103 protein-coding genes, 1 tRNA gene and 1 pseudogene (1 of these 105 only partly in view) are annotated in these 115,343 nt (G+C 35.3%); 74 read left to right on the plus strand and 31 right to left on the minus strand.

What is annotated here, in order from left to right; genetic code table 11:
* Together NST77_RS02800 and pepF are read left to right on the plus strand one after the other, a co-directional pair.
* Window positions 1–803: the 3' portion of a competence protein CoiA gene (locus tag NST77_RS02800; RefSeq protein WP_341122719.1), read on the plus strand. Its footprint begins 373 nt before the window's first position; the window shows 803 of its 1,176 coding nt (coding positions 374–1,176); its start codon lies off the left edge, out of view; its stop codon occupies window positions 801–803.
* 180 nt (window positions 804–983) lie between these two features.
* Complete coding sequence (gene pepF, locus NST77_RS02805) at window positions 984–2,807, plus strand: oligoendopeptidase F (protein WP_095330005.1); 1,824 nt, start codon at window positions 984–986, stop codon at window positions 2,805–2,807.
* A 331-nt stretch (window positions 2,808–3,138) separates the two neighbouring features.
* On the opposite strand, the gene NST77_RS02810 is transcribed toward pepF, so the two are convergent.
* The 4 genes from NST77_RS02810 to NST77_RS02825 form a co-directional block, all read right to left on the minus strand.
* A complete protein-coding gene (locus NST77_RS02810) occupies window positions 3,139–4,011 on the minus strand; it encodes a ClpXP adapter SpxH family protein (RefSeq protein WP_095330004.1) in 873 nt (290 codons plus the stop codon).
* Entirely contained in the window at window positions 4,011–4,418 is a 408-nt protein-coding gene (locus tag NST77_RS02815; RefSeq protein WP_095330003.1) for a globin domain-containing protein, read from the minus strand. Before NST77_RS02815 ends, NST77_RS02810 begins: the two co-directional genes overlap by 1 nt.
* A gap of 106 nt (window positions 4,419–4,524) precedes the next feature.
* Entirely contained in the window at window positions 4,525–5,151 is a 627-nt protein-coding gene (locus tag NST77_RS02820; protein ID WP_123257251.1) for a lytic transglycosylase domain-containing protein, read from the minus strand.
* Window positions 5,152–5,291: 140 nt separating this feature from the next.
* The gene (locus tag NST77_RS02825; protein WP_123257252.1) at window positions 5,292–5,879 is read right to left on the minus strand and encodes a CYTH domain-containing protein; all 588 of its coding nucleotides are present in this window, start codon (window positions 5,877–5,879) and stop codon (window positions 5,292–5,294) included.
* A gap of 24 nt (window positions 5,880–5,903) precedes the next feature.
* Between NST77_RS02825 and NST77_RS02830 the strand changes: the two genes are divergently transcribed.
* From NST77_RS02830 to NST77_RS02850, 5 genes are all read left to right on the plus strand, one after another.
* Window positions 5,904–6,101: a hypothetical protein gene (locus NST77_RS02830; RefSeq protein ID WP_204259905.1), complete on the plus strand. Its 198-nt coding sequence runs from the start codon at window positions 5,904–5,906 to the stop codon at window positions 6,099–6,101.
* A 173-nt stretch (window positions 6,102–6,274) separates the two neighbouring features.
* Entirely contained in the window at window positions 6,275–6,643 is a 369-nt protein-coding gene (locus tag NST77_RS02835; protein ID WP_095330000.1) for a UPF0738 family protein, read from the plus strand.
* A 148-nt stretch (window positions 6,644–6,791) separates the two neighbouring features.
* Window positions 6,792–7,424 carry a GTP pyrophosphokinase gene (locus NST77_RS02840; RefSeq protein WP_095329999.1) on the plus strand — a complete coding sequence of 211 codons (633 nt, stop codon included), beginning with the start codon at window positions 6,792–6,794 and terminating at the stop codon, window positions 7,422–7,424.
* A gap of 86 nt (window positions 7,425–7,510) precedes the next feature.
* Window positions 7,511–8,305 carry an NAD kinase gene (locus NST77_RS02845; RefSeq protein ID WP_095329998.1) on the plus strand — a complete coding sequence of 265 codons (795 nt, stop codon included), beginning with the start codon at window positions 7,511–7,513 and terminating at the stop codon, window positions 8,303–8,305.
* A gap of 45 nt (window positions 8,306–8,350) precedes the next feature.
* Window positions 8,351–9,235: an RluA family pseudouridine synthase gene (locus NST77_RS02850; protein ID WP_123260901.1), complete on the plus strand. Its 885-nt coding sequence runs from the start codon at window positions 8,351–8,353 to the stop codon at window positions 9,233–9,235.
* A gap of 39 nt (window positions 9,236–9,274) precedes the next feature.
* Here the strand turns inward: NST77_RS02850 and prpE are convergent, their stop codons facing one another.
* Window positions 9,275–10,033: a bis(5'-nucleosyl)-tetraphosphatase PrpE gene (prpE, locus tag NST77_RS02855; RefSeq protein WP_163187668.1), complete on the minus strand. Its 759-nt coding sequence runs from the start codon at window positions 10,031–10,033 to the stop codon at window positions 9,275–9,277.
* 162 nt (window positions 10,034–10,195) lie between these two features.
* Here prpE and mgtE point away from each other — a divergent pair, with 162 nt between their 5' ends.
* The 4 genes from mgtE (at window position 10,196) to NST77_RS02875 (ending at window position 15,187) form a co-directional block, all read left to right on the plus strand.
* Window positions 10,196–11,587 (plus strand): magnesium transporter, encoded by a 1,392-nt coding sequence (mgtE, locus tag NST77_RS02860; RefSeq protein WP_163187670.1) that lies wholly within the window; start codon window positions 10,196–10,198, stop codon window positions 11,585–11,587.
* 20 nt (window positions 11,588–11,607) lie between these two features.
* Window positions 11,608–13,461 carry a monovalent cation:proton antiporter family protein gene (locus NST77_RS02865; protein WP_095329995.1) on the plus strand — a complete coding sequence of 618 codons (1,854 nt, stop codon included), beginning with the start codon at window positions 11,608–11,610 and terminating at the stop codon, window positions 13,459–13,461.
* A gap of 263 nt (window positions 13,462–13,724) precedes the next feature.
* On the plus strand, window positions 13,725–14,498 hold the full coding sequence (gene fabI, locus NST77_RS02870) for an enoyl-ACP reductase FabI (RefSeq protein WP_095329994.1): 774 nt from the start codon (window positions 13,725–13,727) through the stop codon (window positions 14,496–14,498).
* A 182-nt stretch (window positions 14,499–14,680) separates the two neighbouring features.
* Window positions 14,681–15,187, plus strand: coding sequence for a CotO family spore coat protein (locus tag NST77_RS02875; RefSeq protein ID WP_095329993.1), 507 nt, complete (start codon window positions 14,681–14,683; stop codon window positions 15,185–15,187).
* 355 nt (window positions 15,188–15,542) lie between these two features.
* On the opposite strand, the gene NST77_RS02880 is transcribed toward NST77_RS02875, so the two are convergent.
* Entirely contained in the window at window positions 15,543–16,031 is a 489-nt protein-coding gene (locus NST77_RS02880; RefSeq protein ID WP_095329992.1) for a CotY/CotZ family spore coat protein, read from the minus strand.
* Window positions 16,032–16,191: 160 nt separating this feature from the next.
* Here NST77_RS02880 and NST77_RS02885 point away from each other — a divergent pair, with 160 nt between their 5' ends.
* The 8 genes from NST77_RS02885 (at window position 16,192) to NST77_RS02920 (ending at window position 21,943) form a co-directional block, all read left to right on the plus strand.
* Window positions 16,192–16,548 carry a DUF1360 domain-containing protein gene (locus tag NST77_RS02885; protein WP_095329991.1) on the plus strand — a complete coding sequence of 119 codons (357 nt, stop codon included), beginning with the start codon at window positions 16,192–16,194 and terminating at the stop codon, window positions 16,546–16,548.
* 382 nt (window positions 16,549–16,930) lie between these two features.
* On the plus strand, window positions 16,931–17,410 hold the full coding sequence (locus tag NST77_RS02890; RefSeq protein ID WP_095329990.1) for a sporulation protein: 480 nt from the start codon (window positions 16,931–16,933) through the stop codon (window positions 17,408–17,410).
* A gap of 12 nt (window positions 17,411–17,422) precedes the next feature.
* The gene (spoVAC, locus tag NST77_RS02895) at window positions 17,423–17,905 is read left to right on the plus strand and encodes a stage V sporulation protein AC (protein ID WP_095329989.1); all 483 of its coding nucleotides are present in this window, start codon (window positions 17,423–17,425) and stop codon (window positions 17,903–17,905) included.
* Window positions 17,905–18,915, plus strand: coding sequence for a stage V sporulation protein AD (spoVAD, locus tag NST77_RS02900; protein WP_095329988.1), 1,011 nt, complete (start codon window positions 17,905–17,907; stop codon window positions 18,913–18,915). Before spoVAC ends, spoVAD begins: the two co-directional genes overlap by 1 nt.
* A 53-nt stretch (window positions 18,916–18,968) precedes the next feature.
* Window positions 18,969–19,325: a stage V sporulation protein AE gene (gene spoVAE, locus NST77_RS02905; protein ID WP_095329987.1), complete on the plus strand. Its 357-nt coding sequence runs from the start codon at window positions 18,969–18,971 to the stop codon at window positions 19,323–19,325.
* Window positions 19,326–19,488: 163 nt separating this feature from the next.
* Entirely contained in the window at window positions 19,489–19,617 is a 129-nt protein-coding gene (locus NST77_RS02910) for a YjcZ family sporulation protein (RefSeq protein WP_095329986.1), read from the plus strand.
* Between the two features lie 606 nt (window positions 19,618–20,223).
* A complete protein-coding gene (gene ltrA / locus NST77_RS02915) occupies window positions 20,224–21,486 on the plus strand; it encodes a group II intron reverse transcriptase/maturase (RefSeq protein WP_171510276.1) in 1,263 nt (420 codons plus the stop codon).
* A 202-nt stretch (window positions 21,487–21,688) separates the two neighbouring features.
* Window positions 21,689–21,943: a stage VI sporulation protein F gene (locus NST77_RS02920; protein WP_095329985.1), complete on the plus strand. Its 255-nt coding sequence runs from the start codon at window positions 21,689–21,691 to the stop codon at window positions 21,941–21,943.
* 112 nt (window positions 21,944–22,055) lie between these two features.
* Here the strand turns inward: NST77_RS02920 and NST77_RS02925 are convergent, their stop codons facing one another.
* The gene (locus NST77_RS02925; protein ID WP_095329984.1) at window positions 22,056–24,383 is read right to left on the minus strand and encodes a UvrD-helicase domain-containing protein; all 2,328 of its coding nucleotides are present in this window, start codon (window positions 24,381–24,383) and stop codon (window positions 22,056–22,058) included.
* A 160-nt stretch (window positions 24,384–24,543) separates the two neighbouring features.
* Between NST77_RS02925 and NST77_RS02930 the strand changes: the two genes are divergently transcribed.
* Complete coding sequence (locus tag NST77_RS02930) at window positions 24,544–24,801, plus strand: hypothetical protein (RefSeq protein ID WP_095329983.1); 258 nt, start codon at window positions 24,544–24,546, stop codon at window positions 24,799–24,801.
* 15 nt (window positions 24,802–24,816) lie between these two features.
* Here the strand turns inward: NST77_RS02930 and NST77_RS02935 are convergent, their stop codons facing one another.
* The 4 genes from NST77_RS02935 to NST77_RS02950 form a co-directional block, all read right to left on the minus strand.
* Window positions 24,817–25,491 (minus strand): DUF421 domain-containing protein, encoded by a 675-nt coding sequence (locus NST77_RS02935; protein WP_095329982.1) that lies wholly within the window; start codon window positions 25,489–25,491, stop codon window positions 24,817–24,819.
* A gap of 159 nt (window positions 25,492–25,650) precedes the next feature.
* Window positions 25,651–26,076 carry a GNAT family N-acetyltransferase gene (locus NST77_RS02940; protein WP_095329981.1) on the minus strand — a complete coding sequence of 142 codons (426 nt, stop codon included), beginning with the start codon at window positions 26,074–26,076 and terminating at the stop codon, window positions 25,651–25,653.
* A gap of 6 nt (window positions 26,077–26,082) precedes the next feature.
* Window positions 26,083–26,592, minus strand: a complete 510-nt coding sequence (locus NST77_RS02945; RefSeq protein WP_095329980.1) for a 2'-5' RNA ligase family protein — start codon at window positions 26,590–26,592, stop codon at window positions 26,083–26,085.
* A 198-nt stretch (window positions 26,593–26,790) separates the two neighbouring features.
* Window positions 26,791–27,516, minus strand: coding sequence for an alpha/beta hydrolase (locus NST77_RS02950; RefSeq protein ID WP_249878962.1), 726 nt, complete (start codon window positions 27,514–27,516; stop codon window positions 26,791–26,793).
* 209 nt (window positions 27,517–27,725) lie between these two features.
* Here NST77_RS02950 and NST77_RS02955 point away from each other — a divergent pair, with 209 nt between their 5' ends.
* Window positions 27,726–29,570, plus strand: a complete 1,845-nt coding sequence (locus tag NST77_RS02955) for an anaerobic ribonucleoside triphosphate reductase (RefSeq protein WP_341122720.1) — start codon at window positions 27,726–27,728, stop codon at window positions 29,568–29,570.
* The gene (gene nrdG, locus NST77_RS02960; RefSeq protein ID WP_095329977.1) at window positions 29,567–30,097 is read left to right on the plus strand and encodes an anaerobic ribonucleoside-triphosphate reductase activating protein; all 531 of its coding nucleotides are present in this window, start codon (window positions 29,567–29,569) and stop codon (window positions 30,095–30,097) included. Before NST77_RS02955 ends, nrdG begins: the two co-directional genes overlap by 4 nt.
* Before the next feature lie 102 nt (window positions 30,098–30,199).
* Here nrdG and NST77_RS02965 read toward each other — a convergent pair whose 3' ends face one another.
* Window positions 30,200–30,730: a DoxX family protein gene (locus NST77_RS02965; RefSeq protein ID WP_095329976.1), complete on the minus strand. Its 531-nt coding sequence runs from the start codon at window positions 30,728–30,730 to the stop codon at window positions 30,200–30,202.
* 267 nt (window positions 30,731–30,997) lie between these two features.
* Here NST77_RS02965 and ssuE point away from each other — a divergent pair, with 267 nt between their 5' ends.
* Entirely contained in the window at window positions 30,998–31,525 is a 528-nt protein-coding gene (ssuE, locus tag NST77_RS02970; protein ID WP_095329975.1) for an NADPH-dependent FMN reductase, read from the plus strand.
* 125 nt (window positions 31,526–31,650) lie between these two features.
* Window positions 31,651–31,722: transfer RNA gene (locus NST77_RS02975), tRNA-Val, on the plus strand.
* A 493-nt stretch (window positions 31,723–32,215) separates the two neighbouring features.
* Here the strand turns inward: NST77_RS02975 and NST77_RS02980 are convergent.
* The 3 genes from NST77_RS02980 to NST77_RS02990 all read right to left on the minus strand — a co-directional run bounded on the left by NST77_RS02980 (window position 32,216) and on the right by NST77_RS02990 (window position 35,701).
* Window positions 32,216–33,490 (minus strand): IS110 family transposase, encoded by a 1,275-nt coding sequence (locus tag NST77_RS02980; protein WP_047945042.1) that lies wholly within the window; start codon window positions 33,488–33,490, stop codon window positions 32,216–32,218.
* 426 nt (window positions 33,491–33,916) lie between these two features.
* Window positions 33,917–34,138, minus strand: a complete 222-nt coding sequence (locus tag NST77_RS02985; protein WP_095329974.1) for a hypothetical protein — start codon at window positions 34,136–34,138, stop codon at window positions 33,917–33,919.
* A gap of 144 nt (window positions 34,139–34,282) precedes the next feature.
* Window positions 34,283–35,701, minus strand: coding sequence for a polysaccharide deacetylase family protein (locus NST77_RS02990; RefSeq protein WP_341122721.1), 1,419 nt, complete (start codon window positions 35,699–35,701; stop codon window positions 34,283–34,285).
* 443 nt (window positions 35,702–36,144) lie between these two features.
* On the opposite strand from NST77_RS02990, the gene NST77_RS02995 reads away from it, so the two are divergent.
* Together NST77_RS02995 and NST77_RS03000 are read left to right on the plus strand one after the other, a co-directional pair.
* On the plus strand, window positions 36,145–37,476 hold the full coding sequence (locus NST77_RS02995) for a GntT/GntP/DsdX family permease (RefSeq protein ID WP_095329972.1): 1,332 nt from the start codon (window positions 36,145–36,147) through the stop codon (window positions 37,474–37,476).
* 337 nt (window positions 37,477–37,813) lie between these two features.
* Window positions 37,814–38,863 (plus strand): C45 family autoproteolytic acyltransferase/hydolase, encoded by a 1,050-nt coding sequence (locus NST77_RS03000; protein WP_095329971.1) that lies wholly within the window; start codon window positions 37,814–37,816, stop codon window positions 38,861–38,863.
* A gap of 105 nt (window positions 38,864–38,968) precedes the next feature.
* On the opposite strand, the gene NST77_RS03005 is transcribed toward NST77_RS03000, so the two are convergent.
* Window positions 38,969–39,814 carry a MurR/RpiR family transcriptional regulator gene (locus NST77_RS03005; protein ID WP_095329970.1) on the minus strand — a complete coding sequence of 282 codons (846 nt, stop codon included), beginning with the start codon at window positions 39,812–39,814 and terminating at the stop codon, window positions 38,969–38,971.
* A 179-nt stretch (window positions 39,815–39,993) separates the two neighbouring features.
* On the opposite strand from NST77_RS03005, the gene gnd reads away from it, so the two are divergent.
* Both gnd and NST77_RS03015 read left to right on the plus strand, forming a co-directional pair.
* Window positions 39,994–40,890, plus strand: coding sequence for a phosphogluconate dehydrogenase (NAD(+)-dependent, decarboxylating) (gene gnd, locus NST77_RS03010; protein ID WP_095329969.1), 897 nt, complete (start codon window positions 39,994–39,996; stop codon window positions 40,888–40,890).
* Window positions 40,891–41,014: 124 nt separating this feature from the next.
* Window positions 41,015–41,311: a TIGR04104 family putative zinc finger protein gene (locus NST77_RS03015; protein WP_095329968.1), complete on the plus strand. Its 297-nt coding sequence runs from the start codon at window positions 41,015–41,017 to the stop codon at window positions 41,309–41,311.
* Window positions 41,312–41,544: 233 nt separating this feature from the next.
* Here NST77_RS03015 and gntK read toward each other — a convergent pair whose 3' ends face one another.
* Complete coding sequence (gene gntK / locus NST77_RS03020; RefSeq protein ID WP_341122722.1) at window positions 41,545–43,089, minus strand: gluconokinase; 1,545 nt, start codon at window positions 43,087–43,089, stop codon at window positions 41,545–41,547.
* Window positions 43,090–43,360: 271 nt separating this feature from the next.
* Between gntK and NST77_RS03025 the strand changes: the two genes are divergently transcribed.
* Window positions 43,361–43,609, plus strand: a complete 249-nt coding sequence (locus tag NST77_RS03025; RefSeq protein ID WP_095329966.1) for a hypothetical protein — start codon at window positions 43,361–43,363, stop codon at window positions 43,607–43,609.
* Window positions 43,610–43,612: 3 nt separating this feature from the next.
* Here NST77_RS03025 and NST77_RS03030 read toward each other — a convergent pair whose 3' ends face one another.
* Window positions 43,613–44,482 (minus strand): AraC family transcriptional regulator, encoded by an 870-nt coding sequence (locus NST77_RS03030; protein WP_172859247.1) that lies wholly within the window; start codon window positions 44,480–44,482, stop codon window positions 43,613–43,615.
* Between the two features lie 249 nt (window positions 44,483–44,731).
* Between NST77_RS03030 and NST77_RS03035 the strand changes: the two genes are divergently transcribed.
* The 3 genes from NST77_RS03035 to galT are packed head-to-tail and all read left to right on the plus strand — an operon-like array spanning window position 44,732 to window position 48,477.
* Window positions 44,732–45,904, plus strand: a complete 1,173-nt coding sequence (locus NST77_RS03035) for a galactokinase (RefSeq protein ID WP_095329964.1) — start codon at window positions 44,732–44,734, stop codon at window positions 45,902–45,904.
* Between the two features lie 30 nt (window positions 45,905–45,934).
* On the plus strand, window positions 45,935–46,924 hold the full coding sequence (gene galE / locus NST77_RS03040; RefSeq protein WP_095329963.1) for a UDP-glucose 4-epimerase GalE: 990 nt from the start codon (window positions 45,935–45,937) through the stop codon (window positions 46,922–46,924).
* 35 nt (window positions 46,925–46,959) lie between these two features.
* Window positions 46,960–48,477 (plus strand): UDP-glucose--hexose-1-phosphate uridylyltransferase, encoded by a 1,518-nt coding sequence (gene galT / locus NST77_RS03045; RefSeq protein ID WP_095329962.1) that lies wholly within the window; start codon window positions 46,960–46,962, stop codon window positions 48,475–48,477.
* Window positions 48,478–48,606: 129 nt separating this feature from the next.
* Here galT and NST77_RS03050 read toward each other — a convergent pair whose 3' ends face one another.
* On the minus strand, window positions 48,607–50,154 hold the full coding sequence (locus NST77_RS03050) for a glycosyltransferase family 2 protein (protein WP_164463593.1): 1,548 nt from the start codon (window positions 50,152–50,154) through the stop codon (window positions 48,607–48,609).
* Between the two features lie 274 nt (window positions 50,155–50,428).
* On the opposite strand from NST77_RS03050, the gene NST77_RS03055 reads away from it, so the two are divergent.
* The 6 genes from NST77_RS03055 to NST77_RS03080 all read left to right on the plus strand — a co-directional run bounded on the left by NST77_RS03055 (window position 50,429) and on the right by NST77_RS03080 (window position 56,322).
* Complete coding sequence (locus tag NST77_RS03055; protein WP_095329960.1) at window positions 50,429–51,412, plus strand: LacI family DNA-binding transcriptional regulator; 984 nt, start codon at window positions 50,429–50,431, stop codon at window positions 51,410–51,412.
* 284 nt (window positions 51,413–51,696) lie between these two features.
* Complete coding sequence (gene nagA / locus NST77_RS03060; protein WP_095329959.1) at window positions 51,697–52,905, plus strand: N-acetylglucosamine-6-phosphate deacetylase; 1,209 nt, start codon at window positions 51,697–51,699, stop codon at window positions 52,903–52,905.
* Window positions 52,902–53,654: a glucosamine-6-phosphate deaminase gene (gene nagB / locus NST77_RS03065; RefSeq protein WP_095329958.1), complete on the plus strand. Its 753-nt coding sequence runs from the start codon at window positions 52,902–52,904 to the stop codon at window positions 53,652–53,654. The genes nagA and nagB overlap by 4 nt, the downstream gene beginning before the upstream one ends.
* Entirely contained in the window at window positions 53,651–54,370 is a 720-nt protein-coding gene (locus NST77_RS03070) for a GntR family transcriptional regulator (RefSeq protein WP_095329957.1), read from the plus strand. Before nagB ends, NST77_RS03070 begins: the two co-directional genes overlap by 4 nt.
* A gap of 317 nt (window positions 54,371–54,687) precedes the next feature.
* Window positions 54,688–55,452 (plus strand): LamB/YcsF family protein, encoded by a 765-nt coding sequence (locus tag NST77_RS03075; protein ID WP_095329956.1) that lies wholly within the window; start codon window positions 54,688–54,690, stop codon window positions 55,450–55,452.
* 378 nt (window positions 55,453–55,830) lie between these two features.
* Complete coding sequence (locus tag NST77_RS03080) at window positions 55,831–56,322, plus strand: RNA polymerase sigma factor (RefSeq protein WP_095329955.1); 492 nt, start codon at window positions 55,831–55,833, stop codon at window positions 56,320–56,322.
* Window positions 56,323–56,417: 95 nt separating this feature from the next.
* Here the strand turns inward: NST77_RS03080 and NST77_RS03085 are convergent, their stop codons facing one another.
* Entirely contained in the window at window positions 56,418–57,911 is a 1,494-nt protein-coding gene (locus tag NST77_RS03085) for a peptide MFS transporter (RefSeq protein ID WP_095329954.1), read from the minus strand.
* A gap of 262 nt (window positions 57,912–58,173) precedes the next feature.
* On the opposite strand from NST77_RS03085, the gene NST77_RS03090 reads away from it, so the two are divergent.
* Together NST77_RS03090 and NST77_RS03095 are read left to right on the plus strand one after the other, a co-directional pair.
* On the plus strand, window positions 58,174–58,962 hold the full coding sequence (locus NST77_RS03090) for a hypothetical protein (protein WP_095329953.1): 789 nt from the start codon (window positions 58,174–58,176) through the stop codon (window positions 58,960–58,962).
* On the plus strand, window positions 58,959–59,402 hold the full coding sequence (locus tag NST77_RS03095; protein ID WP_095329952.1) for a hypothetical protein: 444 nt from the start codon (window positions 58,959–58,961) through the stop codon (window positions 59,400–59,402). The genes NST77_RS03090 and NST77_RS03095 overlap by 4 nt, the downstream gene beginning before the upstream one ends.
* Before the next feature lie 39 nt (window positions 59,403–59,441).
* Here the strand turns inward: NST77_RS03095 and rpe are convergent, their stop codons facing one another.
* The 3 genes from rpe to pepT form a co-directional block, all read right to left on the minus strand.
* On the minus strand, window positions 59,442–60,086 hold the full coding sequence (gene rpe / locus NST77_RS03100; RefSeq protein WP_095329951.1) for a ribulose-phosphate 3-epimerase: 645 nt from the start codon (window positions 60,084–60,086) through the stop codon (window positions 59,442–59,444).
* Between the two features lie 190 nt (window positions 60,087–60,276).
* Entirely contained in the window at window positions 60,277–60,699 is a 423-nt protein-coding gene (locus tag NST77_RS03105; RefSeq protein WP_095329950.1) for a hypothetical protein, read from the minus strand.
* A gap of 348 nt (window positions 60,700–61,047) precedes the next feature.
* Window positions 61,048–62,280: a peptidase T gene (gene pepT / locus NST77_RS03110; protein WP_095329949.1), complete on the minus strand. Its 1,233-nt coding sequence runs from the start codon at window positions 62,278–62,280 to the stop codon at window positions 61,048–61,050.
* A gap of 215 nt (window positions 62,281–62,495) precedes the next feature.
* Here pepT and NST77_RS03115 point away from each other — a divergent pair, with 215 nt between their 5' ends.
* The 15 genes from NST77_RS03115 to rhaD all read left to right on the plus strand — a co-directional run bounded on the left by NST77_RS03115 (window position 62,496) and on the right by rhaD (window position 81,367).
* Window positions 62,496–63,101 carry a thioredoxin fold domain-containing protein gene (locus NST77_RS03115; protein ID WP_095329948.1) on the plus strand — a complete coding sequence of 202 codons (606 nt, stop codon included), beginning with the start codon at window positions 62,496–62,498 and terminating at the stop codon, window positions 63,099–63,101.
* A gap of 157 nt (window positions 63,102–63,258) precedes the next feature.
* Window positions 63,259–63,393: a hypothetical protein gene (locus tag NST77_RS03120; protein ID WP_286167819.1), complete on the plus strand. Its 135-nt coding sequence runs from the start codon at window positions 63,259–63,261 to the stop codon at window positions 63,391–63,393.
* Between the two features lie 172 nt (window positions 63,394–63,565).
* Complete coding sequence (locus NST77_RS03125; protein ID WP_095329947.1) at window positions 63,566–65,635, plus strand: bifunctional aldolase/short-chain dehydrogenase; 2,070 nt, start codon at window positions 63,566–63,568, stop codon at window positions 65,633–65,635.
* A gap of 378 nt (window positions 65,636–66,013) precedes the next feature.
* Window positions 66,014–66,616, plus strand: coding sequence for an NDxxF motif lipoprotein (locus NST77_RS03130; RefSeq protein ID WP_095329946.1), 603 nt, complete (start codon window positions 66,014–66,016; stop codon window positions 66,614–66,616).
* Window positions 66,617–66,871: 255 nt separating this feature from the next.
* On the plus strand, window positions 66,872–67,837 hold the full coding sequence (locus NST77_RS03135) for an AraC family transcriptional regulator (protein ID WP_095329945.1): 966 nt from the start codon (window positions 66,872–66,874) through the stop codon (window positions 67,835–67,837).
* 169 nt (window positions 67,838–68,006) lie between these two features.
* The gene (gene rhaB, locus NST77_RS03140) at window positions 68,007–69,425 is read left to right on the plus strand and encodes a rhamnulokinase (RefSeq protein ID WP_341122723.1); all 1,419 of its coding nucleotides are present in this window, start codon (window positions 68,007–68,009) and stop codon (window positions 69,423–69,425) included.
* Between the two features lie 15 nt (window positions 69,426–69,440).
* Window positions 69,441–70,694, plus strand: a complete 1,254-nt coding sequence (gene rhaA, locus NST77_RS03145) for an L-rhamnose isomerase (protein WP_341122724.1) — start codon at window positions 69,441–69,443, stop codon at window positions 70,692–70,694.
* Window positions 70,695–71,167: 473 nt separating this feature from the next.
* A complete protein-coding gene (locus NST77_RS03150; protein WP_341122725.1) occupies window positions 71,168–72,169 on the plus strand; it encodes a substrate-binding domain-containing protein in 1,002 nt (333 codons plus the stop codon).
* A 19-nt stretch (window positions 72,170–72,188) separates the two neighbouring features.
* A complete protein-coding gene (locus tag NST77_RS03155; RefSeq protein ID WP_095332077.1) occupies window positions 72,189–73,991 on the plus strand; it encodes a cache domain-containing sensor histidine kinase in 1,803 nt (600 codons plus the stop codon).
* 6 nt (window positions 73,992–73,997) lie between these two features.
* On the plus strand, window positions 73,998–75,224 hold the full coding sequence (locus NST77_RS03160) for a response regulator transcription factor (protein ID WP_095332079.1): 1,227 nt from the start codon (window positions 73,998–74,000) through the stop codon (window positions 75,222–75,224).
* 329 nt (window positions 75,225–75,553) lie between these two features.
* The gene (gene chvE / locus NST77_RS03165; RefSeq protein WP_235850310.1) at window positions 75,554–76,603 is read left to right on the plus strand and encodes a multiple monosaccharide ABC transporter substrate-binding protein; all 1,050 of its coding nucleotides are present in this window, start codon (window positions 75,554–75,556) and stop codon (window positions 76,601–76,603) included.
* Window positions 76,604–76,633: 30 nt separating this feature from the next.
* On the plus strand, window positions 76,634–78,169 hold the full coding sequence (gene mmsA, locus NST77_RS03170) for a multiple monosaccharide ABC transporter ATP-binding protein (protein WP_341122726.1): 1,536 nt from the start codon (window positions 76,634–76,636) through the stop codon (window positions 78,167–78,169).
* Between the two features lie 88 nt (window positions 78,170–78,257).
* Window positions 78,258–79,370 (plus strand): multiple monosaccharide ABC transporter permease, encoded by a 1,113-nt coding sequence (gene mmsB, locus NST77_RS03175; RefSeq protein ID WP_235844462.1) that lies wholly within the window; start codon window positions 78,258–78,260, stop codon window positions 79,368–79,370.
* Between the two features lie 147 nt (window positions 79,371–79,517).
* Window positions 79,518–80,282 (plus strand): DeoR/GlpR family DNA-binding transcription regulator, encoded by a 765-nt coding sequence (locus NST77_RS03180; protein ID WP_095332085.1) that lies wholly within the window; start codon window positions 79,518–79,520, stop codon window positions 80,280–80,282.
* Window positions 80,283–80,530: 248 nt separating this feature from the next.
* Window positions 80,531–81,367: a rhamnulose-1-phosphate aldolase gene (rhaD, locus tag NST77_RS03185; RefSeq protein WP_341122727.1), complete on the plus strand. Its 837-nt coding sequence runs from the start codon at window positions 80,531–80,533 to the stop codon at window positions 81,365–81,367.
* A 290-nt stretch (window positions 81,368–81,657) separates the two neighbouring features.
* Here the strand turns inward: rhaD and NST77_RS03190 are convergent, their stop codons facing one another.
* Window positions 81,658–82,509, minus strand: a complete 852-nt coding sequence (locus NST77_RS03190) for an STAS domain-containing protein (RefSeq protein ID WP_412973425.1) — start codon at window positions 82,507–82,509, stop codon at window positions 81,658–81,660.
* A 696-nt stretch (window positions 82,510–83,205) separates the two neighbouring features.
* On the opposite strand from NST77_RS03190, the gene treC reads away from it, so the two are divergent.
* The 6 genes from treC (at window position 83,206) to rfbG (ending at window position 91,752) form a co-directional block, all read left to right on the plus strand.
* Window positions 83,206–84,888 carry an alpha,alpha-phosphotrehalase gene (treC, locus tag NST77_RS03195; protein ID WP_095332089.1) on the plus strand — a complete coding sequence of 561 codons (1,683 nt, stop codon included), beginning with the start codon at window positions 83,206–83,208 and terminating at the stop codon, window positions 84,886–84,888.
* 111 nt (window positions 84,889–84,999) lie between these two features.
* Window positions 85,000–85,473 (plus strand): PTS sugar transporter subunit IIA, encoded by a 474-nt coding sequence (locus NST77_RS03200; RefSeq protein ID WP_095332091.1) that lies wholly within the window; start codon window positions 85,000–85,002, stop codon window positions 85,471–85,473.
* A 331-nt stretch (window positions 85,474–85,804) separates the two neighbouring features.
* Window positions 85,805–86,551 carry a sugar phosphate nucleotidyltransferase gene (locus NST77_RS03205; protein ID WP_095332093.1) on the plus strand — a complete coding sequence of 249 codons (747 nt, stop codon included), beginning with the start codon at window positions 85,805–85,807 and terminating at the stop codon, window positions 86,549–86,551.
* Window positions 86,552–86,575: 24 nt separating this feature from the next.
* Window positions 86,576–89,704 (plus strand): hypothetical protein, encoded by a 3,129-nt coding sequence (locus NST77_RS03210; RefSeq protein WP_341122728.1) that lies wholly within the window; start codon window positions 86,576–86,578, stop codon window positions 89,702–89,704.
* A 12-nt stretch (window positions 89,705–89,716) separates the two neighbouring features.
* Entirely contained in the window at window positions 89,717–90,661 is a 945-nt protein-coding gene (locus NST77_RS03215) for an NAD-dependent epimerase/dehydratase family protein (RefSeq protein ID WP_095332101.1), read from the plus strand.
* Between the two features lie 20 nt (window positions 90,662–90,681).
* Window positions 90,682–91,752: a CDP-glucose 4,6-dehydratase gene (gene rfbG / locus NST77_RS03220; protein WP_095332103.1), complete on the plus strand. Its 1,071-nt coding sequence runs from the start codon at window positions 90,682–90,684 to the stop codon at window positions 91,750–91,752.
* A 166-nt stretch (window positions 91,753–91,918) separates the two neighbouring features.
* On the opposite strand, the gene NST77_RS03225 is transcribed toward rfbG, so the two are convergent.
* Window positions 91,919–93,010, minus strand: a complete 1,092-nt coding sequence (locus NST77_RS03225) for a polysaccharide pyruvyl transferase family protein (RefSeq protein WP_095332105.1) — start codon at window positions 93,008–93,010, stop codon at window positions 91,919–91,921.
* A complete protein-coding gene (locus NST77_RS03230; RefSeq protein ID WP_061800315.1) occupies window positions 93,007–93,969 on the minus strand; it encodes a glycosyltransferase family protein in 963 nt (320 codons plus the stop codon). The genes NST77_RS03225 and NST77_RS03230 overlap by 4 nt, the downstream gene beginning before the upstream one ends.
* Before the next feature lie 150 nt (window positions 93,970–94,119).
* Between NST77_RS03230 and NST77_RS03235 the strand changes: the two genes are divergently transcribed.
* Both NST77_RS03235 and NST77_RS03240 read left to right on the plus strand, forming a co-directional pair.
* On the plus strand, window positions 94,120–95,229 hold the full coding sequence (locus NST77_RS03235; RefSeq protein ID WP_095332107.1) for a polysaccharide pyruvyl transferase family protein: 1,110 nt from the start codon (window positions 94,120–94,122) through the stop codon (window positions 95,227–95,229).
* Window positions 95,211–96,146 carry a glycosyltransferase family 2 protein gene (locus tag NST77_RS03240; protein ID WP_095332109.1) on the plus strand — a complete coding sequence of 312 codons (936 nt, stop codon included), beginning with the start codon at window positions 95,211–95,213 and terminating at the stop codon, window positions 96,144–96,146. Before NST77_RS03235 ends, NST77_RS03240 begins: the two co-directional genes overlap by 19 nt.
* A 108-nt stretch (window positions 96,147–96,254) precedes the next feature.
* On the opposite strand, the gene NST77_RS03245 is transcribed toward NST77_RS03240, so the two are convergent.
* A complete protein-coding gene (locus NST77_RS03245; RefSeq protein WP_341122729.1) occupies window positions 96,255–96,467 on the minus strand; it encodes a hypothetical protein in 213 nt (70 codons plus the stop codon).
* A 242-nt stretch (window positions 96,468–96,709) separates the two neighbouring features.
* Window positions 96,710–96,841 (minus strand): hypothetical protein, encoded by a 132-nt coding sequence (locus NST77_RS03250; protein ID WP_275068656.1) that lies wholly within the window; start codon window positions 96,839–96,841, stop codon window positions 96,710–96,712.
* Window positions 96,842–97,176: 335 nt separating this feature from the next.
* On the opposite strand from NST77_RS03250, the gene NST77_RS03255 reads away from it, so the two are divergent.
* Window positions 97,177–98,067, plus strand: coding sequence for a cation diffusion facilitator family transporter (locus tag NST77_RS03255; RefSeq protein ID WP_123257285.1), 891 nt, complete (start codon window positions 97,177–97,179; stop codon window positions 98,065–98,067).
* 103 nt (window positions 98,068–98,170) lie between these two features.
* Here the strand turns inward: NST77_RS03255 and NST77_RS03260 are convergent, their stop codons facing one another.
* Window positions 98,171–98,968, minus strand: a complete 798-nt coding sequence (locus NST77_RS03260; RefSeq protein ID WP_095332111.1) for a nucleotidyltransferase domain-containing protein — start codon at window positions 98,966–98,968, stop codon at window positions 98,171–98,173.
* A 175-nt stretch (window positions 98,969–99,143) separates the two neighbouring features.
* On the opposite strand from NST77_RS03260, the gene NST77_RS03265 reads away from it, so the two are divergent.
* Entirely contained in the window at window positions 99,144–99,905 is a 762-nt protein-coding gene (locus NST77_RS03265; protein WP_095332113.1) for a sugar phosphate isomerase/epimerase family protein, read from the plus strand.
* Window positions 99,906–99,965: 60 nt separating this feature from the next.
* Here the strand turns inward: NST77_RS03265 and NST77_RS03270 are convergent, their stop codons facing one another.
* Complete coding sequence (locus NST77_RS03270) at window positions 99,966–100,796, minus strand: dimethylarginine dimethylaminohydrolase family protein (protein ID WP_095332115.1); 831 nt, start codon at window positions 100,794–100,796, stop codon at window positions 99,966–99,968.
* A gap of 56 nt (window positions 100,797–100,852) precedes the next feature.
* Between NST77_RS03270 and NST77_RS03275 the strand changes: the two genes are divergently transcribed.
* Entirely contained in the window at window positions 100,853–100,975 is a 123-nt protein-coding gene (locus tag NST77_RS03275; RefSeq protein ID WP_268877130.1) for a hypothetical protein, read from the plus strand.
* Window positions 100,976–101,119: 144 nt separating this feature from the next.
* Here the strand turns inward: NST77_RS03275 and NST77_RS03280 are convergent, their stop codons facing one another.
* The gene (locus NST77_RS03280) at window positions 101,120–104,203 is read right to left on the minus strand and encodes an efflux RND transporter permease subunit (RefSeq protein WP_341122730.1); all 3,084 of its coding nucleotides are present in this window, start codon (window positions 104,201–104,203) and stop codon (window positions 101,120–101,122) included.
* Window positions 104,204–104,299: 96 nt separating this feature from the next.
* On the opposite strand from NST77_RS03280, the gene NST77_RS03285 reads away from it, so the two are divergent.
* From NST77_RS03285 to NST77_RS03320, 8 genes and pseudogenes are all read left to right on the plus strand, one after another.
* Window positions 104,300–105,151 (plus strand): TetR/AcrR family transcriptional regulator, encoded by an 852-nt coding sequence (locus NST77_RS03285; RefSeq protein WP_123257289.1) that lies wholly within the window; start codon window positions 104,300–104,302, stop codon window positions 105,149–105,151.
* A gap of 182 nt (window positions 105,152–105,333) precedes the next feature.
* Window positions 105,334–106,482 (plus strand): PstS family phosphate ABC transporter substrate-binding protein, encoded by a 1,149-nt coding sequence (locus NST77_RS03290; RefSeq protein WP_095332120.1) that lies wholly within the window; start codon window positions 105,334–105,336, stop codon window positions 106,480–106,482.
* A gap of 132 nt (window positions 106,483–106,614) precedes the next feature.
* Entirely contained in the window at window positions 106,615–106,740 is a 126-nt protein-coding gene (locus NST77_RS03295; protein WP_275068801.1) for a hypothetical protein, read from the plus strand.
* A 458-nt stretch (window positions 106,741–107,198) separates the two neighbouring features.
* Window positions 107,199–110,612, plus strand: coding sequence for a pullulanase (locus NST77_RS03300; protein WP_341122731.1), 3,414 nt, complete (start codon window positions 107,199–107,201; stop codon window positions 110,610–110,612).
* 140 nt (window positions 110,613–110,752) lie between these two features.
* Window positions 110,753–111,348: pseudogene (safA, locus tag NST77_RS03305) on the plus strand (SafA/ExsA family spore coat assembly protein).
* A gap of 256 nt (window positions 111,349–111,604) precedes the next feature.
* Entirely contained in the window at window positions 111,605–112,621 is a 1,017-nt protein-coding gene (locus NST77_RS03310) for a threonine aldolase family protein (RefSeq protein WP_171509463.1), read from the plus strand.
* Window positions 112,622–112,908: 287 nt separating this feature from the next.
* Complete coding sequence (locus NST77_RS03315; RefSeq protein WP_341122732.1) at window positions 112,909–114,849, plus strand: FAD-dependent oxidoreductase; 1,941 nt, start codon at window positions 112,909–112,911, stop codon at window positions 114,847–114,849.
* Between the two features lie 143 nt (window positions 114,850–114,992).
* A complete protein-coding gene (locus tag NST77_RS03320; protein WP_123257294.1) occupies window positions 114,993–115,253 on the plus strand; it encodes a metal-sensitive transcriptional regulator in 261 nt (86 codons plus the stop codon).
* The last annotated feature ends 90 nt before the right edge of the window (window positions 115,254–115,343 follow it).

A 115,343-nucleotide genomic window follows, 5' to 3' on the forward strand; every position in this document is an offset into this window, starting at 1 on the left:
AGTTAATCAAGAAACGTACAGAAGGTTATCGAAAAGTAAACATTCATCCTATTTGGATTATCGGCTTTTGCCATTTAAAGAAGTGGAATCCAATCAAATTGAAGCTTTCTGCATTTGTTTATCAGTTTTTCATCTTATACCGCAAACAATATCTCCTACCGTCGTATTGTCCATATGACCGGGCGTTTTATTTGATTCAGAACCCTATACCAATATCCATCTCCCAATCTTTTGTGACTACTTTTTGCTTTCCATTAGTAAAAATAGAGGGAAAGCAGCCCTTTATTCCCAGAAAAAAATGGCATTTTGCTTATTGGCGTGAGATTATTCATCGGCAAAAAACAAAGGATGTACATTACCAAACTAAAACAAATTATCAATTTTTAAAAGAACTGTATGCCCATGGTCTTCATCCCCATTTTTTACCCCCATTTATTGGTATCCCTTTAAAGGAAGGGGTTCTCCTCGAAACACCACCATTATATTGGCAGGCGACTATTTTTCTGGATAGCTTTAAAGAAGAGACGAAAATATACCCCCTTCAAAAGATTTATGTGAATTTCCATAAGAGAATTGAAAGGGGACAAATTAAAATAAGAGATTGTCCTTTTATAAGCGAGGTAGACTGGCGAGAAACAGTTAAACAATATATACTCCTTCTGGTGGAACTAAAGGTTATAGAGGAAATAAAACCTTGTTTTTATCAGATGCTTTATAAGAAGAAAATCAGAGATTATGAGATACAGGAACAGGAAGAAGTAATGTTCTATAAGCAATTAAAAAATTTGATCAATAAGCAATAAAGATAAATGAAAAAACATAAAATACATATGCTATTGTATATGTAGAAAAATTGCTCATGCATTAAAATCGGAAATAGATCGAAAATTTGGTAGAATAAGAAGGAATTGGTTTGGAAACAGAGAATATTTAATAACGTTTATTTTCGAATTCCGAAATAAAAAAAGAGTGGAGGATGGAATATGTCAGCAGAAACAGGAGTAAAAAAATTACCACTGCGTAATGAGGTACCAGTAGAAGATACTTGGAGATTAGAGGATATATTTGCAAGTGATGAAGAATGGGATAAAGAATTTGAAGAAGTAAAGAAATTATCTCAAAAAGCAACAGAGTATCAAGGGAAGCTTTCCGAAAGTGCAGAGGTTCTTTATGAAGCTTTGCAATATCAGGATGAGCTTTTATCAAGACTTGGAAAATTATATACATATGCACATATGCGTTATGATCAAGATACGACTAATAGTTTCTATCAAGGCGTAGACGGACGTATTAAAAGCTTGTATGCACAGGCTGCAAGTGCGTTAGCTTACATGGTACCAGAACTATTATCCATTGATGAAAAAGTAATCAGTGCATATTTAGAAGAAAATAATGAATTAAAGCTGTATAAGAAGGCTTTAGAAGAAATCAATTTACAAAGACCTCATGTGTTAAATGCTGACCAAGAAGCCCTGCTTGCACAAGCATCAGAGGTATTAGATTCTTCTAGCAATACATTTGGGATGCTGAATAATGCCGATTTGGAGTTTCCAAGCATTAAGGATGAAAACGGAGAAGAAGTAGAAGTTACGCATGGCCGTTATTCTCGCTTTCTGGAAAGTGCGGATCAACGTGTACGCCGTGATGCATTTATGGCTGTCTATGATACCTATGGCAAATTTAGAAACACATTTGCTTCTACATTGAGTGGAGAAGTAAAAAGTCATACATTTAATGCAAAAATAAGAAACTATAATTCGCCACGACATGCTGCATTGGCTGCCAATAATATTCCAGAACAAGTGTATGAAAATCTAGTGGAAACAATTAATAAGAATTTACCATTATTACATCGTTATGTGAAATTGCGTAAAAAAGTCCTTGGCCTAGAAAAACTGCATATGTACGATTTATATACACCATTAGTCAAAGATGTGAAAATGGAAATTCCTTATGAAGAAGCGAAAGAATTAGTTATAAAAGGCTTGGCTCCACTTGGTGAGGAATATGCGTCTATCTTAAAAGAAGGCTTTGAAAACCGCTGGGTGGATGTACATGAGAATAAAGGGAAAAGAAGTGGTGCTTATTCTTCTGGATCTTATGGAACCAATCCATATATTTTAATGAACTGGCAGGATAATGTAAACAATCTATTTACGTTAGCACATGAATTTGGGCATTCTGTGCATAGCTATTATACAAGAAAATCACAGCCATATCCTTATGGTAATTATTCCATCTTTGTTGCAGAAGTAGCCTCTACTTGCAATGAATCCTTATTGAACGATCACTTGCTAAAAACAATAACAGATAAACAAAAACGTCTATATTTACTGAATCATTTCTTAGAGGGCTTCCGTGGTACGGTATTCCGTCAAACGATGTTTGCTGAATTTGAACAATTAATTCATGAAAAAGCAAGTAATAATGAGCCATTAACAGCTGATTTACTGACAAAGGAATACTATGCTTTAAATCAGAAGTATTTTGGGGAAGAAGATATTATTATTGATGAGGAAATTGGCTTAGAGTGGTCAAGAATTCCGCATTTCTACTATAATTTCTATGTATATCAATATGCAACTGGCTATAGTGCTGCAACAGCATTGAGTAAACAAATATTAGAAGAGGGGACACCAGCAGTGGAACGATATATTGAGTTCTTAAAGGCTGGAAGTTCTGATTATCCAATTGAAGTACTTAAAAAAGCTGGAGTAGATATGACAAGCAAAACGCCAATCGAAGAGGCATGCCAGGTTTTTGAAGAAAAATTGAATGAGATGGAAAGCTTATTAAACGAAATTTAATTGCCTTAAGAATAGTAAAGCGTGTGGTAGAGGAAAACTCTATTACACGCTTTTTTTCGTTTGCGAACAGTTTGAAATTATGAAGGTTTTGTGAACATCCCCCCAGATGTATTGCAGAAGATAATTAAATTATGATACTATTTAGTTGTGAAGTTAATCACAAACAAACTTATACCCCTTTGTTTGACCGTGAAAAATTTCTCCCATCCCCTTTGTTCGTAAAAGTAAAAAAGGCCTTGCCTTGAGACAGCAAGTCCTTTTTTATTTTTTTTCGTATTTCATTATAAAAAAATAGACATGGCATCTTAATAGATTACCATATCCCCCAGTTTTAACCGATATATTTCCAAAATACCCCGTATTTAGCTGGTATTTGTTCTACTAGTTGTCTTAATTGCAATTTCTTCATTTCTTTTTCAATCTCTTGAATGGATTTATTATAAACAACAGATAATTCCTTTGATGCAACAAGTTTAAAGCACTCTAAAAAGTTTTCTAGTGGCGGTGGAGCTGCTTTTTCTGGCTGAATCTGAAGCATTTCCTCGATAATTTGTACATATACCTCATATGGATAGTAACCGGTAACTTTAATCCCTTCCTCTTCAATATTCTCATTAAAGAAGACTAATGTTGGTATTTCATTTACTTCCATTTCCCTTGTGATTTTTAAATCACATTGAAAAGCTTTAGCTGCACTATTTGAATGAATATCTGATACAAATTCTATTACATCGATTCCTACACTTTTAGCACAGGACTTAAGAACTTCAAAGGTGGCAATATTTTTTTTCTCTAAAAACAATAGTTCTTGCAATTTTCGCAAGAATTTCATTCCAGATTTCCGTCCCTGCAATTCTGCTGCTTTAAGTGCGATGGAAGGTAAATGAGGAGAAACGATAGGGTTATCAAACCATAAAGAACCATCACATGACATTCCTGAACGACTAGCGGTTTTTTCCCAAAATTCGGCGATATTCGCATGCTTGCTCTTCTTACTACAATTTAAGGAAGATAATCTACCGCTTAATACATGTTTAAGGGAGAAATACCGTCCGTATTCAATCTGTAATTTTTTCATAATAGGCTCAAGCGCCCAGCATTCTGGACAGAGTGGGTCGATAAACATATATATTTCGAGTGGTTTTCTATCTTGGCAATTGTCATCAGCTGTTTTCGGCTTGGATATAGAAATGTCTTTTTCCATCACGTGTTATCACCTTTTTTAGTTTCAATTTCCTCCGAATTAACCATATGTTTCGCTGTCAGCACGAGTCTTGAAAAAATCTCTTCTCGTATTTCCTTATCTAAGTCTACTTCTTCCATGGCTTCATCCATACAAGATAACCATGCTAGGGCAAGCTTTTCTGTTATTGGAAAAGGTAAATGTCTCGCTCTTAGCATTGGATGACCATGTTCATTAGAGTAAAGAGGTGGACCGCCTAAAAATTGTGTGAGAAATTGTTTTTGCTTACGAGCAGTTTCTGTTAAATCTTTTGGGAAGATAGGAGCTAGGTCAGGATGTTGACCAACACGATTGTAGAATGAATCTACAAGTTTATTTAATGTGGCTTCACCAATTTTTTCATAAGGTGTCGACATTTTCTCGACCATATTTAAAACTCCTTTATCGTTCTTTTATAGCAGTACTTTAACTATATTGTAACAATCGATATTTCATTGTACAAATAAATAGCTTGTAAACAGGTCGAGAGGGACATTATGCCGTATAATGCTGCGTTACTTTAGCTACGTAATTCTGTGTTTCCTTAAATGGCGGAATGCCACCGTACTTATCCACATTACCAGGTCCAGCATTGTAGGCTGCTAAAGCAAGTTCGACATTTCCGTTATATTTATCTAACATTTGTTTTAAGTACTTGCTGCCACCCATAATATTGTCTAATGGATTAAAAACATTTTGCACACCTAACGATGTTGCTGTGCTCGGCATTAGCTGCATTAATCCAGATGCTCCGGCATAGCTTGTTGCATTAGGATTAAAATTGGATTCCACTTTGATAACAGAGCTGATTAACTTTTCAGGTAAGTTATATTTTTCTGCTGCTGTTTTAATCATTTCATCGAAATCAGAAGTGGTAGATGCCGATGAAGAAGACAGCTTGGTTAAACTTAATGGCATAAGAGGGCTAGTATTCGCTAAGCCTAATGGTATGGAAGCTGCTCCTAGTGTATTATTTTCAATTGCATTCGTTAATTTTGTCTCAGATGATAACATATTACTCAGAAAATCTTGAAAGAGGGTAGATGCACTACCTGTATTTTGTGAATTTAAACCTTGTAAAGCTTGGAGTTCAAGCATTACCTTAAACTGATCAATTTTCATTGCTTTCCTCCATTTATGAGAAATAAGACTATTTACATCAAGTAACAACACTTCGCAGTGAACAAAATAGAAGCAATAAAGTGGTGAATAAACTTTATTGCTGGTACAACGGTGTAGAATAATCTAGCAAATGTACTAAATTACTTTTGGTTATATTTTTCATCATAAAATCTGCGTACTTTGTTTTTTGTTTTTCTAACGGGAATTTTTAAGGTGGCTAATAGCTCCTGAAAGTAAATTTTTCCTTCTTCCCGATTGCTTACTTCATATTCTAACTCATAATCTTCTTTTTTTAAATAAAAACTATGGTCCAAAACTAGTAAACCATTTCCAATTTTCTTTTCCGCCCTAATTGTTCGTAGGCTTCCAAAATATATAATAGATGTTGGATCGATGTTCATGTTTCTTAACAGACTTGAAATTTGCTCATCACTTATTCTTCCAGTTGAAAAAATATCATCGCTTTCTGTTTTGGAAAGAATTTTATTTGTTTCTAAAAGCCCGTCTGGATGCGGCTGCTTTAATGTTAATTCATATTCTGCCTCTTTTTTACGAATTCGAAGTGCGGAGTGATTAGCTTTTAAAGCAAAATTACTAGTATCAAAGTAATGGTTTTCTTGTTCAAATAAATCTTCCTCGCTCACTTGAAAATGAGTTAGGAGCAGTTCATATTCTTCTTTTGTTAACATATTTTTAAATTCGATTTCAATGTTTTGATTTTTAGACATATATAGATCCTTTCTTAAACCATCTTGTCTATTATTATAATGGTAGAAAGAGAAACAAGCTATGTTCGTGTTTCCTTTATCTCAATCGACGTCTTCCGACGTACAGGATGTACTAGTGTCGACGTTGCCACAGGACGTGGAGTAATTAGTCCTCCAGTTTGTATACCGCTGACAAGGCGCTTCCGCTTTTCTATCTGTCTAGCTGCAGCGCCTAGCGGTTAGCAAACTTCAGACTACCTCCCTACGATAAGTCAACATCGATTCGCTGCCGCTTATCGTGTTTCCTTTATCTTAGTCGCTAGTCCTCCAGTTTGTACACCGCTGACAAGGTGCTTCCGCTTTTCTATGATAATTCTTGTGGTTGTGGTAAAATATGCATAGTTGGAGGGTGAATGATGAAACAAAAATGGCAAATTAAAGAGACAATTAAAAGGGAAAATGAACTAGTATTTCAACTGCAAGAGGATGTCAATTTAGAAAATGCGAAGGCATGTGGTCAAATACTTGTTGATTCTGATGCTCTTGCGTTTATATATTTACTTGAAAAGGAAAATGAATATGTTTATCTAGAAATTCCGGAAAGCGTATGGAAGGATTGTAAACAGGCATTAGAGTCAAATAGTTCATTTTTTATAAAAGATGAGAAGGGGCATTTATTGCTTGAAAACTTCAAAGAGGAATTAGAGTATTTAATTGAGAATATTCGAGGAAATGGAAATTATGGAGAGGATATGGAAAAAGGAGTTTCATCCGTTTTTCTATAATGATTTGTTAGATTGTATAAAGCAGGTTTATCCACTGTTTAATGGTGTAATTCTGCCTGTTTTTGAAAAAATAGATAATTAATCGACAAATCGTCTATAAAAGAAATACCTCGTCTGAAAAGAACCTTGGAATTGAGGTGTTATATATATGAAACAGTGGGATCAATTTTTGGCGCCCTATAAACAAGCGGTAGATGAGCTAAAGGTTAAACTAAAAGGAATGAGACGTCAATTTGATCATGAAGATGATCATTCTCCGATAGAATTTGTAACAGGGCGTGTAAAACCAATAGCAAGTATATTGGATAAGGCAAATGAAAAGGGGATACCTTTAGATAAACTAGAAACAGAAATGCAAGATATTGCAGGACTTCGAATGATGTGTCCATTTGTTGACGATATTATAAGAGTTGTTGAACTATTAAGACAAAGAAATGATTTTGACATTGTCGAAGAGAGAGATTATATCTTACATAGAAAAGAAAGCGGCTATCGTTCTTACCACGTGGTAATTGTCTATCCAGTACAAACCATAAATGGGGAAAAGAAACTCTTAGTCGAAATTCAAATTCGTACGCTTGCGATGAATTTCTGGGCGACGATTGAACATTCGCTAAATTATAAGTATAAAGGCCAATTTCCCGAAGATATTAAAATGAGATTGCAAGGAGCGGCAGAAGCTGCTTTTCGATTAGATAAAGAAATGTCTTTAATCCGGGGAGAAATTCAAGAAGCACAAGCTTTCTTTAACCGTAAGAAAGAAAATGATAAAAATAAGTAGTTTTTAGTTAGATCGTTTCTAAGCACAAAAAGAAATTCAAAGATATTCTGCATTTCTAAAAACTGAGAAGAGGAGCTACCAAACTTATGAAATTTGCCGTTACCTCAAAGGGTGATTCGAAATCAGAAAACTTAGTCCAAATAATTAAACAATATTTGCTTGATTTTGAATTGGTATATGATGAAGAAGAGCCGGATATTGTAATCTCCGTAGGAGGAGATGGGACACTTCTTTATGCATTTCATCGATACAGCAATCGTTTAGATAAAACTGCCTTTGTTGGGATGCATACTGGTCATTTAGGTTTTTATGCAGACTGGACGCCAGCTGAGTTAGAAAAACTCGTCATTGCGATAGCAAAAACGCCATATAACATTATTGAATATCCCATTTTAGAAGTGATAGTTCGTTATCAAAATGAGGAAAAAGAAACGAGATATTTAGCATTAAATGAATCAACGGTGAAAAGTATGGAAGGAACCTTTGTTATGGACGTAGAAATGAGCGGCAAACATTTCGAACGATTTAGAGGGGATGGTCTTTGTGTATCTACCCCTTCTGGAAGTACTGCTTATAATAAAGCTTTAGGCGGAGCGATTGTGCATCCCTCTATTGAAGCAATACAGTTGGCAGAAATGGCTTCCATAAATAATAGAGTCTTTCGAACGGTTGGCTCCCCATTAATTTTACCGAAACATCATACATGTGTGTTAAAGCCAGTGAATGAACCTAATTTTCAAATCTCTATTGATCATTTGAATCTTTTACATAAAAAAGTACATTCGATTCAATATCGAGTAGCAGAAGAAAAAGTACGGTTTGCAAGGTTTCGACCATTTCCATTTTGGAAACGAGTACATGATTCTTTCATTTCTGAATAAGAAATAGACAGGAGCGATAGCTTGAGCTTTACGTTAAAGTGGGTTATGCAGCAAGAAAAAAGTATGACCATTAAGGAATTTTTGAAGACTCAACATATCTCTAAGGCGGCTTTAACAGATATAAAGTTTAAGGGTGGGAAGATTCTTGTTAACGAAAAAGAAGAAAATGTTCGCTACACATTAAAGGAAGGCGATCAATTAGTGGTTTCTTTTCCACCGGAGCTGCCTAGTAGGGGCTTAATTCCAGAACAGATCTCGTTAAACATTGTCTTTGAGGATGAGTATCTCTTAATTGTACAAAAAGAGTCTGGGATGAATACGATACCATCAAGAGAGCATCCTAGTGGTAGTTTAGCTAATGCATTAGTAGGCTACTATCAAAAGCAGGGAATTGAAGCAACAACCCATATTGTCACGAGATTAGATCGGGATACATCTGGATTAGTGCTTATTGCTAAACATCGTCACATTCACCATTTACTTAGTGAACAGCAAAAAGGCGGTGATGTAAAACGAAAATATCTCGCTTTTGCTGAAGGACAAATTTCGCCGTTTACTGCTACCATTAATGAGCCAATTGGCAGATGCTCGGACAGTATTATTAAAAGGGAAGTAAGGAAAGATGGCCAAACAGCCATTACCCATTATCGTGTATTAGCACAGGATAAGCATTTATCCCTTATAGAATTGTCTTTAGAGACAGGAAGAACGCACCAGATTCGTGTTCATCTAGCTTATCAGGGACATCCGCTTTTAGGTGACGATTTATATGGAGGAAAACGAGATTGGATAAATCGGCAAGCCTTACATTGTTTTTTTCTTAAGTTTACGCATCCTGTGACGAAACAATCGATTACTTTTACAGTTGATCTCCCTGATGATATGAAAGGGCTTGAACGGAAAATAAAAAAGAGTGAAGAATCCATTTAAAAGGAAACTTCACTCTTTTTTGTTATTTTCTAAAGTAAATTAAAGATTCTTTGCTGTTTCTGTATCAAATGTGCGAAATTTTTCTTCTACAAGAGGCATACTGGAGGGCACAGATTCAACAGTTAGTTCTGGATATTGAAGTGCTGTTAATTTCCCTCCAAAGACCGCGCCGGTATCTATGTTGTATGTTCGATTCATTTCTCTTACATTGCGCACAGGGGTGTGTCCATATACAACAATCGGTTTTCCTTTATACTTTTTGGCCCAATCTCTTCTTACAGGAGAACCGTCTTCATGAACTTCTCCGGTGATATCGCCATAAAGCACAAAGGTTTTTACTTTATTATGGTACTTTCCAATATAATCTTCACGAATACCTGCATGGGCAATGACTATTTTTTGGTTATCCAAAATATGGTATAATGGTGCACTTTCGTATAACTCTTTAAACATCCTTTTGATTCTTTGTTGTTCTTTTTTATTTAATTGCTCCCATTCACAAACAGTGGTTTCCAAACCATGGGCAATTTTTACCTTCCTTCCTAAGAAAAAACGGTATAGTTTATCACAATGGTTTCCGGGTACATAATAAGCTAACCCTTTCTTTACTAATAAATAAACAGTTTCGATAACCGCTAAGGAAGCAGGACCTCGATCTGTTAAATCACCAACAAAGGCAAGCTTTCTTCCTGCTGGATGCAAGGGATAACCTTGGTCCCAAGTATAGCCTAATTTTTCTGTTAAAAGCGTAAACTCTTCGTAACATCCATGGATATCTCCAATGATATCAAGCTTCATTAAAATCACCCCTTTACCTTTTTACTATACCCAATTGCTATAATGTGCATTTTTGTTAATTGTTTCTCTATTTGGGGAATTATAAAGAGAGTATTTAGTTTATGTATAAATAAAAGACAAATCGTTTATCTTTTGTTACTATAAAAATCATATTATTTTTTTATGAAAGGAGGAAGAACAACGGTGGCAGAGAAAATATTGACAAATGAAGCACAGCATGCTGTAATTCTCCATTCTTTACAAAATGAAAACTTACAAGAATTCCGAAAAAATTTCCTTGATTTACATCCATACGATCAAGCTTCATTTTTTAAGGAAATGGAGATCGAAGAAAGAGCTCAAGTTTTTGAATATTTAGCTCCAAATGAGATTGCAAAGATGTTCGAGAACTTACAAATGGATAATTGGGAATATCAAACGTTATTTGCTAAACTGTTACCTGATTATGTTGCAGAGACATTAGCAAATATGTCCGTTGATGACGCAGTCGATATTTTAAATGTGTTGGATAAAGAGCAAGTAGAAAGCTATTTGGCAATAATGGATCAGCCAACTACCGCACGAGTTAAAGCACTTATGCATTACGAAGAGTCCACTGCCGGAAGTATTATGACAGTTGACTATATTAGTTTATCTGCAGAACAAAAAGTAGAAACCGCTATGGAGATATTGAAAAGAGAGGCTCCTAATGCGGAAACAATCTACTATGTATATGTCGTTAATGAACAAAAGCAGTTGGTAGGTGTCGTATCGTTACGAAGTTTAATTGTTAGTGATAATCAGATGCTCATAAAGGAAATTATGAATGACCGCATTTATTCTGTTTCTGTAAGTGAAGACCAAGAGGAAGTAGCAAGAAAAATGCAAGACTATGATTTTTTGGCGCTGCCTGTGGTTGATTTTCAAAAAAGGTTGCTTGGGATTATTACTATTGATGATATTGTAGACGTCATGCAAGAAGAGGCTTCAGAGGATTATTCTAAATTCGCTGCTGTATCAAACATGGATTTTGTTGATCAGCATCCCTTTTCTGCTGCCAAAAAGAGATTGCCATGGCTGATTATTTTATTATTTCTTGGCATGTTTACTGCAAGCTTAATTGGTCGTTTTGAAAAAACATTAGACCAGGTTGCTATCCTTGCTGTATTTATTCCGCTTATTGCGGGAATGGCTGGAAATACTGGAACACAAGCCTTAGCTGTAGCCGTTCGTGGGATAGCTACTGGGAATATTGGCAAAGAAAGCAGTTGGAAGTTAATAGGAAGAGAAGCGGGGACAGGGCTTATTACCGGAACAATTTGTGGGTTGCTTGTTATGATGGTTGTGTATATATGGAAGAGTGATTTCTTTTTAGGGATGCTGGTGGGAATTTCGATTTTGGGAACCCTGATTGTAGCTACAATAGCTGGGGCGATTATTCCCCTTATTATGCATAAATTTAAAATTGATCCTGCCGTCGCTTCTGGACCGTTTATTACGACAATAAATGATATTATCAGTATTTTGATTTATTTTGGTATGGCAACAATGTTTATGAGTTATTTAACAAATTAGAAAAAAGAGGAGGGATAGCGATGGCACATGGTGCTTCTTTCGCATCACTAGTTATCGTCGTGACGGTAGCTCTATTAACCCCTATTATTTTGCAGCGGCTTAAATTGAATGTCATTCCGGTAGTTGTTGCCGAAATTTTGATGGGATTAATTATAGGAAAAAGCGGTTTTAATCTAGTCGAACAGGATATGTGGCTAGAAACGCTATCAACATTAGGATTTATCTTTTTAATGTTTTTAAGCGGGTTAGAGATAGACTTTTCTGCTTTCTCTAGTAAGAAAAAAAGAGAGACACTACCTAATGGAGAATTGGAGCCAAAATCCTTTCAAACGGCAATTATTATATTTGTAGCAATTCTCGTTCTTTCTATTGGATTAAGCTTCTTGTTTGTACTTGCTGGTTTTGTTGATAGTACTTTCTTAATGACAATAATTATTGCAACTATCTCTTTAGGAGTAGTAGTACCTACTTTAAAAGAAGCAAATATAATGAAATCAGTTATTGGGCAAATTATTTTGCTGGTGGCTGTAATCGCAGATTTAGTCACGATGATTTTGCTCGCTGTTTTTGCTTCTATTCATGAATCAGGGGGAAATACTTGGCTGCTATTAATTCTTTTTGGGGCAGGATTAATTCTTTACTTTGTTGGTAGAAGAATAAAAAACAAAAAATTTATGGATACTCTTTCCCGAGGAACCGTGCAAATTGGTACGAGAGCAGTATTTGCCCTAATTATTTTTCTTGTTGCTTTATCCGAATCTGTTGGAGCAGAACATATTTTGGGAGCATTCTTGGCAGGGGTCCTAGTGTCGTTATTATCGCCAAATGAAGAATTGGTTCATCAACTTGATTCTTTTGGCTATGGATTTTTAATTCCTATATTCTTTGTAATGATTGGGGTGGAGATGGATATATGGTCATTATTTACTGATCTTAAACTATTGCTATTTATTCCATTGTTATTAGTAGCATTATTAGTAAGTAAGCTGCTGCCAGTCTATTATTTGAAAAAATGGTATGATACTAAAACGATTGTGGCTTCCGGATTTTTATTAACATCAACCTTATCCCTTGTTATTGCAGCCGCGACAATTGGGGAACGATTGAATATTATTACTTCGCAAATGAGTGGGACTTTTATTCTTGTAGCGATTATTTCTTGTATCATTACACCTGTTGTCTTTAAAAAGCTATTCCCTAAAGATGCTGCACGTGAAAAAGTGATAAATGTTTCTATTATTGGGGTAAATCAGGTAACCATGCAGGTTTATCAAGAGTTGAAGTCCACCCTGTATGATGTTACTTTCTATCATAAAAAACAAGAAAAACACGATTTTCAAATTGCTGACTCTTTATTTGAAATCATTGAGTTGGAAAATTATTCGGAAGATATACTGCAACAAACAGATATTTATGGAGCAGATATTGTAGTTGTTTCCACTGGAGATTCTTACTTAAATGCTGAGATGAGTCTCATGATAAAAAGGGCAGGAGTAGACCGAGTTATTTGTCGTGTCGAGAACATGGAGAAAGAAGAAGAGCTGCGCAGAGAAGATATCGAAGTTTTCTCTATGCTTACTTCAACGAAAGCTTTATTAACGGCATTAATTCAATCACCAAATATCTTTGCCCTGCTTGGTAATACGGAAACAGCATTACATGAGATTACATTAAGAAACAAAGAATTTGAAGGGATGTCATTGCGCTCATTCCCATTTACGGGAGACGTTATTTTCGTCCGCATTTTCAGAGGCTCTGATTTTGTCATTCCACATGGCGATACAGAATTACAGCTTAATGATCATCTTCTTGTTACAGGATCACACTCATATGTAACAGAATTAAAACGTCAACTAGAGTTTAATTATAAGTAAGGAAGTAAACCGAGCTTTCTCTTTCTTTTAACAATAGGAAGAGAAAGCTTTTTTAGAGTTTGGTTCCTTATAATGGGGGCGAAAATAGATAAAAGGAAGATGGTTTGTAATGAATAGTTTTTGCTGAAAGAAATAGTAGAGTACTTAATATAGAAGAAAATGATTAAAACGCCTATTACAACAGTGCTTTCTTTTTTTACGTTTTTGTAGTAAAATTAGTACTAGGTACTAATAACTTGTAATAGTATATAGGAGGAATAAGAATGACTTTTTCGTTAAAAGGCAAAACCTATGTAGTGATGGGTGTTGCGAATAAAAGAAGTATTGCATGGGGAATTGCGACTTCCTTGCATAAAGCAGGTGCGCGTTTAATTTTTACTTATGCAGGGGAAAGATTAGAAAAAAGCGTTCGTGACCTTGTTGCAACTTTAGATTCAACAGACAGCATTGTTTTGCCATGTGATGTTACAAATGACCAAGAGATTGCTACTTGTTTTGCAGCAATAAAAAAAGAAGTAGGAACCATTCATGGAATTGCTCATTGTATTGCTTTTGCTCATAAAGAAGAGCTGCAAGGTGATTATATGAATACAACAAGAGACGGATTCTTACTTGCCCATAATATTAGCTCTTATTCTTTAACTGCTGTAGCAAAAGAAGCGAAAGGGTTAATGACAGAAGGTGGAAGCATTGTTACATTAACTTATTTAGGCGGAGAGCGCGCTATTAGAAATTATAATGTAATGGGTGTTGCCAAAGCCTCCTTAGATGCTAGTGTTCGTTACTTAGCTGCTGATTTAGGAAAAGAAGGCATTCGAGTTAATTCTATTTCTGCAGGTCCAATTCGTACATTATCAGCAAAAGGAATCAGTGATTTCAATTCCATTCTTAAAGAAATTGAAGAACGTTCTCCACTAAGAAGAACAACTACTCCAGAAGAAGTTGGCGATACAGCATTATTCTTATTCAGTGATTTAGCAAGAGGGATAACAGGAGAAAACATTCATGTTGACTCAGGTTTCCATATTGTTGGTTAATTTCATTCAAGACAGCCGATCAATAGATCGACTGTCTTTTTTTGCTCTTTCCTTTGCTCCAATTCCACTCCCTTGTACTAGTTTTCTTTTTCATTATTTAAAGTTACATATTAGGCGAATCATGCATACATTAGGATGAATCCTATAAAATTTGTATTCTCTGTTTTAGGAGGTGATTATAGATGTATAGTGAGAATAATAAGCCTTATCTTTCTCAGTCAGGCACAAAAACGATGCAAGGCAATATGCAAGTGAGCTATTCAGCAAAAATTTCTAAACAGAAGCAATACAAAGAGCTGATGGAAAAAAAGCAGAAGGAAGAAGCGCTCCAAGAAATAAAAGCGAAAAAAGATGCTGCGAAAGAAGGAGCAGAAAAACTAGATACTACAAATGTTCAGGAACAAATTCAAAGCTATCAAGAACAGCAAGTGGAAAAAACACCAAGAAAACCAGCTTTTAAACGATTAAAAAGCTTTAAAGAAATGGGAATTGTCGAGAAATTAGAGTACTTACTTCATTTTCCGAAACAGTTACCACCAGTCCCATGTTTGGTTGTAACTGAGCAGGAGACTGTTCGTGGATTTGTTGTTGATTTAAATGCAGATAAAGTCGATATAAAATTAATGGATCAGACAATCGTTACTTTAAATATTGCAACGATCGATGAGATTAAAATGATTGGTATTTAAACAATCTTTTCCCGTTTTAATAGAGAGTTATTTCAAATTGGAATATTTGGCGTCATAAATATAATAGCAGTTATATTTACTATATTACTCGCTAGAATGTAAATGGCACCATTTTTCCATTTGGAATAACTTTTTTTCATCGGATACTATCGTACAAGCATAAAAAGTATTAGGAAGGATTGAAGGATACAATATTCAACAAATTCGTGAACATATAGGAATCAAACTCGTCTAATAACATGCTTGCTTCTTCTTATGCATAAAATATAAGGCGGAGAGAAAGGAGCGATAAATAAAACGGAGGCGTCTTAAAGACGACCTCCGAGTGTATAGCATATACAAAGTTAGTAATTTCTTAGTCACAAACATTTAAGTCAACGTCAGCGATACATTGAACAGCACAGAAGCAGCTTAAGTCAACAGTTATACAGCTTGAAGTACGTTGGAATCCTTCTAATTCACAAATTTTGCTTAAGTCGATTCCTTTGTGTCCAACGATATCTAGAGTTTCTCCATCTTTACCAATAGGAGCAAGAACTCTTAATACTGCACAGCAGTTATCAAAAACATCCTCAACTCTGAAAAAGATGGAAACACAGTTGCAGTCATGACCTGTAAAGAATGCATGGAATGGAGAGCCATCTGCACTGCTTAATACGAATACACGTGTATCTGCTTTTTTACGTTTTGATGGAGATACAAGAGATCCTAAAGGCTCTGAGAAACAGTTAGTTTCACATTCGCAATTGTCTTCAGCGTTATCCTGGATATCTTTAATGGCACGAACCACTTCGCAAACACAGCTGGATGTACCGTGAATATCTTCTTTTTTTCCACAACCCATAATTGTTTTCCTCCTTGTTTGTTTCTTTCTTTATGTTTCTTACATTACTAACATATTGCCGAAGAGCCTTATGGGTTACGGACAAACGCCTTTTTTCTTAAAATTTGGGCATATGACCATTCGTTTAGAATATTTTGGTCTATCGGAGAGGAGAATGGAGATGGATATCCATTGGATGGAGTTTTTTTTACTCATTTTGGCAAGCTTTCGTGTAACAAGATTAATTGTGTTTGATCAGATTACTGAATTTTTCCGGAAAATATTTTTAGAAGAAGTAGAGGAACAAAATAAGGACGGGCAAACAGAAATTTATATTGTCCCTAAGTCAGGTAAAATTCGTGGATTTATTGGCGAATTAATTAGCTGCTATTGGTGTACCGGAGTATGGGTAGCAATCTTTCTTATCATTTTATATTATTTCTTCCCAGCCATTTGTGAACCTGTTGTACTTATTTTTGCGATCGCTGGAGGAGCGTCTTTGTTAGAAGCTATTTTACAACGAGTGTTTGTTGAATAGTTACTAACTGCTGGGCTAGTTGTTTACACATACATTTTTTCCTGACATACAATGGGATAAGAACATTAAAAATTAATGTTTTTATACATGCATAGATCATCATTATTGGAGGGATTGGAGTTGCTAGGAAAAAAAGTACCTAAAGTGACTGAGCCAGTAAAGTCGCAACCAGCTAAAGCAAAGAGAAAAAAATCTGGATGTAACTGTGGAAAAAAATTAGCGAAATAACAAAAAATACCCGACTTTGTGCGGGTATTTTTTATGACTTAAACCCAATTTGTAAAAATTGGATTTTTTTTGTTGTAAAAACATCTAATAATTAAAGCCTAAATCGAAAAAAATAAAGATACTTTAATTCATCTTTAAATAGGAAGGGAAGAATATGACAAATAGAAGGCATGCATCTTATCTGTTGATTTTTAGCATATGTGTATTCTTAGCTGGCTGTGCGAAGGAAACACCGAATAGCCGATGGTCGATGCTTAAAAGAATTAATCCAGCGCCAATTGCTCTTTATACAGAGACTGATGAGAAACAAGAGGAATTAGTAGAGGGAATAAAAGAAGAAACGAATACCATTTCGTCCATTTATGATGTTGCGGTAATCAAGGGGAAGAAAGATATATTAGTTGCTTATAAGGTAAAGCAAATGGCTAGGTTTAAAATGAAAAGCATTGAAAAGGAATTAACGAAGAAACTGGAATCAAAATATCCAGATGAAAGATTCACTGTCTCTAGTGATTTTAAGATATTCTTAGAGACCATCCGCTTATGGGATAAAATCCAGGAGCCGGACTATAGTAAAGAAAAAGCAGATAAGCGTTTGAAAGAGATCATTCAATTGAATAACGAATTAACATAAGGAGGGAAAAAGGTGGCGGATAATAAGAAAAAAAACAAGACACCAGAGCAGCAGCAATATGAAAAGTTGGAACAAAAATTTGAAATGAAACGTCCTGTTCTAAAGAACTGCATTAAAGCATTTTTTGTCGGTGGATTTATTTGTATGATTGGTCAATTTATTTCTTACTTCTATATATATTTCTTTCATTTTACGGAACAAACATCGGGAAATCCAACTTCAGCTACCATTATTTTTCTTTCGATGCTGTTGACTGGATTTGGAGTTTATGACCGGATTGGCCAGTTTGCTGGTGCTGGGAGTGCTGTTCCTGTATCAGGATTTGGTAATAGCATTATTTCTGCCGCTATTGAACATCGCACAGAGGGATTTGTACTAGGAGTCGGAGGAAATATATTTAAGCTCGCTGGTTCTGTTATATTGTTCGGTGTTTTTTCGGCATTTGTAGTTGCTCTTATAAAAACACTATTTATTATGATGACGGGGGGATTCTAATGCTTCAGGGAAAACAGTCCTGGGTATTTCAAAATCATCCAGTAATAAAATCTACCGGAGTATCAGGCGGTCCTTTTGAAGCAAATGGAAGATTAGCTGCTGATTTTGACGTATTACATGATGATTTATGGATGGGAAAAACCTCGTATGAACAGGCTCATCGCATTTTATTGGAAGAAGCAGCACAAACAGCCATGAAAAAAGGAGAACTCAAGCTAGAAGATATCCAGTTCTTTTTAGCAGGTGATTTAATCAACCAAATTACCCCTTCTAGTTTTGCTGCTAGAGATTTACAAATCCCTTATTTTGGATTATTTGGTGCTTGCTCCACGTCTATAGAGGGATTAGCACTTGCTTCCTTTATGGTGAATTATCAAGGAGCTGATAATGTATTAACAGGTGCTTCCAGCCATAACGCAGCAGTCGAAAAACAGTTCCGCTATCCAACAGAATATGGTGGCCAGAAGCCGCCGACTGCTCAATGGACCGTCACAGGTGCTGGAGTTGCCCTCGTCACGAAGAATCAGACAAATGAGCAGCTTCCATACACAACCTCTGCAACGATAGGAAAAGTGGTAGACATGGGATTAGCGGATCCTTTTAATATGGGCGGGGCGATGGCTCCAGCAGCTGCGGATACAATCTATGCTCATTTCCAAGATTTAAATTTAGATCTTTCTCACTATGATTTAATTGTAACAGGTGATTTAGGGAAAATTGGCAGAGAAACAGTAATAGCCCTTTTAAAGGAAAAGGGGTTAATAATTGATGAAAATAAAATGAAAGACTGTGGATTGTTAATATACACAAATGAGCAGCCTGTACAATCTGGAGGCAGTGGTGCAGGCTGTTCCGCAACAGTAATGTACGGGCATTTATTAAATGAAATGAAAAAAGGTATGTATAAAAGAATTCTCTGTGTCGCCACTGGTGCGCTTCTCTCACCGCTTACCGTTCAACAAGGGGAAACGATTCCTTGTATCGCTCACGCTGTATCAATCGAAATTTAAGCAGTGTTTTCTCTGCTGAATGCTAATTTATAAAGAAAGAAGGAGGAATCTATATGCTCCCAATGTTCTTTTGGGCCTTTGTGATTGGTGGCATAATTTGTGTCATTGGTCAGCTTATGTTTGATGTTGCGAAGCTTACGCCTGCACATACATTAACAACATTAGTTGTGACAGGTGCCGTTTTAGATGGATTTGGATTATATGAGCCATTTGCTGACTTTGCAGGAGCAGGTGCGACAATACCAATTTCAAGCTTTGGGAATGCTTTAGTACATGGGGCGATGCAAGAAGCTGAAGTGCATGGCATTATCGGTGTATTAACAGGTATGTTTGAAGTGACAAGCTCTGGAATATCTGCGGCAATCGTATTTGGCTTTATAGGAGCACTATTGTTTAAACCTAAAGGATAAAGCATCATATGTTTTAAAAGAAAAACGTTGTTTAAACCGGGAAATAAATGATTATCTCTGTGACAATCGTACATTCTATTTGTTAATAGTAGCTTGCCTACACATAAACTTCAATTCTCCATATTCTGTTAAGGAGTACAAGGAGAAGCGAGGTGAAGTAGGAATGTGTTATGGCGGATATGGCTATGGCGGCGGCGGTTATAGCGGCGGAGGATATGGTATCTCTTCTTTTGCATTAATCGTTGTTTTATTTATCCTTTTAGTAATCGTAGGAGCTAGCTTCTACAACTAATTCAGGTTAGTCAATGGGAAAAGGAGTTCTCTTGCAAAGAGAGCTCCTTTCTGTTGTGCGCCCGGCATGCACATGAACTATAGGGTGCGAGTCCCGAACCCCGAAGACAGAAGTAGAGGTTAGCCAAGAGCTAGGGTGTCCGTGGTGACGCGGAATCTGAAGGAAGCTGGAGGCAAAACACCGGTCCGAGGAACACGAATCTCATACAAGGCTAGTTACGACTGGATGAGTTTGCAACACAAAACAAAGTCCTTTCTGTCGAAGGTCATACCTAGTAAATGAGGCGGATAGATGGTGTGAAAGTGCATGTGCTTACCCGGGGAGGTCTGATGGAAACGTGAAGTACCCTTCATAACCTACTTGGTGACAAGTAGCTGAATCATCAGAAGTCAGCAGAGGTCATAGTACGATTGGGTCTAGAACCAGTCGGAAGGACTGAACAATTAAGAGAGATTAGCCCTTGGCTTTCCATCTAGAATGAAATAGCACAGAAAACAGAGAAACCTCACGCTTAGAAAGTAGTGGTGAATCCCACGAGGGTATTTGCGGAGGGTGGAGTTCAGATGGGCATAATAAGATAAGCTAATCACGGAAAGGAACGAAATGGTGATGTTGAATCAAATTCTTGAACGGCAAAATATGATACAAGCGCTAAAGCGAGTGGAAGCGAATAAAGGAAGCCATGGAGTAGACATGATGCCCGTACAAACCTTACGACAGCACATCCTCGAAAATTGGGAAACCATTAAATCGCAGATTTTGAATGGAACCTATGAACCACAACCAGTACGTCGAGTCGAAATCCCGAAACCAGATGGTGGTGTGCGTTTACTAGGTATCCCAACCGTGACAGATCGTTTTATTCAACAAGCTATCTCGCAGATTTTATCAAAGGAATATGACAAAACATTTTCGGACCACAGTTATGGATTCCGTCCAAATCGGAGTGCCCATGACGCTATTCGGAAAGCAAAGGGTTATTTAAAGGAAGGTTATCGATGGGTGATTGATATGGATTTAGAGAAATTCTTCGATAAGGTCAATCATGACCGACTAATGGCAACATTAGCGAAACGAATTTCAGATAAATCTTTATTAAAACTTATTCGTAAATATCTCCAAGCTGGTGTCATGATAAATGGAGTGATTTCAAGTATAGAAGAAGGAACACCACAAGGTGGACCTTTAAGTCCCTTACTTTCAAACATAGTTCTAGATGAACTCGATAAAGAGTTGGAGGAACGTGGACATAAATTCGTTCGATACGCAGATGATTGCAATATTTATGTGAAAACAGAACGTGCGGGTCTAAGAGTAATGGCGAGTGTACAAAGATTTATTGAGGGAAAACTTCGTTTAAAAGTAAACGAAAAGAAATCAGCGGTAGACCGTCCTTGGAACCGGAAGTTCTTAGGTTTTAGTTTCACGAGTCACAAAGAACCAAAGGTTCGTCTTGCGAAAACAAGTCTAGTTCGAATGAAAAAGAAAATACGAGAGATTACCTCAAGAAAGATGCCATACTCCATGGAATACAGAATCAAGATGTTAAACCAATATCTAATGGGGTGGTGTGGTTATTTTGGATTAGCAGATACAAGTTCCACATTCAAATCACTAGATAGCTGGATTAAAAGAAGATTAAGGATGTGTCTATGGAAGAATTGGAAGAAACCTCAAACAAGAGTCAGAAATCTTACTCGGTTGAAAGTTCCTTTTGGAAAAGCATACGAGTGGGGAAACACCCGAAAAGGGTACTGGCGCATTTCTAAAAGCCCCATATTACACAGAACCCTCGGCAATTCCTATTGGGAAAGCCAAGGGCTGAAAAGTCTGCAAGTTCGTTACGAAACTTTGCGTTATTCATCTTAATTGAACCGCCGTATACGGAACCGTACGTACGGTGGTATGAGAGGTCGGGAGTTAATCACTCCCTCCTACTCGATTGTTCTTTGGATTCTCCATATTTATTTAAGCGCTTTGTTCATTTTTTGTTTTCTTTTTCTTGAGTTCTCACCTTTTTTTCTTTCCTTCATAGAATGTAAAGTAGCTCATCGAAGGAGGAAACACAGGTATGAACAATAATTTCTTTAAAAACATTGAGTCTAAAACTGGCGTTAATATGAAAGATATTTTAGAACTAGCGAATTCCTTACAAAATGCAAATTTTAAAGATGAAAAAACAGTAAGAAGTGTCATTCGCAGAGTATCACAAATTGCTGGAAAATCTGTTCCAAAGCAAACGGAAGATAGGATTGTTGAATCAATTGTTAAAGATGGTAAACAGCTTGATTTTAATACATTATCTAAAATGATTAACAAAAAGTAAAATCGAAAAAAGGGTAGCTGCGCGAATTCACGACATAGTTACCCTGTTTTTTCCCTGTAAAATGCTTCTTGTAGAGAATGTATCTGTGTAAGGTTTGAATTACTGATTTTTATTATGACCGTTCCTTTTCAGCTGCTTTAATAGTAACCATTGACAAGGGTGATAAAAAGCGCGAAGTTTTTGCTTTTTTTCCTCTTAAATACATAGGAACCGATAAATATAGTTCTTGTTGTGCCCTTGTCATGGCAACGTAGAGAAGGCGGCGTTCTTCTTCTATCGGCATGAAGTTGTTATTGCGGAATGATTCTAGTGCAAAGTCATGGGGAATGGAACCATCAACCGTACCAACAATATAGACTGTTTTATATTCTAAACCTTTTGCGCGATGAATGGTGCTTAATGTGATTACATTTTCTTCGTTTTTATATTGCTTTCGTAATTCTTCATTCATAGCAGTCATATGGTCTGTATATTGAACAAATTCTTTAATCGATTGGAATTTACGTGCCACCACTTTTAAATCGCGAATATCATCAGAGCCTTTATCCCATTGATTTCCTTCGTTTCCCCGTTTTTTTATAAATTCCTGAAAGCCTAATTCCTTTTCAATATAATTAATAGCATCCAGAGGAGAATAACGAATTAATCGTTTTACTATTTCAGGAATCTTTTTCAATCTGCTTTCTTGAAATGCGAATCCTGTTTTAATAAAAACTAGACAATCTAAAAAGCTGCAATCTTCTAATATGCTTATTGCTTTAATATCCTGTAATACCGTTTTTTTTAAGAATAGGGTCGGGAGAATATCAGCAACCGCTTGCTGGTTATCTGGATCATGAATGAGCTTTAAATAGGCCATCATACTTTTCACAATAAATCTTTGATAGAAAGAACCTGTATCTTGTTCTAAACGAAATGGTAGACTGGAAGAAGCCAGTCGCTCAAACATGGCACGGCTATTTGTATTAGTTCGAAAGAGAATTGCAAAATCCTTCGGTTCATAGCCTGTCTTTATTTTCTCCTGAATATCGGTCAAAATCATCGTAGCTTCTTCTTCCTCATCATAAGGATAAAAGGCAATGGGAGTTTGGCCTGAATAGCCAGTTATCATTTTTTTTGCTCGTCTCTTCGTATTTTTACTGATTGTAGACTTAGCGATGGATACAATTTCTTGAGAAGAGCGGTAATTGTAATCAAGAATAATCGTTTTAGCATTCGGATAATCTTTTTCAAAATCTAAAAGGTATTTTGGATCACTACCACGAAAAGAATAGATAGATTGATCATCATCTCCTACTGCATAGACAGAATGAGCTGACCTTGCCATTAGCTTTATCCATTCGTACTGAACTTTATTGATGTCTTGAAATTCATCTAATAAGAAATGAGTAAAACGCTTTTGATAAGTTTCTAAAATAGCTGGATTTTCAAGAAAGAAATGATAGCCTCCAAGAAGCATATCATCAAAGTCATACAAATTTCGCTGTTGTTTTTTTGTTTCATAGCCACTATATAGTTGGGCAACTTTCTTTTCCCAGTCATTATCAGGCTCTATTTCATGAGGAAAAAGCATACTATTTTTCCATGCACCGATTAATTGAAGAGCTGCATCGAAAGGGAAGTCTTTTTCATCTAATTGCTTTTCACGGGCAATTTCCTTTAACAAAAGCTCTCGCTGCCAATTACTGCTTAATAATTTATTTCGCTGCCATTTCTCTCGTTCATGAAAGATTAAAATTTGGTAAAGAATACTATGAAAAGTTCCAGAAACAATTTTTTGCACAATCCCTTTATTCATCATTGGATAGTGTAAGAGTCTTTCCTTCATTTCATTTGCTGCTTTATTGGTGAAGGTAACGAGCATGATAGTTGACGGATCTACCTTTTTCTCCTGGATGAGATAAGCTGCTCTCATTGTTAACACTCGGGTTTTGCCACTACCGGCACCTGCAAGGACCAGAATGGGTCCATCATCTATTGCGACAGCCTCACTCTGTGTAATATCAAGAGAATAGCCGTTTTGTTTCAGTGTATTTAAATAAGATTCTTGTGGAAAAGTAACTGGTTGACTAGCAGCGACATCAGATGTATGGGTAATCGCCTTTATAGACATAGGCGGTCTAAAAGGAGTAATTTCTGTATTGTCTTTGGAAATATTTCTACTCTTAGGAATCCGGAACCCATTTTTTTCTTCGTAATCGATACCAGCCGCAGCAGCTTGTTCCTGTTCAATAGTAGATGATTCTGTCATACAGGGCTGTTTAGCTGAATAGTGATAAAAATAGGGAGTACTTTTTAATCCTAAATAAAGCTTTACTGCTTCTCCGCATACAGAACATGCGAGAAATCCATTTTTGCCAGCTTCATAAATTTTCTGTAATTCTTGTCTGTCAATGGTATTTAATGAAATAAGTCTATCATAATAAAAAGCTGTTAACATAGGAAACCTCGAATCTATTAATAAATCTGGAGCCGTACATAAGTTTGAAATAATATCTATCATATCAAAAACAGATGATTGTTTAAAGAGTAGAAAAGGGGTTTACTTTTTGGAAAAGAAGGGAAAAGGATAAATAATAAACTAGAAGGGACAGATTCTGATGGGATATATCTTGCCAATTACTCATTATCAAGCAGAGCAGTACGCGGTTAGAGACATTATAAGCAAAACAAAGAATTATAAGAAAGAAGAAATTTATCCAGCGGCTAAAATCGTTAATTCTTCTACCAATCTACAGATAAAGTATCCTTCTCAGACATCTTACCAGAAGAAACAAAGGCATGAAGAAGGAGTACCCAATGAGAAGTTAATTGCAGAACTAACTGGAAAGGGTACTTATTTTCATGCGCAAATCTAAAGTGTTTTAATTCAATTAGTAGCTTTGCACATATAAAGGCGATCCTTCCTGCCATTCGGCATAGAGGATATCTTTTGGAGATTGAACATCTCGTTTTTTTAATTCTTGCATTAATTGCTCTTCATTCCAACCGATACGAGGTAAGTTTTCTTTGATGATTTCTCCATCAAGAATGATACTTATCGGAAGGGAAGTGGTTTCTAACGATAAATTCATATCCTGTTTTGTTGGATTCACGAATGCTGATTTCTTGAGCACACTGATCGTGCCATCTGTTTCTAAAATGGCATAAGCACATTCTGCTATTGAAAAAACATCTTTTGCACGAAGTAAATGTTGTAATTGATTTATATCTAAATGATTTTTCTTTAATTCCTTAAAATCAATCTTGCCTTTATTTATAATAATAGACGGTTTTCCTTCTAAAAGTTGTCTGGTTTTCCGAAACTTTTGCGTGATGAATTCTGTTATGTAAATTAATCCTCCCCAAATAAGAATGGAGTACATTATTTCTTTTATTCCTGTCTCTGTATCATACATAGCATTTCCGACAAGCTCGCCTAGTACTAAGACAGAAACAAAGTCAAAGGTAGTAATCTGCGTGATTTGTGTCTTTCCTAATACCTTTGTTAAAAGCAACAATAAAAAATAGCCGATAATAAGCTCGCTAAATATATGTGTGAATTCCAATTCAACTCACCCCTTCTTCCATCTATTGTAGGCAGATGGAAGAAAATTAAACCTTTGTTTTTTGCTAATCACGAAAAATAAAAAGGACTGCTCCATGACGGATAATCACAAGCTTTAAAGACAAGCTATGCTTTTCCATCCATTGGGCAGTCCCAAAATCTATAAATGCTTAATCATGGTTTTATGTGGAATACCAGCATCTAGGAATTCTTCCGAGATGACTTCATATCCAAGTTTGCTATAAAAAGGAATGGCCTGTGTTTGGGCATTCAGTTTTAAGGCAGGAGCCCCATCATTTAAGGCATATTCCTCGATTTTATTCATAACTGCTTTTCCAGCTCCACCTTTTCGATTAGTGGAGAGGATGCAGATTCTTTCTACCTTTCCGTATTCATCAAATGTTCGGTAACGTCCAGCACCAATAGGCTTATTGTCGTCATCATAGAGAACAAAATGAACGCTATCCTCTTCATATGCATCTATTTCTTCTTCCATTGGTACTTTCTGCTCCTGAACAAAAACAGTTTGACGAACATAAAAGGCATCTTTTAACTCTTTATCAGTTTTAACAATAACTACTTCCACTTTCCACTATTCCTTTCCTAAACGGAATGTTTCATAGACGGTCCAAGAACCATTTTCCAATTCATATAGCAAATGGAAACGATCCGCTGTTTCTTCAAAATGATAGTTTTGCATGCGTAAATTACTATATAAGTCTAAATGCTCATCACTCGATAAATCCTGCCCAAGTGTAATATGTGGCACAAACGGATGCTCTAGACTAACACCCAATGTACTGATTAGTTCTTGGTGAAGATGTTCTAAGTCTGTACTTGGTTCAATCTTTAAATAAACAACATTGCTTACGGGTTTAAAAGAGCTGACCTTTGTTACTTTAATAGGAATAGAATGATAATGACTTGCAATCGTTGCTAGTTTTTTACTTACTTCTTCAATTTCCTCGTTACTAGCTTCAAAATCACCGATTAACGTGATATGTGGTGGTATCAAAGCATATTTCGGGTCATATCTTTTGCGAAGTGAATTAGCTAAATCCTGCAAATCCTTACCAGGGAAAATAGCAATACCGTATTTCATTCGACGAACCTCCATTTCAAAATAAAAGAGTGTACAAAGATATAGAAGATAGACTATCTATTATTACGATTTCAATGTTCTATATGTAAGATATTATAACAAAATTAGTTATTTATGTTCAAAGATTTCAGAAAAAATCTAATGGTTAACGAGGTACTCACTGTTAGGAAACAAAGACAGTCAATTGAGTGCTCTCTTTTAAGAAGGAAACATTTTAATGAGCATTTTCGCAATATAAGGCTGCCAATATTTCCATGTATGATCCCCATTAAATTCTTCATATGAATAATCAGCATTTGTTGTTTGCAAAACTTGAGATAACTCTCGATTAGGGGTCAGGAAATCCTCGGTTGTGTTGATGGTTGTTTTTACAGATGTTTCACCTATACCGATAATATGATCTATTTCTAGTAAATGAAAAGAATCGAATGTATCAACTGCATCAAAAACACCTTCATTTACTAAGGGGGATTGCAACATAATCTTTCCAAAAGTATGCGGATATTTTAAAGCGGTCATGAATGATACAGTTGCACCTAACGAGTCGCCAATGAGTCCACGTCCCATTCCCATTTGGAAGGTGGGATATTGATCATCTAAATAGGGAACAAGTTCATGTGCTAAGAAGCGAATATATGCTTTATTCTGAGCGCCATCAGGATGATATTTCCTGCGACGATCTTGGACAGAGGAATAGGGGATTCCAACAATAATCGTATCCGCAATTTGATGATTGCCATGTAATTCATCAGCTACTCTGCCGATTCGGCCAAATTGGTAATAATCTTTCCCATCTTGTGCAATGAGTAAATGATATTTATAAAGAGGAGAAAATGCTGGTGGGAGATAGATTAATAAAGTCACTTCTTCTCCTAATTCTTTACTAAAGATAGTTTCCTCTTTTATTGTCCCTTTTGTTGTCATAGTTATCCTTCCTTTATTACAGCTGATCTTACAATTAGTTTATCAATAAAAGCACTTTATGAATAGTATAAAGCTAAAGGGATAGGAATTTTCCTATGTTGGAATTTCTATATATTGTGTACTTTTTGTGAAATAAACACAATATATAGTGAAATGATGATTTGTTCAATTATAATGGATAAGGATTCATTTAGAATGGAGTGAGTTAAATGAGTAATGAGGTTCAACTATTAAATCAATTTGCAGAAATAATGAACAGCAATAATCAGGACTTTATTCAAGAAAATGCAAATGTAGACGGAATGTCACCGATGAGTCATATGATGCAATTTGCTGCAACAGCTTCTAAATACTATACAATGGAACATTTATTATCAGAAAAGGTAAAACAATCACATCTAGAAGGATATATCCATATTCACGATCTAGACTTTTATTCTTCTGGTACTACAACATGCTGTCAAATCCCATTGGCCAAAATCTTAAAGGATGGCTTTAACACTGGTCATGGATATATGAGAGAACCAAAATCAATTATGAGTGCAATGGCTCTTACTTCTATTATTTTGCAAGCTAATCAAAATCAGCAGCATGGTGGACAATCCATCCCAATGTTAGACTATGATCTTGCGCCATATATACAAAAAACATATAGAAAGAATAAAAAACGGTTAAAGGAGGTAATTCAAGAAAAGGCGGAACTAGAGAAAAAGGCCTGGGAATGGACAGAAAGAGAAACCTATCAAGCGTGTGAGGCATTTATACATAATTGCAACAGTATGCACTCCCGCGGCGGTGGTCAGACGCCATTTGTTTCCGTAAATTTAGGAACGGATCAATCAGTAGAAGGAAGAATGCTGACAAAGAATTTATTATTGGCAACACAAGCAGGACTTGGGGCAGGAGAAACGCCAATTTTTCCAATTATCGTTTTTAAAGTAAAAGACGGAATTAATTATCAAAAGAATGATCCTAATTATGATTTATTCCGCTTAGCGATAGAGACGACAAGTAAACGATTATTTCCCAATTTTGTTTTTATAGATGCCCCATTTAATTTAGCCTATTATAACGGCACTCCTCAATCGGAAGTCGCCACAATGGGGTGTCGGACTAGAGTGATGGGGAATATCCACGGAAGTGAACAAACAATAGGAAGAGGGAATTTATCCTTCACAAGTATTAATCTTCCTTTATTGGCTTTAGAGTCAACGACGATAGAATCATTTTTTCATAAACTGGATGAAACGATCGACTTAGTTGTTGATCAACTCCTTGAAAGGTTTCATTATCAAGGAAAGAAAAAAGTAGCGAATTTCAAGTTTTTATACGGACAAGGTGTTTGGCAGGGCGGAGAAGAATTGAATGTGGATGATCAACTAGAAGAACTTCTGAAACAAGGTACACTATCAATTGGCTTTGTTGGTTTAGCGGAATGCCTGGTATCCTTGCTTGGTGTCCACCATGGACAAAGTGAAAAGGCCTATGAAATTGGTTTACAGATTGTTCAATTTATGCGCCAAAAGGCAGACGAAGCCTTGGAAAAATATCAGCTTAACTTCTCTCTTCTTGCTACTCCAGCAGAATCATTCGCTGGAAAAGCATTAAGAGCTGCTCGAAAGAAATTTGGGATTATAAAAGGGGTGACAGATAGAGAATACTTTACGAATAGTTTTCATATTCCCGTTTATTTTCCCATTTCTATTCATGAAAAAATTCAGCGCGAAGCACCGTTTCATGCGTTAACAAATGCGGGACATATTACGTATGTAGAATTGGACGGAGATGCCAGTAAGAATGTAGAAGCCATAGAAATAATCGTACGGACGATGAAAGAGGCAGGGATTGGATACGGAAGCATTAATCATCCCGTGGATCGTTGCATGACTTGTGGACATAAAGGAATAATCGATAATGAATGCCCAAATTGTGGGGAGAAAGATGAGAGCCAGATTGAAAGGATTCGGAGAATAACCGGTTATCTTGTTGGATCACTTAATCGGTGGAATAATGCAAAACGTGCTGAAGAACGGGAAAGGGTCAAACATCGATGAGAGTGTTATCGATTGTGGAAGATAGCATTGTAGATGGTCCAGGATTGCGAACTACTATCTTTTTTGCAGGGTGTACGCATTATTGTAGAGGATGCCATAATCCAGAAAGTTGGAAAATAAATGGCGGAACAGAAATGTCAATAGACGAAATAATGAGGAAAGTAAAGCAAAACCCTTTAAACGATATTACCTTTAGTGGCGGAGAGCCAATGCTACAAATAACTGAGCTTAAACAATTAGCTAAGGAATGTAAACAATTAAATAAAAATATTTGGTGTTATACTGGATATCTTTGGGAAGAATTGAGAGCAACCCAATCTGATGAATTTGCTGAACTAAGTATGTATGTAGATGTTTTAGTAGATGGTCGATTTGTGCTAGAACAAAAAGATTTAAGTTTATTATTTAAAGGAAGTAGCAATCAACGAATTATTGACTGTCAAAAAAGTCTAAAAGAGGATAAAGTTTGTTTATTTAATGAATGTAAGAGAGAGGAAAGAGACCGGGAGATAAGTATTTTAAACTAAATATAAAACCGAACAATTATACGTAAATGGTAATGGGAAATCGTATAATTGTTCGGTTTTTTTTACAGACCATCCGCTTAATTATTTCCTAACAACTTTCTATTATGTTAAACGAGGTTTTTTTGTAAATTCTGCATTATGATCTTCTTTTTTAAAGAATGTTTTTCTGATATAGGGTAATACCCATCGATCTAATCCGAAGTACCCAGCATTTGCTCCAGCAAACATAATGATCATGCCCATTAAGATATCAGTTGGGTTATGAGAGATGGTGCCTGCAAGTAAGAAACAGAAATTCATAATGACACCAAAGAATGCTGCTGCTGTAGTTAAACAACCTAAAATTAACCCAAGACCAACTAATACCTCCCCAATTGGGACGAGCACATTAAATAGTCCAACATTTGGTAAAGCAAATCCTTCGACAAAACTTGTATACCATCCATAAACCGCGGTTCCGTCTGGTCCTGTAACTGGATTAGTAACGGCATTTGTTAAAAACCCAGAAGCATCAAATCCTCCACCAGTTAATTTACCAAATCCGGAAGTAAACCAAGAATAACCTAGCACCAAACGTATAATGGTTAAAAGTCCAGCTGCGACTTTATTTTCTCTAAAAAAGCTCATAAACATAAGAATCATCCCTTCTTTTTTGTTTCTATTATTTACAAGTTAAATATATCAAATACTCCTAAGAAAAAAACAATATTGTGATTTAATTCACAATATCTACAAAAGAATATGACAGAATTGTGAACATAATTAAATGGAAAGTAATTTATATTGCATTTAATTTGGGGATCATCATTTCAGCACGGTTCTTCTTTTTCGTGTTAGAATAATGGATAAATAAAAAACATCGTATTTATAAGGGGAATTTATTATAAAGGAGAGGCTTTCATGACAACGGTAACCATCATAGCTGGTGGACATAAAATAGACTCACGATTAACAGGTATTTTACAATTTGCGGTAGATTATTTAGGAAAGAAGAATGTGGCTGTTCATATCATTCAAGTGCATCAATTACCAAGTGCTGCCTTAATTACAGCAGACTTTATGAACAAGGATATAATAGCGGCTAGACAAAAAGTAGAACAAAGTAATGGTGTCATTGTATTATCACCTGTATTTCAGGCATCTTATTCCGGAATTATCAAGACGTTTCTTGATTTATTACCACAAAAGAGTCTACGAAATAAGGCAATACTTCCACTGATGCTAGGAGGAAGTATTGCCCATTTATTAGTAATGGATTATGCTTTAAAGCCTGTTTTAGCGAACCTAGGTGCGACAAATTTATTAACAGGGGCATATGTAACAGATAATCAAATTGCAAAGAAAGACAATCAAAACTATGTATTAGATATCGATTCAGAAACAAGGATTACGAATCAATTAGAACAGTTACTGGAGGGAATTCAATAATTGTGGAAAAGTGATGGCAGACCATCACTTTTTCTATATTTTCCTAGAATGTGGAGAGTGGACATGGTATGATAAGAATAGAAAGAGTATTTTAAAAGATGCAGGTAATAATAATCTATAATCATGACTTGTTAGCTCAGTGGGAGAGCACTTGCTTGACAGGCAAGGGGTCACTGGTTCGAACCCAGTACAGGTCATTATAAAGGAACGTAGAAAAAAGCTTCTCATTAGAGAAGCTTTCAGCTTGTTGATAAAAGGAATTTAGGAAATGCAAATGGAATTATTATGCATTGATTGGAGTGGAAGGGGTGAGACTCCCTCGAGGAAAGTTGATATACCAACGTTTACAGCGTTATTTTTTTAGTCCAATATTTTTTTAGGAAAACTCTTTGAATCATATTTTAACTAACTATTCCATTAATTATAATATTTGGTAAGTAAGTGGACGCGACGCTAGAGCCAATAGGGATTTATTGACAAATATACACTATTAGATGCATCCGGTATCTCTACTCTTCTTATGAGGACGTACCCTCCCATGTCTCTTAGCGTCGCGCGCTTACATTCCTTCGTTTGGTCTCATCATAAGGCAGAGGCTGGCATCATGCTCCTGTATGGACTCTAAGTCGTAAGTCTCTCTAAAAGCCAGCTTTCCTGTCATCTTTTTGAATATAACCGTCTTATAGATTTTTATTTGGGTTGGAGGATAGAGAGATCTTGTCTCATTCGCTCCTTATCAAACAGTACTTCTTGCTGACAAAGTCCATGAAAAATCTTTAACATTTTATTACATAGAACGACTAATGCTTCTTTCTTCTTCAAAGGGTTTTCTTTTCTAGAGATATAATACTGATATAAATCATAAAAGGTTTCATTATTTCTAATCAAAGGCAAGACAGCACGATAGAGAAGGGCTCGCAGCTTTCTTCTCCCTCTTTTGGAGATTCGCTTTTGTCCAATCATCTTTCCAGAAGAGTTCTCTCGTAAGGTTAATCCCGCTAATTTAATAAGTTGGCGTGGATGTTTATAATGCTTGAGAGAACCCACTTCTGCTAGTAAATCTATAACGGTAGTTTCCCCAATGCCAGGGATTGATAATAAATAATGATATTCCGCTTGTTGCTCTGCTAGTGTCTTTAAACTTTCATTTACCTGTTCTAATTGCTTTGTCAGAAGTTCGTATTGAGTAATTAAAGAGTAAATTTCTATACGAGCCATATTGGAGCCTTCTGTTAATCCAATAGATTGTACCGCCACTCTCTTTAGTTGTGCTATTTTAGGTCTTGCTGGATACTTTAGTTTTTCCTTTTCCAAGTATAAAAGGACTAACTCCTCGATTTCTTTTTCCATTAAGTCTACTGGTAAAGGGGTATGTTTTAATATGGCACATGCATTCAGCCCTAAATCTTTAAATGCTACTTTAAATTCAGGAAAGTAACGATCCGTCCAGCGAATGATACGATTCTTCACTTTCGAAATGTCCTTTTTCAGATTCCACCGAATAGAGGAACCTTCTCTAAGCTCTGCTTCTATTCCTTCTATTTGACGAGGATCACTAAAGTATCCATTGGTTATTAGTTTAGCAATGACTCTCGCATCCTTCTTATCATTCTTCGTTTGTAAGTTATCATCCAACTCCTTGGAACGATTCACATGTAGAGGATTGACCATGACAAAACGAATATCATTTTGGGTAAGAAAAGCAGCTAAATTCATCCAATAGTGCCCAGTAGGCTCGAATCCAATCAATAAATCATCCTTTTGATGAATTGCCTTTAGATTTTGAAGCTTGAGATAAAATTGATGAAAACCATGATGAGACTGGTGGATAGAAAAAGAGGTACTTAACTCAACCCCTCGATCGTCCACCGCACATGCATAGTGTGTATTTTTAGCAATGTCAATTCCAATGATTAAAGTGGAAGTAGACACTTGATTTAAACGGTGATTACGGGTATTATTCATAATAGATTCTCCTTCTGACGCTGTGTTGATTGGTCTCAATATTAGCATCATAAAGGAGGATCTTTTTTTGTGCAATACCACAGAAACTAATCCCACAGGAATGCTCCTGTGGGATCTGCGAGACAGTCTGAGACCCTGCAGGCCTTTAGGGCGAAGCGGCTCAGCGCGAGCCCCACGGAAAGCGAACCCCTGCAACGGAAATCAACTCTTATTTAAAAGAATGTATATGTATAAACTGTCGACAAACTCCTAATTACTGAATTAGGAGTTTGTCGACAGTCTGAAAGCTTCTCAGTAGAGAAGCTTTTTTTCTTTGTAAACGTACTTCAAAATTTTATTAATTTGAATAGTCCTGCTAACCAAATACATAATAAACAGCATTTTTCGAGAAGAAAGCGAGTAAGCACTTGGTAGATGTGGAAAATATCAATACCATGGTCCTCTATTTAACGGTACATTTGGACCTAAGTAAGGGTAATAAGCTTGAGTTCCTTGTGGCCTTGGAGCGATATAATACATTTGTCCACCAATCAAGTAGTAATAAGAGTTATCCTTTCCAAGAAGTTGTTGGTTCCATGCTCCATATGTCGGCTGGGGGAAGTTTTGATAAATTACGCCATCTAGCCCAGTGATAATAGTTGGCTGCATATGTTTGCCTCCTTTATATTTGATTTATCTTATGTGAAGTTTGATAAATAGATGGTTGTTTCATAGTTATAAAGAAAAAAAGCACCAGCAATTTCGGTGCTTAAAAAGATTTATTATGATACATACAAAAAATCTATTACATTTTTAATTACTATTTCTCTCCTCCTGTACTGCCCTTAATTGAGAAATAGTCACAAGTTGATATCTTTCTTTTGTTAATTTTTCAATAATTTCCACTGCTGCATCAGCGCTTTTTTCATATATATCATGCATTAGGATAATGCTTTCATCACTCGCTGCTTTCATAACTTTATCAACAATTTTCTTTTTCGATGGATGTTTCCAATCTTCTGGATCAATGTTCCAAAGCACAATCTCTTTATCTAGTTCTTTTTTTAGTTCAAGCTGGATAGCTCCATAAGGCGGACGAATGAGAGTTGGTTCCACTCCTGTTACCTTTTTGATTAAATTATCCGTATCTTGAAATTCCTTTAAGGCTTTCTTGGTATTCATTTTAGTGAGAAGGGGATGATTCCATGAATGATTCCCTATTTCATGCCCATTCTCAATAGCTTGCCGAAGGACGTTTGGATAATATTGAACACGCTCACCAAGAACAAAAAACGTAGCATGGCCATTATATTTCTTTAATGCTTTGAGAATTTTTTTTGTTGGTTTATTACTTGGACCGTCATCGAATGTTAATGCAATAACTTTTTTGGATGGATCAATTTTTGCTACTTCAGGTAATTCGGTGACCAATTTTTTCGGTTTTGCTTCTGCAAGTAAATTTTTATTTTTCTCTTCCTCTTGATAGATTGCTAGTAATTTATCTTGTAAAATCTCTTTTTTGATGGCAAGTTCTTGAACACCTAGTTTTTCCGCCGCAATTTGGTTAGGAGGAAAATAAAAAAGAATAGAATCATTTAGAACCGCAAAGTTTTGAAAGTTACCTTCATGTGGTGCAGTTCCTTGTTTTACTAACGCTTTGTCTGTTGCCAGGTCTTTATCCTTTATTAATTCTCCATAACTGATTTTTGAAAGGAGAGATAAATAATTGCTTTTTTCTTGGAAAATGTCTTTTAAGCAAAGCTGTTTATGTGTCTGTAAATCAAATGTTAAACTTTCTGTTGTCAAATTCCCTTTAGGTCCTGCAGTATATTCAAACGTCTCAAAAAGAATCGAGATTGTTTGCTTGCTGTAATGCGTAATCGTGTAGGAAATATGTAAGGAAGTTTCCTGCGTGTCTGGAACATTTGCTTTTTGAATATGTTTGTCATATTCGGTAATTTTGTTTGTAATATATTTTTTCAGGGCAGCAGTAATTTCTTCATCTGGAAGGATTGGATAGCTGGTCCAGTAGCCTCCATGCTTTTCATCTTTAGTATATGAGTTTATTTCAATTGTCTTATAATTTTGATCATATTGTATCTTGACCTCTGGCTGTTTTTCTGAGGGTTCAGCAGCCTGCTTTTTTTCACTATCGAAAAACTTGAAAATAAATACTAAAAGAGTGAGGCAAATAAAAAGTATAAAAATATTTCTCCATTTTAAGCGTTTCATGTTGTTAACTCCTTACTTGAAATAAAAGGTAATGCTTCATCATTTATATAGACGTAATAGAAGGGGAAATAGTTTTACATTTAGTTAAATTTTTCAAAAAAAGATGGATACAATTATAATTTTGTCGCTAAATAGATTGGAGAACTAGAATTTCCTTTTCATGCGATTCTTGAGGAGGAGGAGGAGACTCCCTGTGGAATCAACGTTAGTCCTACAGAAAGCACCCTCTGATTCAAGGAGGTTAATACATATACTTTACTCAAATTTATATTTCTAAAAAATGGGGTTTTATCTTAAGTCTGTATGATTAAACTATATTTTTTCTTTAATATAATGAATAAAAAATTTTCTTTGTTTGTAACTTGATAAAAGAAATATTTTTTCGTATAATAATTCTATTAAATGAAAACACTTTCAAACGTAAAAGAAAAGGTGGTAATAATATGGATGCCTATTTATTGATTATTGCATTACTTTCCATTGTCATTGTTATTGTTGGAGTTTCCCTTTTTAAGTGGCATGCTTTTATCAGTTTAACAGTGGCGAGTTTATTTTTAGCTGTTTTTTCAGGACTATCTTTTGATAAGATTGTAAGCGCTTATGAAACAGGAGTAGGTGGCGTATTAGGTCACTTAGTTGGTATATTGGCACTAGGTACAATTTTAGGAAAAATGCTTTCTGAATCAGGTGCAGGCTTAAGAATTGCAAATTATTTTGTAAACGTTTTTGGAGAAAAGAAATTACCTTGGGCTATGTTTTTTTCGGGGTTTATAATTGGAATTCCGGTATTTTTTGAGGTTGGTATTTTAATATTATTACCGCTTGTTATTTCCATTCAAAAGGCAACAAAGAAAAATATTTTATTGATTGCCTTACCTGGTATTGCTGGATTATCCATTGTACACGGACTTGTTCCGCCACATCCTGGAGCAATTGCTGCTATCGGTATTTTTGATGCTAATTTAGGTACGGTCTTATTATACTCCTTGATTATTGCAGTACCAGCAGGGATTCTCGGGGGACCTTTATTTGCAAAGTGGATCAATAGCCGTGTTTTTCCTAAAGGAGAGTCAACACTTATTACGGCAGAGCCAATAGCAGAAGATAAATTGCCAAGTATAGGCGTGTCTTTCCTATCTATCTTATTACCTGTCATTTTAATGATCATTGGAACCGCTGCCCCTTACTTAACGATTTTCTCACAAGGCGTAAGAAATGTACTTATCTTTCTTGGCAGCCCGTTATTATCTTTATTAATTGCTGTATTTTTCGCTTTTTATTTCCTCGGTATGCGTCAAGGAATGGACAAAGAGAGTATCAAAAAGTTTACAGAAGATTGTTTCTTGCCGGTCGGTTCTATTTTACTAATTATCGGTGCTGGTGGTGCATTTAAACAAGTGTTAATTGCTAGTGGAGTAGGCGATACAATTGGATCAATGTCAGAGAGCTTATCATTATCCCCACTTGTATTAGCTTTTATGATTGCAGGATTGATTCGGATAGCAACTGGTTCTGCAACAGTAGCCTTAACAACAGCAGCAGGGATAGTGTCACCAATAATCGCAGGAATGTCTGGCGTAAATGTGGAACTATTAGTGATTGCAACCGGTGCTGGTTCCTTAATGTTCTCCCATGTAAATGATGCTGGGTTCTGGATGGTAAAAGAATATTTAGGACTAACAGTCGAAGAAACCTTCAAAACATGGACAGTATTAGAAACGATATTATCATTCATTGCATTTGCAGGCGTCTTGATTTTAGATTTAATTGTTTAATAGACAGTTGTATAAGTTAATAAAAGGCAAGAGGGATTATTCCTTCTTATATGATATGTACTTTAGTTAATCGTTTAATGGTAACCAGTTTATTGGAACGGTAAGTGATTGGTCAGATCTAAGTTAGTTAGAAAAATTTACACGAGCAATTTATTTGTCATTCCCCCTTGCTTCATGTACAGTAAAGCTCTCACCTTTTTAGGTGAATGCGCGGAAGGTTGACGTCTGTAAAACTCGAATGGTTCAATTATTCAGTTGAACTTCTAGAAGTTTTCCTTTTACTGAAATAGAGTATTCTTCAACTCTCCATAGGGAAGCAATTAAAGGGGAAATGTTAATGAAACAAGTATATAGTGATTTCATCCAGTTTCGCGGAAGTCATTATGATTTTGGATACATGCAGGGAGAATTATTAAAGGATTCACCCATTCTCCCTAATCGCATAAAGCACTGGACATCTAAGCGAAAACGCTATTTTACCATAAATGAAAAAGAATCTATCCAACTCCTAAATAAATTTATTCCTGGAATGCTAGCAGAAATCACTGGATTAGCTGACGCTCTTCAGTGGAGAATAGAGGATGCATTACGAGAATTTGGCGGCCATTATGTAGAGTATGGAAGAAGTGGATGCTCTATTTTAGCAGGCTCCCAGTATTTAATTAGAAACTATGATAGTCATCCAGGTTCCTATGAGGGTCGCTATATGATCTATCAGCCAACTGATACTGGATATGCAGTAATCGGTCCATCTATGCAAATAACAGGAAGAATAGATGGGATAAATGAAAAAGGTCTCGCAATGGGTTATAACTTTATTAATCGAGTTGGTTCAGGGGATGGTTTTATTTGTAATATGATTGGTCGAATGATTTTAGAGACATGTGCAAATGTAGAAGAGGCCATTGATTTATTAAAAGAAATACCACACCGAACATCCTTTAGTTATGTGTTATTAGATCCAAGTGGAGAGGCGTATGTTGTAGAAGCAACTCCACGATCTGTCATTGCCAGAAAATCTAATATTAGTACGAATCACTTTGAAATATTAAAAGAAGAAAACCGCTATCAGATGGATGAATCTATACAAAGAAAGCAGAATATCGAAAAGCAGCAGGGAAATCATTCAAATGTGTATGAGGCCTTTCGAATATTGAATGACAGAGATAAAGAGATATTTTCAAATAAGTATAATGCTTGGTCTGGAACACTGCACACCGCAGCATATTTACCTAATGAAAGAAAAGCGTGGTTTGCGCTTGGGAGTGATCGAATGCCTGTTATCATCGATTTAGAATCTTTCTTAAAGGGAGAAAAGCTGAACTTTAAAAAAATTATAGGGCAGCTTGATTATGATACTCCCTTTATTAATATGGAGCTATTATAGTGTATTTATATAAAAAGGAAGTTAGTGATGGTAAGAACAATCATAATTAACTTCCTTTTTTGCGTTTGCTGAAACTCTGAAGTAGGGAATATTGTTTTTCTTCCGTTAGATTCGTGTATCAGAAATGGCATTCCTAATTCTTTCTAATGATTGATTAGCAACATTTTTATTTAAAATCATTACATTGACATACAATGCATCTATTAAACTAAGCTGGCCAATTCTTGATGATAAAGCTTCCGAACGATATTCTGTTTCCTCAGAGCTTGTGAACAGTGCTACATCTGTATTCTGGCCGATTGGTGATTTAGGATACCCAGTGATACCGATTGTTTTGGCACCATTGTTTTTTGCTGTTTTCATTATGTTAATAGTATCTTTATTAGTGCCAGAATGTGAAATAATTACAGCTACATCCTTCTCTGAAAGCTGAGAAGAGGACATTAGTTGAAAATGAGAGTCAACGAATGAAAACGCTTTAATTCCAGTTCGGACAAATTTATGAAAAGCATCCATAGCGATAACTGCTGAACCACCTGTACCATAGAATTCAACCCGATTTGCCTGTAAGAGAAATTCCACTGCTTTTTGAATCGAATGACCATTTAATATTTCTAATGTATTTTCTAGTGTACGTACATTCGACTTAAATACTTTTTCAGTAACGGTTTTTACACTGTCATTTTCATTAATCTCTTCATGTATTTGCTGAATAGGTTCAATTACTTCTGAGGCCAATGCTATTTTCATTGCTTGATAGCCTTTAAATCCAATTCGTTTACAGAAACGAAAAACAGTAGCATCTGCTACTCCTAGATCCTCTGCTAATTCGTTAATGGTGGAATGAATGATTTTTTCTGGATTCTCAAGAATATAATCAGCGATTTTTTTTTCTTTTTCACTCAGTCTAGCGTAATAGGAACGAATTTTCCCAAGACAATTTTGCGCCATTGACTTCTATCCTTTCCAAATTAATATAGTTGTAGTATAACACAATTAGTCTCTTGAAAAAAAATTTCTTATTAAAATAATTTTTTTCAAAAAATATTTTCAAGGGGGTATATTTTCGAAAAAAATTTCTATATAATAGTATATAGAAAGAAATATTTTTTCAAAAGGAGAGATAACGAATGAACATCGGTCTTATAGGTTTAGGAAAAATGGGTTTTAACTTGGCTTTAAATATGGTGGACCATAAGTATAGTGTAACAGCTTTTGATATAAATGAAAGCGCTGTAAAAGAAATTTCTAATAAAAATGTAACAGGAGTTAATACAATTGAAAAATTAGTAAGAAATTTGCCAGCTCCAAGAGTAATTTGGCTAATGGTGCCAGCAGGAGAAGTAACGGAAAATGTCTTGCGTGAAGTAAAGAAATATGTGGAAGCAGGGGATATTATTATCGATGGTGGGAATTCCCATTATAAAGATTCCAAGAGAAGAGGATTAGATTTACAAGAGTTAGGAATCTTCTATCTAGATGTTGGCACAAGCGGCGGAGTAGATGGAGCTCGACATGGTGCCTGTATGATGATTGGCGGCAATAAAGGAATATTTGATAAGGTAGAAGGATTATTTAAAGATTTATGTGTGGAAAATGGTTATACGTATACCGGCGTGTCTGGAAGCGGCCATTTTCTGAAAATGGTTCATAATGGAATTGAGTATGGCATGATGCAATCCATTGCAGAAGGATTTGAATTGTTAGAGAAAAGTGAGTATGATTTTGATAATGAAGGAGTTGCAAAGGTTTGGAATAATGGCTCTGTTATTCGTTCGTGGTTAATGGAATTAGCACAAAATGCCTTTTCTAAGGATTCAAAACTGGAAGGAATCAAAGGAGTAATGCATTCCTCTGGTGAAGGCAAATGGACGCTAGAAACAGCCCTAGATTTACAAACTGCTATGCCAGTTACAGCCTTATCTTTAATGATGCGTTATCGTTCGTTAGAGGAAGATACCTTCTCTGGAAAAGTGGTTGCTTCCTTACGAAATGAGTTTGGTGGGCATAGTGTAGAATCAAAATAGAATGACAAGGAAATCCTTTAGCAGGTAGAAGTAATGCTGAAGGATTTTTTTGATAAAATAATATTAATGTATCGGAATGGTTTCTTGACTATGGTAAGAATACAGAAAAAGGAGGCGGAAATACATGAGAACTTGTCAGAATTGTGATCAAAAATGGACTTGGAAGCAAACTTTAAAAAGCTCTTTTACATTAGATAATAAACTGATTTGTCCACATTGCAGGGAAAAGCAATATGTTACCTCTCGAACAAGAGGGATAACGTTTATGGCAACTATTTTAATAATCACATTTACGCTGCTTAGCAATCTTCTCTTTGGACCTTCCTTTGTCTTTGTAGTTATTCTAATAAGTTTTATCCTAATCGTTCTTGGACTTTATCCTTTCTGGGTCGAACTTTCCAATAAAGAAACAGGGTCATAGCAATAAGCAGGCTAACTAATAAAAGGTGGAAAGACAAAATCTTTAATTTAGTAGCGCAGCCCAATTCGTTACACTACAGACTGTGGATGATCCACAAACCTTCTTTCTTAAAAAGCATAAAAAACCCAAACAATTATACGATATATTGGTATCACCGTAAAATTGTTTGGGTTTGAATTCGTTCGACTGAGTTACTTTATATGCAGGTAATTTTCTTAAGATGTTTGTGGTGCTTATTTAACCCATTTATTCTGAAAAGATGCTATGGCATCATATTCTTTTTCTAAAGCTCGAGAAATACGGATATAAATAGCGGTTAAATCTTGATAGATATCAACATTCTCTTGAATTGGCTGATGGGAATGTGTACTACCGACTAATTGTTTCATAATCGAAAAATCATCAATTTCTCCGAGTGCATACATACCTAAAACGATGGCACCAAGACAAGAGCTTTCAAAGCTTTCTGGAACGACTACTTCTTGATCAAAAATGTCTGCCATCATTTGTCTCCATAGTTCAGAACGAGCAAAGCCACCTGTTGCTTGAATTTGCTTTGGTGCTCCAATCACTTCTTGTAAGGCTAACATCACCGTATAAAGATTTAAGATAACTCCTTCTAATACAGCTCTCACCATATGTTCTTTTTTATGATGTAAACCTAGTCCAAAGAAGGAGCCTCTTGCATTGGCATTCCATAAAGGCGCTCGTTCCCCAGCAAGATATGGATGGAATAATAAACCGTCCGCACCAGGTGTAACTCTAGAAGCAATTTTTGTTAAAACTTCATAAGGATCAATTCCGAGTCTCTTTGCCGTTTCCACTTCCGAGGAAGCTAATTCATCACGAACCCAGCGGAATGTCATGCCACCATTATTTACAGGGCCACCAACTACCCAGTGATCTTCTGTTAAGCAATAACAAAAGATTCTTCCTTTAGGATCGGTTACTGGTTTATCGGTTACAGTACGAATCGCCCCGCTTGTACCGATTGTCACAGCGACAACTCCAGGGTCAATAGCATTTACCCCAAGATTAGATAGTACGCCATCACTTGCGCCAACCACAAATGGAGTTTCAGCAGGAATTCCAAGTTCCGCTGCATAGTTATCCTTCAGTCCTGTTAAATAATGGGTCGTCGGAACGGGTTTTGCCAACTGCTCAGATGTTACGCCGGCAACTTTTAAAGCTTCTTGATCCCAATTTAAGTGTTCAAGATTAAACAGTCCTGTTGCAGAAGCAATTGAGTAATCGATCACAAATTCGTTAAATAAGCGATAGAAAATATATTCTTTAATGCCAATAAATTTAGCTGCCTTTGTAAAAATATCTGGTTGATCATTTCTTAGCCAAGTTAATTTTGATAAAGGAGTCATAGGGTGAATTGGCGTTCCTGTTCTGCGGTATATTTCCAAACCATTATATTCTTCTTTGATTTTTTTTGCCCAAGAGCAAGAACGGCTGTCAGCCCAAGTAATACAACGTGTTATTGGTTTCCCCTTTTCATCTAATGCAATAACACTGTGCATTGCTGAACTAAAGGAAACTAATTTTATTTTACTAGTATCCACGTTCGCTTTTTTAATAGCTGTTTTCATTGTTTCCATTACAGCCTGAAAAATTTGCTCTGGATCTTGCTCTGCGATGGCTGGTGCAGGGCTATGCAGCGGATATTCAACATGATGCATGCTTAATACTTTGCCAGCTTCAGCAAATAAGACAGATTTTGTACTCGTTGTACCAATGTCTACACCTAAATATAGGGATGATAATTGCATATTAAAAACTCCTTTAATAAAAAGTCTAAAAAATATTTCATAAAAATATAAATTCGCAGAAAAAAATTTCTTTAATTATATTTTAAAGGAAACAAAATGATTTTGAAACTGTTTTCATTCATTATTTTAAATTAATTTCCCATTATTCTTCCTCAAAAGATAAAATAATTGTTGATTTCTCAGATAGCTGTAAATTTTTGCCCTGGTTAGCATAAAAATAAAGCAAAAATATGCTAAACTTAATCTATCTTATGGGGAAGGAGTTTTTTGAATGAATAACGAGATTGAAACGACTTATGAGGCTATTTATAATCAAATTCTCCATTTTCAACTGCAACTGGAAGCGTTGAGTATACAAGCAGGTTCATGGCAAGAAGAGGATCAAGAACAGTTAATTAGAATGTCTATTGCCCTTCAAGCCTCGAAAGATATTTTGGAAAATATGCTTACACCAGGGAAAAAGCTGAACTTTATTTATGAAAAAGGAATGTTCAGCTTGGAAATGTTTGATGAAAAATAAGCATTAAAGAAGAATATCCTCGCTTGGCCGAATATTCTTCTTTCGAAATTCTCCAGGAGTAATACCAGTAGATTTCCGAAATACTTTTGTAAAATAGTTGGCATTCGCAAAACCTACTTGGACTGAAATGTCTTCAATAGAATATTTGGTTTGATATAATAACTCTGCTCCCTTTATGATACGGATATTCGTTAAATATTGAATCGGTGTAATTCCAAGTACCTTTTTGAATAAACGAGTGAAGTGGAAGCGGGAAAGCGCAGCAGCCTCTGCCATATCATCTGGTCCGATTGGTTTATGATAGTGATTTTGAGCAAATAATGTCGCATTTAGTATACTTTCAGGAAGCTGAATGTCTCCTATGTTCTTCTTATATTGATACAATTCCATGATAAAGGAATAGGCGAGACTTGAAGCATAAAAAGCGTTATTTATCTGTTTATCTTTTGCTAGCTGATAAATATGCAGAAGGTGCTGAATGGGTCTCGAGTCCGAAGCTAATTGAATAATTGGCTGCTCGTTTTCCGTAAGAGAACGCCAGCATTTTTTTACCGTTTCACCATATAGTGTAATAAAAATAAATTCCCAATGCTCACTAGTTGGAGGCAGATAGTATCTGTATTCCTCTGAAATATCAATTAAAAATGCCTTTCCAGCTGTCAATTTATGATTTTTACCTCCAAGTTCAATAGCACCAATTCCAGATATGGTATATTGAAAAACATACATACTATCCTCTTTACGCTTTTTTCCTTTCCAATTATATAGATGGGAGGTTTGATTTTCCCATCCGATTGACCAAATTTGGGCTACCTCTTTTGTAATTTTTTCCGTAAATCTGTAAGCAAATACATTATTATCTTTTTTGGACAATAGAATGCTCCTTTCTTAGTAGAGCTGGCATTGGTAGATACTTGCCTTGGATAAGATAGGAGTAATAGATAGAAATTAAGTGTTTGGCATAAAAATTTGAAATTTATTAGCAAATTATTACCCTTTTCCCTTTCTTATTTTACCATTGAGAGAGAAAGGTTTGAAGCATAAAATAAAATTGTAAACGGTTTAATGGAAGTCTAGAAATATGAGTAAGCATAAATGTTCATAAAAAAAGGAGAGATAGAAATGGCAAAAAATCTATTTGCAACTTTTACAAATATTTTTAATGAAACAGAAACAAGCATCCGTACTTTTTTTGCACCAGGACGTGTGAATTTAATAGGTGAACATACTGATTATAATGGAGGACATGTTTTTCCTTGTGCCTTATCTATTGGTACGACAGCACTTGTAAGAAAAAGATCAGATCGAGTGATTCAATTTTATTCTACAAATTTTGCGGATTTAGGTATTATTAAAGTTTCTTTAGACGATCTATCCTTTAATCAAGCAGATGATTGGGCGAATTATCCAAAGGGAGTAATAGTAACGCTTGCGCAATATGGATATCAGCTCGATGCTGGATTCGATGTTTTATATGAAGGAGAAATTCCCAATGGTGCTGGCTTATCTTCGTCTGCATCCATTGAAGTAGTGACAGCCATTATGTTAAATGAGTTGTATTCCTTTGCAATTGATCAAGTCAGCTTAGTAAAAATGTGTCAAAAAGCAGAAAATGAATATATTGGTGTGAGCTGTGGAATTATGGATCAATTTGCAATCGGAATGGGCAAAGAAAAACATGCTATATTACTAGATTGCGACACACTTGACTATGTGTACAGCCCACTAGATTTAGATGCTGCTTCTTTAATTATTGCCAATACAAATAAACGCAGAGGGCTAGCGGATTCTAAATATAATGAGAGACGAGGAGAGTGTGAAAGAGCATTAAGAGACTTGCAGGGAGAATTAGAGATTCGATCATTAGGTGAATTAACGCCAGAGGAATTCGATTCGCATGCTCATTTGATTAAGCAAGATGTCGATAGAATGAGAGCAAAGCATGCTGTGTATGAAAATGCTCGAACAATAGAAGCTGTAAAAAAACTTCAAGCAGGAGATATTGCAGGATTTGGACAATTAATGAATGCATCACATATCTCCTTACGTGATGATTATGAAGTGACCGGAAAGGAATTAGACGCACTAGTGGAAGCTGCTTGGGAACAAGCAGGGGTTATTGGATCTCGTATGACGGGAGCAGGCTTTGGCGGTTGTACGATCAGTATTGTCAACAATGAGCATATTGATTCTTTTATCGAGACGGTCGGAGCGAAATATGAGGAGCAAACAGGATTGAAGGCAGACTTTTATGTTGTTCAAGTTGGAGATGGAGCCAAGGAAATTGTTGAATAGTAACAGTTAAATAAAAAGGAGAGAGAAAATATGGCGATATTAGTATGTGGTGGTGCCGGTTATATCGGAAGTCATATGGTTTCTGAATTATTAGACCTAGGTGAAGAAGTAATTGTTGTTGATAATCTTCAAACTGGGCATAAAGCTGCTGTAAGAGCGGAAGCAACCCTTTATATTGGCGATTTACGGAATGAAAGCTTCTTAGAAGAGGTCTTTAAGAATCATACGATTGAAGCGGTAGTCCATTTCGCTGCTGACTCTTTAGTAGGTGAAAGTGTAACAAATCCGTTGAAATACTATGATAATAATGTAAACGGTGCGATGACTTTATTGAAAGTGATGCACGCAAATGATGTGAAGAGAATTGTTTTCTCGTCAACTGCAGCAACTTATGGAGAGGCAAAGAATTTTCCGATTCAGGAGAGTGATGACACGATTCCAACGAATCCCTATGGAGAAACCAAACTAGCCATCGAAAAAATGCTAAAGTGGTGTGAAGCAGCATATGGGATTCATTATGTAGCTCTTCGTTATTTTAATGTAGCAGGTGCGCATATAGATGGGAGATTAGGGGAAGATCATTTTCCAGAAACGCATTTAATTCCCATTATACTGCAAGTAGCGTTAGGAAAGAGAGAAGTAATTAGTATTTTTGGTGATGATTATGAGACACATGATGGGTCATGTATTAGAGATTATATTCATGTCACCGATTTGGCTAATGCTCATATCCTTGCTTTAAAAAAATTGCAGAAAGAAGAAACAAGCGGTATTTACAATCTAGGGAGTGGAACAGGTTTCACGGTGAAAGAAGTAATTGAGACAGCGAGAAAGGTAACGGGGCATCCTATTCCAGCAGAAATTGCTCCAAGAAGAGCAGGGGATCCGGCGCGATTAGTTGCTTCATCAGAGAAAGCGCAAGTAGAGTTAGGGTGGAATCCACAGTACACTTCACTGGAGACAATGATAGGAAGTGCATGGAACTGGTTCCAAGCAAATCCGAATGGCTATAAAGAATAAATGAGAATGCACTAAGAGGAAAGGAGCAATGTTATATGACAACCACTATTTATCAGCATGTAGAACAATTGCTTCATTATGGAATAGAATCAAACTTAATTACAAAATGGGATATAGATGTAGTGCGGAATAAATTACTCGAAATCTTAGAATTGGATGATTTTGTCCCATCAGAGATTAGCGCTCCAGTGAAAATAGAGTTGCGTGAACTATTAGATACTATTTTAGATTGGGCTGCTGAACATAATCTCTTGGTAGAAAATACAATTACCTATCGAGATTTACTAGATACTAAATTAATGGCTTGCTTTGTTCCGCTGCCCTCTGAAATAAATAATAGATTTGCCATGCTCTATAAGGATAAGGGAGCAAAGAGTGCAACTAGTTGGTTTTATGACTTTTCAAAAAAAGTTGATTACATCCGCACGGATCGAATTGCTAAAAATGAAGAGTGGCTGGCGCATACGAGTTATGGAGATTTAGAGATTACGATTAACTTGTCTAAGCCAGAAAAAAATCCACAAGAAATAGCTGCTCTAAAAAAAGTAAAACAAGGTTTTTATCCTAAATGTTTGTTATGTAAAGAAAATGCTGGTTATGCAGGAAGAGTTAATCATCCGGCTAGACAAAATCATCGTATTATACCAGTGACTCTAGAAGAGGAACAATGGTTCCTGCAGTTTTCGCCATATGTTTACTATAATGAGCATGCTATTTGTTTTTCTGAACGGCATGAGCCAATGACCATTTCGAAAAGAACATTTACTAGATTACTAGAATTTGTTCACCAATATCCTCATTACTTTATGGGGTCTAATGCCGATCTGCCGATAGTTGGAGGGTCCATTCTTGCCCATGAGCATTTTCAAGGGGGATATCATGAATTTCCGATGGCAAAGGCAGAAATAGAAGCTGGATTTACGTTGGAGCAGTTTCCTGCTATCCATGCAGGAATAGTTAAATGGCCGATGTCTGTTTTACGTCTAAATGGTACAGACAAACAACAATTAGTGGAAGCATCTGATTATATATTAAAAAAATGGCTGGATTATAGTGATGAAAGTGTTGATATTCTTGCATATACAAACGGTGTTCGTCATAATACGATCACGCCAATTGCAAGAATGCGCAATGGCCAATATGAAATGGATTTAGTGCTCCGTAATAATCGTACAAGTGAAGAATATCCATTCGGGATCTTCCATCCACATGAGGAAGTTCATGCGATTAAACAAGAGAATATTGGTTTGATTGAAGTGATGGGGTTAGCAGTTTTGCCAGGAAGATTGAAAGTAGAAATGAGCTTACTTGCAGAGAATATCGTCAAAGCTGATTTTGAAGAGCGCATCCGTCTAGAGCCAGCTATTGTAAAACACTTAGCATGGGCAAAAAAAGTTAAAGAAAACAATCCACAGATGACAAAAGAAAATGTAAGTACTATCTTACAAACAGAAATAGGAATTGTTTTTGAGACAATCTTACATCATGCCGGTGTATTTAAAAGAGATGACGATGGAACAAAAGCCTTTTATCGGTTTATAGAGACACTATAAAAAGTGCAGAGGAAAAAGATTAGATTGGTTAAGGTTAGAATATGAATGAGAGATGAAAAAAATTCTTAGAGATCACTCGTTTTATAAGAAAACAGGCGGTCTCTAAGAAATCAACTCTTAAACTTAATATTAAAGAACCTTTAGCGCCAAGTGATTGTGAATGGTTTTATAAAAATGCTGCTTATCTGTTTGCTGCTTTTTTAACCGGAGCTTAGGGTTCGGGATATGTAATTGAACTTTATGATAATCTCTATAAGATAAATAAATAGTATAAACTGATTTTCCAAGAGCGGTAAAGAATGCTTCTGGTACCATAATTCTCTTTAAAGCCCCTTCATATGGTTCAATCGAAAACATAAACTGGTTATGGATGTTGTTTCGATCGCGGAACAGGAGATGTTCAATCTCTTTTGGGTGATCACCTGCAATACGAATATCGAAGCGGAAGAAACCATTCGTATATTCACAATTTATTAATTCAGCATACATAGGGACTCTAATAAAGTTATAAGGCGAGCTTAGCGGAGAAACCCAGTAAGCAGTATCATCTTTAACTACATGTTTTTTTATTTTTTCTTGATTCATCCATCGAAATAATGTTTCGATATCCTTATAGCGTTTTTGTGAAAATAACTGATAACAAACCTTATTATAAGGATGGTAAAAATGGTCACTGATCTCATAATCCAACGAAGAAGTCGTCCGTAACATTTTTTTCATGGTGGATATATATGCTTTCCTTTTTAAAAACTCATCTAATTTCCCTTTAAATGTTTGATTGTTTTCCGTTCTTAGCGTATGATACCGATTTATAAATCGATTAAAGCAATCAAATTCATACAAGCGATTAAGGACCATTCGCTTTAACTCTGAATCCATTTCTTTCTCTTTAAAGTAGTTGATTACTTTTCGATTACAATGCATTTTATTTAATACATTCGTCTGCTTCGTCAAGGATTCGTCATTATCATCTAAGCGATTTAAATAGTAGATAACAGCTTCTGTTGTTGAGATTTTTTTACAATTAGTCAATACTTCCATGAAAAATTGCTTATCTTCTCCATACTTCATCTCAGGAAATTGAATTTGGTTCTGTTTTATAATGCTAGACTTCATTAATCTTGCCCTAGGTCCTAAATGATGAAAAATATGTGGGATACTCGCCGGGGGGATACTTCTTCTTTCTTTCCATGATTCGTGTTCGCCTACTATGGCATTTTTTTTAGACGTGACTTTAATTGTTTTTCCCACTATATAATCATCATCTGTTTCATTTAGTACACTATAGAGTTTTTCCAAGCCAGTCTTTTCAAACCAATCATCTGCATCTAAAAAAGTTAAGTAAGGGGCCGATGAAAGTTCAATGCCTAAATTTCTAGGATAGCCAGGTGTGCCTGTGTTTTTCGCTAGAAGAGCGAGTTTAATATTAGGATGCTCGTTAACAAATTTCTTCAAGATAGAACGAGTTTGATCTTTAGAGCCATCATCAATAAGTATATATTCAATCTGTGGCATAATGGATTGCTGTAAAACCGATTCAATCGTCTTCTGGATCGTTTTTTCATTGTTAAATACGGGGGTAATAACAGAAATAATCGGCTGTTCTAAATAGTTTGCACTCTGTAATAGTTCATATTTATATTTATTGTTTTTTCGAAGAGATGATATATTTTTCATTGCATTCCCTACCTTCATAATTAAAACTAAAAGAAAGTCCTTATAGCAATCATTATGAATCAACAAGCTACAAGGTATACTTCCATAAATAGAAAAAATAGTGCATACGTTATTGTTTTTTATCCTGTATAATATAGAGAGAGAAGAACAAGTAAGGAAATCTAGCTTTACATCAAGGAAAAATGAAAAGGCTTTCTTAATTAGCGGGTTTCAAAGAATGCCTGCTCTATAATTGATTTTTCTGGAAGAAAGCAATGTATAAGGAGGTTTATAGGTGACAACTATTAGTGATATCGCTAAACTTGCGGGCGTGGCCAAAAGTACTGTTTCTAGATATTTAAATGAAGGTTCTGTCAGTGAAGCCACGAAAAGAAAAATACAGCATATTATCAAAGAAACCGGCTATACGCCTAATGCATTTGCTCAAAGCTTAAAAGCAAAGAAGACAAATATTATTGGAACAATTGTGCCTCAATTAGATTCGTATGCTTTTTCACGGACTTTAATAGGAATAGATGAAGAGTTGAAGGCAAGGAATTATCAAATGTTAATTTCTCATTCAAATTTAGATTTGGAACGGGAAATAGAAAATATTCATTCTTTAGTAAGACAGAAGGTTGCTGGGATCATTTTATTAGCAACAGAAGTTACGAATCGCCATTTAATGATCATTAAACAACTAGGAATCCCTGTGCTTATTGTAGGGCAACAGCATGAGGAGATTCCAAGTTTAATTCATAATGATTATGAAGCAGCATATGAATTAGGGAAATATATACTTTCTCAAGGGCATAAAAGAATCGCCTTCCTTGGTCTCCAAGAAAAAAATGTTGCAATAGGAATTGATCGGAAAGAAGGGTTTAAGAAAAGTATCGAGGAAACAGCAAATATAGATGTCCAATTTTTTGAGGTGAAGATGGATCAAGAAACACAATCATTTTCCATTGTTTCTGAAATAATCGATCGATTTCACCCTAGCATCATTGTATGTGCTACAGATAATATTGCCATGGGAACAATGAAAGCAATCTATTCGAAGGGGATTTCTATTCCTTGCGATCTGTCCATAACCGGGTTTGGTGGGTATGAAATGACTGAGATGATATATCCAGGTTTAACCACTGCAAAGTTTTTTTATAAAGATGCTGGCAATCTAGCAGCCAGAAAGATGTTAAGTCTCATTAATGGTGATGATACTCCCATGAAAACAGTTTCTGGGTATGAAATTATTTACCGCGAAAGTGTTAGGCAAATGTAAGTTCAACTAAATGATATCAGCTAAAAGTGGATTTAGCCGATATCATTTATTCATATTTTTAGAAATAGCAGCAAGAAGGACAATAGGAACTTGACGAAATAAAAGGAAATAACTATAATTTGAGGTGAAACCGATTACCGCTAGTTAGTTTGGGGAAATAGAAAAATAGTGAATATCTGATAGGTTAATATTTAATCATCCAAGAAGAATAAGTATAAATCAACTGGTATAGACATCTAGATATATAGATACGCATATTTTTAAAAAAAGGAGCTTTTAGAATCATGATAACGGATGAAGCAAAAGAATTAATATTAAAAAATGTATGTATTTACACAGAAACGGAAGTTAATCCAAATGGGTATGTAGTTGTGAAGGAAGGGAAAATTAATTCGATTGGGTTAATGGACTCCTTCCTTGAAAAAGAATGGGAAAATGCACATATACTAGATTTTCCAAAGGGTATGAATTTAATACCAGGGTTTATTGATATTCATATCCATGGAGCAAATAATGCTGACGCAATGGATGCGTCACAGCAAGCCTTAGAAATTATGGCTGAGACATTGCCAAAAGAAGGAACAACAAGCTTTTTAGCAACTACCATGACACAAGAGGTAGAAAGTATTGAAAATGCGCTCACAACTATTGCCCAGTATGTCGAGACAGCTGATCAATCAGGAAAAGCAGAAATCATCGGGATTCACTTAGAAGGTCCCTTTATCTCCGAAAAGAGAGTTGGAGCACAGCCAGTCCAATCTGTTAAAAAGCCGAATGTAGAGTTATTTAAAAAATGGCAGACATTATCCAATAATCAAATCAAACTTGTTACGATGGCACCTGAGGAAGATGAAAACTTTGAGCTTGTTCGCTATTTAAAGGCAGAGAATATCGTTCCATCAATAGGGCACTCAGATGCAGTTTATGAGCAAGTATTATCAAGCATTCAAGCTGGTGTAAATCATGTTACTCATCTGTTTAATGGAATGAGAGGTCTGCATCATCGTGATCCAGGAGTTGCAGGCGCAGCCTTGCTCCATTCGGAGTTAATGGCTGAAATGATTGTCGATGGTGTTCATATTCATCCAGAAATAGTTAAACTTGCTTTTTTACAAAAGGGGGCTGAACATATCATTCTCATTACAGATAGCATGCGGGCAAAATGGCTTGCGGATGGTATTTCATCCTTAGGTGGGCAAAAGGTAATTGTTCGTGATGGAAAAGCGTTATTAGAAAATGGTGCTCTTGCGGGTAGTACATTAAAAATGAATGATGCTATCAATAATATGATGAAATTTACAGGATGCTCTTTACAGGATGTTGTCAAGATGGCATCTTATAATCCAGCTAAGCAAATTGGTGTCTTGGATAAAAAGGGAAGTATTGCAAAAGGTAAAGATGCAGATTTAGTCGTATTAGATGAAAATAATCAAGTGGCACTAACAATTTGTAAAGGGAAAATTGTATATTCGAATGGAGGATTTTCAGCATGAAATTAATTGAAGTTCAAAACTACGATGAAATGAGTAAAGTAGCAGCCAAAAAAATAATAGAGCAAATACAAACGAAGCCAAATAGTGTGCTAGGTCTTGCTACTGGGGGAACTCCAGTAGGAACCTATCAGTATTTAATAAAGGATTTTACGGAGAACCAAACATCCTATGAAAAAGTTATCACCGTTAATTTAGATGAATATGTTGGTTTAGAAGAGGATAATCCTCAAAGTTATAGCTATTATATGAAAGAACACTTATTTAATCATATAAATATTCCTGAAAATCAAACTCATTTGCCTTTTGCCAAAAATATTGATGATAAAGAAGCAGGAAAAAATTATGAGAAACTGATTGATTCTTTTGGTGGAATGGATATGCAAGTTTTAGGAATAGGTGAAAATGGACATATCGGTTTTAATGAACCAGGTACTTCGTTCTCTTCTACAACTGATGTTGTTCAATTAGCTGACTCGACAAGAGAGGCAAATGCTCGCTATTTTACTAGTATGGATGAGGTACCAACACATGCTATCTCTATGGGGATTTCCACTATAATGAAAAGTCGGAAAATCTTATTGCTCGTGTCTGGAGTGAAGAAGGCATCTGTGCTTAATCAGTTATTTCATTCCGATATAAAAGAGGATCTTCCAGCTTCTATTTTGAAAAAGCATCCGGATGTTACAATTATCGCTGATCAGGAGGCTTTATCTATTTTGAAAGAAAATAAAGGAAGTGTGTATAGTTGATCATTAAAGATTCACATATTCCTATCTATTATCAATTAGAAATGGAGATAAAAGAAATTATTAAAGAGCTAAAGCCTGGTGACCCTATTAGCTCGGAACGGGAGTTTTCCGAAAAATACGGTATTAGCAGGATGACGGTTCGTCAAGCTATTAATAACTTAGTAGCTGAAGGCGTACTTGTTCGTCAAAGAGGGAAAGGGACTTTTGTTGCTGCACAAAAGGTAGAACAAGAGCTTTCTGGATTAACAAGTTTCTCGGAAGATATGCATTCAAGAGGGTTAACACCAAAAACAAAAATTCTTGATTTTAAAATAATTCCTTGTCCAAGAGGCATTGCCAGTAAGTTGAAGATAGAAGAGGGCGACCAAGTTTATGAGGTTAGCCGATTACGGATTGCGGATGATATCCCAATGGCCCTTGAAACTTCCTACCTTCCGACGCTCTTGATTAAGGAGCTGCAGGAAGAGACTTTACATGGTTCTATATATGAATATGTGGAGCAAACTTTACATCAAAAGATTAGTCACGCTACCCAAACAATTGAATCAACGTTATCCCATAAAAATGAAAGTGCATCTCTTGGGATTAAAGAGGGGGCACCGGTGCTGCTGATGGAGCGTTTTAGTTATTTGGCTAATGGAACTCCTTTTGAATATGTGAAATCTATTTATCGCGGAGACCGGTATAAATTTATTATTGATATGAAGAGATCTTAATCACGATGCTAGATTACTACAAAGTAGTTACATGAACTGATGATAAAGAGATGGAGTCCCTACAAATAGAGACTGTATAAATATGGTCAGTAATTGCTTCTGACGACAGCATATTTAAAATAAAGTTTGATGAAAAACATAAATATAACAATGGAAATACGGTAGCCCCTTTGTAGGACTTCCGTATTTTTTTTTGTAAAGTGAAAAGGGAAATAGTAGAGAAGAGGAGGTTTAGTCATCTGTATTCTAGAATTCATTATATTGGGGCTTGAGGTGAATAAATAGGGGAAGAAATTTACTAAATAGGAGGAGCCTATATGTCTATTGATATAAATTGTGATTTAGGGGAAAGCTATGGTGCTTATCAAATTGGGAATGATGAAACAATTATCCCCTATGTAACTAGTGTAAATATTGCTTGTGGTTTTCATGCCGGTGATCCAACTACCATGAGGAAAACGGTGAATCTTGCACTGGAGAATAAAGTGGCGATTGGTGCCCATCCAGGCTTTAATGATGTTCTTGGCTTCGGGAGGAGAGAAATAAATATATCACCCAATGAAGTATATGATATAGTCATTTATCAAATAGGAGCATTAGAAGCATTTGTGAAAGCAGAGGGCGGAACCTTGCAGCATATAAAGCCACATGGTGCGTTATATAATATGGCTGTGAAAGATGGACGATTGGCTGATGCGATTGCCAAAGCTATTTACAAGATAAATCCTGCGTATATTCTATTCGGTTTAGCGAACAGTGAATTGATTAGAGCAGGGAAACGTTATGGCTTAGAAACTGCTAACGAGGTATTTGCAGATCGAACTTATCAATCAGATGGAAGTTTAACCCCACGTACACATAAACAAGCTCTTATCGACTGCCCTAAACAGGCAGCTAAACAGATAATTGATATGGTTAAGAATAAAAAGGTTACCTCTGTACAAGGTGAAGAGATACCTATTCAAGCAGATACCATATGTATTCATGGTGATTCCACCCATGGTATATCCATTGTAAAAGAAGTAACATCTACGTTACTTCAATCGACAATAACCATCCGCAATTTTATGGAGAAAATATAAGTATTTGAATTTAGTATTGCTAAAAAACCCCCTCAACTAGGATGTTGGAAACTAACTACAATAAAAGAATTTAGTTACAATTAATGATTTAATAAAATGAATAGAAAATTAATCAATTTTTAAAGAAAAAACTGGAATTTTTATTACGTTAAGATGTATAATATATTTCATTGATGTTACAATAAAATAGTTTTGTAATTGCTTTGTAACAAAAAAGATAAATACTTTAGGATAGTAATAATTAAATGAAGAACTCGCAAGAAATACATACTTACTATTTAATAATGGAATAAAAAATGCTCTCTGGAATTTTAGTAATAGGAGTTTTTTGATTGTTATCTGTCCGTTGATTCACTGGTTTTGTTAGGGGTGGGGGAAATGGGTTCGATTGAAGAGCTCTATGAAAGATATAGTCAAGAATTAATTCATTTTCTGATCTATTTAGGGGTGAAAAAGGAAGAGGCAGAAGATTTAGTACAAGAAGTTTTTATACGATTGCTAAAAACAAAGTGTCTCTTTAAAGGGGAAAGTAGTGAGCGAACTTGGCTATATACAATTGCTAAAAATATTGCCATTGATCATTTTAGAAAACAAAAAAATTCCTATACCTTTGATTGTGAAATACCTATCCATATAAAGGATGAACAAGCTCTTCCTGATGAAGTTGCCATGAAGAAAGAACAGCTTGATTGGATTAAACATTTACTTTATTGTTGTACAGAAGATCAAAAAAAAGTAATTTACTGCAGATATTTAAAGGAATTGTCTATAGGAGAAACTGCTTTGAATTTGGGGTGGTCTGAAAGTAAAGTGAAGACGACACAGCATCGGGCTTTAAAATTGCTCAAAAAGAATTTAGTAGGCATATAAAGTCCGCAAGGTAACAGAAGGAGTTAAATGTGTTAGGGACAAATTTAACTTTCACTTACATTAAAAAAGTGGAGGCATATCCTCCACTTTTTTGTTTACTTTATTCCTTTCATCTTGTTTTGAATCATAGGTGATAACAAGAAAAGGATAATACTTAAGAAAATAGCTACTCCTCCAAGAATACCGAAATATGCAACTTCAGATATTTTTGTGAATAATGGGGCGATTTGTGCATTTAGTGCTTGGGCAGCAGCACTGGATAAGAACCAAAGACTCATTGTCTGTGCAGAGAAAGCCGCTGGCGCCAGTTTAGTTGTAGCAGACAGGCCAACTGGAGATATACATAGCTCTCCAACTACTACTAGGAAATAGCTTAATACTAACCATAATGGGCTAACTAATGTGTTTACTCCGCTTAAATAAGCAGGTAACATCATAATGATAAAGGATAAACCGGCAAACAATAAAGCAATTGAAAACTTCTTAGAAACAGAAGGTTGACGATTTCCAAGCTTAACCCAAATCCATGCAAATACCGGTGCAAATATAATAATGAACAATGGATTGATTGATTGGAAAATAGTTGGTGAAAGACTAAATCTGCCAAACTCTAATTGTGTTCGTTTATCAGCATAGGCTGCAAGAATGGTTGATCCTTGTTCTTGAATCGCCCAGAACATAACGGCAGCTAAAAACAGTGGGATATAGGCAATCAATCTAGAACGCTCATCACGAGTAGTTTTTGGACTGCGATACATAACAATAAAATAAATAGCTGGAATTAAGAAGCCGAGAATTCCGACAATTGTGACAAAAGATTCGAAAGTTAAGATTTTCAATGGAATTAAAATAGCTAAAATGATGGCAATGACCACTATGCTAATACCAATAGAAGAATATACCTTTTTCTTTTCTTTTTTAGATAATGGATTTGGCACAAATGTACCAGCAAGACCTAAATTCTTCTTCTTTGTCATCATGAATACAATTAATCCACATAACATACCAATTGCAGCAAGTCCAAAACCAAGATGGAAACTATAATTCATTCCAATTTCGCCAACAATAATTGGTGACAGGAATCCACCAAGGTTAATTCCCATGTAGAATATACTAAAACCTGCGTCACGACGCGCATCCTCTGGACTATACATTTCTCCAACAATACTTGATACATTTGGTTTTAATAATCCTGTTCCGATAACAATTAAAATCATGGAAATAAAGAACATGGTAATACTACCCGGCACAGCTAATACAATGTGACCAAGCATAATGAATATACCGCCATAGAAAACGGCCTTACTTGTCCCAAATATTCTATCTGCAAACCATCCACCAATTATACCAGACATATAAACGAGTGAACCGTAGATAGATACAATGGCAATCGCCGTACCTTCGGAAATACCTAATCCACCTTTAGATACTTCGTAGTACATATAATAAACTAGGATGGCTCTCATCCCATAGTAGGAAAATCTTTCCCAAAATTCTGTAAAGAAAAGTGTAAACAACCCTTTAGGGTGACCAAAAAATCCCTTTTGGGGAACACTGTCCACAATTTTCTGTTTATTTAAATCTGACATTAAAGAAACCTCCTCTATTATTTTAATATAATACTGAAAAGATACTAGACTTGTCAAAAAAAATTTTGCTAGAGCATAAAATTGGAATAAATTGTGGCTTTTTAGAGTCTAAATTCATAATAATCATTTTATTGTGAAAAATAATAATGTTTTTAATATAATTTTTTTGCTTCAAGTGAGTAGTTTTAATTTGATTCGAAATATATGTATAAAAAATTAGCAGAAGGAAGCATACTAGAAAAAAACGAGTTGGTGAGCACGGGTGCAACAATTCAATGAGCAAGCATATAGACATAAAAACATGAATATGTCTATTATTGGAACAAATTATTTAAGTGTAAGCAATCCTTTGATGCCACTATGGTGGGCTCTTGCCATGCCAGGTACTGGTCATATTATGGTTGGAAAGTTATTGATAGGAGTACTTTTATTTATATGGGAATTTTTGATTAATACACAGGCGCATTTAAATTTAGCTATTTTGTACTCCTGTATTGGCGAATTTCAATTAGCTGCTGAATCGCTGGATATAAGATGGTTTTTTTTCTATGTAGGAATTTATATTTTTAATGCATGGGATGCATACAGAATAACTACGGATATTAATCAATTTTCTAAGTTAGCTAAAGAGGAAAGATATCCACTAATGCCATTTGTCATCCATCCATTGGGAATCAATTATTTGCAGCGAGTAAATAAATGGGTACCAGTATTTTGGTCCATCATTACTCCAGGTCTTGGTCATTTAATTCTTAGAAACTTTTTAACGGGTTCATTTTTATTAGCTAGTCATCTAATCATAATCTACCATTCAAAAGCATTAGAAGGAATTTATTTCACTTGCAGAGGATTGTACGGTTTAGCGACCTCCATTATTAATATAGAATGGCTTCTGTTTCTGCCGTCCATTTATCTATTTGCTGCATGTGATACATATTACCATGCCATCGAAATGAATCAACTGTTTAGACTAGAACAGAGCCATTATCTTGAACAAAAATATTCTTTTTATCTTAAAAGAAACTTTAAAATAAAGGACAATAATCCATGAATATTATCTCCGTCTTTGATCATTCCTTAAAAGTCGAATTGGTACTACATGAATTAGAAAAACATCATATTCGCAAGGAAGATATATTTGTATCATCTCTTAATAAAAAAGGGGTAGAGAAAAAATATATGGATCCTTTCAATGCAGATGGTTTTAATATGTTCTTTGTTGCTAGTGTGAGTATGATTATGATGCTTTTGGGGACCATCTATGGATTTGTTCTTTATTTAGGTCCAATTCTTTGGGGATTAATTGGTTTAATAGCGGGAATTTGTATCACTATTCCGGTAGATTATTTGTATAAGCGGTGGAGAAATAAAGAAGAGATAAAGCCAAGTAAAGCGGAGTTAATTATCGTTATTCATTGTGAGGAGACTCAAGTAGCTTTAATAGAAAGTCTATTGTACCAACATCATACAATTGGGTTAGTTAAAATATAAAAAAAAGGAATCTAAATTTATAGACTCCTTGTTACTATTTTATCCACGTATTGCTTTAATTGCTTCTTCACGATTAGGATTGTTATAAATAAATGATCCGGCAACAAGAACATTCGCGCCTGCCTCTTTGACTAATACAGCAGTTTCAGTATTAATACCACCGTCTACTTCAATATCAAGTGTTGGATTTAACAGATCTGCTAACTGACGTACTTCTTTAATTTTAGGAAGGACATTAGGAATAAAAGCCTGTCCGCCAAAACCAGGATTAACTGTCATTAATAGAACCATGTCAATATCTTCGATAATATGCTTAATCATTTCTACTGGCGTACTTGGATTTAATACTACTCCAGCCTTTACGCCCTGTTCTTTTATTAATTGAATAGTACGATGCAAGTGGCGAGAGGCCTCTACATGTACGGTGATGATATCAGCACCAGCCTTAGCGAATGCTGGAATATAAGCATCTGGATTTTCAATCATTAAATGAACATCTAATGGCAAAGTTGTCACAGGACGAATTGCTTCCACAATAAGTGGGCCAATAGTTATATTTGGTACAAAATGACCATCCATTACATCCACATGAATGTAATCAGCGCCACCTCGTTCTACATCTTTCACTTCATCCCCTAGCTTAGCAAAATCAGCGGAGAGAATGGAGGGTGCAATCTTAATCATTTGTATGCCTCCCTTTCTTAATCTATGTATTACATCAAAATTATAGCAGATTGTGAGATATCGAACAAGCTGATTGGATGCGCTTGCTTGTTTTTATGAAAGGTGAGGATAAAAAATTGTAGCCACTTCGTTCGAATAAGAGGATAAATAGAAGTGGCTATCCATAAGTGAATCTCATCATAGTGAAGAATTATAGTTTAGTTATGATTTCTTTTTGAATATCAGCTGGTGCTGCAGCATAATTTGTTGAAATACATGCAATAAGCATTTCTTTATTCTTGTAGAAAGGTTCTTTGTTTTTATTATAATAAAAACGAACACTTTCTTCTTCTTTAAAAAATTCTTTCCCGATTTTTAATAGAGTAGTAACGGGTAGTTTCTCAAAGGAAACAGTGCTTACTTCTTCTTTTCTAGAAACTACAGGCTGTTCTTGGTCTGTATTCTTAAATTCGCTCACCAATTTTTTTAGAACTTTTTCTTGCGAGATTACTTGTTTCAAAAGTTTTTTACGAACTCTTTTTTTCTTCGATTGAAGTCCAAAAGTTTCTAATATATAGTGATGTAATTCTGTATTTTGTGTTACTTCTTCTTGCATCTTACTCATTGTATCCATTGCAAAACTCCTCTAATCTTTTCTTTCACCACTAAATCCATAGAAAATAGGGATTTGGCACTGAATCATTATATACTAAACTGTTAAAAGTACAAAATTTACTTCGGTTAACGAAATAAAAAATATACATTCTAATAAATAAGAGCTGATTTCCGTTGCAGGGGTTCGCTTTCCGTGGGCTCGCGCTGAGACGATTCAGCCTAAAGGCCTGCAGGGTCTCAGGTTGTCTCGCAGATCCCACAGGAGTCTCACCCCTTTCACTCCAAGCAATGCATAATAATTCTATTTGCATTTCCTAAATTCCTTTTGTCAGCAAGCTGAAAGAAGGCCTCAAAAGCCTTCTTTCCTTTATCCACGTTCTTCAAATAGGCGGACAATTTCTACGATTACATTTGTTGCTTTTACCATGTTATCGACAGAAATGAACTCATATTTACCATGGAAGTTTTCTCCACCTGTAAAAATATTGGGAGTTGGCAATCCCATATAAGATAACTGTGAACCATCTGTACCACCGCGAATTGGCTGAACAATTGGTGTAATACCGAGATTTACCATTGCTTGATAGGCTACATCCACAATTTCTTTTACGGGTTCAATTTTTTCCCGCATATTGTAGTATTGGTCGTTTAATTCCAGTTTTACTGTTTCGGCACCATACTTTTCATTTAACTCCGCTACAATTGTCTGCAGGATTCTTTTTCTCTCTTCAAAAGAAGTACGATCAAAATCACGGATAATATAAGCAAGCTTTGTTTCTTCCACGTCTCCCTCAAAGGATAGTAAATGATAAAAACCTTCATAGCCCTCCGTATATTCAGGTGCCTCATTTGCTGGTAAGCGGTTTTGTAATTCCATCGCTATTTTCATACTATTAACCATTTTTCCTTTTGCTGTACCAGGATGAACATTCGTTCCCTTCACTGTGATTTTTGCGCCAGCAGCATTGAAGCTTTCATATTGCAATTCGCCTAATGGCCCGCCATCAACAGTGTAAGCAAAATCAGCATTAAAGGCTTTTACGTTAAATTTATGTGGACCTCTGCCGATTTCCTCATCTGGTGTAAATGCCACTCTAATTTTACCATGTTTAATTGCTGGGTTTTCTTTTAAGTAAATAAGAGCTGTTACAATTTCTGCAATACCTGCTTTGTTATCTGCTCCTAGTAAGGTTGTGCCATCCGTTGTCAACAAAGTATGTCCTACGTAATTTTTTAATTCTGGAAAATCTTTAGGAGATAAAACGATATGTAAATCTTCGTTTAAGGTAATATCCTCCCCATCATAATTTTCCACTTTTTGTGGACGTACATTTTTACCTGTAAAATCAGTAGCAGTATCTAAGTGAGCAAGGAAGCCGATTGTCGGCACTTTTTTCTCAGTATTTGCTGGCAAAGTTGCCATCACATAACCGTTTTCATCAATCGTTACTTCTTCCATACCAATTTCTTTAAGCTCTTCCACCAATAAATTGGCTAATGTTAATTGTCCTGGTGTAGACGGACATTCTAAATTATTTTCATTTGATTGGGTATCGACAACTGCATACGATACAAAACGATTTATTATATTTTCTTTCATGCGATTCAACTCCTTTATCAGATAGTTTGATTTTATCATAGGAGGAATGAATAAGACGAATATTGTGAATTTATGCTAAAAAGTCTCCCATTTCAGTTGTCGTTGGTAAATAGGTATGTTCACAATTATGTTGAATTTAGTGGAGGATTGATGCTTTATTTACAGAGCTTTTTAGATAGAATATAGTTAATAGGGTTTGAAAAAGGAGATTGAGAATGAAAAGAAAAAATAGACCGATTATTATATTTAGTGTAATTGTGGTAATTATTATTATTTGTATCGCAGCTATATGGACACTAAAGAGTAAGGATAATGACGCAATTGAAGACATACAGAAAATAAATGCATCAGCTACTTTTAATCAACAAGAGGAAGAATATATCGTTTATTTCTGGCAAGCCACTTGTACATACTGTAAACAAATTGAAAAAGATGTTCTTTCTTTTAGCAATAACGGTGACACACCTATTTATGTTGTAGATATGCAGGATGAAAAAAATGAATCGAGCTGGTATGACTGGGAAGAGCATCATAAAAAGTATGACCAAGTAATTGGGAAAATCGAAGACGGGAAAGAAGTATGGAATGAGGGCATAAACATAGAGAATTTCCAAAATGATAAAAATACTGCTTGGGGAATTGTCGCGAACGAAGAAAACCAAATCATTGCAACACATAATACTGCTTTCGGAAACGAAGTACCAGAAAACGCGGAAGAAATTGAGATTACAGGAACACCAACGATGATAAAAATCAAAGATGGGAAATTTGCAGCATATGCAGTCGGCGTGGAAGAAACTGTAGAAATGCTAGGGAAGTAAACAGTAAAGAAGCTTTAAGATAGGGTGAACCTGTCTTAAAGCTTCTTTTTTTGAAGAAGAGCGACAAAGTGACAGAATTCGGCGGGAGGGATGTTCATAAAAGGAATGAAAGCCAAAAAGTAGGACGGGAAAAAGAAAAGTGGCATTCATTAAAAGGATGAAAGCCCAAAAAACAAAAACATTCGGAAAAAGTAGTGTTCATGAAGGGAATGAAAGTCAGAAAGAAGAAGGTCAAAGAGAAAAGTGGCGTTCATCAAGCAAAAGAAAGCGAAAATACATCTTAACTCACTAAAAAACAATAATAAGCGAAAGCGTAACATAGATACACATCATATTCTTCCCTTTTAAGAGGATTAGTCTTTAAAAAGAGAAATAAAAACAAATAAACTATTTCAAAAACAAACAAACATATTATATAATGTATTTGGGGTATAAAAAAACAATTTCTGAAGGGAGAAATATTAATGGTACAGAATTTATGGAATAATGAAAAAGCTTCGCAGTTAAATAAGGGATTAGAAGAACTTGTATATCGTTCCAACTTAATCGGAACAGATCGAGCAGTATGTAATTGGGGTGGCGGTAATACTTCAATGAAAACAATCGAAAAGGATTTTCGTGGTAGAGACATAGAAGTAATGTGGGTAAAAGGAAGTGGTTCAGATTTAGCAACAATGAAAGCGCATAATTTTACTGGTCTAAAGCTAGAGGATATAAAACCGTTAATGGAAAGAAAAGAAATGTCAGATGAGGAAATGGTTGCTTATCTATCTCATTGTATGATTGATCGTTCTCATCCAAGGGCATCTATTGAAACTTTATTACACGCTTTTTTACCGTATAAACATGTAGATCATACACATCCCGATGCTATTATTAGTATTTGCTGTGCTGATAATGGAAAACAAATTGCCGAAGAAATATATGGGAATCGTTTCGTTTGGGTACCGTATATTCGTCCTGGCTTCACCTTATCTAAAATGATTGCAGAAGGTGTGAAGAATAATCCAAATGCAGAATTAGTATTAATGGAAAAACACGGTCTTGTTGTTTGGGGAGAAACTGCCGAAGAAAGCTATAACAAAACAATTTCAATTATTAACGAAGCGGAAAAATATATTCATAATAAAATAGACGAGGAGCAAGTATTTGGCGGAGAACAATATCCTGCTTTAAATGAAGAAGAGGCAGAAGAAATTTTAAGCCAAGTAATGCCAGTAATCCGGGGCGCGGTTAGTGGAGAAAAACAAATGCTGTTAACCTACGATAGAGGGGCTGATGTGCTTCAATTTGTAAATAGCAAGGATGCGAAAACCTTATCACAAATTGGTGCAGCATGCCCAGATCATCTTGTACATACGAAAAGACAGCCTTTATATATTGAATGGAATCCAACAACGAAAGATATTGCTAGTTTAAAAGAAAAGATTAAATCAGGTGTAGAAGAATTTAAAAAAGAATATACATCGTATTTTGATAGAAACAAAGAGACTGGAGATCAAATTTCTGAAACTGCTCCGCGTGTTATTTTAATACCTGGTATTGGTATGGTTAACACTGGGAAGACACTAGCTATGGCAGCAGTAAGCGGCGCTTTATACCACCGTGCAATTTCTGTTATGAAGGGAACTACCACCTTAGGTAATTTCGTCTCGTTAAATGAAAATGAATCATTTAAAATAGAGTATTGGCCACTAGAATTGTATAAATTAGCTCTTGCCCCGAAAGAAGCTGAATTCTCTCGTAAAGTCGCATTTGTTACAGGTGGAGCTGGTGGGATAGGCAGTGAAACATGTCGACTATTTGCAGAGCAAGGGGCACATGTTGTTATTGCAGATCTTAATATAGAAGGTGCCGAAAAGGTTGCAGCAGAAATAAATGAGAAGTATGGTTCCATGAGAGCATTAGCTGTTAAGATGGATGTAACAAAAGAAGATGCGGTGAAAGAAGCGTACAAGAAAACAGCTCTAACCTTTGGTGGTGTGGATATCATCGTCAATAACGCTGGTCTTGCTACTTCTAGCCCGTTTGACGAAACGTCTCTACAAGAATGGAATTTAAACTTAAATGTTCTTGGTACAGGGTATTTTCTAGTTGCAAGAGAAGCGTTCAAACAAATGAAGGAACAAGGACTAGGTGGAAGTATGGTCTTCATTGGTTCTAAAAACTCTGTCTACGCAGGGAAGAATGTTACGGCCTATAGTTCTGTAAAAGCAATGGAAGCGCATCTTGCACGATGTATTGCAGCAGAGGGAGGAGAATTCGGTATACGTGTTAATACTGTCTTACCTGATGCCGTATTACAAGGATCCGCTATTTGGGGCTCTAAGTGGCGTGAAGAGCGAGCAGCTAACTATGGAATTGAACCAGATCAATTAGAAGAGCATTATAAAAAACGGACCACTTTATTAGTTAATATTTTTCCAAAGGATATAGCGGAAGCGATTTGTTATTTCTCTTCCTCCAAAGCGGAGAAAACTACTGGATGCATGCTGACAGTAGATGGAGGAGTTCCAGCGGCCTTTACTAGATAATATTGGTTAGATTATTATTCTAATTTGTGCTTTTGACAGCCTCAAAGAGATAAAGATAAGCATAAAGGAAGTGTGATTTCCATGAAAATCACACTTCTTTTTAATGTTAAATAAGGTAATATATGTTAATATGGTTTATGAATGTTTATTAAACTAACGGATGAAAATTGGTTAAAAGTTGTTTTGTATTCCTGAATAAGACGAGGGAAATGAGGACATCTCTGTGAAATAGTATTAACGAATGACTAAAATATTTTTCCAGCTAATACCCTCAACTAATGGAAGGTCAATTTGGTTAAGTGGATATACCATTTGTGATGTTTCTAATAGTCCTCTAAAGCCAGGGAATATTATATTTGCAAAGGGGAGTAGGCGTTTATGAAAAGAATATTTTATAGTATGCTAATTCTTTTTCTATTAAGTGCATGTTCAAAAGGAGGGGGAATGGAGACGGAAGAGGAAATAGTCGATACAAATAATGTGAAGGTTCCTAGTACCATTTTTTATTCTGACAAACAAAATAGTGTAATTGATGAAGAAGAAATGAAATCAAGCATAAAAACATACTTAGACACCCATGAAGAATTATCTCTTGCTAGTTCCCCTTTTCAAGAGATAATAGACGAAGAAAAAGAATTAACGAAAAGTGATTTAGAGAAGTTAAAGCAAATTAACAGGCTTACAAGAGAAAATGATGATAACTTTTTAAACTATATCTCACAAAATACATTACCCCAGGGTTATCAAGAAGAATCCGAAAGAATAAGTAGATATATTACAAGTTTAAATGGGATGCTAGATGAATTAGATACAGTGCTCGACCAACTTACAGACGACTTGAATGAAGATGTCATTCCTACAGTAAACATGGACTCTTTATATAAAAGCAGTAAGGTAGTTAACGGAAGAGAACAGAAAAAAATAGAAGAGTTTCTGGAAAATAAAAATATCAAGACTAAAGCATTTGGACGTAAGCAATAAGAAAACAGCAGATTAGAACTGTAAACAGGGCTGTTCTTAAAAATAGAATGGCAAAACAGATAAAGCAGCATAGCTTCTTTTATAGGGAGAGCTGCTTTATGTATTCACCGTTTACAGTTTAACTTTCTGTGTGTTAGCGTTAATTCCTCCCCACCTTATTTATCAAAAAATATGTAAGATTCCTCGGAATAGTTGCTAAATTATTCTGTACTCTCATAATAATACAAAGATAGTTAAATTAGGAGGCAGACCTTCTTGGATCATGTTTTAATGGAACAATTAAGGAAGTTAACAGAGGAAGAAATATGCATTGTTCAGCAAAAACAAGGGGTAATAAAAGACATCTATACTAGTCAAAGTAATTTTATCATAGAAAGTGAAAAGTTTTTGCGTAATGATAAAATGATAGCGGTTAGAAAGCATACACGTTTTATTGATTTTCCTAAACATAAGCATAATTATATTGAGATTAATTATGTCGTAAATGGTCAGTTAAAGCAGAAAGTTGGGAACGATGAAATCGTGTTGAAAAGAGGAGAACTTCTATTTTTAAATCAGCACATGGAACATGAAATAGAGGCGTGTGATAAGGACGATATCGTCGTTAATTTCATCATTCAGCCGCCATTTTTTCAATTTATATTTCAATATTTACATGAAGAAAATAAGCTGACAGATTTTTTAATTAGTAGTTTATTTAAACATAAAGAGAGTGGTCAGTATTTATATTACAAGGTTTCAGAGGTCATAGAAATTCAGGATATAATTGGGAAACTATTAAAAGAAGAAAGTAATAATTCCATTTTATCTGAATCGACGATGAAGCTTTATATGGGATTATTAATGATTGAACTGATAAAAAATACTGATAAGATTCAACAAAATGAAGGAGTAACACAAGATCATTATGTAGTCATAGAGGCTTTGAGTTACATCGAAGAGCACTATCAGCTAGGGACACTGAATGAACTTGCTGGACGCCTTCACCAATCAATGTCTTCATTAAGTAAAAATATTAAGAAAGCAACAGGCTATACTTTTAAGGAATTGCAGCAGGAAAAGCGACTGAGCGAAGCAAAGAATCTATTAGAGACAACGGATCTTCCAATTAAGAGGATTGTAGAAGAAGTAGGTTATGATAATATAAGTTATTTCTATCGGATATTTAAAGAAAAATATAGAATGACGCCAAAAGCGTTTCGGTTGAAACTAGCAAAATAGTAATATGCTAGTTTTTTCTTTGTAATCTAATTCCTTTTATAAAACAATGAAGGAGATATGGAAAATAAGGACAATAAAAAAGAAAAGTGCGTTATTTTATTTAAAAATGAAACCCATTACAATATCCCTAAGAAAACGTTTTTTAATTCCTTTTCAAGGAGAGGTGTAAATGACTAGATATACACTGGCAGTAGATATTGGGGCCTCAAGTGGTAGGCTTATTCTCGGGTCTGTTTCATTAGAAAAATTAGAACTGAAAGAAATTCACCGGTTCGAAAATAGGATGATCAAAAAAGGACAGCATTATTGCTGGGATATAGAAATGATATTTTCGGAAATAAAAAAAGGAATTAAAAAATGTAATGACATAGGAATTACTCCTGAAAGTATTGGTATCGATACATGGGCAGTAGATTTTGTATTACTAGATGAAAAGGGGGAACTTTTAACAGATGCTGTTGCTTATAGGGACGATCGAACGGATGGCATGATGGAAGAAGTATTCCAGAAAATAATGAAAGAAAGATTGTATTTAGAAACGGGAATTCAATTCCAAAAATTTAATACTATTTATCAGTTATATTCGTTAAAAAAGACACAGCCAGAAGTATTCGCACAAGCGAAAACCTTTTTAATGATACCTGATTATTTACACTATTTATTATCAGGTATTGCAGTGAATGAATACACCAATGCTACTTCGACACAGTTATTAAATGCTTTCACCAAAAAATGGGATAAAGCGATACTTGATACATTAGAGATCAATAAAGAAATATTCCAAGAAATTAAAAAGCCAAATACGATTCTTGGGAATTTAAGACCAGAATTAGTGGAAGAGTTTGGCTTTGATATGAAAGTGATTTTGCCAGCGACTCATGATACAGGTTCAGCAGTAATTTCAGTTCCAGCTTTTAATGATACAATCTATATCAGTTCGGGGACATGGTCATTGATTGGTGTGGAAAATAGATTTCCAATTTGTGTGACAAAGGCTTTAGATTATAACTTTACTAATGAAGGAGGAATTGATTATCGCTATCGTTTCTTAAAAAATATTATGGGACTATGGATGATACAGGAAGTCAGACGCAATTATAATAACCAATACTCTTTTGCCAAGTTTGTTGAATTAGCAAAAGAGGCACAAGGTTTTTCAAGTATTGTAAATGTAAATGATAATCGTTTTCTAAAGCTTGACAATATGGTAGAAGAAATTCAGAACTATTGTCTAGAAACAGGACAGCAAGTTCCGGCAACACCTGGAGAAATAGCGAAATGTGTTTATGATAGTTTAGTAGATAGCTATGTTATAGCGATAAATGAGATAGAAGAAATTTTTGAAAAAACTTTTCCGAGTATTAATATTATTGGCGGCGGCTGTCAGAATGAAATGCTAAACCAGCTACTTGCAGAAGCGTCTCAGAAGGAGGTATATGCTGGACCGATAGAAGCGACAGCAATTGGGAATATTGTTTCTCAATTCATCGCATTAGGAGAAATAGATAGTTTATCAGAGGCTAGACAAATGATAAAGCAATCATTTGAGATAAAAGTATATAAAGCTGCGGAAGATGCAATCAAATAAAAGGAGGACACAAACATGTCTGTTAAAGAAAATTTTGAGGTGGCAAAAAAACAATATGAGCAATGGGGAGTAAATGTAGAAGAAGCATTAGAAAAGCTAAAGAATATCCCGATTTCAATCCATTGTTGGCAAGGGGATGACATTGCTGGATTTGAAGTAAATCAAAGAGAATTATCTGGTGGTATTGATGTAACAGGGAATTATCCTGGGAAAGCAACGAATCCGGAGGAATTAAGAAGCGATTTAGAGAAGGCGCTCTCACTTATTCCTGGAAGACATCGCGTGAATCTCCATGCTATTTATGCAGAAACCAATGGGCTAGCCGTAGAAAGAGATGAGCTAGAGCCAAAGCATTTTGAAAATTGGGTGCAATGGGCAAAAGAAAATGGCTTAGGGCTGGATTTTAATCCGACTTTATTTTCCCATGAAAAAGCAGCTGATGGATTAACGTTAGCTCATCCAGATCAAGAAATTCGTGATTTTTGGATTCAACATTGTATTGCTAGTCGAAAAATTGCTGAATATTTCGGGAAAGAGCTCGGAACGCCTGCATTAACGAATATATGGATACCGGATGGCTACAAAGACATTCCAAGCGACCGTTTAACTCCAAGAAAAAGACTAAAGGATTCCTTGGATAAAATTTATGCTGTAGAAACAGATGAACGCTATAATTTAGATGCAGTAGAAAGCAAGGTTTTTGGAATTGGTTCAGAATCTTATGTAGTCGGTTCCCATGAATTTTACTTAGGCTATGCCTTGAAAAATAATAAATTATGCCTCATGGATACAGGTCATTATCATCCGACCGAGACTGTTTCGAATAAAATTTCTTCCATGCTTTTATTTAGTGATAAATTGGCATTACATGTATCTCGACCAGTAAGATGGGATAGTGATCATGTTGTTATTTTAGATGATGAACTAAAAGAAATTGCTGTAGAAATCGTACGTAATGATGCATTAGATAAAGTAATTATAGGTCTTGATTTCTTTGATGCAAGCATTAACCGCGTAGCAGCATGGACAATTGGTACAAGAAATATGATTAAAGCACTTTTAAATGCATTATTGCTTCCAAATGATAAATTAAAACAATTACAAGAGGAAGGAAATTTTACAGAGAGATTGGCATTAATGGAAGAATTTAAAACATATCCATTTGGGGCAATCTGGGATTACTATTCTGAACAAATGGATGTACCGGTGCGTGAATCTTGGCTGAATGAAGTGAAAGTGTATGAGGAAGAAGTTCTTTCCAAAAGATAAAATAAAAGGGGCTGAGACAAAACTAAAAAGGATATGCTTAAAGCTGAATAATCATTTGTTGAATTAAACGAATGATAAATAATATTTATTTTTGTTTCTCGCCCCATTTTATAAGGTTAGTGAAATGGAGTGGAAGACACTCGACTCCTGCGGGAAATAGAGGAAGGCTGAGACCCCGCAGCGCAGTGAGGAGGCTCAGCTTCCTCCCCGCGGAAAGCGAGTGACTGGAGCGCAATGGAACGAACTTGTTTTTTAGCTATAAAAAAGATAAATCAGCAAAAAGAAAAAACCGAACTATTACGATATTTTATTGTATTATAGTTTGGCTTTTTCTTTATGTAAAATTCTTTTGTCCCCCCATCTTTTATTGGTTAAAAGATGGAATGGCATGTTGGATACTTGTTTTTTCTTTTCACTGCAAATGTTTCCATGTATAATGATACATACAGTTTTTTCCTTTGGAGGTGTGGTTTTTGAAGCGGTTACTGTATGTATATATGTTTGTTTTTATATTATTTGGTATTTATTTTTATTATTCTCATTTGTATAATGCTTTAGACGATAATAACGGTGTAAAAAGAGAACGCTTACAATGTGTCGTTAATGACGAGTTTGTGATGGTCACCTTTCTGGCAGGGATGGATTACTGGAAGTCGGCATTAAAGGGATTTGAGGATGCGGCTAATGAATGGAATGTTTCGGTTGCTTATAGAGGTGGAACGCAATATGACCTGCATGAGCAAATTACTATATTAGAGCAAGTGATTGCCAAGAAGCCTGCTGGGATTGCTCTTTCTGCCATAAATCCGAATAATCTAAATGCCACCATTGATAAAGCTGTGGAGATGGGAATCCCAGTTGTTTTGTTCGATTCTGATGCACCGTTAAGTAAAGCATCAGCCTTTTTAGGTACTAACAATTATGAAGCGGGTGTAAAGGCAGCAGATAAACTGTCATCCCTTATAAATAAAAAGGGAAAAGTAGCCGTCATTACGTTACCAGATCAGTTAAACCATCAAGAAAGAACAAAAGGGTTTGTGGAAACCATTAAATCAAACTATCCGAATATTGAAGTGGTGCAAGTCCAAAATGGAGAAGGCGATCAACTGAAATCGGAAAAAATAGCAAAAGAGATAATGAAAAACTATCCAGATATTAAAGGGATATTTGTAACAGAAGCAAATGGGGGAGTCGGAGTAGCAGATGCAGCAAAAGAAAACAAGAAGATGGATGTAAAGATTATTAGCTTTGATGTAGACAGAAAGACATTAGATAACATAGAAAACGGAACTATATCTGCAACCATTGCTCAGGGAACATGGAATATGGGCTATTGGTCCATGCAGTTTCTTTTTAAACTGCATCAAAAGGACATCATTAGCGATCCTCATGGCCTGCCTTCTTATGTCGATACGGGAATTACCATTGTTACAAAGGATAATGTGAAAGAATACTATGCCGAATATACAAAGTAAGGAAGAAAGGTTTAGATAAATGTTTGCGAAATTAAGGAAAGTTAATGATTTTTCACTAAGAGATAAATTGATTGCTTTGTTTTTACTAATTAGTATTATCCCAGCCATTGGACTAGGTTTATTAGTCGGTGTAACAGTGGAAAAAATTTTAGGAGAACAAGCAACAAAAAATACCTTGCAATTAATCAATCAAGTAAACACGACATTAGAATCTTCCATAACAAATGTACAAAATGTAAGTTATCTCATTTCGATGGATGCACAAATTAAGACTTTTTTTTCCTCAAATCGAAAGGAAGGCAACGAGACGGATCAAAGTTATTCTATTCGCCAAACAATGCAAGGGTTTACATCCTTGTACCCAGAAATTGCAGGAATCCTACTAATAAATAAGCAAGGAAAATATATTAGTAATGAACTTTATGCAGAGGATAAGGTTGATTTAACAAAGGAGGAGTGGTACAAGGAAGCAGTCCGTAATAAAGGGATCTTTAAAATTATTGGGAAGCCTGAAAAGCGTCATATTATCAGCCAAATTAATTACAAGGATGAAGATGTCGTGACTGTTGTTAGGGCAATCGTCGATAGAGATACACAAGAAATAACCGGTGTCTTATTAATCGATTTAAAATTAAGAGTCATTGGAGAAGCGATGAATAATGTCCATATTGGATTATCGGGATTTTTAACTGTAATAGATGAAAATGGTAAAGAGATTTATTCTACTTCTAATAGTGAAGCAATCGAGATTCCAGAAACGATTTTATTGGAAGGAGATTGGGGGGCTTATAAAAAGGTAGTAGATGGGGAGAAGATGGAGTTTATTTATCAAAGAACCCCTTTTTCCAATTGGACAACAGTTGGGATATTTCATTCAGATGAATCAGTAGCAGAGGTAAAAGAAATTCAATTGTATTTGTTCTTTTTTGTATTTTTTTTATGTTTTGCCGGTATAACGGTGTCTTATTATTTTTCTCATTCTATTTCCAATCCGATCATTGAATTAATGACGATGATGAGAAAAATTGAAGATGGCCAGATGGAAATCCGCTATAAGGGGAAACGAAAAGATGAGATTGGCAGACTAGGAAAAACATTTAATCATATGATTACAAAGATTAATAGTTTAATAACATTAACAGAAGTGCAAGAAAAACAAAAGAGAGAAGCAGAATTAAGAAGTCTTCAAGCACATATAAAGCCACATTTTCTATACAATACATTAGATACGATTAATTGGATGGCAAGAAAGCATGGAGCAAAAGATGTTGCAGAGGTAGTTGCATCATTATCTTCCTTTTTCAGAATTGGTTTAAGTAAGGGCAATGATATGATTCCCTTAAAAGACGAAATGAAGCATATTCAAAGTTATCTTATGATTCAAAAGGCAAGATATCAGGAGAAATTAAGTTATGAAATTATATATGATTCTAATTTGACAGAAGTAACAATCCTTAAGTTGGTCCTTCAGCCTATAGTGGAGAATGCAATTTATCACGGAATAAAAGAAAGGAGAGGACCTGGAAACATAATAATCTCTGCAATTCAGGAAAATGCGTGCTTACTTTTAAAAGTTACGGATGATGGAAAAGGCATGGAAGAGGAGGAGTTACATGCACTAAGAGAAAAACTAAATACACTTGTGATCTTAAAAAAGGAAAGGAAGGAACAGATAAATTTTGGCTATGGCATGATGAATGTACAAGCAAGAATTAAACTTACATATGGAGACGCGTATGGTCTCACAATTGATAGTGAGCCTGATAAAGGAACAACAGTAACGATAAAACTTCCCATGAATCTAGAGGAAAAGAAGGAGTGAGAATGAATGGATAAACAAATATGGAATGTGTTAATTGCCGATGATGAACCCATTATTCGGGAAGGGATACGGAATGTCATCGATTGGTCTGCACTTCAGATGAATGTTATAGCAGAAGCGGAGGATGGGGAAGAGGCGATAGAGCTTTCGCTGATGCATTCTGTCGACATCCTCCTTATAGATATAAATATGCCAATTGCAAATGGATTAATGGTGATTAAACAGGTAAAAGCCAAGCTGCCAGACTGCCAAATTATTATTATAACGGGGTATGATGAATTTAAGTATGCCCAAGAAGCCGTTCGATTAAATGTATTCGATTATTTATTAAAACCTATCGATCCAGATCATCTAATGGGATTGTTAAATAAGATAAAAATGGAGTTAGTAGAAGTAAATAAAAAAAGGGCTTTATTGGACAGAACGTCCGAGCAATTCACTAAAAATCTGCCGACCTTACAACATAATTTCTTCCGTGAATGGATAGGGGGCAAATTAACGAACGAGGAAATAAAGGAACAATTAGCTTTTTACTATTTAAATACGAGTATACCTAAACAACTAGTAGTTATTTCTTGTTTGGAATTTCTCGAGAACAAGTCTATCTTAAGTGAAAAGGAAAAAGGAGAGATTCAAGAATCGTTAAAATATCATATTCTCTTATTCTTAAAACACAAGGAAATAGGTTATTTTCATGATGAATCAGGTTTGATCGCTCTAATTATCTGGCAAACTATCACTAATGAGGTAGCTTTACAGTTGGAGGAATATATCAGAAAAGAACTAAAAATGTCTATTGCCATCTATATAAATAACAATGAAGTGGATTACAAACAACTCTTTTCCTTATATAAAAACTGTAAAGAAATGATCCAAAAGGAAATGAATATTTCACCTATTGTGAGAAGGGCAAAGAGTATTATTGACCATCAATATGCAGATTCTTCCCTTTCACTCGAGAAGGTTGCGATCACTTTACAGGTATCTCCTGTTTATTTAAGTAGATTAATGAAGCAAGAATTAAAAGTAAGTTTCGTCCAGCTCCTTACAACGAAACGAATGAAACAGGCAATATACTTACTTCAATCAACGGATTATCCAATTATCACGATATCTCAGCTAGTAGGGTATGAAACGCAGCATTATTTTAGTACAGCGTTTAAAAAGATTATGGGCGTTTCCCCTAATAAATATCGTAGAAATATTATGGAGGAAACAAATAATATAAAGTGAAGGAAGTAGGGGCCATGAAAGATGGGCTTCTTTTTTTTTGCGTAATAAGCCTAAACGCTGACCAGGAAAATAGGTGGAAGATCAACTGTCCGTATAGCCAATTGAATTAACTAAGATGGGTAAAGGGATAGATAAGACACCACAAATCTTTTTTTAGTGAAATGAAAGCGTTTTAATTTAAGTTAAAAAAGTATAAAAATAGTAAATTATTTGAAAAGACCATCCTTGAGGCAGATGCTATAGTAAGTTTAGTCAAAATAAATGCTTAAGAAAAATGTAGAAAGGGGGAAGTTTGTTTGTGTAAAAAAGTGTATACATTTATTGCTGTCATTGTACTAACATTTATTACTACTGCATGTGGAGTTGAAAAAACATCTGGAGAGTCAAAAGGGTTTATTGGTATTTCCATGCCTACCAAATCATCAGAAAGATGGGTAAATGATGGAGAAAATATGAAAAAACTGTTTGAAGAACTTGGCTTTAAAACGGATTTACAATATGCAGAGGATGTGATTGAAAATCAAACAGCACAAATTGAAAATATGATCACAAAAGGCGTAGATATTCTTGTCATTGCCCCCATCGATGACCGATCTGGTTTAACAGGAGTTTTAGAGAGAGCCCATAAGGATGGCATAAAAATTATTTCTTATGACCGTTTAATACAGCACAGTGAATATGTAGATTATTATGCAACATTCGATAATTTTAAAGTAGGAGAGCTGCAAGGACAATATATTGAGGAGAAGTTAGGATTGAAAGAATCTGAAGGACCATTTAATATAGAGATTTTTGCAGGATCACCAGATGATAACAATGCATACTTTTTCTTCGATGGAGCAATGTCAGTCCTTCAGCCATATATAGATTCTGGCAAACTAGTCGTAAGAAGTAAGCAAACAAAATTTAGTCAAGGAGCGACACTCCGCTGGGATGGGGCACTAGCTCAAGCTAGAATGGATAATTTATTAAGCGCACATTATTCCTCTGAACGGATAGATGCCGTCTTGTCTCCCTATGATGGTATTAGTATTGGGGTTATCTCGTCTTTAAGGGGTGTTGGCTATGGAAGCAAAGATAAACCGATGCCGATTATAACAGGGCAAGATGCAGAGCTTGCTTCTATTAAAGCAATTATAAATGGAAGACAAACGCAAACCATTTTCAAAGATACACGAGAATTAGCTAAGAAAGCTGTGGAAATGGCAAGGGCATTACTCAATGGAGAGGAAGCAGAAGTAAATGATACGGAAACATATAACAACGGAAAAAAAGTAGTTCCTGCTTATCTTTTGAAACCGGTTTCTGTGGATATAGAAAATTATGAAGCTGAATTAGTTGATACGAATTATTATACGAAAGAGCAGCTGGGACAGTAATAGTAAGAAAAAATAGAGGTGGTGAAGGACATGGCAAATATAATTCTTGAAATGCAAAATATTACAAAGGAGTTCCCAGGCGTTAAAGCTTTAGATGATGTTAATTTAAAGGTTAAGCAAGGAGAAATACACGCTCTTTGTGGGGAAAATGGTGCTGGTAAATCAACTTTAATGAAGGTATTGAGCGGAGTTTACCCACATGGTACTTATTCTGGAGATATTTTCTTTCATAATGAAGTTTGCATATTTAAAGACATCAAACAAAGCGAAGAGCTAGGAATCGTAATCATCCATCAAGAACTTGCATTAGTATCGGAATTGACGATAGCAGAAAATCTCTTTTTAGGAAATGAAATCGTTAACAAGGGCGTTGTTGATTGGAATAAAACAATTTTGCGTACACGGGAATTGCTTAAAAAAGTCGGATTAAGTGAATCACCAAATACAAAGGTAAGTGATATTGGAGTAGGTAAACAACAATTAGTAGAAATCGCAAAAGCTTTATCAAAGGATGTTAAGCTGCTTATTTTAGATGAACCAACAGCTTCTTTAAATGAGAATGACAGCGAAAACTTACTAAATTTATTATTAGACCTTAAAAAACAAGGAATGTCTGCCATCATTATATCGCATAAACTGAATGAAATTGAAAAGGTTGCCGATTCTATTACCATTTTAAGAGATGGAAAAACGATTGAGACATTGGATGTAAAGAATGATCAGGTGGATGAAAACAGAATTATCAAAGGTATGGTAGGGAGAGATCTTACCAATCGATATCCTGAGCGAATTCCTCATATTGGAGAGGTTGTTTTTGAGGTAAAAGATTGGAATGTATACCATCCAAAGCATATGGATAGGAAAGTGATCGATAATGTCTCCTTAACAATCAGAAGGGGAGAGATTGTCGGGGTTGCGGGGTTAATGGGAGCTGGACGTACAGAATTAGCAATGAGCCTATTTGGAAGAGCATATGGAAAGAATATTAATGGAAAAATAATAAAAAATGGGAAAGAAGTGCAATTCAAAGATGTAACTGCAGCTATCAATAATGGGCTAGCCTATGTTTCGGAAGATAGAAAAGGCAATGGTTTAATCTTAATGGAAGACATTAAACAGAATATTACGCTTGCAACGCTTGACCGTATTTCTAAACATTCTGTGTTAGATAAGAATCAAGAGATAAAGGTTGCAGAAGAATATCAGCAGAAATTCAGAATAAAAACGCCAAGCATCTTTCAAAAAGCTGGAAATCTGAGTGGCGGTAATCAACAGAAAATCGTATTAAGTAAATGGGTTTTTTCAGAGCCGGATATCTTAATTTTAGATGAACCTACTAGAGGAATAGACGTTGGTTCTAAGTATGAAATTTATACAATCATTAATGATCTTGTCAATGAGGGAAAAAGTATTCTAATGATTTCGTCTGAATTACCAGAGTTATTAGGGATGTGTGACCGTATTTATGTAATGAATGAGGGGCGCATAACAGGAGAAGTTCTTAAAGAAGAAGCAAATCAAGAGAAATTAATGAAATATATGACCAAAAGTAAAGTAAGGGGGTAAGCGAACAATGCAGCCACAAATAAAACCAAATCCAGTAGGTTCACAAAAAAGCAAATCACTTTTTCATGTTAATTTCCGTCAGTATAGTATGATTATCGCTTTAGTATTCATCATGGTATTGTTTCAAATTATTACGGATGGATTATTACTAAAACCCTTAAATATTACAAACTTAATCTTACAAAATAGCTATATATTAGTTTTAGCAGTTGGAATGTTACTTGTTATCGTCACGGGACACATTGATTTATCGGTAGGATCAATTGCCGCATTTGTTGGAGCCATCTCTGCCATTATGATGGTAAATTATGAAATGTCACCATTTTTAGCAATCGTCATTTCTTTAGTATTAGGTGCTGTTATCGGAGCATGGCAAGGTTTTTGGATTGCATATGTCCGAATTCCAGCATTTATAGTCACACTAGCAGGAATGCTCCTATTTAGAGGGTTGACGATGATTGTATTAGAAGGGAAATCGATTGCACCTTTTCCTGAATCCTTTCAGAAAATCAGCTCTGGATTTATTCCTGATATAAGTGGAGGATCGCTGCATCTATTAACGATTTTAATTGGTGCTGTTTTATCTATCATTATCATTTTCCTTCAATTAAAAAACAGAAGGAATCAATTAAAACATCAATTTGATGTCCAACCATTTGGCCTATTTGTATCGAAGTTAGTAGGAATGATTTTAATTTTGAATATCTTTACCTTTGTTCTCGCAACCTATGAGGGCATCCCCAATATTTTAATTGTATTAGGTATTCTGATTGTTATTTATACATTTGTAACAAACAAAACAAAAGCAGGAAGACATATCTATGCAATCGGAGGAAATGAGAAGGCAGCTTTGCTTTCTGGGATTAAAACGAAAAAGATGACATTTATGGTATTTGTTAATATGGGAGTACTTTCTGCATTGTCTGGTCTCTTATTCGCTGCACGTTTGAATGCGGCTACTCCAAAAGCTGGTAATCTTTTTGAACTGGATGCCATTGCAGCTTGTTTCATCGGTGGAGCTTCTGCATATGGGGGTATTGGAACCATACCTGGAGCAATTATTGGTGGTTTGGTAATGGGAATCATGAATAATGGAATGTCACTAATGGGACTTGGCATTGACTGGCAGCAAGGAATTAAAGGGCTGGTACTTTTAGCAGCTGTAGCATTTGATATTTATAATAAAAACAAAGCACAATAGTTTGATAGGAAGGGATGGAGTAAGGATTATCTTATTTCATCCTTTTTTTGATGGGAGGGCTTCTTATTAAAACGAAAAATATGCTATAGTAATAAACATATATCAACTTAATCCCAAGAAAACAAAAATGGAGGGAGAACTTCGAAAGTGCTTGTAGCAGAAAGACGTAGAAAAATTGTGGAGCTTGTGAATGAAAGAATAAGTATACGCGTATCAGAATTAAGTGAAATTTTTTCGGTAACGGAGGAAACGATTAGAAGAGATTTAGAGAAATTAGAGCAGGATAAGCTTTTGATGAGAAGTCATGGAGGGGCAGTGAGTATTGAAAAAGAACCAAGTGATACTCCTTTCATGGAGAGAGAGGTTACGAACGCAGAACAAAAGAGAGCAATAGCCCGAGAAGCGGTAAAGCGCATACAGCCTGGAGAACAAATCATCTTGGATGGTAGTACTACTGCCTGGTATATGGCGTCACAATTACCTGATATGCCTTTAACTGTGATTACTAATTCTATTAAAGTAGCGTTGGAATTAAGTAAGAAGGAACAGATTAGAGTAATATCAACAGGTGGAATGCTTTTGTCGAAATCATTATCTTATGTAGGACCACTGGCTGAACGTTCCCTTGAACGATATTATGTTAATAAGCTGTTTTTATCATGTAAAGGAGTAGATATGCAAAGTGGTCTAAGTGATGCTAATGAATGGCAGGCATTATTAAAGAAGCAGATGATGAATATATCATCAGAGGTTACTCTTCTTGTTGATTCAAGCAAATTCGGAGTAAAGACTTTTGCTCATATTGCCAATCTAGATCAAATACAATATGTCATTACAGATGAACGTATTCCGGAAGAATATGCAAATTGGTTTCAAGAAAAAAATATCTCTTTTCAGGTCGTTCCGTCATAAAATGATTTGTTCAAGCTTACGGGCAGAAAATGAAAGATGGCACCAATATTTTTGATAATAGATTGGTGCTATCTTTTTTTATTTGGAGAGAATGTGATTTTAAAACAAATCAAAATAAAACAAAAAAAATAACAGAAAATACAAAATGATAAGTTGTTTTTATTTTTGAATGTGTTGACTTATTTTTGTTTAAGTCATAAAATAAGGATATGAAAAACAAGATTAATAGATTAAGGGAGTGAAGAGAAATGGTTGCGATTATGCAAAAGCAAAATATTTTAGATGTTCCATTTATTAAAGAAATGAGTGAAGCAACATTTAATATGTGGAATATGGGCTGGGATGAACGGAATGGAGGAAATATCAGTTATCTTTTAGAAGAAGAGTTAGTGGAACAGTATTTGGATACTAGCAAAATTATTCGGTCTATCCCTCTGAAGTTTCCAGTGGCAGAATTGGCAGGGAAGTATTTTATTGTAACAGGATCTGGGAAGTATTTTAAAAATGTGAAAAAAGATCCTGCAAATACACTTGGTGTTTTAAAAATAGATAAGAGTGGAGAAAAAGTGCATATACTATGGGGATTTGAAGATGGGTCGAATCCTACAAGTGAGTTACCCTCCCATTTTATGAGCCATATTGCACGTTTACGAGTAGACCCAAATCATCGGATTATCATGCATAACCATGCCACAAATATACTTGCAATGACATTTATGCATGATTTAGATGAAGCAAGTTTTACAAAAACACTATGGCAAATGTGTACCGAATGTATTGTTGTTTTTCCGGATGCAATCGGGATTCTGCCTTGGATGGTTCCTGGAACAGATGAAATTGGAGAAAAAACAGCAGCGAAAATGAGAGAGCATCGTTTAGTTGTTTGGCCACATCATGGAATATTCGGTGCCGGATCCACAATGGATGAAACATTCGGGCTGATTGAAACAGCAGAAAAAGCAGCACAAATTTATACGATTATTGGGGATGCTTCAAAGATTAAGCAAACCATTACGGACCAGCAGTTACAAGACTTAGCAGATGCTTTTCAAGTAGTACCTAGAGAAGGCATATTACATCTATAAAAGAATCAGGGCAAATCGCTCTTTCTTTATAAATAATCATGTGAATTATTGAACAAATAAAAGGAGGCAAATCAAATGTGTGCACATGTATTTTATGTTCCAAGTACAAATTTAATGGGAAGAGGCTGCCTGCAGGAAGTGCTGATGACAATTTACATGTTTATTCCTTGCAACCAACATATATGAAAAATCGGTGGACAGTTAGCTAAAGTTTTAGATGAGAAACGATTGCGTAAAAATAATAAAGGATGTCTTAAAGAGTTTAACTAACTATTTAAGACATCCTTATTTTATTCTACAACTCGCTTTAAGCCAATGCTAGCTAAAGCAGTGTGTAAATTGGCACATGTCGTAATTTTACTAAAGTCGATTCCTAATGAAATAATCGTTTGAGCAATTTCTGGTCTAATACCAGAAACGATGGATTTAACACCAATTAAGTCTAAGGCATGAACGACTTTAAATAAATTGTCTGCCACCATTGTATCGACGATTGGTACTCCTGAAATATCTAAAATGAGATATTCAATTTTTAAATTGGCAGATTCCTGCAAGGCAACTTCTAAAATTAATTGAGATCGCTGTGTATCAATTTCCCCAATAAGAGGTATGATGGCTGTTTCTTTTGCTATTGGAACAACTGGAACAGACAGCTCTTCTAAAGCTGTATAAGCAAGCTTCATTATCTGTGTGTTATGCTCTTCATAAATATGCCCTATGTAAGCACTAATTTCATCGAGTATAGGATCAATAATCTTGCCAACATCCAACATGGTAATTGGCGCGAAAGATTTCTGTTCTAATTCTTCTGTGAATACATCCCAGATCACATTTCGGTATATCGATAAGGAACGCAGGGCAGATTGTAATGGAATATGGTTCTTTACAAAGGCTTTCCCAGTTTTATCCGACCAATACTCTATTCCTTTCGCATCTTTCTTATCTTTTAAGGCTTCAGCCAAGATAAGGAAAAGCTTAGCGTTCCATTTATGCATATCTTCTTCGGGATAAGGAAGAGAAAAATTAGATGCCTGCTGCTGTAAAAATTGCGAAAGCAGCCTATTTGTATTTTCAGCAAGGATGTTCTGGTTTTCTATAATTTTGTTCCCGATATAAGCTAATTCATCCTTCAAAATGCTCACTCCTAGTTTAAATCTATTAATAGTATACATGTTCTTTCATTATATGTGGAGTAAATGAGCTTTTCCACCATTGATAAATTAATAATTTCGCAGAAAAAAATTGAGTAAGCTTTCTATGTCTTAATCAACCCTTTTTATTCTACTTAATTTTTTCTGTGCTGTCTGTAAATATAAAGATGAACCGTTTTTACATTTCTATTTAGCAATATCTATAGGCAATGTTTTTCATGTCCATACAAGCTAGAGTATGGGAATATCATTGATTAGTTAAATCAAATTCTAAAAATTATAGGGATATCTTATCAAAAAAAGCAGTAAATAACCAATGAATTTTAAGGGATTTACAAAAAACCTTTTTATTAGGGAATACATAAAAAAGTGGAAAATGTAAGGGGATTTATCCAGGCAAGTAGAGGTAAGAGCTAACTTGGTTTATGACAAAGGAAGTTTTGAAAACGCATTACTAATCAGTTGACAACTTGTATATACATGTTATGATGAAAGAGAATAAAAATTATTAGTCTTGTTCAAATTCCGAATCATATAGAAGAAACGTTTCTATAATGTCAAACCAACTCGTAAATCTATTGAGCAAGTACTAGTAATCAAAAGGAAGTAAAAAAACGTAAATGCTAACTGTATTGTGTTTTACAGACAGGAAAAAGAACATAATTTTCACATCGGTGGTGTATATAGATGAAACAAGCATGGTGGCAAAAGGCAGTTGTGTATCAAATTTATCCGAAGAGTTTTCAAGATACAACAGGAAACGGTGTAGGAGATATTCAAGGGATTATTAAAAGATTAGATTATTTAAAAGAATTAGGGGTAGATGTATTGTGGTTAACACCTATTTATGCTTCTCCTCAAAAGGATAATGGCTACGATATTAGTGATTATTATTCCATTCATCATGAATATGGAACGATGGAAGATTTTGATCAGCTATTAAAGGAAGCCCATCAAAAAGGTCTGAAAGTTATTATGGATATCGTTGTTAACCATACTTCAACGGAACATGAATGGTTTAAACAAGCAGCATCTTCTAAAGATAACCCATATCGTGATTTTTATATTTGGAAAGATGGAAAAGAAGATGGCAGTGAACCAACGAATTGGCAATCTAAATTTGGCGGCAATGCATGGCAGTATGATGAAAAAACAGGCCAGTATTATTTACACCTTTTTGATATAACGCAAGCTGATTTAAATTGGGAAAATGAGAAGCTTCGTAATGAAGTGTATAAAATGATGCAATTTTGGTTTGAAAAAGGTGTAGATGGTTTCCGTCTTGATGTCATTAATTTGATTTCAAAAAATCAAGATTTCCCAGATGATGACGGTTCCGCAGCGCCTGGAGATGGAAGGAAATTTTATACAGATGGACCTCGTGTGCACGAATTTATCCATGAAATGAATCAAGAAGTATTTTCCAAATATGACAGTATGACAGTTGGAGAAATGTCTTCTACAACACTAGAGCATTGCGTTAAATTTACAAAGCCAGAGCGAAATGAGTTAAGTATGACTTTTAATTTCCACCATCTAAAGGTTGATTATCCCGACGGAGAGAAGTGGGAAATTGGCGAAATGGATTTTCTGGCTCTGAAACAAATTTTATCTAAATGGCAAGTTGGTATGAATGAAGGGGGAGGATGGAATGCCCTTTTCTGGTGTAACCATGATCAGCCACGTATTGTTTCCCGTTATGGGAATGATGGGGAATTCCATAAGGAATCTGCAAAAATGCTTGCTACTACTATTCATATGATGCAAGGCACACCTTATATTTATCAAGGAGAAGAATTTGGCATGACAGATCCTAAATTTACTTCGATTGATCAGTATAGAGATGTGGAATCTTTGAATATGTATAATATTTTACAAGCAAACGGTAAATCAGAAGAAGAAATTCTCGAAATTTTGCGCAGAAAATCTCGTGATAACTCTCGTACACCTGTTCAGTGGAACGGTGAGAAAAATGCTGGATTTACGGATGGAACGCCATGGATTGAAACGGCTCGAAATTATCGAGAACTAAATGCAGAAAATGCATTAAAGGATAAAGAGTCTATTTTCTATCACTATCAAAAACTTATCCAGCTGCGGAAAGAATACAATATCATTACAGACGGAGATTATGAACTACTTGCTCCTGAAGATGATAAAATATTTGCCTATTTACGCAGTACAGATAAAGAGAAATTATTAGTCGTTAATAATTTCTATGAAGAAGAAGTGACATTTACTTTACCAGAGCACATTGATTGGACAGGATTAACAGGTACCATTCTTCTATCTAATTATCCTGATTCCGATTCCATGAGAGAAAGTATAAAGCTAAGAGCATATGAGTCTATTGTCTATTATATAAAGTAATAATATTTCGTGCAGATATAGGCTTTTAGAAATATTATTTATTAGATTTATGGGAAAATTTCTGTTATTAAGTTAAAATAGGAAGTGAATCTTTTATTGGAGGGTGCTACCTTGTTTAAAAATCTATTTAAGAGAAATAAGGAAGAAAAAACGAATACGACTCAAACTTATATTCAACCATTAGAAGGAAAGCTATTAAGCATTACAGAAGTTCCAGATCCAGTATTTGCGCAAAAGATGATGGGAGACGGCATAGCGGTTGATCCATCCAATGGCGTATTAGTTGCTCCAGCAGACGGACAAATTATGAATGTGTTCCCAACAAAGCATGCAGTAAGCATGACTGATAACAATGGAAAAGAAATCTTAATTCATGTTGGATTAGATACAGTTAGTTTAAAAGGGGAAGGGTTTACTTCTTTTGTTAAAGATGGAGATAAAGTAAAACAAGGACAAAAATTAATGGAAATTGATTTTGATGCAATCAAATCAAAGGTTCCTTCCATCATTACGCCAATGGTATTTACTAACCTTGAAGAGAATGAAAAAGTGATAGTAGAAGGTAACGAGATTAGAATAGGATAATAATGAATGCTATGAGGTAATTTTACCTTATAGCTTTTTTTATTCGGAAAAGGGATAAACTGCCTACAGGTAAAACTGTAGGTTTTTTATATGTGTTTGAATTTCCCATCTTTCTTTAGGGATAATTTTATAAAAAGTATTGCTGTTCTCTTCTACAGCAAGAAGAGTAAGGACTCATAATATCCTTCAAAAAAGGACAGTCTGAACAGTATTTTCTTCAAATTACTCAAAAAATTCGCCTATATCTTACCAAACCTAATGAAACAACCTACGCATAATTAGTAGCCTGTACATATAATGGCATGAAAATACTAAGAGAAGAGGTGAAAGCATGAAAGTTGTAATTTTATGTGGGGGCAAAGGTATGAGAATGAGAGGCTTAACAGAGAATATACCAAAAGCCTTAGCTGATGTTAATGGGAAGCCGATTATCTGGCATATTATGAAGCATTATAGTGAATATGGTCATCAAGATTTCATTTTGCCTGTGGGCTATAAAGGAGAGCAGATAAAAGATTACTTTGTTAATTCAGCCTGGAGAAACAATAATATACAAATTGATTTAGCAAACAATCAATATAACATTCTAGAAAAAACAGAGCCATGGACAATAACTTGTATAGATACTGGTCAAGATACAATGACTGGAGCACGAATTAAACAGTTAGAATCATATATAGATGATGATATCTTTTTATTAACCTATGGGGATGGTTTGTCTGATATTGACTTAGATAAACTTATTGCCTTTCATAAAGAAAAAGGAAAAACAGTTACACTTACAGGCATCAAAAAAAATAATCAATATGGAGTACTGGATATAGAAGATGGTATTGCTAACCGCTTTGCCGAAAAGCCGATTTTAGATGACTGGATTAATGGGGGATTTTTTGTTTGCAATAAGGAGTTCTTTCAGTATCTATCAGCCCAGCCGGATTGTGTGTTAGAGGAAGAGCCATTAAGAAAGTTAATTGAAAAGAGAGAACTTGCTGTCTATTTGCATGAAGGTATATGGGTATCTATTGATACGCCAAAGGACTTGGAAGATGCAAGAAAGATTTGGAAAAAAGAACAATAGATATAAGGGAGAGAGAGGATTGCCATGAAATGGCTAAAAAGAAATATCATATCAGACTTTTTAAAAGCATTGTCGAATAATGAGAAACAAGAAAAGTCAGCGACGTTAAATATTCAACTGTTTTCAAAAGAGATTTCAGTGAAATTCCATGTAGATAATCTAGTTGATATTATAAATGGGGCAAGGAAAAATAATAAGGTACTGGAATTACCCTCACCACCAGAAGAAACTTCCACACCGGAGATTATAGATGCACAAGCATCAGTTGTTAATGAAAATGCCCAGGAAACAATGGGGGCTATTATACAAAATGAAGAAGTAATCGATCAAGAAAAAGCGAGACAAGAAGCGGAAGCGAAAGAAAAAGCAAGACAAGAGGCAGAAGCGAAAAAAGCAAGACAAGAAGCAGAAGCGAAAAAAGCAAGACAAGAAGCAGAAGCGAAAAAAGCAAGACAAGAAGCAGAAGCGAAAAAAGCAAGACAAGAAGCGGAAGCGAAAGAAAAAGCAAGACAAGAAGCAGAAGCGAAAAAAGCAAGACAAGAAGCAGCGGCAAAAGAAAAAGCAAAACAAGAAGCAGCGGCAAAAGAAAAAGCAAAACGAGAAGCAGCGGAGAAAGAAAAAGCTAGACAAGAAGCGGCGGCAAAAGAAAAAGCGAGACAAGAAGCAGCGGAAAAAGAAAAAGCAAAACAAGAAGCAGCGGCGAAAGAAAAAGCGAGACAAGAAGCGGCAGCAAAAGAAAAAGCAAAACAAGAAGCAGTGGCGAAAGAAAAAGCAAAACAAGAAGCAGTGGCGAAAGAAAAAGCAAAACAAGAAGCAGTGGCGAAAGAAAAAGCGAGACAAGAAGCAGCGGCAAAAGAAAAAGCAAAACAAGAAGCAGCGGCGAAAGAAAAAGCGAGACAAGAAGCAGCGGCGAAAGAAAAAGCAAGACAAGAAGCAGCGGCAAAAGAAAAAGCGAGACAAGAAGCAGCGGAAAAAGAAAAAGCAAAACAAGAAGCAGCGGCGAAAGAAAAAGCGAGACAAGAAGCGGCAGCAAAAGAAAAAGCAAAACAAGAAGCAGCGGCGAAAGAAAAAGCAAAACAAGAAGCAGCGGCGAAAGAAAAAGCGAGACAAGAAGCAGCGGCAAAAGAAAAAGCGAGACAAGAAGCAGCGGCAAAAGAAAAAACAAAACAAGAAACCTTAAAAGAAGCAAAAGATCAACAAATAGTATTAGTAAACACAAAAGAGCAAACTAAATTATCGCCAACAGAGCCAATCGCATCAACCAATCAAAATTTTTGTGTGATTGCCGGTAAAGAATATTGCATTAAAATTATGGCGGTTTATGAGTCTCTTGCTAAAAATAGTGATAACTTCAACTTATGGGTATGTTGTACGGATGCCATTACGCACAAATTTTTAAATGAAAAGAATCTAAAAAATATGCATCTTATTAGAGTAGAAGAAATAGAGAATGATCAATTAAGAGCAGTTAAACAAGAACGAATGATTAATGAATATTGTTGGACATTAAAATCTTTCCTAATTGAATATATCTTAAAAAATAACGATATTGAGCAAGTATTATACTGCGACGGAGATATTTATTTCTTCTCTAATCCAGCAAGTATTTTTAATGAGTGGGGTTCTGCTTCCATCTTTTTAACTCCACAAAGAGATCTAGATTGGGTAGAACAAAAATATGGGAAGTACCAAGCAGGTATTATTGGATTTAGAAAAGATGAAATTGGATTGTCAGCTGTTCAATGGTGGAAGGAGCGCTGCATTGAATGGTGTGGAGTAGTTGAGAGCAATGGACGTTTTGGAGATCAAAAGTATTTAGATCAACTGCCAATAATGTATGATAACGTGCGAATATCTTCTAATTTAGGAGTAAATGCTGCACCTTGGAATATTATCTACAATAATGATTTCAACGTTTCTTTACAAGGAGATAAAGTTTTTATCAATAACGATCCACTTGTTGCTTATCATTTTTCCTGTATAACCATATATGATAGTGATAAATATGATTTATGGAGTATGCATCAATTAAATATTCAAAAGGAAATTATGAATTACATTTATGTTCCATACCTTGATTTATTAGAAAATTTAATCAAAAACTATCAAAATAGTTATCCTGGTATTATTAAGGCAACATTATCGACAAAAGACTTTATTCAAGCGAAGACAAAATATCAATCAACAAAATTGAAAAAAAGAATGATTCAATACAATAACTATTTATTATTAACCTCCATATTTAGTAAAGAATATTTAGTTAAAGGACTTGCAATGTATCACTCGCTTAGCAGACAAATAGATAATTTTCACATATGGATTTGTACAATGGATTCAGAAACCCATGATGTCTTATCCAATCTAAACTTAAAAAATGTCACGCTAATACCAGTAGAGACCTTTGAAAACCCACAATTAAAAGAGATAAAACAACAACGAACGCTGCAAGAATATTGTTGGACAATAAAAGCGACGTTACTAGAACATTTACTATCCACACATGCAGATATTGACCATCTCTTCTATTGTGATAGTGATTTATATTTCTTCTCTAACCCACTTTCTGTAATTGATGACTTTGGTAGATACTCTGTTTATTTATGTCGTCAACGCGGAACGGATACACTGGAACATTTTCATGGACAATATCAAGCGGGATTTATCGGCTTCAAAAACGAACGAAATAGCCGAAAAATTCTAAATTGGTGGAAGAAGAAGTGTTTAGAAGAATGTTCAGAGGTTTATAACGATGAACGTAAATCATGGGGAGATCAATTGTATTTAGACCGCATCCCAGAAATATTTGATAATATAAAAGTGAATCAAAACCCTGGAATCAACGCTGCTCCATGGAATCTTATTTTGAACAATACAGACCAAGAAGTAACCATGAGGGAGAAAAATGTATATATTGACAATAATCCATTGATATTCTTCCATTTTGGAAGCCTGCTGATCTTAAATGAGAATGAATTTGATCTATGGAAGCTAGAAAAAGTAGACATTTCATCCGCCACTTTAACGTATATTTATAATCCGTATTTAACGAAAGTAAAGGAGCTATTGAGCAGCTTATCTAATAACGCCCAATTCTTTGCTAATCTTCCTAGCGGATATATAGCCAAAAATCCTTATTCCATTGTCTCTTTATAAGAGGTGGGTGGCATGAAGTTAAAAAATAAAAAAGTTTTAGTTACAGGTGCTTATGGTTTTATTGGCTCCCATCTTATTAAACGGTTAGTGAAAGAAAATGCGTCTGTCGCTGTTATTATTCGAGAACATTCCAATCCTTGGAGAGTACAGGAATATTTGCCTCATTTAAAAAAATATGAGGCAAATATTCAAAATCGCTCAGACATATGTCGGATTATTCATGAATTTCAACCAGATTATATTTTTCATTTAGCAGCTTATGGAACAAACCCAAGTAACAGAAATGACTTACTTGCATACGAAACTAATATAGTTGGAACAATGAATATTTTATTTGCAGCCAAAGGTACCAAGTGTAAAAAAATTATTTGTCTTGGCAGTAGTTCTGAATATGGAGATAAAAAGGAAAAGATTCATGAAGATATGTTATTAGAACCAGTTGATATCTATGGAAGTACAAAAGCAGCATCTACTATTATTTCCCATCAGTTAGCACAAGAATATAAGCTTCCCATTATCACTTTACGGGCATTTAATATTTTTGGGGAAGCAGAAGATAATCATAAATTATTCTCTCATATTATTGAAAAAGTACTACGTGGTGACGAGGTGAAATTAACGTCGTGTGATCAATACCGTGATTATAGTTATGTCGGCAATATCGTCGATGGCTTAATCCTTGCAGCCACATATGAAGGAAGTAATAATATGATTTTAAATATAGCTTCTGGAAATGCCTATCCTTTACGATATTTTGTTGATTTGATTTATCAGCATTTAGGTACAAAGCAAGTACCATTATATGGTGCCATTCCCAAAAGGGAGAATGAAAGAAATGCGCCTATCCCTGATATTACAAAGATTCGAAAAGTGCTTGGATGGACTCCTGCTGTTTCCATAGAAGAGGGGATAAAGAAAACCATTGCCTGGTATAAAAGTTATTATCATTTTCATTAATGGGAGTGGAGGTGTTACTTATGACAACTGATTGGCGAAAAATTTATAAAAATAAAACGGTACTGATAACTGGTCATACAGGTTTTAAAGGTTCTTGGCTGGCTATTTGGTTAATGAAGCTAGGTGCGAATGTAATTGGTTATTCTTTAGATCCAATTGGAGAAGAGAGTTTATTTAAATTAACAGAACTGAATAATAAAGTGAAGGATATTAGAGCAGATATTCGTGATGCTGCTAAACTACAAGCAGTTTTTGAAGAATATCAACCTGAAATTGTCTTTCATTTGGCAGCACAGCCATTAGTGAAACAATCTTATCGAGACCCTATCTATACGTATGAAGTGAATGTAATGGGGACAATGCATGTATTGGAAGCAATCAGAAAGTCACCTTCTGTAAAAGCAGGTGTAATGGTAACCAGTGATAAGTGTTATGATAATAAGGAATGGGTATGGGGCTATCGTGAAACAGATCCGATGGGAGGATATGATCCATATAGTTCCAGTAAAGGATGCTGCGAACTATTGATTTCTTCTTATCAGCATTCCTTCTTTCCAATTGAGTCTTATTCTAAGCATGGTAAGTTAATTGCTTCTGTACGAGCGGGTAATGTAATTGGGGGAGGGGATTGGTCGGAAGACCGCATTATTCCTGATAGTGTCCGCTCCTTAATGTCTGATCAAGCGATTAAATTACGTTCTCCTCATTCTGTTCGTCCGTGGCAGCATGTATTAGAACCACTTTCAGGTTATTTAAAAATAGGTGCATATCTATATGAAGGAAAAACACAATATGCCGAAAGCTGGAACTTTGGACCAGAATCTGATAGTGTGACAACCGTCCAACAATTAGTCGAAAAAATTGTTGAACACTGGAATGGTGGCACGTGGGAAGTAGAACCTTCTTATTCTGCAGAACATGAAGCAAAGCTTCTTAGTTTAGATATAAATAAAGCAAAGTATTATTTAGATTGGCATCCAAAATGGAATATTGATGAGACTGTCTTTTATACAATAGAATGGTATAGATTGTATCACAAAGTGGACGTTTACGAGCTATGCTTAAAACAGATAAAAGAGTATGAAAAATAAAATCATTTGATTAATAGAAGCTTTCCTTCCCTTTAATAGAGAATGGCTCTAAAAAGGGAAAGGTTTAAAGAGCTTCTATTTTTATTTTTTAGGTTAACCATAGATTATACCGGCTTTTTATATGTATAAAAGGGATGTTCCGTAGAATAGGAACATCCCTTTTAAATTACTTTTTTAATGACAAGATAAAGTTTTTATGTCTTGCGACAATTCTCTCTTTTGCTTGCCTAAGCTTTTTTCGGTTCTTATTGCTTGTTAAATAATATTCTTTGTTTTCAATCGTTTCCGCTAGTTTCTCCGTATTGGATAGTAACGTATAAGGTAATTGATGGACAGAGGCGGCGAAATCTACACCTTTTGAGCGATAAGCTAATTGGAAGAATGGGGTACCGCTTGATGCAGAAAGTACATTTGCATGCAGCTTTAAGTTAAGTGAAAAGTGGCATAGCGATAAGAAAGAATAAATTTGTGAAGCTGTGCAAACTTCTGGAATGAATGTGACTTTTCCTTTCTTCTTTATGCTCTCATATAGTTCCTTGCAGTGAGGGACATCTAAATCCCACATTGGAAAAATTACAATTTGGTATCCTTTTTTTAAAAGATTGGTACATGCTTTAATGATTTGCTTTTTAAGTTTATATTCATCATAGCCAAAAAGGATGTTTTGGGTGGTACCCCAATTGACCGCAATTATTTTTTTATCGTGATCTTGCAAGTATTTGCTTCTTATATAGTCGTCCTTTTGGGGAGTAAACAGCATCCCAGAATCACCGATTATCTGGTAATTACTCGTTGGCGAAGGATTTAAAGTCTTAATATACTTTTGTGTAAGTGGTCCTCTAAGACCTGCGAATGTGGAGTATTCAATCACTTTTTTTATTTTGTCTCTATTAATCTCTTTATTATTGAAGGTGGTGGAGGATAATTGGAATTTTCCCCTTTTAAAGGATTCAATTGTTTCTTCCGTCATATAATCAATACCTGTTCCATAGCAATATAGTGGAAGTTTCATTTCGATTGCCTCTAATGCCAAATCGATAAAGAAATTGCCCTGAAATAAAGAGCCACCTCCTAAGATAACGATATCAAATGGTTTTTCTCCATATAATTCTTTTAGGGTTTTAGAAGAATTAATTGGGTAGGAGAATAAAGTATAGTCCTCGTGAAGCCATCTTTCGCAAGCTTGAGCAAATGCTTCATAACAAACTTCATCTCCGATATTATTAACACCCAAATAACCAAGATATAAGATTCTCATTGCTCGTTGCCCCCTTCTTTAGCAAGAATTTCTTCAATATGAGCAAGGAGCTGCTGCGCACGAACTTGTACAGAATGTTTTTTTCTTACCATTTTATAGCCATTTAAAGCAATTTTTTTCCCTAATGTTTCATAATTTCTTAAATGATATTTAGCCTTACGCATAAAATTTTCTTCATTGATTTCAATGAAATGAACTCCAGGGATAAATCCTAAATCTTTAATTTCTTTTGTGCAGGCAGCTAGTAATAAAGTATTACAAGCTAAAGTCTCGTAGTATTTCATTACAGGATAATGATAAATGGAATCACAAGTAAAAAACATTTTTGCTTTGTTCAGTTCTTGTGCGAAGCTGCTCGCTACTTTAAATGATCTCTCATCATACTGTTGGTGGAAATAGCCAGGATGCGCATGATAGGTGAAATTTGATAAATTCTTCATTTGATCAAGAATTTTTTGACGTAATGGATAAACAGTAGGATGTACAGCCCCCATCATTAAATAATCAATGGTTTTCGGTTGCTTGAAGTCTTTAAATACATCAATATTTACATAATGAGGAAACCATATCATTTTATCTTTAAATTCTGGATACCATTCTAAAAAAGTATCTCTATAATGGGTGAAGATATATTTCACATTATTTTCTTTAATGAATGCTCTTCTTTGATCCATTTGGTAGTTTAAATCATGCATGATAATCCCAAATGGAATATTGCAGTCCTTTAGACCAGTTACTTTTGGTGATCTGGTAGGACGTAAATCATTAACTAGGATAAAGTCAGGCTGAAAGTTCATTTTTTGTATCGTCTCACTTATATTACCGTCTTCCTCCCAGGTTCTAATATCAACGTATTTTTTTAATTCTTTTGTTAAATAATACGTATTTCTTTCTATCCCATTTTCCCAATTTTTTGTAATAAAAAGTATCTTTCTTTTCTTCTTTAATGTCATCAGCATCATGTCCTTTCCCTAATGTTTACTATATATTCTATTCTTGTCCTCCATAAATCGGACCATAGCAAATGGTCCAAATGTTAGCTGCTGGTCACCTTTTTATGGATTGTCCATATACTATTAAGAGATATGAGAGGTAGGAGGAGTACTTAGATGAGTAAGATTATTCTTTCAGGTTATTATGGAGAACAGAATGGCGGAGATGATGCATTGTTACTAGTATCCTCTTGGGGAAGCCGGAAATTTCTATCTGGAGATAAAATTTATGGGACATGTATACAAAAGCCTGTTCTGCCATTAAATGCGGAAATTGAAGCATTATTTGTTCAAGAAGAACAAGAACGTAATGAAAACTTACTTCGTTTGTACAGGCATTGTTATGAGAGTGATTTAATTTTATTTGGTGGTGGCTCTGTTTTTCATTCGACAGATAAAATGACAAGAGATAGCGATTTAATCGATTTAAATAGAGGAAAAGGAGCAGCGGCAATTGGGGTATCCTTTGGACCATTTAGAGATTCGGCTGCTGAAGGTGCATGTAAAAAGCTTATCGAAAAGTTTAATTATATCGGCTGTAGAGATGAGGAAAGCTATGAACTAATTCGTTCTTTCTCCTCCGATGTAAAGGTAGAATTAACATTTGATTTAGCCGTACTTTTACCACTTGTAGCTGGTGAAAATTTTAATGGAATTCACACAAGAAAAGGTTTGGGAATTTCCTTATGTCACTACGAGAGATATATTGGTGGAGATACAAGTATTGAAAAGACGAGACTGAAAAAAATAGTCAATGTTCTAAATGGACTTCACCAGGAGGAAATAGAAGAGTTAGTCTTTATTGACTTTAATGGTCATCCTATTTTTGGAGATCAAGACATACATCGTGAAGTCATCGACCAATTACACACAAAGATTCCTATTAAGCATCTGTCTTATGATAAAGATCCAATGAACACTCTCCGAACTATTGCCTCATTAAAGGGATTGATTGGGATGAGACTGCATAGCTCTGTGTTTGGCTATATTACAAATACACCGACAATCATTCTTTCTTACCATCCTAAATGTGATGGATGGGCCAAGCAAATTCAAGCAGATAAAGAGTATATTATTCCGTCCCATTCCTTTGAAGAGGAGAGCATATGGCATGCTCTTAAACAAATTATAGCTGGACAATATAGGTATCCAAAACTATCGATAAAGGATGCACAATCACTAGCGATGAAAAATTGGGAGGGTGCAAGATGGTCGCTGTCTCAGTAGTTATTCCACTATATAATAAAGTACAATATATTGAACGAACGATTATGTCCATTCTTTCGCAAACATTTCAAGATTTTGAGATTATTATTGTAGATGATGGTTCAACAGATGGCAGTGTTGAAAAAGCGGAAACATGGATAGACGAGCGGATTAAGGTCCTAAAGTTGGAACACAAAGGTGCCTCAGCAGCTAGAAACAAGGGAATACTTGCAGCTACAGCTGAATTAATTACATTTATTGATGCAGATGATGAGTGGAAACCAGGTTTTCTTGAGAAAATTATCTATTTAAAAGATAAATATCCTGAATGTGGCGCTTATGCAACAAGCTATGAAATCGTTCTGCCGACGAAAAAGAAAATAATCCCATCCATATATCAAACACCTGAAAAGTGGGAAGGGGTATTTACAAACTATGTTGAAAAAACATTAAAGGATTTACCAATCATTTCTTCTGCAATCGCAGTTCGAAAGCAAGTTTTTGATAAAATAGGTTTATTTAAAGAGGGAGAGCCTCTTGGTGAAGATCAAGATATGTGGTTGCGAATTGGAATGAACTATTCGATTGCTTATATAAATGAAAGCAATGCCATTTATTACCGCGGGTTAGAAAACAGTGTATGCATGGATTTGACCATATTAAATCGCTATCCGATCATTTATTCATTAGAGAATTTGCTTCATAAAGAGGAAATTCCATATATAGATTTGTATTTGTCAAAATTAAAATTAGACTATAGTAAAAGATTACTAGAGGCAAATAAATTAGATTCTGCTTGGCAAGAATTACAGAATACAAAAGCAAGTGTTTATAAATGGCAAAAAATAAAACTTTGGTTATTCTACTATTGGAAAAAAATCAGCAATAAATATAGTTTTACACAAAAAAACATAATAAAAAATGCCCGTAAGCTGTAATCCTAGGAAAGAGTGCCCCATGCTAACACAAGCGGGGGCGAGAAGTTATTTATGGTATTTGCTGAAAAATTGGGAGTTTGTCTGATTTCTCTGTAGTTTTGGCTGATATTATCCAAGTTTGGCTGATTTCTCTGTAGTTTTGGCTGATATTATCCAAGTTTGGCTGATTTCTCTGTAGTTTTGGCTGATATATTTCAAGTTTGGCTGATTTCCCTGAAGTTTTGGCTGATATATTTCAAATTTGGCTGATTTCCCTGAAGTTTTGGCTGATATTATCCAAGTTTGGCTGATTTCTCTGTAGTTTTGGCTGATATTATCCAAGTTTGGCTGATTTCTCTGTAGTTTTGGCTGATATATTTCAAGTTTGGCTGATTTCCCTGAAGTTTTGGCTGATATATTTCAAATTTGGCTGATTTCCCTGAAGTTTTGGCTGATATATTTCAAGTTTGGCTGATTTCCCTGAAGTTTTGGCTGATATATTTCAAGTTTGGCTGATATCTCTGAAGTTTTGGCTGATATATTTCAAGTTTGGCTGATTTCCCTGAAGTTTTGGCTGATATATTTCAAGTTTGGCTGATATCTCTGAAGTTTTGGCTGATATTATCCAAGTTTGGCTGATTCCACCCTCGCTTTGGCTGAATAAATCCATAGTTTGGCTGAAAAGCCGTTTGCAGAGGCTGAAATCCATCTCGCATTAGCTAATAAATCCAAAGGGGCAGATAAATTCCCCGTTTGACTGATACTATATGATATTTTGGTTTACTTACCGTATTTAATCAACTTGAATTTAAATGTTAGCTTTCTTCTCTGCAACTATAACTATCCCAAAATTTTCATTTATGAATAATATAACTTATTTTCTTACTTTCATTTCCCACAAACGAATACATTCCTAAAGAAAAGTAAATGATTAATTTGTAAGAAGGCAACTTTTTTTCTCTAGACCCACTGCTTTCTTTTCTGCTAATATGTTTAAGTTGACTTTTTAAGTGTATTGAAATTTTTGGAAAATAAAAGAGGTTGATGAAATTTGGGATCGAGAGAATTGCTAGCCAAACGAGTAGCTTGGATTAGTGTAATTAGTAATATTATCTTAACAATTGGGAAAATAATAGTGGGTTGGATAGGGAATAGTGATGCGGTTTTTGCCGATGGAATTCACTCAGCTGCAGATGTGTTTGCCTCTGTCCTTGTTTTAGTCGTTATTAAAATTGCGAATAAACCGGCAGATCAGGAACATCCATATGGACATGGGAAGGCAGAAATAATTGTATCTGGTATTGTTGGTATGATTCTTTTATGTGTCTCTATCTACTTGGTATATGAAGTAATAATTGGGTTATTCCATCCCATCACAACACCAAGTATGATTGCAATGTGGGTTGCTGTTATTTCTTATATTTCGAAAGTGCTATTATATCGATATAGTAAAAGGATTGCGAAGGAACAAAGCAGTAAAGCAATTGAAGCAATTGCTTATGATCATAAGGCTGATATTGTGGCATCCATTGCAGCAGCAATAGGCGTTCTGTTCTCTATCCTTGGAGAAAAGTTGAATATACATTTATTTCTTTATGGAGATAAGCTTGCAACGATCATTGTAGCTTATTTGATTTTTAAAATTGCGAAGGAAATGGTAAGTGAAGCTTTTGATATTTTACTGGAGCGGAATATAGATCTGGCAATTTTAGCAGAGTATCATGACATAATTTCTTCCTTTGCTGAAGTAAAGCGAATTGACCGACTCCGTGCTAGAGAACATGGTCACTATATATTAGTCGATTTACGTATCTCAATCGATTACGATAAAACTATTAAGGAAGGTCATGATTTATCTAGAAAAATAAAAAAGAAATTAATGGCAAAGCACGATAATATTAATGAAGTGCTAATTCATTTGAATCCATATTTTAAGGACTAGCATTCTTTTGTCCATGCAAAGATACCGCAATTACTTTTTATATAACTAAAAAAGGTCATGAAAAAGTGTTGTTCTTACATGAACGCTTTTTCAATGACCTTTTTCAATAATTCCAGACTTCTTTTAATGAAAATCGAAATAGCTCATTTAATTGTTCGGTTGGATCTTCCGAATTTTTTTGCAACCCTTTTGCGTATGCTTCTAGCTCGTGGATCTCACTTTCTAAGAATGTATTAATGAGATTGATTCGTGGTTCAAGTGATAATTCTTCGCCGGATTTTTTTCTTTCTAATAAAGTACTAATACTTGTAAGAAGGTCACCAGCAGGGATAAGTTCATGTACTAATGTTTCGAACTCCATTGGCGGAACCGTTTGGTATATTTGAGTCCACTTTGCTGCTAAAATTGGTCTTAATACATAAAAATATTTTTTAATTTTAACGGTATCTCCTTGTAGGTATTCTCGAAAATTTCCTTTTGCCATATTTAAATAATGATAGATAATGGAAGCAGGCGAGAATATTTCTTTTTCTAGTTCTTTCATTTGATCGATGGTTGAAAAACGCTGATAATATACCATATTAGAGCGTAACCATTCTAATAACGGAGGATTGGACTTGCGAAAAAGCTTAAGCGTTTTAGTTAGTTCCCAGCCGCTCATATCTAATAAGGGATCAACAGGGATTGATAATGAATCGTGGTTTGGAATCTCGATTACATCTCGGCTGCGATCAATCGATAAGTACCAGTTTGGCTGGTGAATATAAATAAAGCGAACATCATAATCACTATCCTTGGATGGAAAGCCCCATGCCCGACTTCCAGATTCACATGCATAAAGCACCTTTATGTTAAATTCCTTTTCCGTTTGCTCAATCACTTTTCTGATATGGTTTTCCAAAGGCATATACCTCCAATTGATTTTTGCTCATTTTACCAAAAAAATCAGCGATTTACCATATTAATCTGCAAAATGATAACGTTCTCATGTACAATAATAGGGAGTGCTTATTTTGTCTGACTATCCCTTTAGGGAGTAATTGGGGGAAAGGAATAACAAGGAGGAGGAAGTAAAATTGAAGAATATACCGATTGCCATCCAAATGTATACGTTAAGAAATGAGTGTGAGGAGGATTTTCGCGGAACCCTCCGTAAAGTGGCGGATCTTGGATTTCAAGGAGTAGAGCTTGCTGGATATGGGGGAATCCCTGTAGCAGAATTAAAGGAATTATTGGATGAACTAAATTTACGAGTAGCAGCATGCCATGTGCCATTAACTGATTTAGAGAGCGATCTTTCTCAGGTTATTCAAGACCAATTAGTATTAGGGAGTAAATTTTTAGTATGTCCCTATCTTTTACCAGACAAAAGAACAGAAGCGGATTATCAATCACTAATTTCTTTCTTGAATATGGCAGGAGCAGAATGTCGAAAAGCAGGGATATCTCTCTGTTATCATAATCATGATTTTGAATTAGATATAATGAGTGATGGAAGAACGGCATTAGCTACGATAATGGAAGATACAGATCCAACATTAGTTTTTGCAGAACCGGATGTATACTGGCTTTCGAAGCGAGACTATGATCCAGCAAAATGGATTGATACATATAAAGACAGAATGAAGCTTATTCATTTAAAGGATATGACAACAGATGAAGAACAATTCTTTGCTGAGGTAGGTACAGGAAGTATTGATTTTCATGCAATTCTTGAAAAAGGAGAGGACATAGATATCCAATGGTGGATCATTGAACAGGATGCAACTAGAAGAACTCCATTGGAAAGCATTGAAATTAGTTTGCAAAATCTAAGGGAAATGTTAGCGGTACGGTAGATATAAACGTAACTAGAATAAATCAGTGGGGATTTCCCCACTGATGAAATGTACCTTTTCCTATTCTCTAAGTAAGGGCATGGAACAACAACGAAATGATCCACCAGATTTAATGATTTCGGAAAAATCAACCTCGAGTACTTCATACCCTCTTTTTTGCAATTCTTTATTAACCCCTTCATTCATAGGTAAACTAATTACCTTTTTGTTGCCAATGGATAATACATTTGTACCTAATGTTTCTTGCTCTTTAGCGCTTACGTGAATGAATTCATAACGTTCTCGCAGTAATTTTTCTTTTTCTTTATGAAATTCCCCTGGGAAAATTAATCCCTCTGTAGGAGAAAGAATATTAAAGACACAATCTAGATGGAGATATGTATCCGTAAACGGGACAGCTATGACATCATAAGAAGGCATCAAGGTCTGTAAATGGCGGACCGCTGCTTCATTTGTACGCTGACTGATGCCTACAAAAATTGTTTTCCCATCAATAATCACATCGCCGCCTTCAATAAAATTGCCTTTAATATCTGTATAAGTGATTTCTTTTTTCTTTAAATAATCTATTAAAACTCTTTCTTCTCCATGTCTAGCATCTCGTGCCATTTCTGCCACAAAGATCTGACTTCCTAAAGTGAAGCCGATATCTCTTGTAAAAACCTGTTCATGGTATTTTTCTTCTGTTGGAAGAAGCAGTGTTTCCACTCCATTTTTTTGTAGAGTTTCAATAAACATTTCATGCTGCTTTACGGCTAGTTTTTTATCAATATTTTTCTTTGCATGTTTTTTTTGAATATCATTTATAGGGACTTTAATAGCCATATATTCGGGAGAAACTAAGACCACTGTTTTTAATGGATCATATTCATTGGAACAATGTATTTTCATGATAAAACCCTTTCCATTATAGTATAGAAATTAGTTTTTCCTGAATGACTTTTTTTATGAAAGAACTTGTGAAATCATTTTTAGGGGATGAGGTTTATGTGAAGGCAATGAAAGACACAATTGCAAGAATAAGTGGTGGAAGTGGTGTTCATAGAAGGGATATGGGCAAGAAAACCTAGAGGAAGTGGCGTTCATCAGGGAAATGAAAGCGAAGAAAAACCAGTAGAAGTAGCATTCATTTCACTATTATAGTTAAACCAAAGGAAAAAAAGACAGACAAAAGCCAGTGAAGAATGCCTTCACTGGCTTTTGTCATTTAGTCATTAGTTTTCGTCAATATCTTTACGATTTTTCTTAAATAGTTTAGAAAGAATTTCATAAACAATAGGGACGATAACAAGTGTTAACAACGTAGAACTGATTAAACCACCAATAACAGTAATACCAAGGTCTTTAGAGATTAATCCACTACCACCAGAACCAACTGCTAGTGGAATTAATGCACCAATTGTTGCAATAGCTGTCATTAGAATTGGACGAAGACGTGTTGATCCTGCTCCAAGAATCGCTTCACGCATATTCATTCCATCTCGTTCCATATGAATGATTCGGTCTACTAATACAATGGCATTCGTTACTACAATACCAATTAACATTAAGAGCCCCATCATTACCGAAACAGAAATGGTCTGACCTGATAGGTACAATCCGACAAACGAACCGATAACAGCAAATGGTAAACTGAATAGAATCGAAAATGGAGCAACTCCTTCTCGGAATGTAACAACAAGGATAAAGTACACGATCGCAACAGCAGCAATCATAGCAATACCTAATTGTGTGAATGTTTCATTCATATCTGCAGTTACACCCGCAACTCCCATTGTAACGCCTTTTGGTAAGTCGATTTTATCGATTTCTTTATCTACTTCATTTGTTACTTTGGACACATTATCACCAATGATTTTTCCTGATACAGTTGCATAGTACTCGCCTTCACTACGAGAAAGCGTATTTTGGGTAGTTCCCTTTTTTACATCCACAAGTTTTGAAAGTGGCATATTTTGGCCAGTAGCAGTCTGGATTTCTGTATCTAGCATATCGTCGATTGATTTCGGCTGTGCTGATTTTTCTTGTTGGACAATAACATCAAGCTCCTGCCCGTCTTTTTCAATCGTTGTTAACACATCTTTTGAATTGTTAGGGCTTAGTGTCGCAAGTAGCTGACCAGCTGTTAACCCATATTGTAACAATTCTTGCTGATTTACTTTAAATGTATATTCCACATAAGCGTCTTCAGCTGTTGTAGTAACATCTTCTAAACCATCATTCTTTTTTAGCATATCTTCCACTTTTTTCACTGACTCATTCAGCTTATCTAAATCTTCACTGTAGAATGTATAGCTAACTTCATTTGTTGACATTCCGGTTGATGAGAAGTCTTGGGATTTCCATTCGCCAGATTGGTCGAGATTTGTAATATATTCCTCAATTTCATCACGAGCTTCAGGGAAATTTTTCATATCTTCATCAAAGATGAGATACATAAGTGCACCGCCAGCTCCAGTGCCCATCATTGCGCTTTGTGCATCAGCTGTATCATTTATCGATAATTGAACGATATCGATATCTTTGCGGTCAAGCATTTTTTCTTCTACTTCTGTAACGTTCTTTAATGTCTCATCCTTTAGTTCACCCGTTTCTGGAGTGTAGGTGATATACATCGTTTTTTCTTCTTCACTTCCTAGGAAGCTAAAGCCGATTAAAGGAGTGAGGGCAACACTTCCAGCTAATAAAATAACAGCGATAACGGAAGTGATGATTTTATGATTAAGTGCTTTTTCGAGAATACCTTTATACCAAGTTGCCAATTTTCCAGCTTCTTTATGATTACTTTCTGTTTTCTCACTATATAATTTTTTCTTAAATAAGAAATGAGAAAGGGCTGGAACGATTGTAATGGCAACAAGTAATGATGCTCCAAGTGCGAAAGCCATTGTTAAGGCGAAAGGACGGAATAATTCTCCAACCATGCCTCCAACAAACATTAATGGAGCAAATACCGCAACTGTTACTAAAGTAGAAGACAGGATTGGTTTAAACATTTCAATCGTTGCTTCTCTAATTAGCGCGCGGCCAGTTAATTTTTCTTCTTTCAGGTGCAAGCGTCGATAAATATTTTCCACGACAACGATGGAGTCATCGATTACCCTTCCAATTGCCACGGTAATAGCACCTAGCGTCATAATATTTAATGTGATATCCATCCAGTTTAATAGTAGCAATGCCATGAAAATAGATACTGGAATGGAAATAATCGAGATAATCGTTGATTTAAAATCACGTAAGAATAGTAAAATGATTAATACAGCAATTAAACAACCAAATACGGCCTTTTCAACCATTGTAAGCACAGATTTTTCAATCGGATCTCCTTGGTCGAGAGAAACATCAATTACTAAGCCATCAATATTTTTTTGCTCATCTTTAATTAAATCTTTTACACTGTTAACAACATCAACAGTGTTTGCTTGTTGACCTTTGACAATTTGGATGGCGATTGCATCTTTACCATTTGTACGAGAAACTGATTCCACTTTCCCAACTACTTCAATTTTGGCAATATCGCTAAGTTTTACAAATGGGGAAGGATTTTGTTGAGATGGAGTGACAGGAATTTGCATATTCTTTAGTTCTTTTTCTGTCATAAATTTCCCATCAATTGCAACTGCTTGTTCGCCTTCTTCAAACTCGTAAAGTCCTAAAGAAACTGCTAAATTACTCGCTTGAATCATATCTTTAACAGTATCTTCCGTTAAATCTAATTGCGCCATTTTTTCTTTATCATATGTTAAATCTACTTCTTCAATATGCTGACCTGTGATAGTTGCAGAAGCGACACCATTAATCTTTTCGATTTTTGGGAGAATGATATCTTCCACAGTTGAGGTTAATTCGGTAATGTCTTCTTTTGTACTGCTGACACTTAACGCTACAACTGGCATCATGTTCATACTGATTGCTGTAATTGTAGGTTCCTCTGCATCTTTAGGTAAGGTGACATTATCCAGAGCGGATTGTAAAGCTCGTTTTGCTTCATCCATATCCGTCCCATATTCATATTCTAATTGAACATTTGCCATGTTCGAATAAGAATTCGAATAGACAGCTTTAACATCTTCCAGATTTTCTACTACTTTTTCTATCGGTATGGAAACTTCTTCCATGATTTTCTCCGGCGTAGCTCCCGGGTAAACATCCATTACGGTTAAGTATGGAATAGAGATATTTGGTATGGTTTCCATATTCATTTTTGTACCAGAATAGATACCTGATACAGTAATAATAATGGTTAGTAACCAAACCGCAAGCTTGTTACCTAACACAAAATTTACTAAACCTTTCATAATACACCTTCCCTTTATTGACTAATCTAACTCATTTACTTATAATAAATGACTAAGTAGTCATATGTCAATCAATAGTACATAGGAGAGAATGAGATGACAAAAAAACAGCTGATCATGGAAAAATCAATAGAGTTATTTGCAAAGCAAGGATTTGCGGCTACTTCCGTTCAACAAATAACGGAACATTGTGGGATTTCTAAAGGGGCCTTCTATTTATCCTTTAAGTCAAAGGATGAACTAATTATGGCTTTAGTTGATTATTTTATGGAACAGTTCATCGTGAAACTTGACTATGCAGTCAATCACGTAGATGATATTCTTTATCATTTTTATTATGAAATATTATATACATTTAAGGAAAATTCTAGTTTTGCGATGTTATTTATTAAAGAGCAAGCGCTTTCGTTTAATGAAGAATTTATTCGAAAGTTTACTTATTATGATCATTTATTGGAAAAAACAATCGAGCATATGATTGGAGAAGTATATGATTCATCCAAACAAGCAATCAAGTATGATTTAGTATTTAGTATTAAAGGGTTTCTTAATACTTATACGCATATTGTATTAAACCATAATAAATATATTGATTTTGATTTACACAGGCTTGCAAAATCTCTTGTAGAGAAAACAGACATCCTAGCTTCATATACAGAATCACCATATTTTACAGAAAGTATCTATCAGTTGCTGCATCAGTCCGTTAAGGAAGAAAGTGCGACAAAAGAGGATTTACTGCAACTTATAAAAGGGAAAAGGGAAGAAGTAGATGATCATTATGTGAACGAATCGCTTTCTTTACTGATAGAGCAGTTGGAAGAGAAAACATTGAACCCGGTTTTACTAAAAGGATTGATTGAAAACATTCGACATCATCGTGACTGTATTTGGTTATCCTATTTATTATTTCAATATTTTCAGCTTCATCCGAGTCATCAACAATAGATATATTTTAAAGATGAATTCTTTACAGGATTCATCTTTTTTTATTTAAATCCTTTCAAAGCAATAAAGGAATCGTATCAAATAAAATAATTCTTGATAAAAGTGAAAATATACACTAAAATTGAAATAAATCATTTGTTATGACGAATAAATGAGAGTTTGTAATGATAAAGGAGAAAAAAATGAAGGTATTTCAAGCAATTATAATGACGGTATTTATTGGATTTATCGGTTTTTTTGCAACAATGTTAACCACTTTATTCACAGCGAGTACATTTTATCTATGGTTTTTACCGATTATTACTGTACTTTATATAATAACTGTTTATCTATTAATTTTTGAATGGTGGAAGAAAAAAGCGGTCAAAAAGGCAAGATTAATGATTTTAGCTATTAGTATCTGCGGGATAGCGGGTTATATAATTTATGAACATTACGATAAAAATTTAGAGGTTGTTAGTAGTCAAGATACAGATTTAACAGAATATATGCCATTTTTAGAGGGAACAAAAGCAGTTTCTCTGAAAGAAGAATCACTATTTAAAATTGAAAAAAATCTTCCGCGGTTAGATGGCTCTACCGCTCTTTATCCTGTATATGCAGGATTTGTTCAAGCAGTGTATCCACAAAAGAAGTATCCGTTAGAGGAAAGTGAGGTAGTTTCAAGTCAAACAAGTGAGGCATATAATCGCTTATTAAATCGTGAGGCAGACATCATATTTATGCCAAAGCCTTCAGAGAAACAATATAAAATGGCTGAAAGCCAGGGGGTGAAATTAAAGCTGACGCCAATTGGGAGAGAGGCATTTATCTTTTTTGTTCATGCGAAAAATCCAGTGGAAACACTCAGCATAGAACAAATACAGGATATTTATTCTGGGAAAATAAGAAACTGGAAGGAAGTCGGTGGAAAGCATGAAAAAATTAGAGCATTTCAAAGACCAGAAGAAAGTGGCAGTCAATCTGCCTTGCTAAGGGTCATGGATGGAAAACCGTTAATGGACCCTCCCACAAAGGATATTGTCGATGCAATGGAAGGCATAATAAGTGAAACTGCAGACTATCAGAATAAAAGTAATGCAATTGGATTCTCTTTCCGGCATTTTTCAGAAGATATGGTGCGTAATGGAAAAATAAGAAATATTGCTGTTGATGGAATACCTCCTACAGTAGAAACAATTAAAGATGGAAGTTATCCATTCATTAATGAATTTTATGCTATAACGCTGGAGGATAATAGCTCTCCCCAAATAGATGGATTTTTAAAATGGATGGTGTCAGAGCAAGGCCAACAGATTGTTTCGGAAACTGGTTATGTGGCAGTTGAATAGATACTAATATGTGGAAAATCTTTATTTGGGTAACCGGTAGTATTTATTACTGACCGAGTTACCCATTTATATGGTAAACAGCAATGAAAGAATCTTTATTTTGTATTTATAAGTGAAAACTAACTAATTAGAATGATAGATATCAGCCAAAACAGCAGGGGAATCAGCCAAAGTAAGAAAATATCAGCCAAAATAGCAAGGGAATCAGCCAAACTAGGAAAATATCAGCCAAAACAGCAAAGAAATCAGCCAAACTAGAAAAATATCAGCCAAAGCAGCAAGGAAATCAGCCAAAGTAAGAAAATATCAGCCAAAGCAGCAAGGAAATCAGCCAAAGTAAAAAAATATCAGCCAAAGCAGCAGGGGAATCAGCCAATGTAAAAAAATATCAGCCAAAGCAGCAGGGGAATCAGCCAATGTAGGAAATATCAGCCAAACGCGTCCAATCCTCATAAAAATGAAAACCAAAAAGCTTCATTAATTTTTTGTCTATTTTATAAAGCTGGATGCCTGTAACTATCTTGCTTGGAATTCTGTTACCGTGAACAATCAAAAGAAATATTGACACTCATAATCTACTATATTTATAATCTCTCATATAAAGAAAGCGTTTACTTTTACATCACTAAAAGAAGTAAACGCTTATTTTTTTACAACTAGGTAGGTTTAGCAAAAGACTTAAGTTGCTTAAAACATTTAAAACAGGAGGAACAGGAATGAATCACTGGTTAAGGAAATTACTCATTATTCTAACGATATTTGTTCTTGTGTTCACGACACGAGGCTTCTCATTCAATCAAATGAACGTAAAAGCAGGGAACACAAGTGGAAAAGACATACCTGAAAACACATTAAGAATTCATTATCAAAATGAGGAGAACAAGTATCAGGATCTAGGGTTATGGCTGTGGGAAGATGTAGAATCGCCAACTGCCAATTGGCCACAAGGTGCTGCAGCGTTTGAAGAAGAGAATCAAGATGAGTATGGTACATATATTGATATCCCTTTGAAAGAAGATGCTAGAAAGGTAAGCTTTCTTGTTGTAAACAGAACCAATGGAGAGAAAGAGAGTGGAGATAAGTCAGTTACGATAAACAATCCATCATTAAATGAAATATGGATTAAAGAAGGTTCAGATAGTGTTCATCTATTTGAGCCGGTAGAGCTGGCTGACAATACAGTTAGAATTCATTATCAAAGAGATGACCAAAACTATGATAAGTTAGGGGTGTGGTTATGGGAAGATGTAGAATCACCTACTGTTAATTGGCCAACTGATGCCGTAGCGTTAGAAAAGAATGATCGCTATGGTGCTTATGTTGATATAAAAGTGAAAGAGAATGCTAAAAAAATTGGCTTTCTTATTGTAAACCGTGAAAATGGTGAAAAGATAGCCGGAGACAAAGGATTTGCATTATTGGAAGAATACGATCATTTGTGGATTAAAAATGAAGATGATCAAGTGTATATTTCACCATACTGGGAATCCCCAACTGATTTAGTATCAGGGGAACTATTGTCTGACACAACCATCCAATTAACTTTTTCCAGTACAAAAGGACTTGTGGAAGAGGAAATAGCGCAAGCATTATCTATTGTAGATAAGGACAAAGAAGTAATAGATTTTCGTGCAGTGAAAATTATTAATGAAACCACAGTGGAAATAACAGGTATTTATGATGCGGAAAAGGGGCCTTTTACAATCTCTTATCAAGGAAGATCTGTTACAGCTAAATCTGGGTGGAAAATGTTAGATGAAAATTACTTTTATGAGGGCAATGATTTAGGGGCCACTTATCATAATAAAGATGCAACATTAAAATTATGGGCACCGAAAGCCTCAAAGGTAACCGCTGTTTTTTATGATAAAAATGATGCAGCAAGGAAAATCGGCAGTTTAGATTTAGTACAAGGGGATCAAGGGGTATGGAGGATTGAAGCGAAAGCGAGTGAGCTCGGCATCAACGACACAAGAGGATATTATTATCAATATGAAGTAACCAATGATGGAAAAGTATCTAAAGTTTTAGATCCTTATGCTAAATCAATGGCAGCATTTACTGTTAACACAGAGGGAAAAGTTGGCAGTGATGGCGATACAGTAGGAAAGGCGGCCATTGTTGATTTAAGTCAAACCAACCCAGCTAACTTTAGTGGTGTTAACATCGATGGTTATGAAAAAAGAGAAGATGCGATTATATGGGAAGCTCATATTCGTGACTTTACTTCTGATCCAACCATTGAGACTGATTTAAATGGTCGCTTTGGAACTTATAAAGCATTTATTGATAAACTGGATTATATAAAATCCTTGGGTGTTACACATGTCCAGCTCCTGCCAGTTAATGCTTGGTATTGGGGAGATGAAACGAGAATGGGAGAAAGGGAATTAGCGTATTCGGCAGCAGGAAATGAATATAATTGGGGGTATGATCCTCATAACTATTTCTCACCAGATGGTGCCTATTCTGAAAATCCAAAAGATCCAGAGCTGCGCATTAAAGAATTAAAGGAGCTAATTAATGCGATTCATGCTGCTGGCATGGGAGTGGTTCTAGATGTTGTATATACACATATGTCCAATGCTAGTCTATTAAATGATATTGTTCCAGACTATTATTTTTTCCAAGACAGTAATGGTAAGTTTGTGGGAGGATTTGGAAATAACTTAGCTACAAATCATAAAATGGCGGAAAAGCTAATGATAGATTCAGTGAAATATTGGTTTCGTGAATTTAAAATCGATGGCATGAGATGGGATATGATGGGGGATGCAACCGATGAAGCTGTTCAAAAAGCTTATGATGAAGCGAAAGGCATCAATCCCAATGCATTATTTATTGGAGAAGGGTGGAGGACGTTCTCTGGTCATTTAGCAGACCCATCTTTGGCAGGAAAAGGTGCAGACCAAGATTGGATGGATAAAACCGATGATGTCGGTGTTTTTTCTGATGAAATAAGAAATGAGTTAAAATCGGGTTTTGGTTCAGAAGGAGAGCCGCGCTTTATCACTGGCGGAGCTCGTAATATTCAGACGATATTTAATAATATAAAAGCACAGCCATCCAATACGCCAGCAGATGATCCAGGAGACATGGTGCAATATATTGAAGCACATGATAATCTGCCGCTCTACGATATTATTGCGAAAGCTTTGAAAAAAGATCCAGCCATTCCAGAAAATGATCTAGAAATTCATAAACGCATTCGCCTTGGAAACTCATTGATTCTGACTTCACAAGGCACGGCATTTTTACATGCAGGACAAGAATATGGAAGAACCAAGCAATGGCTAGGAGAGGGAATTCCAGAACAAAAATATGATGCTTTTACAGATGAAAATGGCAATGTGTTTGGTTACTTTGTTCATGATTCCTATGATTCATCTGATGCCATTAATATGTTTGATTGGTCCAAAGCCACCAATGAGGAAGCATATCCAATAAATAATGAAACGGTGGAATATACAAAAGGATTAATTGAATTAAGAAAATCAAGCAATGCTTTTCGACTAGGTGAAAAGAGTTTAGTCGATTCTAATGTAACCATGATTGATGCACAAGAGATACAGGAAGAAGATGTTATTATTGCCTATAAAAATGAGTCAACAGACAATACAGGCAGCTATTATGTATTTATGAATGGTGATACAAAAGCTAGGGAGCTGACATTAAGTGAAGATTTAACCGAATTTAAAGTAGTAGTGGATAATGATGAAGCAGGTAAAGATTCTGTTGAAGAGAAAAGTGGCTTCACTTTAACAGCAGAAAAAATAACACTTGAGCCACTTACTACTATTGTCATAAAAAATGAAAAAGAGACAGGCGGAAATCCGGATGATGACGACAAAGAGCCCAATGATCCAGAAAATCCAGTGGATTCAACAGATCCTGAAGTTCCAGAAAAACCAGATAAAGAAGCCCCAGTTAATGCAGATAAGAATCCCATTGATAATAAGGGAGACAAAGGAGATAACGGTGAGAAGGCTGATAATAACGGAAAATCAAAAAATTCCTTGCCAAATACAGCAACTAATAATGGCACATATCTACTGATTGGGATAGTTATTTTAGCAGCAGGTGTTTGTCTTTCTATCATCGTTCGCAGAAAAAAAGCAGATGCAGAATAAATAAATAGATAGCAGAAGTTAGGAGTATAGCTAACTTCTGCTTTTTGTATTTAAAAAAGGGAAAGAAAGCAAAAAAATAATGGACGAAAGTATAAGAACGAAATTTTGTGCGCACCTTATTATTCAGAAGGAATGGTAAAATGAAGAAAATAATAGCAATGGTTACTTTTTTTTGTTTAATAGCACTCCCTACGATGGTATTTGCTGATACATATATCGTTAAAAATGGAGATTCGATGTGGGAAATTGCGGTGAAATATCAAATTGGCTTAACAGAGATTATTGCTGCGAACCCACAGATTTCAAATCCTAGTTTAATTTATCCAAATCAAAAATTGACTATCCCCAATATTGATCCCATTAAAACAGTAGAATGGGAAGTAATCCGACTTTGCAATATAGAACGTCAAAAAATGGACTTCCTGCTTTAACGGAAAACTGGGAATTATCAAGAGTTGCTAGAGATAAATCGATGGATATGGCTCAAAAAAAGTACTTTAGTTATACAAGTCCAACATACGGATCGCCATTTGATATGATGAAAGCATACGGAATTAGTTATAAAGCAGCTGGAGAAAATATTGCTCAAGGTCAAACAAGCGCATAAGCAGTAGTTCAAGCGTGGATGAATTCGAGCGGTCATAGAGCAAACATACTAAGTGAAAACTTTACACAAATCGGTGTAGGATATCACCAAAATGGTAACTATTGGACGCAAATGTTTATATCAAAATAATATTTTAGCAAGGGATTACTACTTAAAATTAAGTGATAATCCCTTTATTTGTAGTGATGAGATAATACTTCTAATTTTGGTAGCTAGCTGGCTATTAATGCTTCCTCTTGAAAATCCACACAGTTCTCAGTGAAGCCTTGCCAACCATTTTCATATAGTTATTCGACAACCGCGATAAAGTGGACAATTGCCAAAACATTTAGTGACAAGACGAATCTTTTTGTGAGAAAATATTTTTAAAAAGGAGGCTATGTCCATGTATAGTTTTAATAATGATTATAGTGAAGGAGCACATCCACGAATTTTACAAGCATTGCTAGAATCCAATTTGCAGCAAGAAATAGGATATGGGCAAGATTCCTTTACACACAAAGCAGTTGAAATATTGAAAGAAAAACTGAATTGTGAGGAGGTAGATGTTCATCTTTTAGTTGGCGGAACGCAAACTAATTTAATTGCCATTTCTGCCTTTTTAAGACCACATGAAGCAGCCATTGCCGCTAAGTCTGGACATATTTTTGTTCATGAAACAGGAGCTATCGAAGCAACTGGTCATAAGGTTCTTACAGTTGATACGGAAAATGGCAAGTTAACACCAAGTCTAATTCAAAAGGTACTTGATGAGCATACAGATGAACATATGGTAAAGCCAAAACTCGTATACATATCCAATTCAACTGAAATTGGAACGATTTATTCCAAAAGCGAGCTTAAACAGTTAAGTGAATTTTGTCAGAAGAATCAATTGCTTTTCTATATGGATGGAGCACGTTTAGGGTCAGCACTTTGTGCCAAAGACAATGATCTTACGTTAAGTGATTTACCTCAACTTCTGGATGCTTTTTATATTGGCGGTACCAAAAATGGAGCATTGATGGGGGAAGCGCTTGTGTTAAAGAAAGATTCCTTAAAGGAGGATTTCCGTTATCATATTAAGCAAAAAGGAGCAATGCTGGCAAAAGGCAGAGTGCTAGGAATCCAATTTTATGAGCTATTTAAGGATAATCTTTTCTTCGAATTGGCTGAACACGCTAATAGGCTGGCAGAAAGACTAACAACAGCATTAGCCGAGAAAGGTTATCGTTTTTTAACCCAATCTTCGACTAATCAGGTTTTTCCGATTGTTTCTAACGATAAGATTATAGAATTACAGAAAAATTATAACTTCATCATATGGGGAAAAATTGATAAGGAACATTCTGCGATTCGGCTTGTCACCTCTTGGGCAACAAAAGAAGAGGAAGTGGAGCGGTTTATTAACCATTTAAAATAAGAATAATTAAAATTATCAATGGCATACAGGAATATTTCGGTATGCCATTATGTATTATTTCCTATGAAAGTTCCGTAGAAAAGAATTTGAAGAATTGCTACAGAAAAGCGCTAATAGTTAGACCACTAAATTTGCTAATTATAAGAAAAACAAGAGTCATTTATAATACCCAGCATTTTTTTCTTTACTTATTTTTGTTTGCTCTCTATAATATTTTATAAACCCCTATGGGTATATTTTTTATCAAAAAAAATACCCGTGTAGGTATATGAGGAGGATCTTATATTATGAGGAAGAAAGTAATTATTATTGGTGGTGTGGCAGGTGGGGCAACAGCTGCTGCACGATTAAGAAGGATAAGTGAAGAAGTGGAAATTATCTTGATTGAAAGAGGAGAGCACATTTCTTTTGCTAATTGTGGGCTGCCTTATTATATTGGAGAAACGATTAAAGACAGAAGTAAGTTGCTCGTACAGACAGTGGAAGGAATGTCAAAAAGGTTTTTATTGGATATTAGAGTAAAGAGTGAAGCGATATCGATTGATGCGAATAATAAAAAAGTCACGATTAAAAATTTACAAACAGAAGAGATATACGAAGAAACTTATGATAAGCTGTTGCTTTCACCAGGAGCAAGACCAATTATTCCCCCTATATTAGGTATAGAAAACCATCAATCACTATTTACACTAAGAAATATACCAGATACAGATCGCATAAAAGCCTTTGTTGATCAGAACACACCAGAAAGTGCTGTCATTATAGGTGGCGGATTTATTGGTGTAGAAATGGCAGAAAACTTAGTTGCCCGTGGAATAAAGGTAATGATTGTGGAGAAGGGTCATCAAATTTTAGGTCCACTTGATGTGGAAATGGCAGGTTCTGTTCAAACACATCTTAAGCAAAATGGGATAACACTTATTTTAGGTAATGGAGTAAAAGAATTTAAAGACAATGGAAATATTATAATACTGGAAGATGGGACGGAAGTGCAAACAGATATGACCATTCTATCTATTGGAGTGAGATCAGAAAATGAGTTAGCCAAACAAGCAGGACTAGAGATTGGGGAACAAGGTGGTATTATTGTAAATCACTTATTACAAACTTCTAATCAAGATATTTATGCTGTTGGGGATGCTATTGAAGTTCGTGACTACATCAATAGAAAGAAAACAATGATACCCCTTGCAGGACCAGCAAATCGCCAAGGGAGAATTGCTGCTAATAATATGATGGGAAAAAAAGAGAAGTATGAAGGAACATTAGGTACTTCAATTGTCAAAGTATTTGACTTAACAGTAGCTACTACAGGGAATAATGAAAAAACACTCCAAAAATGGGAAATTCCTTATGAAGTAGTCCATATTCACCCTAATTCACATGCTGGCTACTATCCTGAAAGTTCTCCAATTACGTTTAAATTGATATTTGATAAAGAATCAGGACAAATATATGGGGCACAAGCAATTGGAAGAGAAGGTGTCGATAAACGGATTGATGTCATTGCAACTGCAATTAAAGGTAATTTAAGTGTAGAAGATCTAACTAATCTAGAACTGTCATATGCACCACCATATTCATCTGCCAAGGATCCTGTAAATATGGCAGGATATGTGGCGTCGAATATTGTAGATGGAGAATTAGAGCAAATCCAATGGCATGAGGTAGATCAGATTGTGCAAGATGGTGGATATTTACTGGATGTAAGAGAAAGTGTAGAGAGAGAGTTTGGATATATAGAAGGTTCACTTAATATGTCATTAGGTGAACTAAGAGAGAGAATGGATGAGTTATCAAAAGATCAACCGATTTATGTAAGCTGTCAAGTTGGTTTAAGAGGATATTTAGCTAGTAGAATATTAAAAAATAACGGATTTAATGTTAAAAACGTTGATGGTGGCTGGAAAACCTATTCCTCAGCTTTTGCGTATACAAAAAAGGTAGAAAGAACGGAAGAAAGCAATCAAACAAATGAAGAAATAAGAGAAGACGAAGGCTTTCAAATTGAAACTGTACTAGATGTTGCCGGATTAACTTGTCCAATGCCAATTGTGAAATTAAAACAAGGGATGGATCAATTAGAGAGTAAGCAAGTGCTAGAGTTGCAAGCGACAGATAGAGGGGTATTAAGTGATTTGCCAGCATGGACAAAAAAGGTAGGACATCAAATTTTAAAAATGGAACAAGTAGGTTCTACTATTAAATTTTGGATTAAGAAAAAATAAAGAAATAGAGAATTCTCTTTAGTTACAATTGCTATACATTCGCTTCAGCTAGTTTGGCAGGCTATAATAATGATCAATAAATCATGTATAATGTAGGATAATAGTGACTAACTGAAAATATAGCAAATGGAAGGGGTATTTTCTTGGAATATAATGATCAATTAAAAAATAGAGTTAAGCGAATGGAAGGACAATTAAGAGGAATTCTGAAAATGATGGAAGAGAATAAAGATTGTAAGGAAGTGATTACACAGTTATCAGCTGTTCGTTCAGCAGTAGATCGAACAATGGGTGTTATTGTGAGCACTAACTTAGTTGACTGTGTGGTAGAAGCTCAGGAAAACGGAGAAAAAATGGATGATGTGATTAAGGAAGCAGTAAATCTGTTAGTCAAAAGCAGATAATGAACAAAGATAAAAAGCTCTAGAACCAATAGAGCTTATAATTTTAGATGATTATATACCCGTAGGGGTAATGGTAATTAAGAGAGGAGA

It is taken from the genome of Niallia sp. FSL W8-0177 (genome assembly GCF_038006285.1).
GTDB lineage: Bacteria > Bacillota > Bacilli > Bacillales > Cytobacillaceae > Niallia > Niallia circulans_A.

Bases quoted from the DNA above. Each gene is read 5' to 3' on its own strand.
- NST77_RS03085 (WP_095329954.1), bottom strand. From the start codon at position 57,911: ATGTCAGATTTAAATAAACAGAAAATTGTGGACAGTGTTCCCCAAAAG.
- NST77_RS02925 (WP_095329984.1), bottom strand. From the start codon at position 24,383: ATGTTAACAGCTTTTTATTATGATAGACTTATTTCATTAAATACCATT.
- fabI (WP_095329994.1), top strand. From the start codon at position 13,725: ATGACTTTTTCGTTAAAAGGCAAAACCTATGTAGTGATGGGTGTTGCG.
- NST77_RS02840 (WP_095329999.1), top strand. From the start codon at position 6,792: ATGAAACAGTGGGATCAATTTTTGGCGCCCTATAAACAAGCGGTAGAT.
- mmsA (WP_341122726.1), top strand. From the start codon at position 76,634: ATGGCAAATATAATTCTTGAAATGCAAAATATTACAAAGGAGTTCCCA.
- NST77_RS02875 (WP_095329993.1), top strand. From the start codon at position 14,681: ATGTATAGTGAGAATAATAAGCCTTATCTTTCTCAGTCAGGCACAAAA.
- prpE (WP_163187668.1), bottom strand. From the start codon at position 10,033: ATGAAGCTTGATATCATTGGAGATATCCATGGATGTTACGAAGAGTTT.
- NST77_RS03210 (WP_341122728.1), top strand. From the start codon at position 86,576: ATGAAATGGCTAAAAAGAAATATCATATCAGACTTTTTAAAAGCATTG.
- nrdG (WP_095329977.1), top strand. From the start codon at position 29,567: ATGAGAGTGTTATCGATTGTGGAAGATAGCATTGTAGATGGTCCAGGA.
- NST77_RS03300 (WP_341122731.1), top strand. From the start codon at position 107,199: ATGAATCACTGGTTAAGGAAATTACTCATTATTCTAACGATATTTGTT.
- NST77_RS03315 (WP_341122732.1), top strand. From the start codon at position 112,909: ATGAGGAAGAAAGTAATTATTATTGGTGGTGTGGCAGGTGGGGCAACA.
- NST77_RS02850 (WP_123260901.1), top strand. From the start codon at position 8,351: ATGCAGCAAGAAAAAAGTATGACCATTAAGGAATTTTTGAAGACTCAA.
- NST77_RS02820 (WP_123257251.1), bottom strand. From the start codon at position 5,151: ATGAAAATTGATCAGTTTAAGGTAATGCTTGAACTCCAAGCTTTACAA.
- NST77_RS03075 (WP_095329956.1), top strand. From the start codon at position 54,688: ATGTCTATTGATATAAATTGTGATTTAGGGGAAAGCTATGGTGCTTAT.
- spoVAD (WP_095329988.1), top strand. From the start codon at position 17,905: ATGCTTCAGGGAAAACAGTCCTGGGTATTTCAAAATCATCCAGTAATA.
- NST77_RS02815 (WP_095330003.1), bottom strand. From the start codon at position 4,418: ATGGTCGAGAAAATGTCGACACCTTATGAAAAAATTGGTGAAGCCACA.
- NST77_RS03025 (WP_095329966.1), top strand. From the start codon at position 43,361: ATGAATAACGAGATTGAAACGACTTATGAGGCTATTTATAATCAAATT.
- nagA (WP_095329959.1), top strand. From the start codon at position 51,697: ATGATAACGGATGAAGCAAAAGAATTAATATTAAAAAATGTATGTATT.
- gntK (WP_341122722.1), bottom strand. From the start codon at position 43,089: ATGCAATTATCATCCCTATATTTAGGTGTAGACATTGGTACAACGAGT.
- spoVAE (WP_095329987.1), top strand. From the start codon at position 18,969: ATGCTCCCAATGTTCTTTTGGGCCTTTGTGATTGGTGGCATAATTTGT.
- NST77_RS03080 (WP_095329955.1), top strand. From the start codon at position 55,831: ATGGGTTCGATTGAAGAGCTCTATGAAAGATATAGTCAAGAATTAATT.
- NST77_RS03270 (WP_095332115.1), bottom strand. From the start codon at position 100,796: ATGAAAATACATTGTTCCAATGAATATGATCCATTAAAAACAGTGGTC.
- rfbG (WP_095332103.1), top strand. From the start codon at position 90,682: ATGACAACTGATTGGCGAAAAATTTATAAAAATAAAACGGTACTGATA.
- ssuE (WP_095329975.1), top strand. From the start codon at position 30,998: ATGACAACGGTAACCATCATAGCTGGTGGACATAAAATAGACTCACGA.
- NST77_RS02985 (WP_095329974.1), bottom strand. From the start codon at position 34,138: ATGCAGCCAACTATTATCACTGGGCTAGATGGCGTAATTTATCAAAAC.
- NST77_RS03215 (WP_095332101.1), top strand. From the start codon at position 89,717: ATGAAGTTAAAAAATAAAAAAGTTTTAGTTACAGGTGCTTATGGTTTT.
- rhaD (WP_341122727.1), top strand. From the start codon at position 80,531: ATGGTTGCGATTATGCAAAAGCAAAATATTTTAGATGTTCCATTTATT.
- rhaA (WP_341122724.1), top strand. From the start codon at position 69,441: ATGTCTGTTAAAGAAAATTTTGAGGTGGCAAAAAAACAATATGAGCAA.
- NST77_RS02945 (WP_095329980.1), bottom strand. From the start codon at position 26,592: ATGAAATACGGTATTGCTATTTTCCCTGGTAAGGATTTGCAGGATTTA.
- pepT (WP_095329949.1), bottom strand. From the start codon at position 62,280: ATGAAAGAAAATATAATAAATCGTTTTGTATCGTATGCAGTTGTCGAT.
- galT (WP_095329962.1), top strand. From the start codon at position 46,960: ATGACAACCACTATTTATCAGCATGTAGAACAATTGCTTCATTATGGA.
- NST77_RS02910 (WP_095329986.1), top strand. From the start codon at position 19,489: ATGTGTTATGGCGGATATGGCTATGGCGGCGGCGGTTATAGCGGCGGA.
- NST77_RS03280 (WP_341122730.1), bottom strand. From the start codon at position 104,203: ATGAAAGGTTTAGTAAATTTTGTGTTAGGTAACAAGCTTGCGGTTTGG.
- NST77_RS02810 (WP_095330004.1), bottom strand. From the start codon at position 4,011: ATGGAAAAAGACATTTCTATATCCAAGCCGAAAACAGCTGATGACAAT.
- NST77_RS03225 (WP_095332105.1), bottom strand. From the start codon at position 93,010: ATGAGAATCTTATATCTTGGTTATTTGGGTGTTAATAATATCGGAGAT.
- mgtE (WP_163187670.1), top strand. From the start codon at position 10,196: ATGAAAGGAGGAAGAACAACGGTGGCAGAGAAAATATTGACAAATGAA.
- NST77_RS02995 (WP_095329972.1), top strand. From the start codon at position 36,145: ATGGATGCCTATTTATTGATTATTGCATTACTTTCCATTGTCATTGTT.
- NST77_RS03035 (WP_095329964.1), top strand. From the start codon at position 44,732: ATGGCAAAAAATCTATTTGCAACTTTTACAAATATTTTTAATGAAACA.
- NST77_RS03160 (WP_095332079.1), top strand. From the start codon at position 73,998: ATGGATAAACAAATATGGAATGTGTTAATTGCCGATGATGAACCCATT.
- pepF (WP_095330005.1), top strand. From the start codon at position 984: ATGTCAGCAGAAACAGGAGTAAAAAAATTACCACTGCGTAATGAGGTA.
- NST77_RS02825 (WP_123257252.1), bottom strand. From the start codon at position 5,879: ATGTCTAAAAATCAAAACATTGAAATCGAATTTAAAAATATGTTAACA.
- NST77_RS03295 (WP_275068801.1), top strand. From the start codon at position 106,615: ATGATAGATATCAGCCAAAACAGCAGGGGAATCAGCCAAAGTAAGAAA.
- NST77_RS03205 (WP_095332093.1), top strand. From the start codon at position 85,805: ATGAAAGTTGTAATTTTATGTGGGGGCAAAGGTATGAGAATGAGAGGC.
- NST77_RS02965 (WP_095329976.1), bottom strand. From the start codon at position 30,730: ATGTTTATGAGCTTTTTTAGAGAAAATAAAGTCGCAGCTGGACTTTTA.
- nagB (WP_095329958.1), top strand. From the start codon at position 52,902: ATGAAATTAATTGAAGTTCAAAACTACGATGAAATGAGTAAAGTAGCA.
- NST77_RS03275 (WP_268877130.1), top strand. From the start codon at position 100,853: ATGAAAGAACTTGTGAAATCATTTTTAGGGGATGAGGTTTATGTGAAG.
- NST77_RS02890 (WP_095329990.1), top strand. From the start codon at position 16,931: ATGACAAATAGAAGGCATGCATCTTATCTGTTGATTTTTAGCATATGT.
- rpe (WP_095329951.1), bottom strand. From the start codon at position 60,086: ATGATTAAGATTGCACCCTCCATTCTCTCCGCTGATTTTGCTAAGCTA.
- NST77_RS02990 (WP_341122721.1), bottom strand. From the start codon at position 35,701: ATGAAACGCTTAAAATGGAGAAATATTTTTATACTTTTTATTTGCCTC.
- galE (WP_095329963.1), top strand. From the start codon at position 45,935: ATGGCGATATTAGTATGTGGTGGTGCCGGTTATATCGGAAGTCATATG.
- NST77_RS03240 (WP_095332109.1), top strand. From the start codon at position 95,211: ATGGTCGCTGTCTCAGTAGTTATTCCACTATATAATAAAGTACAATAT.
- NST77_RS02880 (WP_095329992.1), bottom strand. From the start codon at position 16,031: ATGGGTTGTGGAAAAAAAGAAGATATTCACGGTACATCCAGCTGTGTT.
- NST77_RS03155 (WP_095332077.1), top strand. From the start codon at position 72,189: ATGTTTGCGAAATTAAGGAAAGTTAATGATTTTTCACTAAGAGATAAA.
- NST77_RS03050 (WP_164463593.1), bottom strand. From the start codon at position 50,154: ATGAAAAATATATCATCTCTTCGAAAAAACAATAAATATAAATATGAA.
- NST77_RS02980 (WP_047945042.1), bottom strand. From the start codon at position 33,490: ATGAATAATACCCGTAATCACCGTTTAAATCAAGTGTCTACTTCCACT.
- NST77_RS03105 (WP_095329950.1), bottom strand. From the start codon at position 60,699: ATGGATACAATGAGTAAGATGCAAGAAGAAGTAACACAAAATACAGAA.
- NST77_RS02835 (WP_095330000.1), top strand. From the start codon at position 6,275: ATGAAACAAAAATGGCAAATTAAAGAGACAATTAAAAGGGAAAATGAA.
- NST77_RS03130 (WP_095329946.1), top strand. From the start codon at position 66,014: ATGAAAAGAATATTTTATAGTATGCTAATTCTTTTTCTATTAAGTGCA.
- NST77_RS03125 (WP_095329947.1), top strand. From the start codon at position 63,566: ATGGTACAGAATTTATGGAATAATGAAAAAGCTTCGCAGTTAAATAAG.
- NST77_RS03230 (WP_061800315.1), bottom strand. From the start codon at position 93,969: ATGCTGATGACATTAAAGAAGAAAAGAAAGATACTTTTTATTACAAAA.
- NST77_RS03115 (WP_095329948.1), top strand. From the start codon at position 62,496: ATGAAAAGAAAAAATAGACCGATTATTATATTTAGTGTAATTGTGGTA.
- NST77_RS03250 (WP_275068656.1), bottom strand. From the start codon at position 96,841: ATGCGAGATGGATTTCAGCCTCTGCAAACGGCTTTTCAGCCAAACTAT.
- gnd (WP_095329969.1), top strand. From the start codon at position 39,994: ATGAACATCGGTCTTATAGGTTTAGGAAAAATGGGTTTTAACTTGGCT.
- NST77_RS03095 (WP_095329952.1), top strand. From the start codon at position 58,959: ATGAATATTATCTCCGTCTTTGATCATTCCTTAAAAGTCGAATTGGTA.
- NST77_RS03015 (WP_095329968.1), top strand. From the start codon at position 41,015: ATGAGAACTTGTCAGAATTGTGATCAAAAATGGACTTGGAAGCAAACT.
- NST77_RS02930 (WP_095329983.1), top strand. From the start codon at position 24,544: ATGGGATATATCTTGCCAATTACTCATTATCAAGCAGAGCAGTACGCG.
- treC (WP_095332089.1), top strand. From the start codon at position 83,206: ATGAAACAAGCATGGTGGCAAAAGGCAGTTGTGTATCAAATTTATCCG.
- NST77_RS02955 (WP_341122720.1), top strand. From the start codon at position 27,726: ATGAGTAATGAGGTTCAACTATTAAATCAATTTGCAGAAATAATGAAC.
- NST77_RS02885 (WP_095329991.1), top strand. From the start codon at position 16,192: ATGGATATCCATTGGATGGAGTTTTTTTTACTCATTTTGGCAAGCTTT.
- NST77_RS03310 (WP_171509463.1), top strand. From the start codon at position 111,605: ATGTATAGTTTTAATAATGATTATAGTGAAGGAGCACATCCACGAATT.
- NST77_RS02865 (WP_095329995.1), top strand. From the start codon at position 11,608: ATGGCACATGGTGCTTCTTTCGCATCACTAGTTATCGTCGTGACGGTA.
- NST77_RS03290 (WP_095332120.1), top strand. From the start codon at position 105,334: ATGAAGGTATTTCAAGCAATTATAATGACGGTATTTATTGGATTTATC.
- NST77_RS02845 (WP_095329998.1), top strand. From the start codon at position 7,511: ATGAAATTTGCCGTTACCTCAAAGGGTGATTCGAAATCAGAAAACTTA.
- NST77_RS02950 (WP_249878962.1), bottom strand. From the start codon at position 27,516: ATGACAACAAAAGGGACAATAAAAGAGGAAACTATCTTTAGTAAAGAA.
- NST77_RS03120 (WP_286167819.1), top strand. From the start codon at position 63,259: ATGAAAGCCCAAAAAACAAAAACATTCGGAAAAAGTAGTGTTCATGAA.
- NST77_RS03000 (WP_095329971.1), top strand. From the start codon at position 37,814: ATGAAACAAGTATATAGTGATTTCATCCAGTTTCGCGGAAGTCATTAT.
- NST77_RS03285 (WP_123257289.1), top strand. From the start codon at position 104,300: ATGACAAAAAAACAGCTGATCATGGAAAAATCAATAGAGTTATTTGCA.
- NST77_RS03005 (WP_095329970.1), bottom strand. From the start codon at position 39,814: ATGGCGCAAAATTGTCTTGGGAAAATTCGTTCCTATTACGCTAGACTG.
- rhaB (WP_341122723.1), top strand. From the start codon at position 68,007: ATGACTAGATATACACTGGCAGTAGATATTGGGGCCTCAAGTGGTAGG.
- mmsB (WP_235844462.1), top strand. From the start codon at position 78,258: ATGATTATCGCTTTAGTATTCATCATGGTATTGTTTCAAATTATTACG.
- NST77_RS02920 (WP_095329985.1), top strand. From the start codon at position 21,689: ATGAACAATAATTTCTTTAAAAACATTGAGTCTAAAACTGGCGTTAAT.
- NST77_RS03235 (WP_095332107.1), top strand. From the start codon at position 94,120: ATGAGTAAGATTATTCTTTCAGGTTATTATGGAGAACAGAATGGCGGA.